Below are 112,641 nucleotides of genomic sequence, written 5' to 3'. Positions count from 1 at the left end.
CAGCGCGGAGCGCAGCAGGGCGGCGCCGGCCGCCTCGTCGCCGGGGATCCGCCGCGTGTCCACCCCCAGGCCGTGCAGGAGTGCGGCGAGGGCGTCGGCGGGTGTGAGGGGGGCGATGCCGGGGGTGGCGCCGTGCAGGTTGAGGTAGAGGCGGCCGTCCGGGAACGCGGGCCTGAGCTGTTCCGCGATGTGCAGGGCGAGGCCCGTCTTGCCGACGCCCGGCATGCCACTGATCACCGCGCAGGCGGGGCCGGCGCGGTCCGACTCCAGCGCGGCACGGATCTCGGCGATGTGCTCGGCTCGGCCGACGAACCCGTCAGGCGGTGCGGGGAGTTGCTCCGGCCGCGGGGGCGTCCGTCCGGGCACGGCGGGGAGTTCGGATTCGGGGGCGGTGAACGGGGCGGGCGGTTCACGGTGCCGGGAGGCCGCGCTGTGGAGCACTTCCCGATGGGCGTCCTGGAGGGCCGGGCCCGGCTCGACCCCGAGTTCCTCGACCAGGGTCCTGCGCAGGGACCGGAACTGGGCCAGCGCCTCGGCTCGGCGGCCGGTGCGGCCGAGGGCGAGGATCAGCTGGCGGTGCAGAGCCTCCCGGAACGGATGCTCCTCGACGAGGAGGCCGAGGTCGGCTGCGAGCCCTTCCGGACGGCCGAGGCGCAGCAGGGCCTCGAAGCGGCATTCGAGCGCCTGGAGCCGCTGTTCCTGGAGGAACGTGACGACGGGGTGCCCGGCGAGAGCGGGCACGTCCGCGAAGGGGGTGCCACGCCACAGGGCGAGCGCGTCGCCCGCCGCGCACTCCGCCGTCTCCCAGTCCTCCCGGTTGCGGGCCTCCACCGCCCGGCGCACCCGCCCCTCGAACGCCTCGCGGTCCAACTCATCCGCACCGACCCGTAGTTCGAGCCCGTGGGGCATGGTGCGCAGCCGGGTGCCGTCGGCGTCGCGGAGGTCGCGGCGCAGCCGGGCGACGTGGTTGTGCAGCGAGGCGGTGGCGGTCGGCGGCGGGTCCTCGCCCCACAGCGCCGCCGTCACCGTCTCCGGCGGCACGGTGCGGTTCGGTTCCAGCAGCAGGACGGCGAGCAGCGCGCGGGGCTTCGCTCCCCGGACGACCAAGGCCACGCCGTCGTCGCCGGCCGTCGTCAGCGCTCCCAGTACCGCGAACTTCACCAGCACTCCCCCGTGTTCGGCATCGGCCCCTGCTCGAAGAGCGTCACACATCGCTGTTAGCGGCGCGTGGGGGGCCTGTTAGGGCCGGTCGGGACGATGCCCTTCCCCCGAGCGGAGAGAGGTCGGTGCACATGTCGGCACGCCCGATACGGACGACGCTGGTCTGCGTGACGGCGATCGCGGCGACGAGTACGGCCCTGCTGTCCACGCCCGCGGCCGCGACGGAGACGCGAGGGGCCGCGCACGGTGCCACCCAGGCCGCCATGGACGCCGCCGTCGCCGCGGGTGTGCCGGGAGTCGTCGGGGAGGTGCGGGACACCCGTGGGGTGTGGAAGGGCACTTCGGGCGTCGCCGACCTCACCACGCGGCAGCCGCGCGGCCACGGCGACCGGTTCCGCGCCGGAAGTGTCACCAAGACCCTGGTGGCCACCGTCATGCTCCAGCTCCAGGCGGAGGGCAGGGTCGACCTCGACGCCACGGTCGACCACTATCTGCCCGGGCTGGTGCGGGGGAACGGCCACGACGGCACCAAGATCACGGTGCGTCAGCTGATGAACCACACCAGCGGCGTCTTCAACTTCACCGACGACGCCACGTTCGCGAAGAAGGTGCTCGGCATCGACTTCCTGGAGTCCCGCTACGACGACTGGACTCCGCAGCAGGTCATCGCCCTCGCCCTGGAGAACCCTCCCCAGTTCGAGCCCGGCACCTCGTGGAAGTACTCCAACACCAACTACCTGCTGCTCGGGCTGATCGTCGAGAAGCTGACCGGCCGGCCCTACGCCGAGGAGATCGAACGGCGCGTCACCGGGCCGCTGGGGATGCGCGCCACGCGCTTCCCCGGAACCGACCCGCACGTGCCCGCGCCCACCCGGCACTACTCCACCTTCACCGAGGACCCGGGCAAGACCTACGACGTGACCGAGCTCAACCCGTCCTGGGCGTGGGCGGCGGGCGAGATGATCAGCAACTCCGCCGACCTCAACCGCTTCTTCGGCGCGCTGTTCGGCGGCAGGCTGCTGCCTCCGGCCCAGCTCCGGCAGATGACGAGGACGGTCTCGACGGAGGGCAATCTGCCGGGCCAGCGCTACGGCCTGGGCCTCATCGAGTACGAGACGAGCTGCGGGGTCCCGGTCTGGGGCCACTCGGGCGGGATCCACGGCTCCTCGACCCAGTCCTTCGGCTCCAGGGACGGCCGCCACATGATCACCCTGAACTTCAACGGGGACTGGGTCGGCGGCGGCAAGAACGTCGTCTCGGCCGAGTTCTGCCCACCCCGGAATCCCCGGTAAGGCTAGCCTTGCCTCACTTTCGCTAGGCTGTGCGGACAGACCGACGGACGCGCACACCCCGGGAGCCCGCCTTGCCGCACACGACCGACACCGTCGCCGCGCGCGAGGAGGGCTGGGTCCAGCTGGGATCGGGCGCCGAGTTGCGTGAACTGCTGGGCGAGCCCTGGCCCGTGGTGATCGAGAAGGTCCACGACCGGCTCACCGAGCAGGACCGGGACGTCCTCGCCCGCTCCCCCTTCTGCCTGCTGGCCACCTCCGACACCCAGGGCAACTGCGACGTCTCCCCGCGCGGGGACGCCCCGGGGTTCACCCATGTCGTGGACTCCGGGACGATCGCCCTGCCCGACCGGCCGGGGAACCGGCGCGGCGACAGCTTCCACAACATCCTCGACAACCCGCACGCCGGGCTGCTGTATCTGATACCCGGCGGCAAGGAGGTCCTGCGGGTCAACGGCAGGGCCCGCATCCTCACCGACGCCCCGTTCTTCGATGCCATGACGGCACAGGACGGCAAACGCCCCGCCCTCGCGCTCGTGCTCGAAATTGACGAGATCTATCTGCACTGCCCGCAGTCGCTGCGCCGCTCGGGGGTATGGAATCCGGCCTCGTGGCAGACGGGCTGAGATCACGGTTCAGGCACCCCCCTCCCGGCATTCACTAAGGTTAGGCTAACCTTCGCCGCGTGAGATCTGGTGAAGAAACGGCCGGCGGACAGCGTCTGCGCGGGCATCAACTTTCGGCCACGGGTGTGACCGTGTCGTACGACGGCGTGGACGTCGTGCACGACGCGGCGATCGCGCTCCGGCCCGGTGAGGTGACCGTCCTGGTCGGCCCCAACGGCAGCGGGAAGTCGACGCTGCTGCGGACGATCGCCCGGCTGCAGCGGGCCCGCGAGGCCGCGCTCAGGATCGACGCCGGCACCGACGGCCTCGCCCTGACCGCCCGGGAGTTCGCGCGGTACGTGGCCCTGCTGACCCAGGGCCGGCCCACGCCCAGCGGGCTGACCGTGCGGGACCTCGTCGAGTTCGGCCGCTACCCCTACCGGGGCCGCTTCGGCCGCCCCGACCCGGACGCGTCGGCCGCGGTCGAGCGGGCGCTGTCGCTGACCGGGGTCACCGACCTCGCCGAGCGCGGCGCCGACCACCTCTCCGGCGGGCAGTTGCAGCGGGTCTGGCTCGCGAGCTGCCTCGCCCAGGAGACCGGTGTGCTGCTGCTGGACGAGCCGACGACCTATCTCGACCTGCGCTACCAGATCGAACTCCTCGACCTCGTCCGCGATCTGGCGGACGACCACGGGATCGCCGTCGGGGTCGTGCTGCACGACCTCGACCAGGCCGCGGCCATCGCCGACCGGATCACGCTGCTCGAAGCGGGCCGGATCGTCGCCGAGGGCCGGCCCGAGGAGGTCCTGACCCCGGAGCGGCTGACCGCCGTCTACGGCATCCGGATCGACGTCGACACAGACCCCCACACCGGCCGACTGCGGACCCGTCCGATCGGCCGGCACCACACCCGCAACACCCGAAGCGAAAGGCTCGGCACCACCTCATGAGACGCATCCTGCTCACCGCGGCCACCACCACCGCCGCGGCGCTCACCCTCGCCGCCTGCGGCACCACCGAGCCGGCCGCCGACAGCTCCTCGAAGAAGACCTCCGAGGCCATCGACCTCACCGACTCCACGGGCGCGAAGGTCAAGCTGGACGGCCCGGCGAAGAAGGTCGTCGCCACCGAGTGGAACGAGGTCGAGAGCCTCATCACCCTCGGCGTCGACCCGGTCGGCGTCGCCGACGTCAAGGGCTACAAGACCTGGGACACCGCCGTCCCTCTGAAGAACGAGCCGAAGGACATCGGCACCCGCGGCGAGCCCAGCATGGACACCGTCGCCTCGCTCTCCCCCGACCTCATCGTGGCCAGCTCCGACCTGCCCGACGCGGCCGTGAAGCAGCTGAAGAAGATCGCCCCGGTGCTGGAGATCAAGTCGGCGGACGCCTCCGACCAGATCGGTCAGATGTTCACCAACCTCGACCTGATCGCCAAGGCGACCGGCACCACCGACAAGGCCGAGGCGGCCCGCAAGAACTTCGACGCGAAGGTCGCCGAGGGCAAGAAGGCCCTCGCCGACGCCAAGCTCGACGGCTCCGACATCGCCTTCTCCGACGGCTATGTCACCGCCAACCAGGTCTCCCTGCGCCCGTACACCGACGGTTCCCTCATCGGGTCGGTCAACAAGCAGCTCGGTCTGAAGAACGCCTGGAAGGTCAAGGGCGACCCGGCCTACGGCCTCGGTACCACCGACGTCGAGGGCCTCACGGCCCTGCCGAAGGACGTGCGGTTCGCCTACATAGGCAACGACGAGGACAAGTCCAGCAACCCGTTCTCCGGCCAGCTGAAGAAGAACGCCGTGTGGACGTCCCTGCCGTTCGTCAAGGCGGACAAGGTGCACCGGCTGCCCGACGGCATCTGGATGTTCGGCGGTCCCCAGTCGATGGAGGCGTACATCGACGCCCTCGTCGGCGAGCTGACGAAGTAGCAGCCGGCGAAACAGCCGCTCGGACGAAGCAGAAGCACCGGAGCCATGGCCGTCACCGAAGCACCCCCCAGCACCACCCGCCCTGCGGCGGCCGCGTCCCGTACGGGCGCGGCCGCGGTGACGGCCGGGCTCGTCCTCCTCGTCGCCGCTCTCGCGGTCGTCGACATCACCCAGGGCACCGCCGCCGTCGGACCGGCGCAGGTGTTCAAGGCCCTGACCGGGCAGGCCGATCCGGGCGACGCGTCCGTGGTCATCGCCTCCCGGCTGCCGCGGATGACCGCCGGCGTCCTGGTCGGCGTCGTCCTCGGCATCGCGGGCGCCGTCCTCCAGGCCGTCAGCCGCAATGTGCTCGCCTCGCCCGACACCCTCGCGGTGAACGCCGGTTCGTACCTGGCGCTCGGGCTGGTCGGCGCGACCGGCGTCTCCCTGCCCCTGCTGGCCTCCTCGGGCGTCGCCTTCGCCGGCGGGCTGGTGGCGGCGGCCGTCGTGCTCGCCCTGTCCGGGCTCGGCACGGGCACCGTACGGCTGGTCCTCGCCGGCACGGCGCTCGCGCTCGGCCTGAACTCCGTGACGGAGGGGCTGCTCCTGCTGTTCCCGCAGCAGACGGAGGGCCTCTACCAGTGGAACCAGGGGAGCATCGGCCAGAACGGCTTCGACGGCGTCCTTCAGATGCTGCCCGTCGCCCTGGTGGGACTCGCCGGGCTGCTGCTGGTCGCACGGCGGGTCGACGCGCTCGCCCTCGGGGACGACGCGGCGCGCGGTCTTGGCGTGCCGGTCCACGCCACCCGTGTCACGGTGGTCGTGCTGGCGGCGCTGCTGTCGGCGGCGGCCGTCACCCTCGCCGGGCCCATCGGCTACGTCGGGCTCTGCGCCCCCGCCCTGGTGCGTCCGCTCGCCCGCCGGTTCCGTGGCTTCGTCCGCTCCCGCGCGGCCCTGCCGGTGGCCGGGCTCACCGGTGCCGCGCTGGTGCTCGGGTCGGACGTGCTGCTGCGGGCCCTCGTCCCCGCGGACCGGGCGGTCGCCGTGCCCACCGGCATCGTCACCAGCCTGGTCGGTGCCGTGTTCCTGGTGGTGACCGCCCTGCGACTGCGGGACACGGCGGGCGCCGACGCGCCGGACCGGCTGCGCATCCCCAGCCGGACGGCGTTCCTGGTCACGGTGGGCGTCCTGGCCGCCGTGGTCGTGGGTGTCACGCTGGCCGGTGTCCTGCTCGGCGACAGCAAACTCCTGCTCGGCGATGTCGCGAACTGGGCGCAGGGGCGGGCCGGTCAGGCCGTCTCCTTCGTGCTGGACACCCGGGTGCCGCGGGTGCTCGCCGCCCTGTGCGCGGGCGCGTCGCTCGCCCTGGCCGGCACGCTCGTGCAGGCCGTGACCCGCAACCCGCTCGCGGAGCCCGGGGTTCTGGGCGTCTCCGGCGGTGCCGCGCTGGGCGCCGTGCTGCTGGTGACGACCGTGCCCGCCGCCGGCACCTGGGGCATCGCGGGTGCCGCGTTCGGGGGCGCCGCGCTGTCCTCCGCCATCGTCTTCGGGCTCGCGGCCCGGGGCGGCTACCGGCAGAACCGGCTGGTCCTCGTCGGGATCGGCATGGCCGCCGGCTCCACGGCCCTGATCAGTCTGCTCATCGTGCTCACCGACCCGTTCAACGCCACCAAGGCGCTGACCTGGCTGTCCGGTTCGACGTACGGGCGGACCATGCCGGACGTCGTACCCGTCGCGCTCGTGCTGGCGCTGGGCCTGGCCGTCGCGGTCGCGCGGCGCACCGAGCTGGATCTCGTCTCCCTGGACGAGGACACCCCGCGGCTGCTCGGCCTCGGGCTGTCCGGGGCCAGGCTCGGTTTCCTGGTGGTGAGCGTCCTGCTGGCCGGGACCGCCGTCGCCTCGGCCGGGACCATCGGCTTCGTGGGTCTCGTGGCGCCGCACGCGGCGCGTGCCCTCGTCGGCCGGCGGCATGTACGGGTGGTGCCGGTCGCCGTCCTGCTCGGGGCCGCGCTCGTCTGTACGGCGGATCTGCTCGGCCGGACCGTCATCGCCCCGGCCCAGTTGGGCGCCGGACTGATGACGGCGGTGATCGGCACGCCGTACTTCCTGCGTCTGCTGGTACGGGGCCGTAAAGCGACATAAACCATCTAAAAGGCCGTCAATCACAAAAATGCCTCACGCCTGCCTGTTGTATGGATCCACGCACAACGGGAGTGAGGGAGCATGGCCAAGGACATTGCGGACGCGGGCCCGCCACCGTCCGCGAGCCTGAAGCCCAATGCGATCGGGTTCCTCGACGCGCTGGTCATCGGGCTCAACGCGACCTCACCGGCGTACTCGGTCGCGGCGGTCATCGGCCCGATCGTCGCCCTGGTGGGCATCTACGCCCCCGGGGTGATGATCGCCTCGTTCGTGCCGATGCTGCTGATCGCGTCGGCGTTCTACTACCTCAACAAGGTCGACCAGGACTGCGGCACGACCTTCTCCTGGGTCACCAGGGCCATGGGACCGTGGGCGGGCTGGCTCGGCGGCTGGGCCATCGCGATGACGGGCGTCCTGGTCGTCGGGTCGCTGGCGGATGTCGCCGTGACCTTCTTCCTGCTCGCCGTGGGCCTGGACAGCTGGGCGGACAACGACGTCGTGCGCCAGTTGCTCACCGTGCTGCTCATCGTGGTGATGACGGCCATCTGTGTGATCGGCACCGAGGTGTCGGCCAAGGTGCAGAACGTCCTCATCCTGGCGCAGGTCGTCTGCCTGCTCGCCTTCGCCGTGGTGGCGCTGTACCGCGTCTACGCCGACACCGGCACCCTCGAATCCATCGAACCCGAGTTCAGCTGGCTCGACCCCTTCGGGGCCGGCGGGGCGTCGCTGACCGGCGCCCTGCTGCTGGGCGTCTTCATCTACTGGGGCTGGGAGTCGGCGGTCAACCTCACCGAGGAGGTGGAGGACTCGGCCACCGCGCCCGGCAAGGCGGCCATCTGGTCGACGGTGCTGCTGCTGGTGACCTACCTCGCTGTCGCCTTCGCGGTCGTCGCCTACGCCGGAACGGCCTACCTCGCCGAGAACGCCGCCGAGGAGGAGTTCATCTTCGCGCTGCTCGCCGAAGAGGCGATGGGCGGCTGGGACTGGGTCGTACTGCTGGCGGTCTCGACGTCGGCGCTGGCGTCCACGCAGACGACGATCATCCCGGCGTCCCGCACCGGACTGTCCATGGCCCGCCGGTACGCCCTGCCGAAGCACTTCGGGCACATCAACCCCCGGTTCCGCACCCCGGACGTGAGCACCTGGTGGGTCGCCGGCATCGCCATCGTCTGGTACCTCGTCCTCTACCACGCCAGCGAGAACGCCCTCTTCGACTCCCTGACGGCGCTGTCCCTGCTGATCGCGTTCTACTACGCGCTCACCGGCCTCGCCTGCGCCGTCTACTACCGACGCGAGCTGACCAGGAGCGTCCGGGACTTCCTCCTGATCGGCCTCGGCCCGCTGATCGGCGCCGGGCTGCTGGCGTGGCTGCTGGTGGAGTCGGTCCAGGACATGGCCGACCCGGCCAACTCCTACAGCGGCAGCTCCTGGTTCGGGCTCGGCCCGCCGCTCGTCATCGGTATCGGCGTCGCCGTCGCGGGCGTGATCATCATGGTCGTCTGGCGGCTGACGGCCCCCGCGTTCTGGTCGGAGCGCCCGAGCACGGTCGACCCCGATCTCGTCCACGGCAAGGAGTCCTGAAGATGTCGGTGGTCCTCGGCTACGACGAGTCCCCGGGCGCCCTGCGCGCGCTGCGGGTCGCGATCGAGGTGGCGGCCGCGTACGGCGAACCCCTGGTGATCGTCTACGGCGCCGCGGCACCCGGCGTCACGGGCGAGGAGTACGGCGCCCATCAGAAGGCCGTCCGCGAGGCCGGGAGCACCGTGCTCGGTCATGCCGTCCGCGTCGCCGACGAGGCCGGCGTGCCCAGCACGGTCGAACTCATCGACGAGCGGCCCGCACAGGCGCTGATCGACGCCGCGGCACGCCATGACGCCAGGGTGATCGTGGTGGGCACATGGGGCGAGAGCCCGGTGCGCGGGGCCCTGCTGGGCTCGACCCCCCACAAGCTGCTGCACCTCTCGAACGTCCCCGTGCTGTGCGTGCCGGCCGACGAGTCCTGAGGCCTCCGGCCCTGCGCAGCGCCCGGGTCAGGAACTGCCCGCGCGGCGTTTCGCGAGCGGGCTGAAGGCGTACAGGCCGAGGATGTCGGGCAGGGGGGCGATACCGGGGCCGCCCTCGCGGACCCAGGAGACGATGTCCTCGGTCGCGGCCGGGTCGTTGACCAGCCCGAGCCACACCGGCCGGGCCCCGGCGGCACGCCCCGCGGCGGACGGCTGTACGACGATGACGTTGGCCTGGTCGCAGACGTCGAGGCACTCGGAGACCCGCACGGGCGCCGCCTCGCGCAGCCGCTCGGTCTGTGCCGTGTGGTCGACGCCGGTCACCTTGCCGGTGCCGCAGCAGCAGTCCCGGCAGACGACGACGCGGCACGGAACCCCTCCGGCCGGGGTTGCGGACATGCCGCACCTGTCCTCTCTCCGGGGAGATCCGCCCCGGTGGTTCGTCGAGGAGGCGACCGCGTGAGTCTCCTGGCTCCCGGCGTAGGGGGCTTCTGATGGATCTCCGCGGAAGAAGGAGCGGCGTTCGGTGCGTGCTCTCGGCGTGCCGGGCGGAAGGCCTCGTAGCGGAGCTACTAGGCCTTTTGGCCGGTGCGGCGAGAGTGCGTGCCGGGCGTCGCGACGCCGCGGAGATCCATCAGAAGCCCCCTAGGGCCGGTCACAGTGGCGGGACCGCGCCGGATTAACACCGGCTTCCTCGTTCCGCCGTCGCCTTGTTCGCCGATCATCCTCGCATGCGGCCGGTGCGCGGCCTCAGTCCGTCTCGTGGGCGTGCGGCTGCGTAGCCGGCGGTTCGGCCGGGCGTTCGCGGCCACCGTCCCGGCCGGAGGCCACCACGGCGAGGAGCCCTACGACGACGGCCCCGGCGGCGATCCGTCCCACCGCCCGTGCCGTCCAGGCCGGCCAGGTCACGCCCGTGCGCGCACCGGGCGCGGCCAGGCGTTCGGACCGCCGGGCCGGCCGCAGCAGGCGCAGCACCAGCAGGGCGGCGACGGGCAGTTGCAGCAGCCACAGCACGGTGCGCGGCCACTCGCCGTACCAGACGTTGGTGCCGTAGAGCAGGGTGTGCCAGACGCTGAGGACGTACACGACGATCACGGACCGGTGCAGGCGGCGCCAGGTGTTCGCGCCGATGCGGTGCCGGACGTAGAAGAGCAGGCCCAGGGGGATCGCCAGGTACAGGGCGCCCTGGCCGAGGGGGATGGCGATGCGGCCGGTCCCGGAGTCGTACCAGCCGGGCACGAAGGTGTCCGCGAAGCCGGCCCACAGCCGCTCGGCCCACCCCAACTGCGCCTCGTAGCGAACGAGTTCCGCCGCGAACATCAGGGCGTGCGCGAACATCAGGGCCATCGTGGTCAGGCTGGTGGTGCGGTGCCAGCGTTCCAGGACCTGCCGGGAGACCGGCAGCCGGCCGGGGCCCGGCCCCGACAGCAGCAGCCCCAGCATGACCGTGCCCCACGCCCACAACAGGCCCGACCAGCCGAACGCCTGGCTCAGCAGGTACATCCAGTAGGTGCCGGGATCGTCCATGAACGGCATGACCGCGACCGTGTCGGAGGTGCCCGACTCCATGCGCGCCCACAGCAGCGCGAACACCGCTGCCGTGACCACGACCGCCGCACCGGCGTCGGGCAGCGCGGAGCGGAGATCTCCGCGCAGGGCGACGCGCTCGGCGCCGGGTCTCGGGACGGTCGTCCCGTTCTCGTCGGACCTCGGGTTCACCAGCATCGAGCACAGTCTCACCGAGGGGAGATGGGTTACCGAGAGGCAATCCGGCCAGAGGGACGGCCGGTACCCGTCGGGGCCCCGGAGGCACCCTTTCCATCCCCTGTGGCCCTCCCTACGCTGAGGCGCGCAGTCGCAGGGGAACCCGGTGGGAATCCGGGACTGTCCCGCAGCGGTGAGTGGGAGCGCACGCCGGCCCACGAGTCCGAAGACCTGCCACCGCGCCCGCGCGTCACGCGGGCTGTGCACGGTGACCTCGAGGACTGGGTCGGCGGACGGAGGAAAGCACGTGAGTGGTGTCGTGTCCGGTGTCTGTCACGGCACGCTCGGCGAGCTGTACCAGGGGCCGCTGCGGGCGGGCCCCGATCCGGACATCGCGGTGGTGTCGTTCCCCGTGGAACGCCACTCCTGGGTGCACTTCACGCCAGGGGCGGCGCGGCCCCTTCCGCTCGGGGAGAAGTCCCTGACGGCGGCCCGGCTCTTCCTGGAACACCACGGCCTGTCGTCCCTGCCGCCGGGAAGCTGGACCGCGCACTCCGATCTGCGGGTGGGCGTCGGGATGGCCAGCTCGACGGCGGACATCGTGGCGACCCTGCGCTGTCTGTCGGGGATCTTCTCGCTGCCCTGCGACACCGACGTGGTGCTCGGCGTCCTGGCGGCGATCGAACGGTCGGACAGCGTCTTCCTCGACGAGTTCGCGCTGCATCTGAGCGGCCGGCACCGGGTGGTGCGGCGGCTGGGCACGGACATCGGCTTCCACACCGCCTATGTGATCGAGCCGGGCACGGTGGACACCGCCGCCGTGACCTCGCTGCTCCTCGCGCACTACCGGCGCCGCGGCGAGGAGTACGAGCGGTGCCTGACCGACCTGCTGAAGGGCTTCGCCTGCGGCGACGCGGCCGCCGTGGCGCGGGCGGCGACCACCAGTGCCGTGCTGTCCCAGGAGGTGCTGCCCAAGACGACGTTCGACCGGGTGCTGGGCCACCGGGAGCGGTTCGGTGCCGACGGTGTCTTCGTCGCGCACACGGGCTGTCTGACCGGCTATCTCTTCGTCCGCCGCCCGGACTCCCGCGTCAGATCCGAACTGTCCGCGTTCTTCCGCTCGCTCGGCCACCAGTGCACTTTCGCCCAAGGAGGCTACGGGTGATCCACCCCCATATCGCCGACGCCCTGAAGGTTCCCGACCTGGTCCGGCTCACCGACCAGCTCGTGCTGCTCCGGTTCGAGTCGATGAAGATCTACTCGGCGCTCGCCGCCGTGCGCCGATTACTCGACCGGGGTACGGTCCGGCCGGGCCAGACCCTGATCGACAGCTCCAGCGGCATCTACGCCTACGCCCTCGCGCTGGCCTGTCACCGCCACGGCATGCGGTGCCACATCGTGGCGTCCACCACCGTCGACGCCACCACCCGCGCCCAGCTGGAGATCCTCGGCGCGAGTGTCGAGCAGGTCGAACCGTCCCGGAACCTCAAGCTCGACCAGGAGTTACGGGTCCGGCGGGTGCGCGAGATCCTCGCCGAGCGCCCCGACTGCCACTGGATGCGCCAGTACCACGACGACATCCACTGCCTCGGCTACCACGAGGTCGCCGACCGGATAGCCGAGGCGTTTCCCGGAACCCCGCTGACCGTCGTCGGCGGGGTGGGCTCCGGCGCCTCGACGGGCGGCCTCGTGGAGCGTCTCAGGGAGACGGAGCCGTCGGTGCGGCTGGTCGGCGTGCAGCCGTTCGGCAGCGTCACCTTCGGCAGCCAGGACCATCACGACCCCGAGGCGATCATCGCGGGCATCGGGTCGTCGATCGTCTTCGACAACGTCCGCCACCACCTCTACGACACCGTGCACTGGATGGACTTCACACACGCCATGTCCGGCGCGGTCAGCCTGCTGCGCGAACACGCCGTCTTCGCCGGGCTGTCCACCGGTGCCGGGTATCTGGCCGCGATGTACGAGGCCCGCCGCCACCCCGACCGGCTGCACCTGGTGATCGGCGCCGACACCGGACACCGCTATGTGGAGCGCGTCTTCGCCCGGTACCCGGAGGCCCTGGACCCCGCCTCGCTGAAGCCCGTCGAGGTCCGCGACCCGGAGGAGATGAGCATGCCCTGGTCGAGAATGACGTGGCGGCGCACGGCCTGCCCCGCCCACTGGAAGGAGCGGGCGGCATGACGGTCGTCTGTCTGGAGTCGCTGACGTTCGGGCTCGGGCACCTGGTACGCGCCGCCGACCGGCTCGGCGAGCGGCTGCTGCTCCTGACCCGCGACCCGGCCTACTACGCCTACGAACTGGACCGGCTGCCCGCCGGCGCCCTGGACGTCGTGGAGATCGACACCTTCGACGTGGAGCGGGTGGCGGAACTGCTGGAGCGTACGCCGGAGTTGCGGGGCCTGATCAGTTCCACCGACACCTGGACCCTGGCCGGAGCGGACCTCGCCGACCGTTTCGCCCTGCCGGGGCTCGATCCCGGGGTCCTGCGGTTCACCCGGGACAAGGCGGCCGTCCGCAACCGGCTGCACGAGGCCGGTCTCACCCGCGGCCGGGCCGCCGAGGCCGCGGGTCCGGACGCGGAAGCCCGGGAACTGCTGCTCAAGGAGGTGGGCCTGCCGGCGGTCCTCAAGGACACGGCGGGCACCGGAAGCCAGAACGTCTGGCTGGTGCGCGACGAGAGGGAGCTGGATAGGTCCCTGCGGGATGCGGCGGAACAGCCCTTGAAGGGGCGGCTGTTCGCGGAGCCGTACTTCGGCGGGCCGGTGTACAGCGCCGAGACCCTCACCTGGGCGGGGCGTACGCGGCTCCTCGGTGTGTCCAGCAGGCTCATGTCGGCGGAGCCCCGCTTCCGCGAGGAGATCACGGCCTTCCCCGTCGCCTTCCCGGAGGCACACGAGGCGTCGCTGGAACGGTGGCTCGACGAGGTGCTCGCCGCCATCGGCTACACCGACCGTTTCGCGCATGTGGAGTTCGTGCTGACCCGCGACGGTCCCGAGGTGGTGGAGGTCAACCCCCGGATCGGGGGCGCGCTGGTCGGTGAGGGCCTGTGCCGGGCGCTCGGCGTCAATGTGTACGAGGCGATGATCGAGGCCGCGCTCGGCCGCCGGCCCCGGCTGATGGACACGGCGCTGCCCGGCGGTCCGGCCGTGGCCTTCGTCCTGGGATATCCGGCCGAGCCCGGAGTGTTCACGGGAGTCGCCGGACTCGACCGGCTGGCGGACCTGCCCGGGTCACCGGCCTGGTATCCCGTCCGCCAAGTCGGCGACACCATCGAGCACTTGGCCGACAGCCGTGGCTACGCCGGCATCGTCTACGCCGAGGCGGAGACGGCGGAACTGGCCACGCACCGGGCGGTCGCGGCCGCCAACGCCCTGCGCGTGCTCACCGAGCCCTCCGGTGGGTGAACGGCCCGGGCGGAGCGCCGGGTTGTTCCCGCTCAGCGGCCCGCTGCGCTTCCTGCTGCTCAGCTCGTTCCTGATCCCGCTCGGCAGCTTCATGGTGCTGCCGTTCATGTCGGTGTTCCTGCACGAGCGGCTCGGGATGGGGCTCGGCACGGTCGGTGTGGTGCTGGCCGTGGCCTCGCTGGTGCAGTTCTCCGGCGGAGTCGTCGGCGGGGCGCTCGCGGACCGGATCGGGCTGCGCCGCACGATGCTGTGGGCCCTCGCCATACGGACGGCCGGATTCGTCGGCCTCCTGCTGGCCCTGCGCCGGCCGCCCCTGGCGGTCGCCGCGCTGGTGCTGACGTGCTGCGGCGCCGCCCTGTACCTGCCCGCCAACAAGGCGTACCTGGTGCACGGGGTGGACGAGGAGCGCCGGCCGGCGTTCCTGTCGGCGGGCAACGCGGCGCTCAACGCGGGCATGGCGGTGGGACCGTTGATCGCCGGGCCGTTCGTGCTGTCCTCGCCCGGCTGGCTGTTCGCGGCCGTCACGGCGCTGTTCCTCGCGGTCACGGCGGGCCACGCCGGGCTGCCCGCCGCCGGGGAGCGACCCCCCGGCACGGAGGCCACCCGGCAGGGGCTGCTGGCCGGGGTGGCCGTCCTGCCGTTCGCCGCCAACGCGCTGGCGTTCTATCTGTACTTCCACTTCCAGCACTTTCTGGCGATCTACGCGGTCGAGCGTGCCTCCAGCGAGTTCTACAGCCTGGTCCTGCTGCTCTGCTTCACGCTGGTCATCGTCGTCCAGCCGCTCGCCTCCGGGCTGATCCGGCGGATGCCTTACGCGCTCGCGCTGACCGTCGGGTTCGCGGGGCTGGCGGCCGGACTGGCCGTGCTGGCGATCGGCAGCCGGGCCGCTCTGCTGGCGGGCGGTGCGCTGATCACCCTGGGCGACATCGTGCTGTTCCTGAAGAACGACCTGGAGGCGCTGCGCCGCAGCCCGCGCTCCGACGCCGTGGTCTTCGGTCAGCAGCGGCTGGCCGCCGGTCTCGGCGCCTGCGCGAGCGGCGTGCTGGGCGGGCAGCTCTACGGCCTCGGCGAACGCGCCGGGCACACCGGCTGGTTCTGGCTGCTGGCCGCCGCGCAATGTCTGCTAATTCCCCCTCTCCTGCTCTTGCTGCGCAGGCACGGCGAGCGGCTGAAGCAGGTCCCATTCGACGAAGAAGGAGCACTGAAGCCGCATGACACGGACGGGCGGGTTCCAGGACGATGACTTCTGGACGGAGTTCCACGACTTCCTCTTCTCCGAGCAGCGCCACACCCAGGCCGAGGAGCTTCTCGACACCTCTCCCCTGCTGTCCTTCACGCCCGGGGCGCGGGTGCTCGACCTGTGCTGCGGCCCTGGCGTGTTCACCGTGCCGCTCGCCCGGCGCGGCTACGAGGTGACGGGCGTGGACCTCAGCCCGGCCATGCTGGACCGGGCGCGCAAACGGTCGGCGGACACCGGCACCGACGTCACCTACGTCCAGGCCGACGCGCGTGAGTTCGAGGCGCCGGGCGGCTTCGACGTCGTACTCAACATGTTCACGTCGTTCGGCTACTTCGAGGACCCGGCCGACAACGCGCGCGTGCTGCGCACCATGTACGACTGCCTGGCCCCGGGCGGCACCCTCGTCCTGGACCTGGCCGGCAAGGAGCTGCTGGCCCGCAAGGTCACCCCGCCGAAGGTGGTGACGCACGGTGAGGACCTGATGGTGCAGACCGACACGGTGCTGGACGACTGGGCGCGGCTGCGCAGCGACTGGGTCCTGGTGCGCGGCGAGCGGGTGACCCGGGCCACCCTGGTGTGGTTCGTGTACAGCGCCGTGGAGCTGCGGCGGATGGCCGAGGAGGCCGGGTTCGGGGGCGTGGAGGTCTTCGGTGGCTTCGACGGCCGGCCCTACGACGAGAACGCCGAGCGGCTGGTGCTGCGGGCGGTCCGCGAGGGGTGACGTGGGCATGGGGCGTGCGGGGCGGGCACGCACGCCCTGTTGACCGCGACGGCGCGGAACGTACTATCACCAGGTCATCGCCGCGACGGGAGACAGGAAGCCGGTGTGAGTCCGGCACGGTCCCGCCACTGTGACCGGGGAGTGCACCCCTTCGACACGCCACCGCGCGAGCGCGGGAAGGCGAGGGGGAACGTCGATCCGGGAGTCAGGACACTGACCCGTCGCGGGCCCGATCCGAGGAGCGCGGACTCCCCAGGAGGCTCTACGTGTCCCATCTGTTCTCCCCTGCCCGCAGGCAGGTCACAGCGCTGGCCGTCGCCCTGTCGGCGGCGCTGCTCGTCGCCGGCTGCGGCTCGTCCGGCGGCACCGCCCAGGACTCGAAGGCGGCGAAGGCGCCCCCGGGCTTCCCCGTCACCGTCGACAACTGCGGGGTGAAGACGACCTACGACAAGCCGCCGTCGCGGGTCGTCACCATCCACCAGCACCCGGCGGAACTGATGCTCGCCCTCGGTCTGAAGAACCGCATGGTCGGCACCGCCTTCCCCGACTCGGCCGTCCTGCCGGAACTGCGCAAGGACTACGAGGCGATCCCGGAACTGGCGAAGAAGGAGCCGTCGTTCGAGACCGTCCTGGAGGCCGAGCCGGACCTCGTCTACGGCGGCTACGGCAGTGCCTTCGCGGAGAACGACGGTCGCTCCCGCAAGGCGTTCGCCGACGCCGGCATCGACACCCACCTCAACCGCGAGTACTGCGGAAAGAAGCGGGTGACGATGAAGGACACCTACGACGAGATCCGCACCGTCGGTGAGATCTTCGGCGTCCCGGACCGGGCCGACGAACTGGTCTCCGACCTGGAGGGCCGGGTCGGCAAGGCGGCCTCCGCCGTCGAGGGCGAATCCGCTGTGCCGGTGTTCGTGTACGACAGCGGCGACAAGACCGCCTTCACCGCGGGCGGCAAGAGCCTCGGCACGGAGATCATCCGGCTGGCCGGCGGCAAGAACGTCTTCGCCGACCTCGACGATGTCTTCGGGGACGTCTCCTGGGAGCAGGTCGTCGAGCGCAGGCCCGAGGTCATCGCCATCTACGACTACGCCGGAGCCGGGAGCGTCGAGCAGAAGAAGAAGTTCCTGCTCTCCCAGCCGGCCCTCGCCGATGTGCCCGCCGTGAAGAACAAGCGGTTCGTCGTCCTGCCGCTCACCGCCACCCTGGTCGGCATCCGCTCCGCGTACGCGGTCGGGGACCTGGCGCGCGGGCTGCACCCCGAGAGCTCCCGGTGACGCAGCCGGCCACCGAGGCGCCCGCGGTGCGACGCCCTGTGCCGCCCGGGCAGCGGACGGGGCGCACCGGCCTGGCCGTCACGCTGCTCGTCCTGACCGCCCTGCTCGTCGTCTCCGCCACGGCGGGCCTGGCGATCGGCTCCGTACAGGTGCCTCCCGGGCAGGTCTGGGGCATCGTGACGCACACGCTGGGCGCGGGCTGGACGGAGCCTGACTGGTCGCGAGCGCGCGAGACCATCGTGCTGGACGTGCGGGCACCCCGCGTGCTGCTCGGGGTGGTGACCGGGGCCGGCCTCGCGGTCGTCGGCACCGCCCTGCAGGCCCTGGTGCGCAACCCGCTCGCCGAGCCGTATCTGCTGGGCGTCTCCTCGGGGGCGTCCCTGGGCGCGGTCTCGGTGATCGTGTTCGGGGTGAGCGTGTTCGGGCCGGTGTCGCTGTCGGCCGCCGCGTTCGCGGGCGCTCTGGGCGCGCTGCTGCTCGTGTACAGCACCGCCCGGACCGGAGGGCGCATCACCTCCGTACGGCTCGTGCTGTCCGGGGTGGCGATCGCGGCGGTGCTCACCGCGTTGCTGGATCTGCTGCTGCTGACCACCGACCGGGGCAACGAGGCCCGTGCGGTGCTCGCCTGGACCCTCGGCGGCCTCGGCGGCGTCAACTGGGGCACGCTGTGGCTGCCGAGCCTGGCGACCCTGCTGGGCGTCGGTGTCCTCATGGTGCAGTCCCGGAACCTCAACCTGCTGCTGGCGGGCGAGGAGGCCGCGACGACGATGGGCCTCGACGTGGCCCGGTTCCGGGCCCGGATGTTCGTGCTGGTCTCCCTCGTGACGGGCGTGCTGGTCGCGGCGGCCGGGCCGATCGGCTTCGTGGGCCTGATGCTGCCGCACATCGTGCGGCTCTTCGTCGGCGGCGACCATCGCCGGGTCCTGCCGACGGCCGCGCTCGGCGGGGCGGTCTTCCTGGTGTGGGCCGACATCGCCGCGCGCACGATCGCCGCGCCGATGGAGGTGCCGGTCGGCGTGCTGACCGCGCTGTGCGGCGGGCCGTTCTTCCTGTGGCTGATGCGCCGGGACGCCCGGCGGTCCACGGATCGAGGAGTGGGATGAGCGCGATCGGAACAGGGGTGGCCGCGACCGATCTCGATGTCGAGGGCGTCACGCTGACGGCCGGAGCGCGCCATCTCGTGCGGGACGTGTCCCTGACCGCCCGCCCGGGCGAGACCATCGGGCTGGTGGGCCCCAACGGCAGCGGCAAGTCCAGTCTGCTGCGGGCCGTCTACCGGGTGCTGCGCCCCGACAGCGGCTTGGTGCGGGTCGACGGCGCCGACGCCTGGTCGCTGCCCGTGCGGCAGCTGGCCCGTACCGTCGCGGCGGTGGTGCAGGAGTCGGGCGCCGACTTCGATCTGGCCGTACGCGAGGTCGTCGCCATGGGCCGCACCCCGCACAAGCGGCTTCTCGCCGGTGACACCCCCGAGGACGCCGGGCTCATCGACTCCGCGCTCGCGGCGGTCGACGCCGCCCACCTGGCCGAGCGGCCCTTCGACCGGCTGTCCGGCGGCGAGCGTCAGCGGGTGCTGATCGCCCGCGCCCTCACCCAGCAGCCCACGCTGCTCGTACTGGACGAGCCCACCAACCACCTGGACATCCGCCACCAGTTGGAGGTGCTGGGCGCCCTGCGCCGACTGCCCGCGACGGTGCTCCTCGCCCTGCACGACCTCAATCTGGCCGCCTACTACTGCGACCGCCTCTACGTCCTGAACGAGGGCGAGGTCACCGCGTCCGGCCCGCCCGCGGAGGTCCTCACCCCCCGGCTGCTGGCCGAGGTGTACGGGGTGGAGGGAGAGGTCACGGTGCATCCGCGCACGGGCGCTCCCCAGGTCACGTTCCTTCCCTGAGCGGGTTGGGCAGCGGCAGATAGCGGGCGTCGGCGCCGTCCGCGCCCGTCCAGCGCAGCAGGAGGTTCGTCTTGGCGGGCACGGTCGGCGAGGTGAGCAGGGCGGGGATCTCCGGCAGGTCGTGGCGGGCGAACTCCCGGCGGGTGGCGGGCCAGGGGTCGAAACCGGGACGGCGTGCGGCGAGTGCGCCGGCGATCTCGGTGAGGTGGTTGACGACCAGGCAGTACACGAGCCGCTCCCAGCCGGCTTCCCGCTCCACGTCCGGCAGCAGTTTCACGCCCTCGGCGTCCCGGTACAGGGCCTGCACGGGCATGCCGTCGGCGTCCACGGCGATCAGGGTGTTCTGCAGATGAGCCTCGATGACGACGCCGTGCCGGGCGAAGGCCTCCAGGGCCGGGGGCACCACATGTGCCAGATACGCCGCCCACCACGCCCCGGGGTCGGCGGCGCGGTCGAGCGGGCTGCCGTCGAAGCCCTCGACGAGTCCGGCGGCCAGCAGCGGGGTCGCGCCGGGCACCAGATGGCCTGCGAAGCCGTCGCGGACGAGGACGGCCAGGGCCTCGAAGGCGAAGCCGGCGGTGCGGTACCCGCGGTCGCCGAGCCAGGCCGGAGGGCCGTCGAGTGTGCCGAAGTCGTCGAAGGCGGCACACACGGCCGCGTCGGTGCGGCGCAGGGCGAGCAGGTCGTGGCGCCACAGCCGGCGGATGTCGTTGGTGATGCGCACGTCCAGGCTGAACTTCAGGAACAGGTCCCGCTCGGGTGCGTAGAGCGTGCGGATGGCGGCCGTGGGCCAGGTGTCGAAGGCGGTCGTGCCGAGCCGGACCAGTCTGCCGTCCGCGAAGGCGGCGGCGAGCTCCGCGCCCGCCAGGTCGAGCTGCCAGGGGTGGGCCGGGAGCAGCCGGTAGCCGGGCGGGGCGGTGCCGAGGGCGTCGAGGGCCGAGGTGTCGCCCTCCTCGACGACGCAGTCCTCGCGCAGCCCGAGCAGGACCAGCGGGAAACGGGCGTACGCCTCGGGCGCGTACGGCAGCCAGCCGGCGGCCGGGCCGCCGCCCCGCGCCTTGGGGGCGGGGTGGTGGGTGTGGCCGGTGAGGAGGCACTGCTCGGAGCGCAGGTAGAGGTCGTCGGGCGGCGTCGCGCGGTCGCGGGCCTCCAGCAGGACGGCCACGGCGTCCCTGCTGTCGATCATCTCGGCGGGCAGTTCGTGGTTGGACACCCCGGTGTGCCGCCGCAGTTCCTCGGCGACGAGCTTGACCAGTTCGGTGTGGCCGACGCGCTGCCAGCCGTCCGGCCCCTCGATCTCGGGCTCTGCGGGCCGCCGCGTCCCGCGCACCCGCAGCAGCCGGTCCCCGCCGGGCAGGCGGAAGACCCGGTGCCCGCCCTCCTGCCGCTCGGGCCGGGCCACCTCCCGCAGCAGGCAGTTCAGCAGCGGCACGGCGGCGTACGCGTCGGCGGTCGGGGGCATGAGGTCCACGCGATCCACTCGTTTCCGTACGTTCCTTGTGTTCCCTGTGTTCTCTACGTTCCCGCAGCCCTTCCGGGACTTCCGGACTTCCTGGCGGAGATGATCAGTATGCCGTTCGACGTCATCGCGCCGTGACGCCCTATTCGTACCCGAGGAGCCCGCCCGTGCACCGTTCCCCCACCGCCGAGGCCGAGGTCGCCGAAGAACTGGCCGCCGTACGGCCCGGACTGCTGCCGCGGTACGAGGCCGAACTGCCCGGGGCCCGCGCGGCGGTGCTGTCCCGTCTGTGGCGCGGTCTCGCCCATGATCCACTGCCCTGGGTGGCCCGTAGGGAGCCGGGCCGGGACGGGCTGACCCTGTTCCTGTCCGACGGCCGCCGGCTGCACGGCCCGCCGCCGGATCCGTACGCGACCGGCGGCTACGTCACCACCGTGGGGCTCGACAGGACGGAGTACGACGATCCGGCGCGGCTGGTGACGGACCTCGCCGTCCCGCACTCCGCCTCCTTCGCGGCCGAACTCGGGCACAGTGTCGCCTCGTTGGCGCTGTCGAGAGCGGGGCAGGACGGACTCCCGGCGGACGAGTGGCCGGGGAACGACTGGGAGTGGGAGCAGCGGATCGTCGACGGGCATCCGTTCCACCCCACCTGCCGGTCCCGGCCCGGTTTCTCGGTGGCCGAGCAGCTCGCCTACGGGCCCGAGCACCGGCCGGTCGTGGAGCTGGGTCTGGTGCCGGTGCGGGCGGAGGAGTGCCTGGTGACGGGCGTCTGGCCGGGTGATCTGCGGGACGGGGGGCGGGTGGTGCTGCCGGTGCACCCCTGGCAGGCGGCGCATGTGCTGAAGCGGACGTGCGAGGAGCGGCGCGCCGGACACCCGCTGATGTCCCTGCGGACGCTCGCCCTGCCCGGCGGGCCGCACGTCAAGACCTCCCTCAGCGCCCGGCTGACGTCGTCGGTGCGGGACATCTCGCTGCCCTCGGTGGCCGCGTCCGCTCTGCTGTCGGACTTCGCCGAGATCCCGGCGGCGCGCACGGACGGCCTGCTGCACGTCACGCGTACCCTGGGCGCGGCTGCGGCCGGTTCCCCCGACTTCGCGGCCGTGCTGCGGGAGTCGCCGCAGACGTACGCCGGGAGCGGTGAACGGGTCCTGCCGGTGGCGGCGCTCGCGACCAGCGCGCTCCCCCGCTCCCCCGCCTGGCTGGCCGGCTTCGCGCGCCTCGCCCTCAGCGTCGGGCTGCGGCTGCTGGAGCTGGGCGTGGCCCTGGAGGCACACGGCCAGAACCTCCTGGTGGTCCTCTCGCCGGAGGGCGACCCGCTGCGGCTCGTCTACCGCGACCTGGCCGACATCCGCGTCAGCCCGGCCCGCCTCGCACGGCACGGCATCACACCCCCAGACCTGCCCGCCCGTATGGTCACGGACGACGAACGCACGCTGCGCCGCAAGCTGTTCGGCTCGCTGGTGGCGGGCGCGCTGGCCGGGACGGCGGGGTCGGGGGCGGCGCTCGCGGTGGCGCTGGAGACGGCCGTGTCCAGCCTCCCACGCTCCCCGGACCTCACCGCACTGCTTACGGAACCCGTGCCCACCAAGGCGCTGACGCTGATGCGGCTCTCGCCGCAGACGCCCGGGGACCAGTGGGCGGAACTGCCCAATCCCCTTGCGTGAGCCTCGTTTTGGAGTACGGCCCCGGCGCTCCATAAGATCCGCCGATGATCATAAGAAAACGGCTGGCGGCGGGCGTCTGTGCCCTGCTCGCCGCGCTGACGGCCGGGATCGCCTTCCCGGCCGGAGCGGCCGCCGGCGAACCCACGGGCCAGGCCGCCCCCAAGGTCGACCTCGTCCTCGATGTGAGCGGCTCGATGCGGGCGCGGGACATCGACGGACAGTCGCGGATGGCCGCCGCGAAGCAGGCGTTCAACGAGGTGCTCGACGCGACGCCCGAGGAGGTCGAACTCGGCATCCGCACCCTCGGCGCCGACTACCCCGGGGACGACCGGAAGACGGGCTGCAAGGACACCGCGCAGCTCTATCCGGTCGGCCCGCTGGACCGCACCGAGGCCAAGACGGCCGTCGCCACGCTCACCCCGACGGGCTGGACGCCGATCGGCCCGGCCCTGCTGAAGGCGGCCGACGACCTGGAGGGCGGCGACGGCTCCAAGCGCATCGTGCTGATCAGCGACGGCGAGGACACCTGCGCCCCGCTCGACCCGTGCGAGGTGGCCCGCGAGATCGCGGCGAAGGGCATCGGCCTGACCATCGACACCCTGGGCCTGGTGCCGACCGCCAAGCTGAGCAAGCAGCTGAGCTGCATCGCCGAGGCCACCGGCGGCACCTACACCTCGGTGGAGCACCAGGACGAACTCACCGACAAGGTCAACCAGTTGGTGGACCGGGCGGCCGATCCGGTGGTGACGCCGGTCGCCACGGAGGGCGGGGCCCGGTGCTCGGAGGCGCCGACGCTGAAGTCGGGCCTGTACACCGACCGTGAGGAGTTCGGGCAGCAGCGCTGGTACCGGGTGGAGGTCCTGCCGGGGCAGGAGCTGCGTGCCTCGGTGAGCGTGGCGGCCGACCGGGCCGTGAACCCCGGCTACGGCGTGCTGCTGCGGGCCGTCACGGGCAAGGGCCGGGAGATCGTGCGCGGCGAGGCGGCGGGTAACGGCCGTACGGACGTGATCTCGACGGGCCTCAGGTACCCCGAGCCCGAGCGCGACGACACCGACGGTGACAGCGACAAGCCGGCCGCGGAGATCGTGTGCCTGACGGTCACCCACTCCTTCTCGGCGGCCTCCGGCGTGAAGACCGCGCCCGGGCTGCCGCTGGAGCTGACGGTGGACGTCGTCGACGGCCCGTCGCAAGCGAGTGACGTGGCCTCCTTCGGCCTGGGCCGCGGCTGGTGGCTGCTCGGCGCGCTGATCCTCACCGGCTTCCTCGCCGGTCTCGTCTGGGGCTGGCTGTCTCGCTGGCGGATCGCGGTCTGGAGGACCAACTGATGCGAGTGATACGTGCGTTGGGCGCCGCGTTGCTGGCCCTGGGGCTCGCCGCCGCGCCTGCGGCGGCCGACTCCTCGCCGAGTCCGTCGCAGGACGCGTCGGAGAAGTCGGTACCCACGCGGGCGGGCACCTCCTTCCGTACCGCGACGGAGATCGAGCAAGGGCAGCAGGCCACCGCGAGCGGCTCCACCGGCGACTACCTGTACTGGTCGTTCCCGGCCGACACCGGGCAGCGCCCCACCGTCACGGCGAAAGTGAAGCTGCCGGACACCCACGCCACGCAGACCTGGCAGATCGACGTCTACGACGGTCTGCGCCGCCGCCAGGCATGCCAGTACGGCGCGCAGACGCGCACCGCCGCCTCGGACGCCGCCTCCGTGGAACTGGCCTGCGTGCTGCGCACGGTCCGTGCCTGGTCGGAGCCCTGGGCGAACGACCCGCTGCCGGGTACGTACTACGTGCGGCTGACGGTCACCGGCGTCGCCGCCTCCGACCTGGGACTGCCGATCGGCTCCGAGGTACGGGTGGACTCCAAGGACGTCGGCGGATCCGCGGCGGTGGACGGCTCGCTGGCCGAGCCGCTGGTGCCGGGGATCGCGACGAGGTCCGGGTCCGGGGACGAGAAGGAGTCCTCGGCGGTCCTGGCCGGGCTCGAACCCGAGGACGGCTGGGCGTCGGGCTGGTGGTCGGACCGGTGGGTGTGGACCGCGCTGGGCGGGGCGCTGGCCGCGCTCGCGGGTGTCGCCGGTTACCGGCTGACACGCGGCTCGGGGCGGCCGCCGGGTATGCCGCCGCCCACTGCCTGACCCGAAGCTGAGCCTGACTCGGACTCGGAAGGCCCGCTTCGTGCGGGCCTTCTGTCATGTGTCGCGCAGCGCCTTGGCGAGCGTGCCGTCGCCGCTCACCTCGACCCGGCCCTCCCGCACGGCGTCCGCCAGGGTCAGCTCCCCCCGGCCGATGGCCGTACAGGTGCCGGTGTCCAGGACCAGCAGGGCGTCCGGCTCCCCCGGGGCGGGTCCGTCGCCGTACACGGGCCCGTCCTCGGCACCGGCGAAGAGGTGGAAGTGCCCTTCCTCCAGCCGGACTTCGACGAGCCCGTCCCCGTCCAACTGCCGCAGCAGGGGCAGGGCGAACCAGTGCGCCCGGACCGCGTCCGTCGGCCGCCGCTCCCCCAGTTCCGCCTGCCCCCACTCCCCCAGCGCTTGCAGCACCGGCAGCAACTCCCGCCCACGAGACGTGACTTCGTACACGTTCGCCGCACCGGGCGGGGGCAGCCGGCGCCGGGTGGTGAGGCCGTCGCGCTCCATGTCCTTCAGCCGCGAGGCGAGTACGTCCGTGCTGACGCCGGGCAGGTCCGCGTGCAGGTCGGTGTAGCGGCGGGGACCGGCGAGGAGTTCCCGGACGATCAGCAGGGTCCAGCGGTCGCCGACCAGGTCGAGCGCGCGGGCGGCGGAACAGTACTGGTCGTAGCTTCGGCGAGGTGGCATGCGACGCAGTCTAGACAAGTTGTTGGACTTTCCAAGCGGCTACTTGGTAAAACCAAGCAACACCAATCGGCCGAGGGGAAGCGCGCGCATGGAGTTCCGGCAGTCGAGCAAGCTGAGCGAGGTCTGTTACGAGATCCGCGGCCCGGTGATCGAGCACGCCAACGCGCTGGAGGAGGCGGGACACAGTGTGCTGCGCCTGAACACCGGCAATCCGGCCCTCTTCGGGTTCGAGGCGCCGGAGGAGATCGTCCAGGACATGATCCGGATGCTGCCGCAGGCACACGGCTACACCGACTCGCGCGGCGTGCTGTCCGCCCGCCGGGCGGTGGCCCAGCGCTACCAGACGCTGGGCCTGGAGGTCGGCGTCGACGACGTCTTCCTCGGCAACGGCGTGTCGGAGCTGGTCTCCATGGCCGTACAGGCCCTGCTGGAGGACGGCGACGAGGTCCTGATCCCCGCCCCGGACTTCCCCCTCTGGACGGCGGTGACGACCCTCGCGGGCGGCAAGGCGGTCCACTATCTGTGCGACGAGCAGGCGGACTGGTACCCGGATCTGGACGACATGGCGTCGAAGATCACGGACCGCACGAAGGCCGTGGTCATCATCAACCCGAACAACCCCACGGGCGCGGTCTACCCCAAGGAGATCATCGAGGGCATCCTCGACCTCGCCCGCCGTCACGGCCTGATGGTGTTCGCCGACGAGATCTACGACCAGATCCTCTACGACGACGCCGTGCACCACTCGGCCGCCGCGCTCGCCCCCGACCTGGTGGTTCTCACCTTCTGCGGCCTGTCGAAGACCTACCGCGTGGCGGGCTTCCGCTCCGGCTGGCTGGTGGTCACGGGCCCGAGGCAGCACGCGAAGGACTATCTGGAGGGCCTCACGATGCTGGCCTCCATGCGGCTGTGCGCCAACGCGCCCGCCCAGTACGCCATCCAGGCGGCGCTCGGTGGGCGGCAGTCCATCGGCGACCTCACCAGGCCGGGCGGGCGACTGCTGGAGCAGCGGGACGTGGCCTGGGAGAAGCTCAACGAGATCCCCGGCGTGAGCTGCGTGAAGCCCAAGGGCGCGCTGTACGCCTTCCCGCGCATCGACCCCAAGGTGCACAACATCCACGACGACGAGAAGTTCGTCCTCGACCTGCTGCTGCGCGAGAAGATCCAGGTCGTCCAGGGCACGGGCTTCAACTGGCCGACCCCGGACCACTTCCGGATCCTGACCCTGCCGCACGCCGACGACCTGGAGGCGGCGATCGGGCGGATCGGGCGGTTCCTCAGCGGCTATCGGCAGTAGGGCGGATGGCGAAGTGGCCTGCGAGGGTGCCGGGTTGGGATGCCGTCGAGTGGGCGATATCGGCGTTCATGTCACTCAGCGTGGTCGGCCATCTCTACGCTGACCAGTAATCATCGCGGTACACAGCGTCACTGTCCGGTCGCTGTCCGGCTCTGTCCGGGCGGCGTGGAGTTACGCGGCGGGCCGGTGGGGCGTTGGGTACGGGCGGCGTACATGTGGAGGTGGCCGAGCGTGGGCGTGACGGGGCAGGGACCGCAGCAGGGTGACGGGATGGAGCGGTACGGCGCGGATGACGAGGAGTCGGCGGCGGTACTGCGGACCGTCGGCAAGGTCGTCAAGTCGTGCCGGGAGCGGAAAGGCTTCAAACAGGCCGAGTTGGGGGCGGCCATCGGGTACAGCGAGGAGCAGGTGTCCTCGGTGGAGCGGGGGCGGCGGGCACCGAGCCCGACGTTTCTGGACGCGGCCGACCGGGCGTTGGACGCGGGTGGGTTGATCGCCGGGTTGCGGAAGGACGTGGAGCAGGCCCGGTATCCGAAGAAGGTGCGGGATCTGGCGAAGCTGGAAGCGGAGGCCGTTGAACTGTGCGCCTACGCCAACTCCGTCATCCATGGCCTGCTTCAGACGCCTGAGTACGCGAGTGTGCTGTACGGGATGCGGCGTCCGCCCTTCAGCGAGGACGAGGTGGAACGCCTTGTCGCCGCACGCCTGGCACGGCAGGAGATCTTCGATCAGCGGCCCGCTCCTGTCTTCAGCTTCGTCTTGGAAGAGGTGACGCTACGTCGGCCCCTCGGGGGCAAAATGGTGATGCGGAAGCAGCTCGAACACCTGATGGAGATCGGCCGGCGGCGGAACGTGGAGATCCAGGTGATGCCCACGGATCGCGAGGACCACGCCGGTCTTGCTGGGCCGTTTCAGCTGCTCCGGCTCAAGGAGGGGGACACCGTGGGGCACAACGAGGCCCACCTCATCAGTCGGCTGATCTCGCATCCCAAGGAAGTCCAGATCCTTGAGATCCACCATGGCATCATCCGGGCCCAAGCACTTACACCCCGTGAGTCGCTGGCCTTCATCGAGAAAGTGCTGGGAGAAACATGATGACCAACCCTTCGACGGGGAACAGCTCCGCCCTGAAGTGGTTCAAGAGCAGCTACAGCACGAATGAAGGCCCGGAGTGCGTGGAAGTCGCCTTCGCCCCCAAGGCCATTCACGTGAGGGACTCCAAGCACATATGGGGTCCTCAGCTCGCCTTCGGACCCCAGCAGTGGGCCGCGTTCATCTCGTACTCGGCTGATCACTGACGTACGGCAGGCGACGCCTCGCGCCCGGTTCCGTACCGGGCCCGGGGCCCGTCAGCTCCCCGCCGCCACCCGCCGTACCACCGCCAGCGCCTCGCGCACCGCGCCCGGGATGTCCGTCACCGGGAAGCGGGCCTGACGCACGACGCGTTCGCGGTCCACCACCAGCACCGCCCGCTTCAGCCGCAGCGTCTGCCCGGCACGGAACACCGGAAGGCGCAGAGCGGCGGCGAGGCGCAGGTCGACGTCTGAGAGCAGAGTGAAGGGGATGCCCTCCTCGACCGCGAACACCCGCTGCTCGTCCGGGCGTTGGGTACTCACGCCGCGCACCTCGGCACCCGCCGCCCGGAAGTCGTCGTACGCGTCCCGGAACAACCGGTTCTCCAGCGTGCAGCCGATGGCACCCGGGATGTCGGCCCATCCGTCCGGCAATGGACCCGGGCGACCGGTCGCCGGGTAGCAGAACAGCACGGTGGCCGCGGCCTCGGCGACCGGGTCCAGCGACTCACCGTCCCGGTGTCCCGGCAGTTCGAGGGTCGGCAGCCGCTCACCCACCAGGTCCGCCACCCGCAGCGCCTCCGCGCTCTCCCCGTCGGCCGTGCCGCTCAGCGAGCCGTCACCGAGCAGCCAGCGGTCCGCCCAGTCCTGCATCGAGAGCAGCACGGGCAGCAGCCCCCGCCCGCTCTCCGTCAGCCGGTACTCGTACCGCACCGGGCCGCGCTGATACGGCACCTTCTCCAGGATCTCCGCCTCCACCAAGTGCGCAAGGCGCTCGGTCAGCACCTTCCGGGAGATCCCCAACTCCTCCTGAAGCACGTCGAACCGGTGGTGCCCGCGTGCGGCCTCCCGAACCAGGAGCAGGCTCCACCAGTCGCCGACCACCGCCGCCGCCTGCGCGATCGCACAGGCGGCGTCCCGCTCGGGCACCGACCTGACCATGGGTCTCCTGTCTCGCGGATCCAACGTCCGGGCCTTGAACCATCTTGCGCCATGCGGTCAGTTCCAGATAGGAACTGACGTGTGATCGAGTAAGTTCCCAAAAGAGACTCACTGAAGGGTGGGCATCGTATGAGCGAGACGCCGACAGTCCCGGAGCGCGATCTCCACAGCGTTCACCACGCGACTCTGCCTCCGGCCGTCTTCTGGCGTTACTGGGCCGCTGCCACCGTCAGCAACGCCGGCACAGCCGTCACCGCCCTCGCCCTGCCCCTGATCGCCCTCACCGTCCTGGACGTCACCGCGTTCCAGGCCGCCCTGCTCGCCGCCGCCGGACAGATCTCCTGGCTGCTGCTCAGCCTCCCGGCCGGAGTGATCGCCCAGCGCGTCCCGCTCCGACACCTCCAGGTCACCCTCGATCTCGTACGGTTCACCGCCGTCGGATCGATCCCGCTCGCCTGGTGGCTCGACCGGCTCACCTACCAGCACCTGTTGCTCGCCGCTCTGGTCACCGGCGCCGCGACCGTGCTCTTCGACATCGGCAACTCGACCTTCCTGCCCGCCATCGTCCCGGACAAGCAGCTCGCCGCCCGCAACAGCCTGATGTCCGGCACCCACGCCGTCACCGAGACCGGAGGGCCTTCCGGGGGCGGCCTCCTCGTGCACGCCGCGGGCCCGGTCGGCGCACTGCTCGTGGACTCGGCCAGCTACCTGCTCTCCGCCGTGCTGCTGCGTACCCTCCCCGAGCGCCGTCCCGCTCCGCCCTCCGGCGACGGCACCCTCCGGATGATCCGCGAGGGCTGGACGTATGTGACGAGGCATCCGGTGATGCTGCCCTGCATGCTCTGGGCCACCGCCACGAACTTCGTCTGCGCCGCCCTGGTCGCCCTCACTCCCCTGTACCTGGTCCGGGAGGCCGGACTGACGCCCGCACAACTCGGCCTGGTGCTCGCCATGGACGGAGTGGGCGCTCTCGCGGGATCCGCGGTGGCGGTCCGGCTCACCCGGCGGTTCGGCACGGCCCGGGGCCTCGTCGGTACGGCGCTGGCGGGCGGCGGTGCCGCCCTGCTGGCCCCGCTGACCACATCCGCCGCCGACGCGTACTGGTTCGCCCTGGGCAGTGCCGGCTTCGCCTTCGGCACCGCCATCGGGTCGATCACCACCCGCACCCACCGCCAGACCGAGTCTCCGCCCGCGCTTCTCTCCCGGGTCATGGCCACCGTCCGCTTCGTCTCCTGGGGCGCCCAGCCACTCGGGGCCCTCACCGCCGGCCTGCTCGCCACGTACGCGGGGACGCACGCGACCCTGTGGATGGTGTGCTCAGCCGCCCTCCTGCCGCCGCTGTACCTGCTCACGGCACCCGTGGGCCGCCGCCGGGACCTTGTCTGACCCAGACGTCCCGAGCTCCGGCTCGCAGCGGACCGTGCCTCAGGGGTGAGGGGACCGTGCCTCAGGGGTGAGGAGTGGTCCCGGCAGGGATTGTCAGTGGCGGGTCGTAGCCTTCGAGCAGGTGGGGCGAATGCCCCGGGGACTGTCCGAGGCGGAGAGGAGCGCGCCGTGACCCGACCGCCGACCGTCGCGCAGCGGCGTGTCATCGACGCCGCCGACCCGGTCACCGGGCGGCTCAGGGGTACGGAGGCGCAGCTCGCGGCGCTGGTGAAACGCGGTCTCGCCTTCCGGCACCCCCGGCCGCCGCACGATCACTTTCTGACGCCGGAGGGGCACCGGGTACGGCAGGGCGTGACGGGGGCGCCCGAGCCGGCCGGTGAGGCCCCCGCGTCGACGGGGGTGTTCGCGGCGCGTGTCGGGGGCGAGGAGAGGGCGCCGGAAACCGGGCGTCCGGCCCGGCGCCGTGAGGTGCACAGCGCCTGGCAGGGGCTGCTGGAGCTGCGCCGGATGACCAACCCGGACGGGGCCACGGACCGGCCCTGCGGCTGGGAGCGGGCGCATCTGGCGGAGGCCGCCGCGCTCGCCCTGGAGGCGGCCGGGCAGCAGCCGGCCGGGCCAGGGCCCGGCGCCTCCGGGTACCGCGTGCGGACGACCCCGCAGCCGGAGGCCGTGGCCGTGCACGAGCCGGACGGCGAGGCACTGCGGGCCTGCGCGGCCACTCTGGAGGGGGCAGGCTGGCAGGTGAGCGACCACCGCGAACCGCGCACCGGAACCCGGTATCTCCTGGCTTCGCCGCGCAGAGCGTGATGGACATGCCAAGATCGGTGGATCGTTGCGCGATGCATGGAGAGTCCGGTGCATGAGAGTCCGGTGCGAGAGAGTCCGGTGCGAGAGGGGAATGCCGTGAGCGAGCCGTTTTCCGTCCCTGTGACCGTCCGTGGTTACGAGACCGACGTGCAGGGTCACCTCAACCAGAGCGTGTACCTGAACTACGCGGAGCACGCCCGCTGGTCTTTGCTGCACGCCGCGGGGATCAGCCAGTCCGCGCTCACGGGAACCGGCGTTGGCCCGGTGGCCCTGGAGACGACCATCCGCTACAAACGGGAGCTGCTCGCGGGCGACGAGGTCGAGGTGACCTGCGCCTTCGACTGGGGCAGCGGCAAGACGTTCCGCATCGAGCAGACCGTCCGCAAGACCGACGGCACGGTGGCCGCCGAGATCACGGCGGTCGGCGGCATCCTGGACCTCAAGGAACGCAGGCTGGTCGCCGACCCCGCGAAGGTCTTCAAGGAACTGGCTTCGGACCCGGATCTCTTCGGCCTCTAGGCAGGAGCCCGGCTGGCTCCGGTGATCTCCTCGCCCGCCTCCATGGGGTGGGTGACGTCCTGCGCGTCCTTGTTGCCCAGGTGGTTGAAGACCAGGTTGAGCAGGACGGCCGCCACGCACCCCGTCGAGATGCCGGAGTCCAGGACGATGCGCGCCGTTTCAGGGAACGCGTGGTAGAACTCCGGCGCCGTGATGGGGATGATGCCGACGGCCAGGGAGACGGCCACGATCAGGACGTTGTTGTCCTTGTCCAGGCCGGCCCTGACCAGGGTCTGGATGCCGCTGGCGGCGACCGAGCCGAACAGCACCACGCCCGCCCCGCCGAGCACCGGGCGCGGTACGACGGCGATCAGGGACGCGGCCATGGGGCAGAGGCCCATCAGCACCAGGAAGCCTCCGCCGGTGGCGACGACGTACCGGCTGCGGATCCTCGTCATGGCGACCAGGCCGATGTTCTGCGCGAAGGCGCTGCACATGAAGCCGTTGAAGAGCGGGCTGATCGCCGAGCCGAGGGTGTCGGCGCGCAGACCGGCAGCGATGGTCTTCTCGTCGGCCGGGCGGTCGACTATCTCGCCCAACGCCAGCATGTCGGCGGTCGATTCGGTCATCGAGACCACCATGACAACGCAGAGGGAGATGATCGCGGCGAGCTGGAACTGCGGGGCACCGAAGTGGAACGGGGTCGGGAAGCCGATGACGGCCGCGTCCGCGACCGGGCCGAAGTCCGTGGCGCCGAACGGGATCGCGATCAGCGTGCCCGCGACCAGGCCGAGCAGCACCGCGATCTGCTTGACGAAGCCGGAGGTGAAGCGGCGCAGGAGCAGCACGATCAACAGGGTGACGGCGGCCAGTCCCAGGTTGGTCGCCGAACCGTAGTCGTGTGCCGCCGGGTCGGGTCCCTGCGCCCAGCCGAAGGCGACCGGGAGGAGGGAGATGCCTATGAGGGTGATGACCGTCCCGGTGACCACCGGCGGGAAGAAGCGCACCGCCTTGCTGAAGAAGGGGGCGGCGATGAAGCCCAGGAGTCCGGCGACGATGACCGCGCCGAAGATGATCGGCAGGGCGTCGGACTTGTCCTCGGTGGAGGCGACGATCGCGGTCATGGGGGCGACACCGGCGAAGGTGACGCCGTTGACGAAGGGCAGCCGGGCGCCGATCTTCCAGATGCCCAGGGTCTGAAGGAACGTGGCGAGGCCCGCGGTGAACAGGCAGGCGCCGGTGAGGAAGGTCAGGTCGGTGGCGCTCAGGCCGATGGCCGCGCCGACGATCAGGGGCGGGGCGACGACTCCGGCGTACATGGCGGCCACATGCTGGAGGCCGGTCGTCGCCATCTTGAGCGCGGGGAGTTTTTCGTCAACGGGGTGGTCGGCCACGGCGGCGTCCCTCCGGTCGGGTACACGGCCGCGTCGATGGCTGCCGTGGGTGTCAAGGAGGTGGTGCGGGTGGTCGTGCGGGACCGGACATGCGACGGACGGTTCGTACCGTTCCGGGGCGCGCGCGTCCATGCGCGCGCGTCCCGGAGACGGCGCCGTGGTCCCCGCTCGGGTCCACGGCCACCGGCCGGGAGCCGTCCCTCCCGGCCGGAGTCATGGGGGTGTTCAGCCCTGCGCGGCGATCCTCGCCAGCCGCTGGGCCTCGTCCCGCGTGGAGCGGGCGATGGCGTCCTCGTCGGCCGTGAGCAGCCGCCCGTCCTCGACGATCTGCCGGCCGTCGACGAAGGAGGCGGTGACCGGGGCCGCCGCGCCGAAGACCAGGGCGGTCACGGGGTCGGCGATGGAGGCGTGGGCGACCGTGTCCAGCTTCCACAGGACCAGGTCGGCGAGCTTGCCCGGCTCCAGGGAGCCGGTCTCCGCCGCCCGGCCCAGGACCTGGGCGCCGCCGTGGGTGCCGAGGCGCAGGGCCTGGCGGGCGTTCAGCGCGGCCTCCCTGCGGGGGCCGAGGCGGTTGATGAGGAGGGCGTTGCGCAGCTCGGTGTGGAGCTCGCCCGACTCGTTCGAGGCGGTGCCGTCGACGCCGAGGCCGACCGGGACGCCGGCCGCGAGCATGTCCGGGACCCGGGCGATACCGGCCGCGAGGCGGGCGTTGGAGGAGGGGCAGTGTGCGACGCCCGTCTTCGTCCGGGCGAAGGCGGCGATGTCGGAGTCGTTCATGTGGACGCAGTGCGCCATCCACACGTCCTCGCCGAGCCAGCCGGTGGACTCGAAGTAGTCGGTGGGGCCCATGCCGAACAGTTCGTGGCAGAACTTCTCCTCCTCCACGGTCTCCGAGCCGTGGGTGTGGAGCCGTACGCCGAGGCGGCGGGCGAGCTGGGCGCCGTCCCGCAGCAGTTCGGTGGAGACGGAGAAGGGCGAGCAGGGCGCGACGGCGACCTGGGTCATGGCGTCGAAGGAGGAGTCGTGGTGCTCCCGGACGGTCTCCTCGGTCGCGGCCAGCGCGCCGTCCAGGGTCTCGACGGCGAAGTCCGGGGGCAGGCCGCCGTCCTTCTCGCTGCGGTCCATGGAGCCGCGGGCGAGGGTGAAGCGGACGCCCATGTCGCGGGCGGCGCCGATGATCGCGCCGGACAGGTCGCCGGAGCCGTGCGGGAAGACGTAGTGGTGGTCCATGGCGGTGGTGACGCCGCCGCGGGCCATCACCGCGAGCGAGCCCTGGGCCGCCGCCCGCACCATCCGCTCGTCGATGCGCGCCCAGACCGGGTACAGCGCGACCAGCCAGTCGAAGAGGTTGTGGTCCGTCGCCAGGCCACGGGTGATCCACTGATAGAAGTGGTGGTGGGTGTTGATCAGGCCCGGGGTCACGAGGTGACCGGAGGCGTCGATGCGGCGTACGACGTTCTCCAGGCCCTCGGGGGCCGTGCCCGCGCCGAGCGACTCGATGCGGTTGCCGGCGAGGACGACGTACCCGGAGGCGTACTCGGTGTCGTTCGCGTCGACGGTCGCGATCGCGCAGTTCTCGATGACGATGCGCCGGTCTGCTGCCATGGTTCGTCCTTTGCGCTGATGTGGAGTGGGCACGGCAGGACCCCGGAAGTTTGAGTGCCGTGGCCGGGGGGACGGGTTCCCCGGCCACGGGTGCCGAAAGAGGAAGCGTCAGAGATTGGTGAGGTCCACGGGGATGCGCGGCTCGCAGCCGTCCCGCAGGATCGTCGCCTCGATCAGGCCGTAGGGGCGGTCGGCGGCGAAGTACACCTCGTTGTCGTTCTTCAGCCCGAACGGCTCCAGGTCGACCAGGAAGTGGTGCTTGTTCGGCAGGGAGAAGCGGACCTCGTCGATCTCGCCGCGGTTCTCGATGATCCGCGAACCCATCTGGTACAGGGTCTGCTGGAGCGACAGCGAGTACGTCTCGGCGAAGGCCTGGAGCATGTGCTTCTTCGTCTGCTCGTAGGACTTCTCCCAGTTGGGCATGCGCTGGTCGTCGTCGGTCCAGTTGAAGCGCCAGCGGCCGGAGACCTGGGTGGCCAGGATGCGGTCGTAGGCCTCCTTCAGCGTCGTGTACTTGTCCTTGACGTAGCCCCAGAACTCGGAGTTGGTCGAGTTCATCACGACGAGGTCCTTCAGACCGGAGATCACCTCCCACCGCTCACCGTCATAGGTGATCTGGGTGAGCCGTGTCTCCTGGCCCTGGCGGACGAAGGAGTGCTTGACCTCGTCGGCGCCGATGAACCGCGAGTTGGCGTCGGCCGCCTCGATCCGCTCCCAGGCGTACTCCTCGATGCGGATCCGGGCCGTCTTGATCGGCTCCTGCGAGGTGACGAAGTGCCGGGCGAGGTGGATGCCGAACTGCTCGGCCGACTCTATGCCGTGCTCCTTGGCGAACGCGTACACCGTGTTCTTGGTGGTGTCGGTCGGCAGGACGTTGGCGTTGGAGCCGGAGTAGTGGACCTCCTCCATGTCGCCGCTCAGCGACACGGACACGTTCAGGTCCTTGATGTGGTGGGTGGCGCCGTCCCGCGTGATCTTGACGACTCGGTTCTCGGCCTTGCCGTACTGGTTCTGTCCCAGGATCGTGGGCATCTTAGCTAGCTCCCTCGGTATACGGAGTAGCCGAACGGGTTGAGCAGCAGCGGTACGTGGTAGTGCTCGCCCGGTACGACGGCGAACGTGATCGCCACCTCCGGGAAGAACACACCGGCGCCGCTGTCCCGATTCGCGGGGGCGTCCTGCTGCGCATCGGCTTGCGTGTTCGCAGTTTTCTCGAAGTACGGCTCCACCGCGAAGTCGAGCCGTACGTGGGTGGTGCCCTCCGGCAGGGCCGGGAGGTCCTTGCACCTGCCGTCCGCGTCGGTCGCGGAGCCGCCGAGCGCCTGCCACACGGCGTCCCGGCCGCTACGGGCGGAGAGCTGGACGGCGACGGCCTCGGCGGGGCGGCCGACGCTGGTGTCCAGGATGTGCGTGGACACGGAGGCGGTGGTGCTGGTGCTCATGGTCAGGCGTCCTCTTCAGTCTTCTTCGACGAGGCGGGCGAGCCGGATACGGTTGATCTTGCCCAGCTCGGTGCGGACGATCTCCCGCTCCCGCTCCGGCGGGTTGCCGATCCGTTCCCTGACCGCGTCGCGCATCTGCTCGCCGGTCCTGCCGGTGGCGCAGATCAGGAAGACATGGCCGAACCTCTCCTGGTAGGCGAGGTTCAGTTCGAGCATCTCCGCCTTGAGTGCGTCGGAGGCGCCGGACATGCCGCGCTGTTCCCGGGCCGAGGTGGGGTCGCCGGCCTTGGGGCGGCCGATGGGCGGGTGTCCGGCCATCGCCTCCTCCAGGTCCGTGACCGTCAGCTCCGCCATGGCGGCGTCGCTCGCGGCGTACAGCTCCTCGGGGGTGGCGTAGGGGCGGGCGGCGAGCAGTCGCTTCGCCCACGCCGTGGAGGCGCACGCCTCGTGGAGCGCGGTGCGGGCCGCGTGCTCCTCGAGGGTGTTGAACCGGGCCAGGCCCGGCGGCGTGGAAGTGGAAGTCACGGGAGCCTCCGTGGCCGGATCCGGCCTTCGTGCTGAACGGGCGTGCCGATAGCTAACGCCCTCCCGCGACGACACGTCAACAGTTTGTTGAAAATTCGCGACGAGGATATGAACGGCGAGGATGCGAACACGGCACAGAGGCCGGTCAGGCCCCCTTCTCGCGGTTCAGGTAGTTGTAGACGGTGAAGCGGCTGACGCCGAGGGCGCTCGCCACGGTCTCCACCCCGTGCCGCACGGAGAAGGCGCCGCGCGCCTCGAGTATCCGCACGACCTCCTGCTTCGCCTTGCGGTCCAGATCGGCCAGCGGGCCCTTGCGGCGCTCCATCGCGGCGAGGATGTGATCGAGGGAGTCGGCGAGCTGCGGCAGCCGTACGGCCACGGCGTCGCTGCCCTCCCAGGAGAGGACGACGTCGTCGGGACCTGCCTCGTCGGGCGGGATCATCTCGCCGCCCATGGCGTCGACCAGGGGCTTCACGGCCGCGATGAACGGCTCGTCCCCCGCGCCGCTCATGCCTCGCCCTCCTCGGCCACGTTGACCTGGAGCGAGATCCGGGTGGCGCCGGCCTCCAGGGCCTTGCGGAGCAGGGCGTCCACGGCGGTGAGCACCGCGTCGGCACCGCCCTCCGCGGTGTTGCCGAACGGGCCGACGTCCACGGCGTCCAGTTCGGCGGCCTCCACGACCTCGCGGGCCACCAGCGCGTGCGCGGGTGCCTCGTCCAGGTCGAAGGGCTCGGTCGTGAACTCCACTCTCAGTCGCACACTGCCCCCAAACAGCTCTCTGACCTGCATCTTTGCCCTGATCACCCATCGCGAGGGCACATCCGGGCACAACGGGGGCGCATCAGTCGACTGCTTCACCGCCGCGACGCACCGCAGGACCTTCGGTTTCACTGCGCCGGAGCCGACTCGTCCGCCACGAGGCGACCCTAACCGACCAGAGCGTCCCCGCGCCCTGCACAGGACCAAGCCACCCGCGCGGCACCATGGCCCAGCAGCTCGTCGCCTTGATGTGCGGCCGCTCGATCCCTGAGGTACCGCCGGACCTGTCGCTTCGCCCGCGGCGCACGTCCGTGGTGCGATGGAACCAGGGGCGGAAAGGAGAGCGATCATGCCCGCAGCGAAGCGAACGGGTGTCGCCGCCAGGGTATCGGTCCGCCCGCTGGTCGAGCCGGACCTGGATCGGGCCGACGAGATCTTCAGGGTCGCGTTCGGGACCTTCCTCGGGGCCCCTGAGCCGGAGACGTTCTTCGGGACGGCCGACTATGTCCGCACCCGCTGGGCAGCGGATCCACACGCGGCCTTCGCAGCGACCGTCGACGGCGAGGTCGTCGGATCGAACTTCGCCGCCAACTGGGGCAGCGTCGGGTACTTCGGCCCGCTGACCGTACGTCCGGATCTGTGGGACCAGGGCATCGGCAGGCGCCTCATGGAACCGGTCATGGACTGCTTCAACACCTGGGAGAACCGCCACCTCGGCCTGTTCACCTTCTCGCACAGTCCCAAGCACCTCGAGCTCTACCGCCGGTACGGTTTCTGGCCCCGATTCCTCACAGCCATCATGAAGAAACAGGTCGCCGTCAGTGCCGCGGTCCCCGGCCGGGTGCTCTACGGCGAGCTGACCGCCGCTGAGCGGCCCGACGCACTGAGCCTCAGTCGCGCACTGACGGGGGCCGTGTACGAGGGCCTGAGCCTGGAGCGCGAGATCATGGCCACCCAGGCGCAGGGGCTCGGTGACACCATCCTCCTCAAGGGCGCCGACTCCGACCTCGACGGTCTGGCTGTCTGCCACTGCGGAGCGGGGTCGGAGGCCGGTGAGGACGTGTGCTTCGTCAAATTCGGCGCCGTACGCCCTGGCCCGGACGCCGCGGACCGGTTCGAGCGACTGCTGAACGCGTGCGAGCAGCTGGCCACCGAGAAGGGGCTGGGGCAACTGGACGCCGGAATGAGCCTGGCCCGCCAGGATGCCTACCGGCGCATGACCGACCGCGGTTTCCGTACCTGGCTGCAAGGCGTGACCATGCACAAGCCCAACGAACCCGGCTACAGCCACCCGGACGCCTACGTGATCGACGACTGGCGCTGAGGGCACCGCCATACGCGGCGTCGAGGAAGACCCGATGCCGTCAGGAGACGAGCCGGCACCAGGACTCCACGCTGAACGGCCTGTCACTGACCGCCCGTTCGGTCGCGAATTCGTCAGGAATCCCCTCGCAGCCCTGGCGGGCGATCGCCCAGTGCGACTCGATCGACTCGACATCGGCACGCGCTCTGGCCGACGGCATGGCCGCCCCCGGCCCGGTGTTCCTGAGCACGCTCAAGGCCAACCGCGAGGCGTTCACCGCTCGCCACCCGAAGGTCACCACCGACGCCGGCGGCGCACGGATCCTCCGCGGCGTCCTGATGAAGCCGGAATCTGAGCACCGCGTGCTTCACCTCCACGACCAGATGGAGCGGCTCACACACACCAAGTGAGGGGCGCTTTCGCATGTCGGAGCGCTCGACGCGACGCGACGCGCGGGGCGGACTTTCCGGCAGCCCCTCTTGACAGCCCTCACGCACCACGGGCAATCTTCCATTAAGCAGAAACGTGATTCCACAATACGGAATTCGATGCACAGGAACCACGGAAGACAAGGAAGGGAGCGCCACCCCGATGGGATTCGCAGACCAGCGCTTCAACGTCAACCTGTCGATCCTCTTCACGGAGCTCCCCCTCCTGGAGCGCCCCGCTGCCGCCGCCGCGGCCGGCTTCACCGCGGTCGAGCTGTGGTGGCCCTGGACCGACGCGCCCGTCCCCGAGCGGTCCGAGCTCGACGCCCTGAAGCGGGCGATCGAGGACGCGGGCGTCCGGCTCACCGGCCTGAACTTCTACGCCGGGCAGCTCCCGGGCCCGGACCGCGGCGCTCTGTCGATCCCCGGCGAGGAGTCGGAGCGGTTCCGCGCCAACATCGACGTGGCCGCCGACTTCGCCGCCTCCCTGGGCTGCACGGCCCTCAACGCCCTGTACGGCAACCGCGTCGAGGGCGTGGACCCGGCCGAGCAGGACGCGCTGGCGCTGGAGAACCTGACCCTGGCGGCCCGGGCCGCGGACCGGACCGGCGCGGTGCTGCTGATCGAGGCGCTGAACCAGCCCGAGTCACCGCTGCACCCGCTGGTCTCCGCCCCGGCGGCCGTGGACGTCGTCGACAAGGTCAACGAGGCGACGGGGCTGGACAACGCCCGCTTCCTCATGGACCTCTACCACCTGTCCATGAACGGCGAGGACCTCCCGTCGGTGATCGAGCGGTTCGCCGCGAAGACCGGTCACGTCCAGATCGCCGACAACCCCGGCCGCGGCGCCCCCGGGACGGGCTCACTGCCCCTCGAAGACCTCCTCGACCAGCTCCGGAAGGCGGGCTACGACGGCTGGGTCGGCCTCGAGTACAAGCCGGGCGACCGCCCGAGCGCCGAGACCTTCGACTGGCTGCCCCGCTGACCCCCCTGGCATTGAAAGGCACCCCATCATGAGCAAGACGCTTCCCAAGATCGCCTGGATCGGCCTCGGCATCATGGGCTCCCCCATGTCCGAGAACCTGATCAAGGCGGGTTACCAGGTCACCGGCTTCACGCTGGAGCAGGACAAGCTGGACCGTCTCGCGGCGGCGGGCGGCACCGCCGCCCCCTCCATCGCCGAGGCCGTGAGGGACGCCGACGTCGTCATCACGATGGTCCCGGCCTCCCCCCAGGTCGAGGCCATCTCCTACGGCCCCGACGGCATCCTGGAGAACGCCAGGTCGGGCGCCCTGCTGATCGACATGTCCTCGATCACGCCGCAGACCTCGATCGACCTGGCGAAGGCCGCGAAGGACAAGGGCATCCGCGTCCTGGACGCGCCGGTGTCCGGCGGCGAGGCGGGTGCGATCGAGGCCGTGCTGTCCATCATGGTGGGCGGCGAGCAGACCGACTTCGACTCCGCCAAGCCGATCCTCGACGCCCTCGGCAAGACCATCGTGCTGTGCGGCCCGCACGGCTCCGGCCAGACCGTGAAGGCCGCCAACCAGCTGATCGTCGCCGTGAACATCCAGGCGTGCGCCGAGGCCGTGGTCTTCCTGGAGAAGTCCGGCGTGGACCTCAAGGCGGCCCTGGACGTCCTGAACGGCGGACTCGCCGGCTCGACCGTGCTGACCCGCAAGAAGGACAACTTCCTCGGCCGGGACTTCAAGCCGGGCTTCCGCATCGACCTGCACCACAAGGACATGGGCATCGTCACGGACGCCGCCCGCACCGTCGGCGCGGCCCTGCCCGTCGGCGCCGTGGTCGCCCAGCTGGTCGCGAGCCTGCGCGCGCAGGGTGACGGCGGCCTGGACCACTCGGCGCTGCTGCGGGCCGTGGAGCGGCTGTCCGGCGCACAGGTCTGACTCCCGTAACCCTGTAACCCCGTGCCCCCTTGGGGTCCCCCGCACCCCGGGCGGCGCCGCCGCTGACACCAGTCCTGTCGCGCCCAAAGCGGCGGCGCCGCCCGGTACCCCTACCCACCACTTCAACAAACTGTTGACGCCCACTTCGCCCCGACCCTAGGCTCCACGAAGCGGAAACATTTTTCCGCTGCCCTCTCGTATCGGAAGGTCACGATGTCGCAGCGCGTGCTCACCACCGAGTCCGGCGCCCCCGTCGCCGACAACCAGAACTCCGCCACCGCCGGCGCCGGCGGCCCTCTCCTGCTCCAGGACCAGCAGCTGCTGGAGAAGCTGGCGCGCTTCAACCGCGAGCGCATCCCGGAGCGCGTGGTGCACGCCCGCGGCTCGGGCGCCTACGGCCACTTCGAAGTGACCGACGACGTCACGGAGTTCACATACGCCGACTTCCTGAGCACCGTCGGCCGGCGCACCGAGGTGTTCCTGCGCTTCTCCACCGTGGCGGACTCGCTCGGCGGCGCGGACGCGGTGCGCGACCCTCGCGGCTTCGCGGTCAAGTTCTATACGGAGGAGGGCAATTACGACCTCGTCGGGAACAACACCCCGGTGTTCTTCATCAAGGACCCGATCAAGTTCCCGGACTTCATCCACTCGCAGAAGCGCGACCCGTTCACGGGACGTCAGGAGCCGGACAACGTCTGGGACTTCTGGGCGCACTCCCCCGAGGCGACGCACCAGGTGACCTGGCTGATGGGCGACCGCGGCATCCCGGCGTCATACCGGCACATGAACGGCTACGGCTCGCACACCTACCAGTGGACGAACAGCGCGGGCGAGGCCTTCTTCGTCAAGTACCACTTCAAGACCAACCAGGGCGTCCGCTCCCTCAGCGCCGAGCAGGCCGCGGAGACCGTCGGCAGGGACGCGAACTCCCACCAGACGGATCTGCTCCAGGCCATCGAACGGGGCGTGCGCCCGTCCTGGACCCTCTACGTCCAGCTCATGCCGGCGGCGAAGGCGGACGGCTACCGCTTCAACCCGTTCGACGTGACCAAGGTCTGGCCGCACCAGGACTACCCCCTGCGGCGCGTGGGCCGGCTGGTGCTGGACCGCAACCCGGACAACGTCTTCGCCGAGGTCGAGCAGGCCGCGTTCTCCCCGAACAACTTCGTGCCGGGCATCGGCCCCTCGCCCGACAAGATGCTCCAGGGCCGCCTCTTCGCCTACGCGGACGCCCACCGCTACCGTCTGGGCGTCAACCACACCCTGCTGGCCGTGAACGCCCCGAAGGCGACGACCGCGCGGAACTACGGCCGCGACGGCCTCATGGCGACCAACTCCCAGGGCCGCGGAGCGAAGAACTACGAGCCGAACTCGTACGACGGCCCGGCCGAGACCGGCCGCCCGCTGTCGGCCCCGCTGGCGGTCGGCGGCCACACGGGCACCCACGCGGCGCCCCCGCACACCAAGGACGACGACTTCTTCCAGGCCGGCGAGCTGTACCGGCTGATGTCCGCCGAGGAGAAGTCCCGGCTGATCGCGAACATCGCCGGCGGCCTCTCCCAGGTCTCCCGCGACGACGTGATCGAGAAGAACCTCGCGCACTTCCACGCCGCCGACCCCGAGTACGGGCGGCGCGTGGAGGAGGCGGTACGCGCCCTGCGCGAGGACTGAACTCCCTGACCGCGTCCGACCGCGCGGGGCGACCCGGATGAGGGGTGGTCGCCCCGGGCACGGACGCGGGCAGGGTGTGGACCGCGGCGGTTGCGAGCCAGTGCGGTGGTGAAGGACCGGGAGCGGGCTTCTCGACCCGAGGGAAGACCGTTCCGGGCCCCGTCGCACCGCCGCGGTCCCAGCACCACTCTCCGCACCTCTCTCCTCCCTCCCCTCACAGACCCCGTCCGGCGGCGCGAATGTCCTGTCGCGCCCAGCCTCGCGCCGTCGGGCGGCCAGCCCCCTCAGGGTGCGGAACAGGTGCGTCCGCAGGAGCCTGAAGGCATGGCACATCCCACCGAGCATCCGCATGTCGTGGTCCACTCCCCCGCCCTGGACGGATCCCGCCGGGTCACCCTGGGCGAGGAACCCCTGGGCGTCGCCACCCACGCCGACGACGTCGCCGAGATCCTGCGGCTGGCCGACCTGTACGTCACCGATGTCGCCGAGAGCGACCTCGTCGAGTGGCAGGGCGGCGGCCCGGACGACTGGCCGGGACTCTCGGAGCACCACGACGCGTGAACACGCCTACGGCACCGGTCGTAGGCCCCGTACGGAACCCTCAAATGAACCTCTCAACCCGGCCCCGGGGGCTTCAACCGCCCCCGGGGCCGGGCACATTCCCGGCAGGGGCCCGTCGTCACGGGGGCGGCGGACCCCGTCACGGGGGTGAGGTCATGAGCGACGGTACGGCGGTCGGGCTGGAGCCGCACGAGATCGCACTGCTGGGGGAAGGCCCGCGGGCCGCCGTCACCGTCGCCGTGGTCGACCTGTATCTGCGGGGCCTGGCGGAGGCCGACCGGCCGGGGACGATACGCAAGGGCGTCGCGGACGTGGTGTCCGCGGAGCGGCCGCCGTCCCCCTTGGCGCAGGCGGTGCACACGTCCCTGCGCGAGCCCGCCGGCCTGCGGACCCTGGTGAAGGACCCGGACATCCGGATCGCGCTGGCGCTGATGCGCATCCCCCTCGCGGGGGCGGGTCTGCTGCGCTACCCGCTGCTCGGCCCGACGCGCGCCGCCCGCCGCCATGTGCGGGAGCTGCGCCAGAGCCATCCGCTGCCCGCGAGCAGGCGCGGTCTGACCGACGACGAGCGGCTGCTGGCCGTCGCGCTGCACGGCGAGCCGGCCCTGCACCTGCTGGTGCCGCGCTTCGCCCTGCGGGCGGGGCTGGTCCGCCGGGCCGAGGTGGGCGGCAATGCCTTGCTCAAGAACTCGCCACGCGGCAGGGGCGGCAGTGGCGGGGGCTACCACTACTGCGGTGGGGGTGGCGGCGGATGCGGAGGGGGCGGGGGCTGACCCCATGCGCGATGCGTGAGGGACATGAGTGAGTGCCCTGCGTGAGTGTCATGCGTAAGGGGCGGCCCGTCCCCATGGACGGGCCGCCCCTCTGCTCGTACGGTCTCCCGCGCGTCAGACCTTCAGCGTCTTGATCGAGGTCGGCGCATGACCCGGCTCGGTCGCTATCTCCTCGAACTCCACCACGTTGCCTATGTCGTTGGTGGTCGACATGGAGATGTTGGTGACCCGCTCCAGGATCGCCTCGACGACGACCGGGACCCGGTGCTCCGCGGCGAGCTTCTTGGCCTGCTCGAGCGCGGCGCCCAGCTCGGCGGGGTCGGTGACGCGGATCGCCTTGCAGCCGAGGCCCTCGGCGACCCTGACGTGGTCGACGCCGTAGACGCCGAGCTCGGGCGCGTTGATGTTCTCAAACTCCAGGTTGACCTGGAAGTCGATGTCGAACGCCCGCTGCGCCTGCCGGATCAGCCCCAGGTAGGAGTTGTTGACGAGGACATGGACGTACGGGATCTTGTGCTGCGCGCCGACGGCCAGTTCCTCCAGCATGAACTGGAAGTCGTAGTCGCCGGAGAGCGCCACGACGGAGGCCTCCGGGTCGGCCTTGGCGACGCCGAGCGCGGCCGGGACGGTCCAGCCGAGCGGGCCGGCCTGGCCGCAGTTGATCCAGTGCCGGGGCCGGTAGACGTGCAGCATCTGGGCGCCGGCGATCTGCGAGAGGCCGATGGTGGAGACATAGCGGGTCTCCGGGCCGAAGGCCTTGTTCATCTCCTCGTAGACGCGCTGCGGCTTGATCGGGATGTCGTCGAAGTGCGTACGGCGCTGGAGCGTGGCCTTCCTCTCCTGCGCGGCGGCGGCCCACTCGGTGCGGTCGGGCAGCCTGCCCGCCGCCTTCAGCTCCCGTGCCACCTCGACGAACAGCTCCAGCGCGGCCTTGGCGTCGGAGGCGATGCCGTAGTCCGGGGCGAAGATCTTGCCGATCTGGGTGGGCTCGATGTCGACGTGGACGAACTTCCGCCCGGCCGTGTAGACGTCGAGTTTGCCGGTGTGGCGGTTGGCCCAGCGGTTGCCGATGCCGAGGACGAAGTCGGACTCCAGGAAGGTCGCGTTGCCGTAGCGGTGCGAGGTCTGGAGGCCGACCATGCCGGCGTTCAGCTCGTGGTCGTCGGGGAGGACGCCCCAGCCCATCAGGGTCGGGACGACCGGGGTGCCGGTCAGCTCGGCGAATTCGACGAGCAGTTCCGCGGCGTCGGCGTTGATGATCCCGCCGCCGGCGACGATCAGCGGCCGCTCGGACTCGTTGAGGAGCGTGATCGCCTTCTCGACCTGGGCCCGGGTCGCCGCCGGCTTGTAGACCGGGAGCGGCTCGTACGTCTCCGGGTCGAACTCGATCTCCGTGAGCTGGACATCGATCGGCAGGTCGATGAGGACCGGCCCCGGGCGGCTGGAGCGCATCAGATGGAAGGCCTGCTGGAAGACGCCGGGGACCTGCGCCGCCTCCAGGACGGTCACGGCCATCTTCGTGACCGGCTTGGCGATCGAGGCGATGTCGACGGCCTGGAAGTCCTCCTTGTGGATCACGGCGGTCGGGGCCTGGCCGGTGATGCACAGGATCGGGATGGAGTCACCGGTCGCCGAGTACAGGCCCGTGATCATGTCGGTGCCGGCCGGGCCGGAGGTGCCGATGCAGACGCCGATGTTGCCCGACCGGGTGCGGGTGTAGCCCTCGGCCATGTGCGAGGCGCCCTCGACGTGCCGGGCGAGGGTGTGGGCGATGCCGCCGGAGGCCTTGAGCGCCGCGTAGAAGGGGTTGATCGCCGCGCCCGGGACACCGAACGCGTCGGTCACGCCCTCGCGCTTGAGGATCTCAACTGCCGCTCGGGCAGCGGTCATTCGAGCCATCGAGTACTCCTGCTTCGGCTGTCGGATTCGCACTCCCGTCGCGCCCCGCGGTGAGCTCTTCCGTATTGTGGAAAACTTCTTCTACGATCTGGAATTAATGTAAGTGGGGTGGATGAAGGCCGTCAAGAGATGGCAAGGGGCGGACAGGCAGGGGCCCGGAGGAGCACGATGGATCCGCTGTCCCGACGCGAGCCGGTTCTGGAGTGACATGGCCGAGACCGTCCCGGTGCGCTGCCCGGCCTGCCACCGCGAGCACCGCTACACGGCTCCGGTGTATCCCTGCGTGTGCGGCGCGCCGGTCGGCCCGCCCCTGGACCGCGACCGTGCGGCGACGCCCGTCTCGCACCGCGTCTGGCAGGACGACTGGGTGACCGTGCGCTGCGCGTCCTGCGGCCGGAGCGGGGAGTGGCCGCGTCCGGAGCTGGGGTGCGCGTGCGGGACGGTGCTGAGGGTGCCGGTTGCGGAGGGGCGGGGGCCGGTTGCGGAGGGGCGGGGGCCGGTTGCGGAGGGGCGGGGGCCGGCCGCCCCGGACCGCGGGACGGACCAGGAGGCCGATGCCGCCCGCGCGGCCACGCCGGGTACACCCGGTGCCGCAGCCGTCGGCGCCGCTGCCGCCAGGCCGCCCTTCCGGTCCGTCACCATCCGTACCGCGCGCGACGCCGTCACGGCCGCCGCGCTGTATCTGCGCTGGCTCGGCTACCGGGACGTACGCCGGGCCGACCAGCGCCCTCCGTCGGGCATCGGCCTCGCGGCCCGCGGCGTCCTCGCGCAGGTCGACCCGGCCGTGCGCCCCGCGACGCTGCGGGACGTGGAGTGCCTGTGGCTGACGGCCATGACGGAGTCCGCCGACTGCCTCTACTTCTCCCTCACCGGCTACGCGGACGACGCCCGGGCCCGCGCCGACGCCCTGGCCGTCCCCCTGTTCGTCCTCGACCTCACCGGCACACCGCGCCCGGTGAACGCCCCGGCCGACGCGCTGGCCACCGGCGGCACCGGGGACCGGGCACCCTGACCGCTCCGGGGCCGGTCAGTCGCCGCACGGCTTGGCGAACTCTTCAATCAGTCCGTGACGCAGTTGATCGTCAAACCCGCCTTGAGCGCGTCGCCGACCGCCGGCGCGAGCCGTGCACCGTCGGCCAGCGGCTGGGCGGGACCCAACGTTGATACCGGTTTGAATCCTCCCCTCCCTGAAAGGAGGGAATTCCTGGCTCAGACTGCCTCCTGGAGCAGCGCTCCAGGAGGTCTTGCGCCCTCGGCACCAGCCGGGTTGAGACCAGCCCGGTAGAGCATCACGCGTGCGGAGTTCTTGTCCCGTGGGGACACTTCTCCGCATGCGGTGCAGGTGTAAGTGCGCTCACCCAGCGGCAGTGCATGCTTGGCTCTCGTCATGCAGTTGGCGCAGTCCATCGTGGTGTGCGCGGGGTGGACCAGGAGGATGTCCCGCCCGTGCTTGCGGCCCATCTCGAGCAGAGCGTCCTTGGTGGCGCCGATGGCGGCGTCCGCGGCCTTGCGGGCCATCGTGCTCATGGCCAGGAACCTCGGACGGAAGTTCTCCACAGCGATAGCGTCGTGATCGCGGACCACCTTCTTGGCCCACTTGCGGCCGGTGTCCGCACGCTGCCGGGCGACCGTCTTGTAGGCCTTCGCCCGCAGCTTCTTCGCCTCGCGGTAGCCCTTCGATGCCGGTTGTCCCTTCTTCGGCCTGCGGCGGGCCATCATCCGGTCGTACCGCGTCAGCTTCTTCTGGGCCTTCCTGCCGTGCTGAGCGTGGGGCAGGTCGTGTGCGTCGGATGTGGTGGTCGCGGTCTGCTTCACACCCCAGTCGACACCAAGTACGCGACCGGTTTGAGGCAGCGGCTGTACCTCGGCGGGCACGACGAAGGAGCAGTACCAGTGCCCCAGACTGTCCTGGTACACGCGCACCGAGGACGGCTCAGTCGGCAGTTCACGCGACCACACCACCGCCACGGCGATGCCGCCCGCAAGGTGCAGCCGACCGTCCTTCAGGCGGAACCCGCGCTTGGTGTAGTTCAGGGTCGGCAGCGCCTCGCGTTTGGTCTTCCACTTGGGCATCCCGGCCCAGCGTGCCATGGGCAGTCGCTCTTTGATGTCCTTGAGCGCCTTGGCGCGGGAGCGGCCGAAGTCGCGGATGACCTGCTGTTGGACAACCGACGAACCCTCACGCAGCCACGGCGTACGGGCGCGGGCTTCGGTCAGCATCCTGTCGAGCTGAGCCGGGCCGCACGTCTGTTTCTCCCCGGTCGCCTTGTTGTGCAGGTGTATGGCCTTGGACTTGGCGACGCATTCGTTCCACACCCACCGGCACCGGTCCCACTCCGCCGCCAGCGCTTTGCGGGCGGCGGAAGACACACGCAGCTGGTAGGTGTACCGGGCATGCCCGGCCTCCGCAGCCGCCCCCACGTACGCCATCTCGCCCCCTCGCGGCTCCGGCCGGAACATGGCCTCCCGAACCGTCCAAAGGACCATACGTACGACCACCGCACGCCCGTACCCCTAACCCTCAGCCGCCACCCCGACCAGCGACAACAGGCACACGCGTTCGCATCACTTTGAAGGCGCGCGACAACGGCATGAGTGCTCCGTAGCCTGAACGGGAAGCGGAGCCGCTCCGCGTCGCAACGCCTGGATGCGATTCCTCCAGGCATGAACGCCGGGGCATCCTCGCAAGAAACTGGTGACCGAATGACATCGAGGCGCGCCGGTATCCGCGTCCGCCCCGCGACCGCCGCCGAACTCCCCTCCCTCCAGGACATCGAACGCGCCGCCGGCGCCCCCTTCCGCGACGTCGGCATGCCGGAGATCGCCGACGACGAGCCGCCCGGGCTCGACGTACTGGAGGGCTACCGCCGGGCCGGCCGCTGCTGGGTCGCGGTGGACGAACGGGACCAGCCGGTGGCGTATCTGCTCGCCGAGCCCGTGGAGGGCGCGCTGCACATCGAGCAGGTCTCGGTCCACCCGCGGGCCGGGCGCCGCGGCGTGGGCCGGGCCCTCCTGGCCCACGCCGCCGCCCACGCCCGCGAGGAGGGCCTGACCGCCCTGACCCTGACCACCTTCACGGACGTCCCGTGGAACGCCCCCTACTACGCCCGCCTCGGCTTCCACACCCTGCCAGAGCCCGACCTCACCCCCGGCCTGCGCGCCATCCGCGCGACGGAGGCCGAACACGGCCTGGACCGCTGGCCACGGGTGTGTATGCGCGCACCGCTGTGACCTACCCCTACCCCTGCCCCTCCGAGAACCTCTCCCGCAGTTCCACCTTGCGCACCTTCCCGGACACCGTCATCGGGAAGGAGTCGAGGACCTGAATCCTGCTCGGGATCTTGTAGTGCGCCAACTGCCCCTCGCAGAAGGCCCGTACGTCCTCCAGGGTCGGCGGGGCTTCCGGGTCGCGGGGGATGACGCAGGCCAGGACCTCCTCGCCGTAGTGGTCGTGCGGGACGCCCACGACCTGGACGTCCTGGATGCCGGGGTGGGCGTAGAGGAACTCCTCGATCTCGCGGGGGTAGATGTTCTCCCCGCCCCGGATGATCATGTCCTTGATGCGGCCGACGATCTCGACGTAGCCGTCCTCGCGCATCACGGCGAGGTCGCCGGTGTGCATCCAGCGGCCGGCGTCGATGGCCTCGGCGGTCTTCTCCGGCTCGTTCCAGTAGCCGAGCATCACGCTGTAGCCGCGCGTGCACAGTTCGCCCGCGGTGCCCCGGGGCCGCGTGACACCCGTCGCGGGATCGACGATCTTGACCTCGATGTGCGGCAGGACCCGGCCCACGGTGCCCGTGCGGTGCTCCAGGTCGTCGTCCCTGCGGGTCTGGAGGGACACCGGGGAGGTCTCCGTCATGCCGTAGCAGATGGAGACCTCCGCCATGTGCATCTCGGCGACCACCCGCTTCATCACCTCGACCGGGCAGGGCGAACCCGCCATGATGCCGGTGCGCAGGGAGGAGAGGTCGTACGCCGCGAAGCCGGGGAGGTTGAGCTCCGCGATGAACATGGTGGGGACGCCGTAGAGCGAGGTGCAGCGCTCCTGCTGGACCGCGTCCAGGGTGGCCTTCGGGTCGAAGGACGGGGCGGGGATGACGATGCAGGCGCCGTGCGAGGTGGCGGCCAGATTGCCCATCACCATGCCGAAGCAGTGGTAGAAGGGCACAGGCACGCACACCCGGTCCTGCTCGCTGTAGGCGATCGACTCGCCCACGAAGTAACCGTTGTTGAGGATGTTGTGGTGCGAGAGGGTCGCACCCTTGGGGAAGCCCGTCGTGCCCGACGTGTACTGGATGTTGATCGGGTCGTCGCAGGACAGCTCCGGGTACCGGGCCCGGGCGTCGGGGGTGGCCCGTCCCAGCAGCGCCTCCCAGCTCGGGTCGCCGAAGTACACGACCTCGCGCAGCTCGGCGCACCTGCCCCGCACTTGCCCGACCATCGCCCGGTAGTTGCTCGCCTTGTGGCCGACGGAGGCGAACAGCAGGGACACCCCGGCCTGGTTGAGGACGTACTCGACCTCGTGGGTGCGGTAGGCGGGGTTGATGTTGACCATGATCGCGCCGATGCGGGCGGTGGCGTACTGGACGAGCACCCACTCGGGGCAGTTGACCGCCCAGATGCCCACCCGGTCGCCCTTGGCGACACCGGACGCCTGCAGGGCCGACGCCAGCTCGTCCACCGAGGCGCCGAACCGCGCGTACGTCCAGCGCCGCCCGGACGGGACGTCGACCAGCGCCTCGCGCTCCGGCCAGGCGGCCACCGCCCGGTCCAGATTGGCGCCGATCGTGTCGCCGAGCAGGGCCGTCCCGCCGGTTCCATGGCTGTACGAATTCACCGGAAGTCCTCCTCGCGGTACTCGGCGTCCGAGCCGGCCGCCGTGGCCTCGCGCAGTTCGATGCGGCGGATCTTGCCGGAGACCGTCTTGGGCAGGTCGCCGAACTCCAGGCGGCGGACGCGCTTGTAGGGGGCCAGGGCCTGACGGGAGTGCTCGAACAGCACCTTCGCGGTGTCGGGGCCGGGCTCCCAGCCGTCCGCCAGCACGATGTACGCCTTCGGCACGGCGAGGCGCAGCTCGTCCGGGGCGGGTACGACCGCCGCCTCCGCCACCGCCTCGTGCTCCAGCAGCGCGCTCTCCAGCTCGAAGGGCGAGATCTTGTAGTCACTGGCCTTGAAGACGTCGTCCGCGCGGCCGACATAGGTGATGTAGCCGTCCTCGTCGCGGGCTCCGATGTCGCCGGTGCGGTAGTAGCCGCCGGCCATCGACTCCGCTGTGCGGTCGGCGTCGCCGTGGTACCCCGTCATCAGGCCGACGGGTCGGTCGGAGAGATCGAGGGCGATCTCCCCTTCGCTCGCGCCCGGCGCGCCGGAGACGGGGTCCAGCAGTTCGACGCGGTAGCCGGGGCTCGGCCGGCCCATCGAGCCCGTCTTGAGCGGCTGGCCGGGGCTGTTGGCGACCTGTACGGCCGTCTCGGTCTGGCCGAAGCCGTCCCGGACGGTGACGCCCCAGGACCGGCGGACCTGCTCGATGACCTCGGGGTTGAGCGGCTCGCCGGCGGCGACGACCTCGCGCGGGCGGGTGCGCAGCTGCGTCAGGTCGGCCTGGATGAGCATGCGCCAGACCGTCGGAGGGGCGCAGAAGGTGGTGACGCCGGCCCGGTCCATCTCGGCCATGAGACGGGCCGCGTCGAAGCGCGTGTAGTTGTACAGGAAGACGGTCGCCTCGGCGTTCCAGGGGGCGAAGAGGTTGGACCAGGCGTGCTTGGCCCAGCCCGGCGAGGAGATGTTGAGATGCACGTCGCCCGGCTTCAGGCCGATCCAGTACATGGTCGACAGATGCCCGACCGGGTACGACGTGTGGGTGTGCTCGACGAGTTTGGGCCGGGCGGTGGTGCCCGAGGTGAAGTAGAGCATCAGCGGGTCGTCGGACCGGGTCGGGGCGTCGGGGGTGAAGTCGGCGGGAGCCTCGTAGGCGTCGTCCAGCGACAGCCAGCCCCCGGGGGCGGCACCGGCCGCGATGCGCGTGTAGGTGCCGGGGACCTCGGCGAACTTGCCGGTGTCCTCGGGACGCGCGATGACGTGCCGGACCCGGCCGCGGTCGACCCGGTCGCGCAGGTCCGCGGGGCCGAGCAGCGGGGTGGCCGGGATGACCACCGCCCGCAGCTTCATCGCGGCGAGCGCGGTGATCCACAGTTCGGCCTGGTTGCCGAGCATGACGAGGATCCGGTCCTCGGCGCGCACGCCCCGGGCGCGCAGCCAGTTGGCGAACCGCGCCGAGCGTTCGGACATCTCACCGAAGGACAGCCGGGTCTCGCGGCCGTCCTCCTCGACGATGTGCAGGGCGGTGCGGGCGTTGCCGTGAGCGATCTCGTCGAACCAGTCGAGCGCCCAGTTGAAGTACTCGGGACGGGGCCAGCGAAAGCCGTCGCAGGCCGTGGCGTAGTCCTCGCGGTGTTCCAGCAGGAAGTCCCGCGCCCCGCGGAACATCTCCGTCGCCGATGTCATCTGTCCTCCTGAGTACCGGACCATTGCCGGGCGGCTCCGAACCATCGTGTAATCCGTGATGCAGGACTCACTACCCCCGAACGGGGGGTGCGCCCGCACAGGAGCCGTAGTGAAGGGGCGAACAGGTGACAGCAGAAGCGTCCGACGCCGTCGAGATACGGAACGCACTGCTGCGTCTGCGGCGCGCCACCGGCCTCCCGATCGCCTTCGGCGGGCTGATGGAGGCCGGGCAGCGGATACGCATCAGCGAACTGAGCGGCACGGCGACGGACGCCCTGCGGTCGTTCGTGGTGACGTCCGGGAACGGGCTGGGCGGCAAGACGGTGGTCCTCGCCCGGCCGTGCGTGGTCACGGACTACTCGGCGTCACGGCAGATCAGTCACGAGTACGACGCCCCGGTGGCCGTGGAGGGGCTGCGCTCGGTGCTGGCCGTGCCGGTGGTCGTACGGCACGGGGTGCGCGGGGTGCTGTACGGGGCGCTGCGGACGGCCCTGCCGATGGGCGGGCGGATGCTGGACGCGGCCGTGGAGGCGGCGCGGGACGTGGAGCGGGCCCTGGTCGTGCGGGACGAGGCGCGGACGCTCGCCGCCGGGGGCGGGGCGGGCGCGGGGTGGGAGCAGGTGCGGGAGGCACACGCGGCGCTGCGGGCGCTGGCTCCGAAGATCGCGGACCCGGAGCTGCGGGACGAGCTGCTGGGGGCGTGTGCGCTGCTGACGGCCGGGGCCGCCGCGCCGGCCCGGGTCCGGCTGGCGCCGCGCGAGGTGGACGTGCTGGCGTGTGTCGCCGCCGGGGCGACCAACGCGGTCGCCGCCGAGCGGCTGGGGGTGACGTCCGAGACCGTCAAGGGATATCTGCGGTCGGCCATGCGGAAACTGCGGTCCCGGACCCGGGGCGAGGCCGTGGTCGCCGCGCGTCGGGCGGGATGGTTGCCGTAGGTTTGTGATGTTTTCTGTCGCGCCGGTCTGTTCGATATGCCGAAACGCTCCCGACGAGGCGTCGACGTCGCCTTCGGTCGCATTCGGGAGCCCAATGAATTCACCCGCCGGCGTCGGTTGTTATTTCCCTCACCACGCCGTCCGTCCGAAATTCAAAGAGCTGTTGCCTAATATTGGCCAGGACACGACACACGGAGGGGAGCGGTGACCGTGCCACGGGACTTCCAGGAGCCTCCCAGGAGCCGCCCCGACCTGGTCATCGGCCGGGAGGACCTGTTCACAGCGGCGCGTGAACAGCTGGGCCGAGGCGGAAGTGTGCTGCTCCACGGCCCCGCGGGAATAGGAAAGTCGACGATCCTGCGGGCGCTGGCGGCGGATTACGGCGGCTCGGCCCGGACCGTGTTGCGCTGCTCGGCCACCGAGTCCGAATCCCACCTGCCCTTCCTGGCGCTGGCCGACCTGTTCGGCCTGGTCCTGGACGAGGTCTCGGGACAGCTGCCCGCCGCCCAGCGCACCGCCCTGGAGTCGGCGCTCACCGGCCGCGGCGAGTCCACCCTCCAGCGCGACGGGCTCGCGCTGCGTCTCGCCGTGCTGTCGGCGCTGCGCGCCCTCGCCGCCGGGGGACCGGTGCTGGTCGTCGCCGACGATCTCCAGTGGCTGGACGCCGCCAGCGCCGAACTGCTCGGCTTCGCCGCCCGCCGGCTGGGCGACACGCCCGTGCAGATGCTGTGCGCGGTGCGGACCGAGGGCCAGGAGTACGACCGCCATCTACGCGCGTCCCCGCCCGACACGCTCGCCGTCCGGCTGGGCCCGCTGTCCCGTACGCAGGTCTCGGCGCTGCTCGACCACCGCGGCTACACCCCGCTGTCCCGCTCCACGATCCGCGACATCCACCGCACCAGCGCCGGCAACCCGCTCTTCGCACTGGAACTGGGCCGCGCCCTGGCCGAGAGCCCCACCCGGCCCCGGCCCGGTGAGCCGCTGCCCGTGCCCACCTCGCTGCGGGCCCTGGTGCTGAGCCGGCTGGAGATGCTGTCGGACGAGGCGCGCCGCACCCTCCTGGTGGCCAGCGCCGGTGCCCGCCCCACGCTTGCGCTGCTGCACGCGGCGGGCCGGGAGCACGCCGAGGCGGAGACGGCCCAGGCGGCGGCGCTCGGGCTGCTGGCGACGGAAGCGGAGGGTCCCGCCGTACGGTTCGCGCATCCGCTGATCTCGGCCGCGCTGTACGCGGAGGCTCCGGCGCAGGAGCGGCGGGCCGTGCACGCGGCGCTGTCCACGGCGGCCTCCGACCCGATCGAGCGGGCCCGGCATCTGGCCCTGGCGACCACCGGCACCGACCCGGAGGTGGCGGCCCGGCTCGCCGAGGCCGCCGCGCTGGCCCTGGACCGCGGGGCACCGTCCGTGGCCGCCTCGCTCGGGCTGCTCGCGGCCCGGCACACCCCGGCGGACAGCGTCCCGGGCCCGGACGAGCGGCGGCTGCAGGCCGCGGAGGACGCGATCACCGCCGGCGAGGCCGATCTCGCCAGGGACATCGCCCGCGACGTACTGACGCGTGCCACCGTGCCCGCCGAGCGCGTACGGGCCTGGATGGTGGTCATCGAGGCGGCCGGGCAGGCGCTCGGCGAGGTCGACGCGGTCTTCCCTCAGGTCCTGGCCGACGCGGGCGACGATCCGGGGCTGCTCGCCCTGGTCCACTACCAGCTGGCCTGGCGCGGTCTGGTCGTGGAGGGCGACTTCGCCGAGGCCCGGCAGGAGGCCGAGCACGCGGCGGAGCTGGCCGCCCGGGGCGGGGACCGGCGCACCGAGCTGATGGCGCTGTCCTTCCAGGCCTCCACCGAGACCCTGATGGGCCATCCGGGCGCGCCCGCGACCGTCAAACGGGCGCTGCGGGAACCCCAGGACCCGTATGTGGCCTGCCATCACAACGGCGCCGGTTCGGCCCGCTTCCGCTGGCTGATCATGAGCGACCGGCTGCCGGAGGCGCGGGCGGTGATCACCGCGCTGCTGCGCGAGGTGCGGCGGCGCGGCATGGTCGAGAGCGAGGTGCACTTCCTGCGCTTCCTCGCGGACACGGAGCTGCGCACCGGGCACTGCGGCCGGGCCCTGGACCTGGCCCGCGAGAGCCTGCGCCTCGCCCGGGACGCCGGGATCGGCGAGGGCGCCTCGGCGATGCTCGCCTCCCTCGCGGAGGCCTCCGCCGGGGACGTGGACCGGGCGCTGGCGCTCGCGCGCGAGGCGGCCGACCACGCCGAGGTCGACGGCGACCAGATGTATCTCTCCCGGGCTCTGGCGGCCCTGGGCTACGCCCAGTTGGTGGCCGGGGACCCGGCGGCCGCGGTGCGTTCGCTGCGCCGGGTGCGGGAGCTGGAGCACGGCCTCGGCATCAACGACCCGGCGCGCGGACGCTGGCACGGCGACCTCGCCGAGGCACTGGTCCGCATCGGCGAGCCCGGCGAGGCCCAGGACCTCATCGACACGACCCGGGCGCACGCGCTGCGGCTGGGCCGGGAGAGCGTGCTGGCCGTGCTGGACCGGGCCGAGGCGCTGGTGCGGGCGGCACGCGGCGAACACGAGGCCGCGCTGGTCCGGTTGGCGTCCGTGCGCGACCGGCTCGGCAGGCTGGGCTACGGCCTGGAGGAGGCGCGGGCCGCCTTCGCGCTGGCCCGGCTGCGCGACCGGGCCTCCGCACCGCCCCGCACCGGCGGCACTCCCCTGCCGGGGCCGGCGTCGTACGACGAGGCGGCCCGGCTGTTCCGGCGCTGCCGGGCACTGCCCTGGCTGCGGCAGGTCGACGCGGCCGTCGCGGGCGGGTCCACGGCGGTGGAGCCCGCCTCCGTGGCGCCGCCCGTGGCGCTGGACGCGCTGGAGGGCCTGGCCTCGATGGAGCGTCAGGTCGCCTCGCTCGTGATGGAGGGCGCGACCAACCGGGAGATCGCGGCCCGTCTGTTCATCAGTGTCAAGACCGTCGAGGCGACACTGACCCGGGTCTACCGGAAGTTGGGGATCCGTTCGCGGGTGGACATCGTCCGGCTGGCCGCGGGCCGTCGTACCAACTGAGCCCCACCTGGGTTTACTTGACCCGACCGAGGGTTTTCCCTGCCCAACTCCCTTAGGGGGTTCCCTCATTGGGAGCCCCCTCGTCCGGGCTCTAACTTTGGGACGTGCCGCTCGCCGGGCACACGGAGATCCGAACAACGGCGTCAGGGTCCCCGTGCTTCACCACCACCCGCGCGACCCCCCACCGGCAACTCCCCAAGGAGACCCATGTTCGGGCTCAACGCCGCCAAGAAGGCCGCCGCGGTAGCCGCCGCGACCGCTGCCGCCGCCACGACCGCGCTGCTCGCCGCCCCCACGGCCGTCGCCGCGCCCCAGCCGATCGTCGGCGGTACCACGACCACGACGACCGCGTACCCGTTCGTCATGCAGATCACGGACGCCTCGCAGAACCAGTTCTGCGGCGGCACGCTGGTCTCGCCCACCAAGGTCGTCACCGCCGCGCACTGCATGGTCGGTGAGTCCGCCGGCAGCGTGCGGGTGGTCGGTGGCCGCACCTACCTCAACGGCACCAACGGCACGGTGAGCAAGGTCAGCAAGATCTGGATCCACCCGAGCTACACCGACGCCACCAACGGCGACGACGTGGCCGTGCTGACGCTGTCGACGTCGATGCCGTACACCACGGCGAAGTACGTCTCCTCCTCCCAGACCTCGGTGTACGCGGCCGGCGCCACCGCCCGCATCCTCGGCTGGGGCACCACCTCCGCGGGCGGCAGCTCCTCCAACCAGCTGCGCACCGCGACCGTACCGACCGTGTCCGACTCCAGCTGTGCGAGCTCCTACGGCTCGGACTTCGTGCAGAGCGACATGGTGTGCGCCGGGAAGACCTCCGGCGGCGTGGACACCTGCCAGGGCGACAGCGGCGGTCCCCTGCTCATCGGGGGCGTCCTGGCAGGCATCACTTCCTGGGGCGAGGGCTGCGCCCAGGCCGGTTACCCCGGTGTCTACACCCGGCTGACCACCTTCTCCAACCTGGTCACGACGCAGGTCAACTCGTGACCGACCGATAGCTCCTGAGTACCCCTCAGGTGAAAGACCAGGGGGGGGGGGGGGGGGGGGGGGGGGCGGGGGGCGCCCCCCCCCCCCCCCCCCCCCCCCCCCCCCCCCCCCCCTCTCCATGCCGTCAGCCCCGTACGGGCACCGAAGCGGATGTCGTACGGCCGTCAGCCCCGTACGGCACCGAAGCGGATGTCGTACGACGACCCCGGGTGCAGCACGCGCAGCATCCGCTCGCCCTCGGTGGTGACCTCGTCCCGCCGGGTCCTGGTGAGCCGGTCGAAGGGCTCGATCACCAGGGCCTGGTCCTCCAGTCGCCACAGGCCCGCGAGGAAGCCGTCGACCAGGAGCGTGGAGTAGGCGATGTTGCCCTGCCAGGAGCGGCCCCGGTGCTCCCGGGGGACGACGCGGGTGCGGTCGGCGTGGGAGAGGAGCAGGTTGTCGAACTCGGGCAGGAAGCGCGGCGGGGCCGGGGTGTCCGGGTCGGGGCGGGGGGCGTCCGGGAGGTCGAAGAGCTCGACGCCGCTCTCGTCCCGGAAGGTGACGAGTCGCGGGCGGAGCCGTTCGAAGGCGTCCCGCAGACGGGTCAGTCCGGCCCAGGTCTGCATGTCCTTCACGGAGGCCGGGCCGAAGGCGGCGAGGTAGCGCAGGACGACCGCTTCGGGAGCGGGGGCGGGTTCGGCGGGGCGGCCGAGCCACTGTTCGGCGGTGGTGAGACTGACCTGCCCGCTGCGGCCCCACAGACCGCGCGGGGTCACCTGCACGAGCGGCAGCCGGCACCGGGCGGCGACCGCGAGGGCCTGGGGGTCGGCGTCGGGCCACTCCTGGAGCAGGGCCTCGCGCAACTGCTTCATCGTGCGGGGCTCGGCCTCGACGAGGTCCCGGGCGAGAGTCGCGAGCCGGTCCAGGTCGACACCGGCGAGTCCCTTGCGGAATTGGACCAGCTCCCGGTCCCGGGCGGGCTGCACCAGCGGCCTCAGGGTGAGGCAGTCGTCCGCGGTGTGGGTGTGGATGGTGGAGCGCATCGTGACGATACGCACGACCTCGCGGTCGGCCATCAGCGTCGACAGCGCCTCGGGTGCGAAGCCGTCCAGACGTGCGGCGAGCGCGTAGTACGGAGGCTTGACGTTCTGCGCCTGGAGACCGACCAGATGCCCGACGGCCGCGGCGGCGGACATCCGGGCGGGGCGCAGCAGCAGTTGCCGGTCGAGGGTGGCGCGGTTGAGGGCACGGGTACCGAGGACGCTCCGCTGGGTGTTCGCCATGAGGGGCACGGTAGCCGGGGTTGCGGACAGGTTCTGTCCGCGAGGGCCGTGAGTCCCGGAGCCGGCGGTAATTCGGGCGCGGCGGGGTAAGGGGAGTCGATCAGCCCCCGTCGAGAAGGAGCCGAGGATGACCGACGACGCCTACCTGTTCCTGCTTGACGACCCGTCGGCGTCGCTCGGCGTGGCCCCCGCTGCCGTCGGCGACCTCGCCTGCATGGAGACCCCCGCGGTACGCGCGTGGCTGGACGCGCAGGGCAGCACGCCGGCCTCCCCACAGCTGCGGCTGCTGCCGCCGGAGGAGACGGCGGCCATCCCCGAGGAAGCGGAGCGGCTCCCCGTCCCACTGGGCGAGGAGGAACTGATCCGGGTCCGCCATCTGAACGCACCCCAGTCACTCGCCCGGGTCGAGGAGGAACTCCTCGCCTTCCGCGACTGCGCGGACGGCCGCGACGGCCTCATCGCCCGGGCACTGGCCGCCGGGGTGACACCGCACCGCGTCGTCGAACTGACCGGGGTGGATCCCGCGACGGTGACCGCGGCGGCGGGCCGCTGACGACGCGGCGGCCCCGGGGTCGTCACGCGCCCGGTCCGGGGTCCGGCCGGACGGCTGACGTGATGCCGGCGCGGGCCGCTTCCAGCTGGGCGGCGAAGGCGATGCCGAGGAAGAGCGCGACGGCGGTGAGGTTGGCCCACAGCAGCAGGGCGATGAAGGCGGTGAGCGGCCCGTACACGGCGCCGAAGGCACCGCTCTCCTCGACGTACAGCGCGAGCAGCCAGGTGGCCGACACCCACAGCAGGAGGTGCACGGCCGAGCCGAAGGCCAGCCAGGTGTAGCCGGGTTGGACGCGGCGGGGCGACCAGCGGAAGATCACGGCGGAGGCCACCCAGGCCAGGGCGAGCCCCACGGGGATGTCGAGCACACCCCACCACTGCGGCCCGCTGCCCCGGCCCGCGGACTTCGCCACCGCGTCGCCCACGGCCTCACCGGCGACCAGGACGACGAACCCCAGCACCAGGGGCAGACCGGCGGCGAGCGCGAGCACGATCCCCCGCGCGTACTTGCGCGGGAAGGGACGGTCGCGCTCGATGCCGTAGATACGGTTGGCGCCGCGCTCGATCTGGCCCATGGCCGAGGCGAGGTTCAGCAGCGCGAATCCCAGGCCGAGCCACAGGGCGAGCGTGCTCCAGGCGTCGCCGTGAGCGGTGCGCCGCGTCCCCTCGAAGGCCTCCTCGACGATCTCGGCGCTCGCCCCCGGCACGATCCGGCCGAGCGTGAGTTCGATGATCCGGCCCGCGCCCTCGGTGTGCACCGACGTGGCCAGCCCGACGAGCGCCACGGTGCACGGAACCAGTCCGAGCACCACCTGGAAGGCGAGGGCCCGCGCGTTGCTGAAGCCGTCCGCGTAGCGGAACCGTGTGAAGGAGTCGGTCAGCAGCCGCACTCCCCCGTAGTGGCGCAGGGCGGTGAACGCCTCGTCTCCGGAGAGCTCGTCTCCGATCATGTCCCGGGTCTGGGGGACGTGGACGGCGGTACCCATGGCGTGGACACTCCTTGTCGGACGGCTGGTCCTTGTCCGGTTTCCCCGTCCTTTTCCCCCGACGCCGCGCCCACCGGTACCGGCCTTCGGGGGAATTCGGGGGACGCACCGCGGTCCGGCGGGCGGTGGGTGGTACGGGCATGAGATGGCCGCGTCTGTCGAACCGCCCGCCTCGCCGCCCGGACGGCCGGGCGGTGGGGAGCCGCGCGTGCCGGACTGGCTGCGGACGGCGGCGGCGTACGCCTGGCGGATCATCGCCGTCGGTATCGTCGTCCGCTTCGCCTTCTCCGTGCTCGGGCAGTTCCACCGGATCGCCGTCGCCGTCTTCCTCGGTCTCGTCATCGCCGCCGTGCTCCGCCCCGCGGCCGGTCTGCTGGCGCGGTTCATGCCGAGGCCGCTCGCGGTCGCGGTGGCGATCGTGGGCGGCATCGTCCTCGTCCTCGGGGCGCTGGCCCTGGTGGGCGAGACCGTGGCGGACCAGCGCAGCGGACTGGAGCGGGAGTTCGTGGCGGGGATCGACCGGATCGAACGCCAGTTGGAGGAGCCGCCCTTCCGGCTGCCCGCGGACGCCTTCGCCGATCTCCAGTCCCGGATCGGCGAGCTGCTGTCGAGCCATCGCTCCACCCTCATCAGTACGGCGCTCAGCGGCGCGAGCCGGCTGCTGGAGGTGCTGACCGTGCTGGCGCTGGCCCTGTTCTGCGCGGTCTTCTTCACGCACTCGGGCGAGCGGCAGTGGCGGTGGCTGTGCGATCAACTCCCCGACGGGGCGCGGCGGCAGGTCACGGTCGCGGGCCGGGCCGCCTGGCGGACCTTCACCGGCTACACGCACGGCATCCTGCTGGTGGCGGCGACCAACGCGGTCCTCGTGGGCATCGCCCTGTTCGCTCTCGGGGTGCCGCTCGCCGTGCCGCTGGCGCTGCTGGAGTTCGTGGCCGCCTTCATCCCCCTGATCGGCTCGCCGATCGCCCTGGCGGTCGCGGCCGTCGTCGCGCTGGCGACCAAGGGGCCGCTCATCGCCCTGGTGGTGGTGGCCCTGATCGTGATCATCGGACAGATCGAGGGCCATCTCCTGCACCCCATCGTGATGAGCTGGGCCGTCCGGCTGCACCCGGTGGTGGTGGCCCTGGCGGTCGTCGGCGGTGCCGTGGCGGCGGGGGTGATCGGGGCCGTGGTGGCCGTACCGCTGGTGGCCGTGGTGTGGTCCGTGTACCAGGCGCTGCGGGGGTCCGGGGACCAGGTCACGAAGCAGGTCTGATCGCCGTCCGGGTCATGGAGACCGAGGCCACAGTCTGGGAGAGGGCAAGGTCACAGCCGTGCCCACTGCTGCTCCTTCGTTAACGTGGCCTAACATCCGAGCATGACGGTCCTGCCTGACGACGGGCTTGAGCTGGCCGGCGAGTTCCCTGATGTGCCCCATGAGCAGTGGCAGCGCCTTGTGGCGGGTGTGCTGCGCAAGTCGGGCAAGGACGTCGAGGGAGCCGAGGCCGAGGAAGCCCTGTCCACCGCCCTGGAGGACGGGTTGCGCACCCGGCCCCTCTACACCGCGCGCGACGACGCCCCGGAGCCTGGTTTCCCCGGGTTCGCGCCCTTTGTGCGCGGCGGCCGCGCCGAGGGGAACACGGTCGGCGGCTGGGACGTACGGCAGCGGCACACGGTGGCCGACAACGCCACGGTGCTGGCGGACCTGGAGAACGGCGTCACCTCCCTCTGGCTGACCGCGGGCGAGGACGGCATCGCGGTGCCGTCCCTCGGCACGGTCCTCGACGGCGTCTATCTCGACCTGGCACCCGTCGTCCTCGACGCGGGGCGCGAGACCGAGTCCGCCGCGCGGGAACTGCTGCGGCTGTACGAGGAGCGGGGCGTCGCCCGGGACGTGGCGCGCGGCAACCTGGGCGCGGACCCGCTCGGCCACGAGGCCCGTACCGGACAGGGCTACGACGTCGCGCCGGTGGCGGAGCTCGCGCGACTGTGCGGCGAGGAGTACCCGGGGCTGCGGGCGCTGACCGTGGACGCGCTGCCGTACCACGAGGCCGGCGGTTCGGCCGCCCAGGAGCTGGGCTGCTCGCTGGCCACGGCGGTGGCGTATCTGCGGGAGCTGACCGAGGCCGGGCTGAGCGTCGAACAGGCCTGCGCGCAACTGGAGTTCCGGTACACGGCGACCGCCGACCAGTTCCTGACGATCGCCAAGCTGCGGGCCGCGCGCCGACTGTGGGCCAGGGTCGCCGAGGCCTGCGGAGCCCCGCGCGCGGGCGCCCAGCTCCAGCACGTCGTGACGTCGCCGGTGATGATGACGCGCCGCGACCCGTGGGTGAACATGCTGCGCACCACCATCGCGACGCTGGCCGCCGGGGCGGGCGGGGCCGACGCGGTCACCGTGCTGCCCTTCGACCACGCGCTCGGTCTGCCCGACGCGTTCGCCCGCCGTATCGCCCGCAACACCTCCACCATCCTCATCGAGGAGTCGCATCTGTCCCGGGTGATCGACCCGGCGGGTGGCTCCTGGTACGTGGAGCGGCTCACCGACGAACTCGCCCAGGCGGGCTGGGAGTTCTTCCGGAAGATCGAACGGCTCGGCGGCCAGGCGGCCGCCCTGCGCTCGGGCGACCTCGGCCGCGACCTCGCCGACACGTGGGCGGCCCGCAGCGGCAAGCTCGCCAAGCGGCGCGAACCCGTCACCGGCGTCAGCGAGTTCCCCCACCTCGACGAGAAGCCGGTCGTCCGCGAGCCGGCTCCCGAGCCGCGCTCCGGCGGACTGCCGCGGGTGCGCCGCGACGAGGCCTACGAGGCACTGCGCGCCCGCTCCGACGCCCACCTCGCGGCGACCGGCTCCCGGCCCCGGATCTTCCTGGCCGCGCTCGGCCCGGCCGCGGCCCACACCGCACGCCTGACCTTCGCCTCGAACCTCTTCCAGGCGGGCGGCATCGAGCCCGTCTCGGAGGGCACCTTCGAGGAGAGCGGCGCGAGCGAGGCCGTGCTGTGCTCCAGTGACGCCCTGTACGAGGAGCGGGCGGAGGCGGTGGCCGGGCAGCTCAAGGCCGCCGGGGCCGCACAGGTGTTCCTCGCCGGGCGGCCGGGGAACCACCCCGGTGTCGACTCGTACGTCTTCGCGGGCTGTGACGCCGTCGCCGTGCTGTCCGCCACCCTCGACCGCATGGGAGTGTCCTGATGGGAATCCCCGACTTCTCCGGGATCGAGCTGGGCAGCCCGGCCCCCGACGGCGGCCCCGACGAGTGGCGTACGGCCGTCAAGAACGCGTCCGGCGGGGACGACCTGCTCTGGGAGACCCCGGAGGGCATCGCGGTCAAGCCGCTGTACACCGGCCGTGACCTGGAGGGCCTGGACTTCCTGGACACCCGCCCGGGCCAGGCGCCGTATCTGCGCGGCCCGTACCCGACGATGTACGTCAACCAGCCCTGGACGATCCGCCAGTACGCCGGTTTCTCCACGGCCCAGGAGTCGAACGCCTTCTACCGGCGCAACCTCGCGGCCGGGCAGAAGGGCCTGTCGATCGCCTTCGACCTGCCCACCCACCGGGGTTACGACAGCGACCATCCGCGTGTGACCGGTGACGTCGGCATGGCGGGCGTGGCCATCGACTCCATCTACGACATGCGGCAGCTCTTCGACGGCATCCCGCTGGACAGGATGACCGTGTCGATGACGATGAACGGCGCCGTGCTGCCGGTGCTGGCGCTGTACATCGTGGCGGCCGAGGAGCAGGGCGTGCCGCCCGAGAAGCTGGCCGGGACCATCCAGAACGACATCCTCAAGGAGTTCATGGTCCGCAACACCTACATCTATCCGCCGTCGCCGTCGATGCGGATCATCTCCGACATCTTCGCGTACACCTCGCAGCGGATGCCCCGCTACAACTCCATCTCCATCTCCGGCTACCACATCCAGGAGGCGGGTGCGACGGCCGACCTGGAGCTGGCGTACACGCTCGCGGACGGTGTGGAGTACATCCGGGCGGGCCGTGAAGCCGGCCTGGACGTGGACGCGTTCGCGCCCCGGCTGTCGTTCTTCTGGGCGATCGGCATGAACTTCTTCATGGAGGTCGCCAAGCTGCGCGCGGCGCGCCTGCTGTGGGCGAAGCTCGTGCGGCAGTTCGACCCGCAGAACGCCAAGTCCCTTTCCCTGCGCACCCATTCACAGACCTCGGGCTGGTCGCTGACCGCGCAGGACGTGTTCAACAACGTGACGCGCACCTGCGTCGAGGCCATGGCGGCCACCCAGGGGCACACGCAGTCGCTGCACACCAACGCCCTCGACGAGGCGCTGGCCCTGCCCACCGACTTCTCCGCGCGCATCGCCCGCAACACTCAGCTCCTGCTCCAGCAGGAGTCCGGCACGACCCGCGTGATCGACCCGTGGGGCGGCAGCGCCTACGTGGAGAAGCTGACGTACGACCTCGCGCGGCGCGCCTGGCAGCACATCCAGGAGGTGGAGGCCGCGGGCGGCATGGCCAAGGCCATCGACGCGGGCATTCCCAAGCTGCGCATCGAGGAGGCCGCGGCCCGCACCCAGGCCCGGATCGACTCCGGGCGCCAGCCGGTCATCGGCGTCAACAAGTACCGGGTCGACAGCGACGAGCAGATCGAGGTGCTCAAGGTCGACAACTCCTCGGTGCGGGCCCAGCAGGTCGAGAAGCTGCGGCGGCTGCGCGAGGAGCGGGACGAGACCGCCTGCCGGGACGCGCTGGACGCGCTGACCCGGGCCGCCGGGGGCGAGGGCAACCTGCTGGAGCTGGCGGTGAACGCCGCCCGCGCCAAGGCCACCGTCGGGGAGATCTCCGACGCCCTGGAGAAGGTGTACGGGCGGCACGCGAGCCAGATCCGTACCATCACCGGCGTGTACCGCAACGAAGCCGGAGAGTCCCCGTCCGTGGACCGCACCCGCACCCTCGTGTCCGACTTCGAGGAGGCCGAGGGCCGCCGTCCGCGCATCCTGGTCGCCAAGATGGGCCAGGACGGCCACGACCGCGGCCAGAAGGTGATCGCGACCGCCTTCGCCGACCTCGGCTTCGACGTGGACGTCGGCCCGCTGTTCCAGACCCCCGCCGAGGTGGCCCGGCAGGCCGTCGAGGCGGATGTGCACATCGTCGGGGTCTCGTCGCTCGCGGCCGGCCACCTCACGCTCGTCCCGGCGCTGCGCGAGGCGCTGGCCGAGGAGGGGCGCGAGGACATCATGGTCGTGGTCGGCGGGGTGATCCCACCGCAGGACGTGCCCACGCTGCTGGAGATGGGCGCGGCGGCCGTCTTCCCGCCCGGGACGGTGATCCCGGACGCGGCGTACGACCTGGTGAAGGGGTTGGCGACCGACCTCGGGCACGAGCTGTGATCGATGTCGACGCGTACGCGAAGGGCGTACTCGACGGGAAGCGGGCGATCATCGCCCGCGCCATCACGCTCGTCGAGTCGACCCGGCCCCAGCACCGGGCGCTGGCCCAGGAGTTGCTGACCGAGCTGCTGCCGCACAGCGGGCGGGCCCGGCGGATCGGCGTCAGCGGGGTGCCCGGCGTGGGCAAGTCGACGTTCATCGACGCGTTCGGGACGCTGCTGACGTCGCTCGGACACCGGGTGGCGGTCCTCGCGGTGGACCCCTCCTCCAGCCGTACCGGCGGCTCGATCCTGGGCGACAAGACCCGGATGGAACGCCTGGCCGTGGATCCGGCGGCGTTCGTCCGCCCCTCCCCCACGGCGGGCACGCTGGGCGGAGTGGCGAAGGCGACCCGTGAGTCGATCGTGGTGATGGAGGCGGCCGGCTACGACGTGATCCTGGTGGAGACGGTCGGCGTCGGCCAGTCCGAGACCGCCGTCGCGAACATGGTCGACACCTTTCTGCTCCTCACCCTCGCCCGCACCGGCGATCAGCTCCAGGGCATCAAGAAGGGCGTCCTTGAGCTGGCCGACGTGATCGCCGTCAACAAGGCGGACGGCCCGCACGAGCGCGACGCCCGCGCCGCCGCACGTGAGCTGGCGGGCGCGCTGCGCCTGATGCACGGCAAGGACGCGGCCTGGACCCCGCCGGTGCTGAGCTGCAGCGCCCGCGAGTCGGCCGGTCTGGACACCGTGTGGGAGCGCCTCGAACAGCACCGCACCCTGCTGGACTCCACCGGCCGCCTCACCGCCAAGCGCCGTGACCAGCAGGTCGACTGGACCTGGACCATGGTCCGCGACGAACTCCTCGGCCGTCTGAAGGCCGACCCGGCGGTACGGGCGCTGGCGCCCGCCCTCGAACAGCGGGTCAGGGACGGCGAGTTGACGCCGGCCCTGGCCGCCGAGCGGATCCTCGGGGCGCTCGGGGGCTCCGAGCAGGACCTCTCCTGAACTGATTCCGAGCTGATTCCGGCCGGATCGGGGCCTGCACCGGACCCCCCGGCCGGAATCCATACACGCTACTTGCATGATTATGCGTGATGATACATACTCTTCCTATGTCCAAGGTCCTCACCTCCCTGCCCGCCGGCGAGCGCGTCGGCATCGCCTTCTCGGGCGGTCTCGACACCTCCGTCGCGGTCGCGTGGATGCGCGACAAGGGTGCCGTCCCGTGCACCTACACCGCCGACATCGGCCAGTACGACGAGCCCGACATCGCCTCGGTGCCCGGCCGTGCGAAGACCTACGGTGCCGAGATCGCGCGTCTGGTCGACTGCCGTGCGGCGCTGGTCGAGGAGGGCCTGGCCGCGCTGACCTGCGGCGCGTTCCACATCCGCTCGGGCGGGCGGGCGTACTTCAACACCACGCCGCTCGGCCGCGCCGTCACCGGCACGCTCCTGGTCCGGGCGATGCTCGAGGACAACGTCCAGATCTGGGGCGACGGCTCGACCTTCAAGGGCAACGACATCGAGCGGTTCTACCGCTACGGCCTGCTCGCCAACCCGCACCTCAGGATCTACAAGCCCTGGCTGGACGCGGCCTTCGTGACCGAGCTGGGCGGCCGCAAGGAGATGTCGGAGTGGCTGCTCGCCCACGGGCTGCCCTACCGGGACAGCACGGAGAAGGCGTACTCCACGGACGCCAACATCTGGGGCGCCACCCACGAGGCCAAGACCCTGGAGCACCTGGACACCGGTGTCGAGACCGTCGAGCCCATCATGGGCGTCCGGTTCTGGGACCCCGAGGTCGAGATCGCCGCCGAGGACGTGACGATCGGCTTCGACCAGGGCCGCCCGGTGACGATCAACGGCAAGGAGTTCGCCTCCCCCGTCGACCTGGTCATGGAGGCCAACGCCATCGGCGGCCGGCACGGCCTCGGCATGTCGGACCAGATCGAGAACCGGATCATCGAGGCGAAGAGCCGCGGCATCTACGAGGCGCCCGGCATGGCGCTGCTGTACACGGCCTACGAGCGGCTGGTCAACGCGATCCACAACGAGGACACCCTCGCCCAGTACCACGCCGAGGGACGGCGGCTCGGCCGGCTGATGTACGAGGGCCGCTGGCTGGACCCGCAGGCGCTGATGATCCGCGAGTCGCTGCAGCGCTGGGTGGGCGCGGCCGTCACCGGCGAGGTGACGCTGCGGCTGCGGCGCGGTGAGGACTACTCGATCCTCGACACGACCGGCCCGGCGTTCAGCTACCACCCGGACAAGCTGTCCATGGAGCGCACCGAGGACTCGGCGTTCGGCCCGGTGGACCGGATCGGCCAGCTCACCATGCGCAACCTCGACATCGCCGACTCGCGCGCCAAGCTGGAGCAGTACGCCGGCATCGGCCTGATCGGCACCGGCAGCCCCACCATCGGCGCCTCGCAGGCGGCCGCGACCGGCCTCATCGGCACCATGCCGGAGCTGCCCGAGGGCGGCGCCGAGGCCATCGCCTCCCGCGGCGAGGTCTCCGAGGAGGACGCGTGGCTGGACCGCGCGGCCATGGAGTCCGGCACGGACTGACCGCTCCCCCGCTCGGAAGGGCCTGCTCGACACCGTTGGTGTCGAGCAGGCCCTTTTTCGTTCTCGCCGATCGGCCGAACGGCCGAGAGCCCGCGCCGCCGGGCTCCCGGGGATGTGGCCGAACGGCCGAGGCGCGTGCCCGCGCTCCAGGGCGAGAGTGGAGCCACTTCCTCTGCCGGACCCTGACCCGAACCAGGAGTACGAGATGCAGCGTGGTTTCCTCGTCGGTGCCGTCGGCGGTGTGACCGCCGTGGCCGCCGTGGGCGGTCTCCTCACCTGGCTGCTGGCCTCGAAGGACGTCCAGCACACCACGATCGACACCCTTCCCCGTGCCTTCTACGTGAAGGTGGACGGCCGCCTCGCGGTGGAGAAGTCCATCCTCGAGGCCCGTATCGACGGCTGGTATCACCCGCTGCCGTGGGTCGGGGAGGACATCCACGACGTGTCCTGCCCGGCCCATCTGAAGGCGGTGGCCGGTGCGACCGAGACGTGCACGGCCCGGGCCGACGGGGGGCGGGTCTCGATTCCCGTGCGCGTGATCAAGGTGGAGGGAGACCCCGCGACACCGCGGGTCACCTGGCAGTTCGAGCGCTGAACCGTTCGCTGACACCCACCCGGGAGCACACCGCGTCATGAGCATCGTCCTGGCCGGTCACGGCCTCATCAAGAAGTACGGCCCCACCACCGCACTGGCCGGCGTGGACGTCGAGGTCGCCGAGCGCGACTCGCTTGCCATCATGGGCCCGTCCGGCTCGGGCAAGTCCACCCTCCTGCACACCCTGGCCGGGATCATCAGGCCCGACGACGGTCAGGTCCTGCTGCGCGGCGAGCGGATCGACGAGTTCGGCGAGAACAGGCTGAGCGCGCTGCGCCGGAAGCGGTTCGGGTTCGTCTTCCAGTCCGGCCAGTTGCTGCCGGAACTGCCCGCCGAGGAGAACGTCGCCCTGCCGCTGATGCTGGAGGGCGTCCCGCGCCGGCAGGCCGTCGCCCGCGCCCGCCGCTGGTTCGCGCCGCTCGGGCTGGACGGCCTGGACAAGCGCCGCCCCGGACAGCTCTCCGGCGGACAGGCCCAGCGGGTCGCGATCGCCCGCGCCCTGGTGGGCGAACCGGACGTCGTCTTCGCCGACGAACCCACCGGCGCCCTGGACCAGAACACCAGCGAGGAGGTCGTACGGCTCCTCACCTCCGTCACCCGTGAGCAGGGCGCCGCCCTCGTCATGGTCACCCATGACGCCGACGTCGCCGCCCACTGCGCCCGGATCCTCCAGGTCCGCGACGGCCGGATCAGCGGCCACCACCAGTACACGGTCGTCTGACCCCAGCGCTCGCCACCGGAGACCTCGATGCGTTCCCCCGTCCTGCCCCTGACCTGGCACCTCGCCCGGTCCTCCGGCCGCCGCAGCCTGCAGAGCCAGGTGCTCGCCGCCTCGGCCGCCGCCGTCGGCGCCTTCGTGCTGCTGGTGATGATCGCCGCCTGTCTCGGCTCCGGCGCCCGCGCCGACCGCACCGCCTGGCGCCTGCCCGAAGCGGCTCCCGCCGAGTCGGCGACCGCCGTCCAGGCCATGACCACGACCTACGTACGCCATCGGCCCGTCACCGTCGTCAGCCTCGCCCGGCTCCCGGACCGGAGCCCCACCCCGGCGCCGCCCGGGCTGCGCGCCTTCCCGGAGAAGGGCGAGGTGTACCTCTCCCCCGCCCTGGCCGAGCTGATCCGCGAACTGCCCGCGCGCCAGCTCGCCGACCGCTTCCCGAAGCCGCGGTCCTACGGTGCGATCGGCGCCGCCGGACTCGCCTCCCCGGACGAACTGGTCGCCGTCGTCGGACGCGCGCCCGGTGACCCGGCGGTCTCCGCGTCGGCCGGGGGCGGCGGCTGGTACGACGACGGGCAGACGGCCCGCGCCCGGATCGCCGGGTTCACCGGCACCGAGCCGACCCTGTTCACCGGTGCCGACCGGCAGACGGCGCTGCTCGGCGCGGTGCTGCTGGTGGTGCCCGTCGTGGTGCTGGCCGCCGCGGCCGGACGGCTCGGGGCGGCCCGGCGCGAACAGCGGCTCGCCGCGCTGCGGCTGGCCGGGGCCACCCCGCGCCAGATCCTCGCGATGACCGCCGCCGAGGCGGCCGCGGTGGGCGCCGCCGGTGCCCTCGCGGGCGCCCTCGCCTACGTGACGCTGCTGCCCGCCCTCGCCGGGATCCCGTACGGCGTCGGCACCTGGTACACCGGCGAGCTGTGGGTCGGTCTGCCATGGCTCGCGGCGGTGGTGCTGGGGGTCACCGTCCTCCTCACGGCCAGCGCGGTGACCATGCTGCGCCAGGTGGCCACCTCGCCCCTGGGCGTGGCGCAGCAGGCCAACCCGCGCCGCACCCGCATGATCCGGCTCGTGCTCTTCGCCGCGGCTCTCGCCTACATCGTGCAGAGCACCGGCGGCCGGATGACGAGCCGGCGGATGGTCGTGCTGCTGGCCCTCTTCTACGGGGCGTTCTGGCTGTTCGGCCCGTGGGTCGTGGACCGGCTGGGGCGGGTCGCGGGCCGCTTCGCCCGCCGCCCCGCCACCCTGCTGGCCGCCCGCAGGCTCAGCGACGACCCGCGCGGCGCCTGGCGCACCGTCAGCGGCCTCGTCCTGGCGGGCTTCGTCGCCGGGTTCTTCTCCGTGAGCCGGCTGGACATCGGCTTCCCCGAGCACCCCGACCAGGTCGCGGTACTGACCGACGGCGGCGCCGACGCCCGGCACACGGCGGCCGAGGCCCGTGCGCTGCTCGACCGGGCGGGCGTCGAGGCGACCGTCACCACGGTGGACGACGGCGGCTTCGACACCGTGCTGCTCGGCAACACCGGTGTCGTCGCCCGGGTCCCCGGCGGGCCCGAGCGGATCGACGCGGCCGTCACCGCCCTGACACCCGCCGGGCAGGGCCGCTTCCCGGTCTCCCAGGACTATGTGTCCGCCCCGGACGAGACCGTCACCGACCGCGTCGCCACGGTCAGCACCGCCACGCTGCTCCTGAGCTTCCTCGTGGCGACGGCCTCCGCGGGACTGACCGCCGCCGCGGGCGTCCTGGACCGGCGCCGCGTCTACGGTCTGCTGAGGCTGTCCGGCACCCCGCTGCGGGTGCTGGACCGGGCCCGGGTCCGTGAGACGGTCCTGCCCCTGGTCGTCCTGGCCGGCGGCACCACCGCGATGGGCGTCTTCGGCGGCTACCAGCTCAACCAGGCGGCCGGGGCCACCGTCGACAGCTCAGGCGCGCTCCGGCTCGCGGTCTGCGTGACCGTCGGCGCGCTGGCGATGCTCGCCGCGATCGGGGGCAGCAGACCTCTGCTGCGCAGGGTGACGGCGAACCCGGCTCAGACGGCGGACTGACCGCCGGCCCCCCGTCTGAACAGCCCTTCCGCACCTGACGTATACGACGGGGTGAACGTCGGTGCGAGCGTGCGGGCGGGCATGTTCGCCCTCGTCGGCAGCGTGCTCGCCGTTCTCGGGCACCACGCCGTCGCCGAGGGGGCGGTGCCCTGGCGGCTCGTCGCCGGGTTCGGCCTGGTGCAGTTCGCGGCCGTCCGGCCCGTCGCCCGCCGTCGCCTCTCCCTGCCCACCGTGGCCGTGGCCACCCTCGGGGCGCAGGGAGTTCTGCACGCCGGACTGACTCTGGCGGGCGGCGCCCACGCCACCGGGGCGGGTCATGCCGGGCATCAGGGGACGGGCGGGGGCGACGGGCACGCCTGGCACCAGGTCTCGGCGGGCATGACGGCCGCCCATGTCGTCGCGGCGCTGGCGGCGGGCTGGCTGCTGCACCGGGCCGACGCGGCACTGTCGGCCGCGTTCGCCGCCGTCCGCACCGTGCGGCGCGTCGCCGCCGCCGTTGTGGCCCGCGTACGGCGGCCCCTGCTGCCCGCGGACGGCGCCGGGGGCGCGCCGGCCGCCGTGCGGCTGCTGGGCCGCTTCGACGCTCCGTCCGCCCCACGGACCCGAACGCTGGACCACGCGCTGGTGCGCAGGGGCCCACCGGGACGCGTACCCGTCCCGGTCGTCCCCTCATCCGGGCCGCGGCTTCGCCGTGCCCGGCTTCACCAGCAAGGAGCTCCCGCATGTCCACGTACCACTGCGCCTGTGCCGTACGGCGCGTCGCCGTCGTCGGCGCGGCCGTCATCACAGCCGCCCTCACCGCGACCGGAACGGCCTCGGCCCATGCCGAGGTCGAGGCCGACAAGCCGCAGGCCCTGGCCGAGAACGTCACCCTGGCCTTCGTCTCCGAGGCCGAGTCCGACTCGGCGGGCTTCACCCGGCTCCAGGTCGTCCTGCCCGAGGGCATCGCACCCGCCGACGTGACACTCGCCGAGGGGCCCAAGGGCTGGAAACTGAAGCCCGGCGCCGACGGCTACACCATCGGCGGCCCGGCCCTGGGCACGGGCGTGGACGCCGAGCACAAGATCAAGGTACGGCGGCTCCCCGATGCCGCGGAACTGGTCTTCAAGACGGTCGAGACCTACAGCGACGGTGAGGTCTCCCGCTGGATCGAACTGCCGTCCGGCGACAAGGAACCGGCCCAGCCCGCGCCCGTTCTGAAGCTGAAGGCGGCGGCGCCGGGTACGAAGCCCACCGACTCAAGCCCCAGCCCCACCTCCGGCTCCAGCTCCGGCTCCAGCCCCAGCTCCGGCCCCAGCTCGGGCCCCGCCTCGCCCGAGGCCTCGGGCCCGGCTCCGTCCGAGGTCTCCCCCGCCGGTGACACCACCGCGGCCGGGGACGACGGTCCGTCTCCGGGCCTGGTCGCGGGCGGCGTACTCGTGGCCCTGCTCGGCGTCGGCGGCGGCGCGTGGTGGCTGGTGAAGCGCCGCACCGGCGGAGCCGGCGCCTGACCCGTACGCGGTCTGCCGCGGCCGTGCCGCCTCCCCGGTGAGGAGGCGGCACGGATCCGCCCGCACGGCCTGCCCGACCTAGAGTGGGGCTGCGCAAGGGACCCGTCGATCGCGGGCCCGCACGAGCGGGAGAGGCAGGCACATGACCAGGCCGCAGACGGCACGCAGGAAGCGTGCGAACGGGGTGGAGTCACGTCAGCGGATCCTCGACGCGACAGTGGAGATCGCCGGCGAACGGGGCTACGAGGGCACCTCCATCGCCGCCGTCAGCGCCAAGTGCGGACTGCCCGCCAGCTCGATCTACTGGCACTTCAAGGACAAGGACGACCTCATCGCCGCCGTCATCGAGCGCAGCTTCGAGACCTGGCTCCAGGCCGTCGAACTGCCCGGCGAAGACACCGGCACACCCCTGGAACGCGTCACCGCCATGGCCGCGAACATCGCCAGGTCCCTGGTCGACGCACCGGACTTCCTGCGCCTCGGACTGATGCTCGCCCTGGAACGACGCCCCGTCGAACCCCGCGGCCGCACCGTCTTCCTCCAGGTCCGCGAAACCGCCGCCCGGCGCATCGCGGAGACGGTCGAGACCCTCTTCCCCGACCTGGACGAGGACGCCGTGCGCACCCTCACCACCTACGCCGTCGCCGGTGCCGACGGTCTCTTCGTGCACCGGGAGATCCACGGCGACGCCGTCGACCTGGTGGCGATGCTCGAACTGCACGCCGAGGTGGTGTACGAGGCGGCGAGCCGCATGGCGGCCGGCCGCTGAGGCAGGGCATCAGCCGTCGCCGGGTTGCACGAGCCGGAAGAGCAGCCGGGCGGCTGCCCGCCGGGCGGACCGGCGCAGACGGTAGGGGAGCGGGCGGGCCGGTGCCGGCGTGGGTGCGGCGGCCAGTCGGGGGAAGAGCGCAGCGGCGTTGGCGCGGTTGACGGCCGTGACGGCTGCTGGGTCGAGGCCGGTGTCCAGGCCGATCGCGAAGTACTGGCCGGCCGCGGCGGGGGCGAAGGGCCAGTCGCTGCCGAACAGAACGCGTTCGGGGCGGGCGAAGGCGAGCAGGGTGGGCAGGGCCGCCGGGCTGGAGGACAGGGCCGTGTCGAAGTAGAAGCTCCGGAAGTCGTCCAGGACGTCCAGGGGACTGCGCCCGGTCTCGGCGGCGAGGGCGACGGCCATGCGGTGGGAGGCGTAGGGGACGAACCCTCCGGCGTGGCTGAGGATGAACCGGATGTTCGGGTACGTGCGGACGACACCGTTGCGGACGAGGAGGTAGGCGGCCCGCGTGGTGTCGAGGAGGAAGTCGGCGGCGAACGGCGGGATGTGCTCGACGGCCGGTGCGGGCAGCTCGGCCGGATGGACGAGGACGACCGCGCCGCGTTCGTCCAGGGTCCGCCACAGGGGGTCCTGGCCGTCCGCGCCCAGGTAGGTGCCCTGGTTGTTGGCGAGCAGGGTGACGCCGTCGGCCCCCAACTCGTCCAGGGCCCGCCGGGCCTCCTCGGCGGACGCGGTGGGGCCGGGCATGGGCAGGGTGGCGAACTGACCGAAGCGGCCCGGGTGTTCGGCGGTGAGGGTCGCGCCGTGGTCGTTGAGCCGTCGGGCCAGGGCCGCCGCCTCGGCCGGGTCGGTGAGGAATCCGGTGCCGGGGGTGGAGACCGACAGGAGGGCCGTGGTGATGCCCAGCAGGTCCATGAGCTCCAGCGCGGACCAAGGGCTCCAGTCGGGCAGGGCGCGGCCGCCCGCCTCGGCGATGCCGGCCTCGGCGAGCAGGTCGCGGTAGAAGGGCGGCACGATGTGCTGGTGTACGTCGATACGGCCCGTCATGACGTGACGCCCTCTCCCCGGACCAGGTCGAGCGCCACGTCGGTGATCATGTCCTCCTGGCCGCCGACCATTCCGCGCCGGCCGACCTCGACGAGCAGGCTGCGGGCGTCGACGCCGTAGCGGGACGCGGCCTCCTCGGCATGGCGCAGGAAGCTGGAGTAGACGCCGGCGTAGCCGAGGGTGAGGGTCTCGCGGTCGATCCGGACGGGGCGGTCCTGCAACGGCCGTACGAGGTCGTCGGCGGCGTCCTGGAGCGCGAACAGGTCGCAGCCGTGCGGGAGTCGGAGCTTGTCGGCGGCGGCGACGAACACCTCCAGGGGCGCGTTCCCGGCTCCGGCGCCCATGCCGGCCAGCGAGGCGTCGACGCGGTGGGCGCCGTGCTCGACGGCGGTGAGCGAGTTGGCCACGCCGAGGGAGAGGTTGTGGTGAGCGTGGATGCCGATCTCGGTGGCCGGGTCGAGGGTCTGCCGGAGGGCGTCGACGCGGGCTGCGACGCCCTGTGTCGTCAGCGTGCCGCCGGAGTCGACGACGTAGACGCAGGTGGCGCCGTAGCTCTCCATCAGGCGTGCCTGACGGGCCAGTGCCGCGGGGTCCGTCATATGGCTCATCATCAGGAAGCCGACGGTGTCCATGCCGAGTTCGCGTGCCGCGGCGATGTGCTGGGCCGAGATGTCGGCCTCGGTGCAGTGGGTGGCCACGCGGACGACGGACGCCCCGGCGGCGTGGGCGTCGCGCAGGTCGTGGACGGTGCCGATGCCGGGGAGCAGGAGGGTGGCGACCCGGGCCCGGGTGACCACCGAGGCGACGGCCTCGATCCACTCCAGGTCGGTGTGTGCGCCGAAGCCGTACACGCAGGAGGAGCCCGCGAGCCCGTCCCCGTGGGCGACCTCGATGGAGTCGACTCCGGCGGCGTCGAGTGCGGTGGCGATGGCGGCCGCCTGGGCGGTGGTGTACTGGTGCCGGACGGCGTGCATGCCGTCCCGGAGGGTGACGTCGCTGATGTACAGGCGGTTCATCGGGCCACCCCCAGCGGTGTGCGCAGGGCGATGCGCTCGGCCGCGGCGACGGCCGCGGAGGTCATGATGTCGAGGTTGCCGGCGTAGGCGGGCAGGTGGTCGGCGGCGCCGGTGACTTCGAGCATGACGGTGACCCTGGTGCCGGTGAACGGGCCGACGCCCGGGATGTGCAGGGTGTCGTGCCGGTCGAACTGGACGCTCTGTTTGAGCCGGTAGCCGGGCACGTACGCCCGGACCCTCTCGGCCGTCGCCAGGATGCTCCTCTCGATGGCCGCTTGGTCGCAGTCGCCCTCGACCAGGCAGTACACGGTGTTGCGCATGAGCAGGGGCGGCTCGGCCGGGTTGAGGATCATGACGGCCTTGCCGTGGTGGGCACCGGCGACCTCGCGCAGGGCGCGGGAGGTGGTCTCGGTGAACTCGTCGATGTTGGCGCGGGTGCCGGGGCCGGCGGACCTGGCGGCGATGGAGGAGACGATCTCGGCGTACGCGACGGGAGAGATCTGCGCGACGGCCGCCGCGATCGGCACGGTGGCCTGGCCGCCGCAGGTGACCATGTTCAGGTTCGGGGCGTCGAGGTGGGCGTCGAGGTTGACCACGGGCACGCAGTACGGGCCGATCGCGGCGGGCGTGAGGTCGAGGACCCGGACACCGGTGGGCTCCAGCTTGGCCCAGTTGGCCGCGTGCGCGGGCGCGGACGTGGCGTCGAAGACCAGCCTGATGTCCTCGAAGCCGGGAAGCGCCAGCAGTCCGTCGACACCGTCGGTGGTGGTGGCGACACCGAGCCGACGGGCCCGGGCCAGGCCGTCGGAGGCGGGGTCGATCCCGGCCATGGCGCTCATGGTGAGCGCGCCGGATCCGCGCATGATCTTGATCATCAGGTCGGTGCCGATGTTGCCGGAGCCGATGACGGCCACCGGCCAGGGAGCAGGGGGCATGGAAGGTCTCCTGGGGGAAGGGCGGATCAGAGGAAGCTCACCGTCACCGGCCCGAGGCCGCTGAAGCGTGCCTCCACCTTCTGGCCTGCGGTGACGAACGGGGCGGTGGTCATCGCGCCGGGCAGGATCACATGGCCCGCTTCCAGCGCGCTGTCGAAGGCGTACAGCGTGTCGGCCAGCCAGGCGACGGCGGCGGCCGGATGGCCGAGCACCTCCCGGCCGCTGCCCGAGGCGACGCGCTCGCCGTCGACCAACAGGTCGACCTGGACGGCGGGCAGGTCGGGCACCTCGCCGAGAGGCGTCCAGGCGCCGACGACGAGACCGGCCGAGCTGGCGTTGTCCGCGACCGTGTCCGCCAGGGTGATCCTCCAGTCGCGGATCCGGCTGTCGACGATCTCCAGCGCGGGCGCGACCGCCTCGGTCGCCGCGAGGACGTCCGCGACGGTGACGCCGGGGCCGCGCAGGGGTTCGGCGAGCCGGAAGCAGATCTCCGGCTCCACGCGTGGGGCGCAGTACCTGCTCGCGCCCACCGCACCGCCGTCGCGGTGGACCATGTCGTCCAGCAGATGCCCGAAGTCCGGCTCGTCGACGCCGAGCAGCCGCTGCATCGCGGCCGAGGTCAGCCCGACCTTGTGGCCGACGACCGTGGCACCGGCGGTCAGCCGGCGGGCGATGTTGCCCTGCTGGACGGCGTAGGCGTCTGCGGTGTCCAGGCCGGGGAACAGCTCCGACAGCGGGTCGACCGGAGCCACGTGGCGTTCGGCGTCGCGCAGCAGCCGGCGGGCTTCCTCGCGCTGGGTGGCGGTCAGGGTCATGCTGTGCTCCTCGAGGCCAGGCGGCTCGCCGCGTCGTGGACCAGCCGGGCGTGCAGTGCGAACATCGCCACCAGGTCGACGGCGTCGCCGTGGATCTCCCGGTGCACGAACAGGCCGTCGGCACCGGCGACGGCGTAGGTGGTGAGGGTGCGGACCGCGTCCTCGTCCAGGCGCGGGAACAGCGTCCCGGCCACCTCGGCGATCCGGCGGGCCGAGATCTCCCGGACCTGGAGGAACACCGTGCGGCCCCGGGGCTCCACGGGCCGCCGTTCCAGCGCCAGCATCAGTCCCAGGCGCAGGAAGTCCGGTGCGTCGACCAGGGACCTGGCGATGTTCGCGGCCATGGCGGTGACGCGTTCCAGGGGTGTGCCGGTGTCTTCGCCGGGCAGTTCGACGGCCTGGAGCCAGGTCTCGAAGCTGCGCTCGATGACGGCGGCGATGAGGTCGTCCTTGTCCTTGAAGTGCCAGTAGATCGAGCTGGCGGGCAGTCCGCACTTGGCGCTGACGGCGGCGATGGAGGTGCCCTCGTAGCCCCGTTCGCCGGCGATCTCCACTGTCGCGTCGAGGATCCGCTGACGTGACTCCACCCCGTTCGCACGCTTCCTGCGTGGCACTTGACCCTCTCTCTCACCCTGCTTACCGTAGCGGTCATTCCAATTGGAGTAAACACTACAGCAGTGAGCGCGCAACACCCTCCGACAAGGACGAGAGCGAGGTGGCCCGGTGGTCGGGATCAGACCGGGAGAGACGGCCTACGACGTGGCCGTGATCGGCTACGGGCCCACAGGGGTCACGGCGGCGAACCTGCTCGGGGCGATGGGCCTGCGGGTCGTCGTGCTGGAACGCGACGCCGAGATCTTCTCCCGCGCCCGGGCGATCTCCACGGACGAGGAGGTCATGCGGATCTGGCAGCGCGTCGGTCTGGACGGGCGGCTCAAGCGGGACATGCTGGCCGAGCGGCCCTGTGACTTCGTCGACGCGCGCGGCCGGGCCTTCGTCAGCGCCCGCCCGGCCTCGCGCGGCCACGGCCATCCGCCGCAGCTGTTCCTCTACCAGCCGGCGGTGGAACGGGTCCTGCGCGACGGGGCCGGCCGCTACCCGAACGTCGAGGTACTGCTGCGGCACGAGTGCCTGCGGCTGCGGCAGGACGCCGACGGCGTGGAGCTGACGGTGGCGGGCACCGCCGACGACTCCGTACGGCGGCTGCGCGCCGCGTACGTGATCGCCGCCGACGGCGGGTCCAGCCTCAGCCGGGCCCAGCTGAACGTCGGCTACGAGGGCCGGACCTACGAGGACCGCTGGGTGGTCATCGACACCGAGATGCTGAAGCCCTGGCCGGACCACGACCGGCTGCGCTTCCGCTGCGACCCGGCCCGGCCCGCCGTGGACTGCCCGACCCCGCTCGGGCACCACCGCTGGGAGTTCCCGATCCTGCCGAGCGACGACGAGACATATCTGACCACGGACGAGGCGGTGTACGCGCTGGTGGCCCGATACGGCATCAGCCGGGACAGCGTCAAGGTCCTGCGCGCCACCGTCTACAGCCACCACGTCCGCTTCGCGACCCGCTTCCGGGTGGGCCGGGTCTTCCTCGCCGGGGACGCGGCCCACGCCATGCCGCCGTGGATCGGCCAGGGCATGGCCGCCGGAGTGCGTGACGTGGCCAACCTGTGCTGGAAGCTGGCGGCCGTGCTGCGGGGGGAGCTCCCCGAGTCGCTGCTCGACAGCTACGAGGCCGAACGCATGCCGCACGTCAGGGAGGTGACGAAGCGGGCGGTGTTCGTCGGGCGGGTCATCACCGAGCGGCGCCGACCGGTCACCCGGGTCCGTGACACCGTGCTGCCCTTCCTGAACCGGGTGCCGAGGTTCAGCGCCTGGTTGCAGGACTCCCAGTGGATACCCCAGGCCCGCTATGCCGACGGGTTCATGGCAACGCCCCGTACCCGCGCCGCCGGAAGTCAGCTCCCCCAGCCCCGGGTGACCGGGCCCGACGGCGAACGGGTGCGGCTGGACGACACGCTGGGCGGACGCTGGCTGCTGCTGCACGCCCGCACCGAGACCGCGCAGCCGACGTGGCCGGTCCCCTCGCTGACCGTCACGCCCGCCGGTTCAGCTGCGGCCGAGGGCACGCTCGTCGACAGTGACGGCGTGCTGCTGCCCTGGCTGGACCGGCACCGCGCGGCCACCGTCGCCCTGCGCCCGGACGCCTATGTCTACGCCGCCGCCCGCACCGGCGAGCGGCTCCCCTCTCCCCCGGCGGGGTTCACCCCGCTCGCGCACCCGACCGCCTCGACGCCCCAGGGAGGGCCCCGATGACCGCACCGACCTCCAGGCGGGAGCGTCTGCTCGACGTGTCCGGACGGAAGATCTTCGTCACGGAGACCGGCGAGGGCCCGCCCGTCCTGCTGCTGCACGGCGGCGGCCCCGGAGCCTCCGGCGTCTCCAACTACACGCGCAACATCGCCGCGCTGGCGAAGGAGTACCGGGTCATCGTCCCCGACCTGCCCGGCTACGGCCGCAGCACCAAGGGCGTCGACGCCACCGACCCGTTCGGACACCTCGCCGACGGCATCCGCGGACTGCTGGACGAACTCGGCCTGGAGAAAGCCCATCTGGTGGGCAACTCCTACGGCGGTGCCTGTGCGCTCCGGCTGGCCCTGGACACCCCCGGCCGGGTCGGCCGCATGGTGCTCATGGGCCCCGGCGGCATCGGCACCACCCGCGGCCTGCCCACGCCGGGCCTCACCAGCCTGCTGAACTACTACCAGGGGGACGGGCCGTCACGGGCGAAGCTGGAGAGGTTCATCCGCCAGTACCTCGTCTTCAACGCCGCCGACGTCCCCGACGCCGTGATCGACGCGCGCTACGAGGCGAGCATCGACCCCGAGGTGGTGGCCGCCCCGCCGCTGCGCCGCCCCACCGGGCCGAACGCCCTGCGCACCCTGTGGAGGATGGACTTCACCCGCGACCGGCGGCTCGCCCGGCTGCCCGTGCCGACGCTGGTGCTGTGGGGCGCCGCCGACCGGGTCAACCGGCCCTCCGGCGGGGCGATGCTGGCCGGGCGCATGCCCGACTGCGATCTGTATCTGGTCGCCAACACCGGCCACTGGGTGCAGTTCGAGCGCGCGGACCTCTTCAACCGGCTCTGCGCCGGCTTCCTGGCGGGCCGGCGATGAGGACTCCCGGGAACACCTCGGTCTTCGGCTCGGTCCACCTCGGCTACCTCGTCGTCGAGACCGAACGCCTCGCCGACTGGCGCCGCTTCGGCAGGGACGCCATCGGTATGCACCGCGACGATCTCTCCCGCGATGTGACGCGGTTCCGGCTCGACGAGCAGGAGTGCCGGTTCCTGCTGCGGCGCGGTCCCGCCGAGGACGTCGTCGCGACCGGCTGGCACATCGACGACCACCCGGCGTTCGAGCGGATCGAGGCCCGGATCCGGGCCCATGGCGTGCCATTGCGGGAGGGCACGGCCGATGAGGTGGCCTTGCGCGGCGTCGAGCGCCTGCTGCGCTTCCCCGGGCCCAAGGGCATCACGCAGGAGATCTACACGACCCCGGTGCGGTCGGCCGAGCCGTTGCGGATGCTCGCCTCGGGCTTCGTCACCGGCGAGGCGGGCATGGGGCATGTCGCGATCACGTCCACCCGGCCGGAGCGGCTGCGCGGCTACTTCGACACGGTCTTCGACGCCCGGCTGACCGACTGCATCGACGAGACGATCAGCGGAGTCAAGCTGAGGATCCGCTTCCTGCGCGTCAACGAACGCCATCACTCCATCGCCGTGGCCGCCGTCCGGGGCCTGCCGGTCGACCCGGTCCGCACGCGGGTCCAGCACCTCAACATCCAGACGACGACCCTGGACGACCTGGCCCGGAGCTATCAGCGCGTGCACGAACTCGGCTTCGACATGGCCCTGTCCGTCGGTCAGCACACCAACGACAAAGAGCTGTCCTACTACGCCCGCACGCCCTCGGGCTTCGAGTGGGAGGTCGGCTGGAACCCGGTCGTCGTCGACGAGTCGACCTGGGAGCCGAGCACCCACCAGGGCATCAGCGTCTGGGGGCACACCCCGGTGGGAGAGACGATCGTCGGCAAACTCGGCCAGTTCGGCCTCGCCGCCCGCTCCCTGGCACGCGTCGAGGACACCGTCCCCGCCCTCAGCGGCAACGGTGTCCCCGACGGCTGAGCACGGCTCAGCGTGACGTGCCGGCCATCTCCGGGACCGGCGCGTCGAGGGCGTCCAGTCCGCGCAGGATGTCCTCGACCCGCTGCTTGGCGTCGCCGAAGAGCATCTGCGTGTTCTCCCGGAAGAACAGCGGGTTCTGCACTCCGGCGTACCCGGCGGCCATCGACCGCTTGAAGACGATCACGTTGCCCGCCTCCCACACGTGCAGCACCGGCATGCCGGCGATGGGGCTTGACGGGTTGTCGGTGGCGGCCGGGTTGACGGTGTCGTTGGCGCCGATGACCAGGACGACCGAGGTGGCGGCGAAGTCGTCGTTGATCTCGTCCATTTCGAGGACGACGTCGTAGGGCACGTTCGCCTCGGCGAGCAGCACGTTCATGTGCCCGGGCAGCCGGCCGGCGACGGGGTGGATACCGAAGCGCACCTCGACGCCCCGCTCGCGCAGCTTGCGCGCCAGTTCGGCGACCGGGTACTGGGCCTGGGCGACCGCCATGCCGTAGCCCGGGGTGATGATCACCGAAGTGGCGTTGCCGAGGAGTTCGGCGGTCTCCTCGGCGTTGATCTCCCGGTGCTCGCCCTGCTCGCCCTCGTCGGCGGCCGCCGCCGGGGTGCCGAAACCGCCCGCGATCACCGAGATGAAGGAGCGGTTCATCGCCTTGCACATGATGTACGACAGGTAGGCACCGGAGGAGCCGACCAGCGCGCCGGTGACGATCAGCAGGTTGTTGGCGAGCAGGAAGCCCGAGGCCGCCGCCGCCCAGCCGGAGTAGCTGTTGAGCATGGAGACGACCACCGGCATGTCACCGCCGCCGATGGAGGCGACCAGGTGCGCGCCGAGGGCGAGCGCGACCACGGTGACGGCGATGAGCAGTCCGATGTTCGGGCGGGCCACGAACGCGACGGTGAGCGCGACGAAGGCGACCAGGGCGCCCACGTTGAGGATGTGCTTGCCGGGCAGCGTCAGCGGGCTCGACTTGATCCGCGCGGACAGCTTCAGATACGCGACGACCGAGCCGGTGAAGGTGACGGCGCCGATGAACACCCCGATGAACACCTCGGCGTGATGGATACCCAGCAGCGAACCGCTGAGCCCGGGATCGACGTCGAGGTAGCCGTTCCAGCCGACGAACGTGGCGGCGAGGCCGACCAGGCTGTGCATGATGGCGATCAGCTCCGGCATGCCCGTCATCTCGACGACCCGGGCCCGCCACAGGCCGATGCCGGCGCCGACGGCCGTGGCGACGGCGATCAGCACGAGACCGGTGGTGGTGATGCTCCGGGAGGCGAGACCGACGGTGGCGGCCAGGGCGATGACCATGCCCGCGATGCCCCAGACGACTCCCGAGCGGGAGGTCCGGTGCTGCGAGAGGCCGGCCAGGCTGAGGATGAACAGCAGCGCGGCGACGACGTAGGCGGCCTCTGCGGCCGTGACTGTGGTCATCCGTGATCAGCCCTTCGAGAACATGCCGAGCATGCGGCGGGTGACGGCGAATCCGCCGAAGATGTTGATGCTCGCCAGCAGGATCGCGGCGAACGACAGCACGGTGACGGCGGTGTCCCCCTGCCCGATCTGCAGCAGCGCGCCGACCACCACGATCCCGGAGATGGCGTTGGTGACCGACATCAGCGGGGTGTGCAGCGCGTGGTGCACATGGCCGATGACGTAGAAGCCGATGACGATCGCCAGGACGAACACCGTGAAATGGCCAATGAGTTCACTCGGCGAGAAGGCCGTCACCAGGAACAGCGCGAGTGCTCCGGCACCGACGAGGGCGTACGGCGCCCACGCGGGGCGGGCGGGCTTCGCCGGGGTCTCCGAGGGCACGGCCACGGGTTCCGGGGCCTCTGCCGGGGCGGGTGCGGCGGACACCTGGACCGGAGGCGGGGGCCAGGTCTTCTCGCCCTCGCGGACCACGGTCATCGCCCGCTGCACCACGTCGTCGAAGTCGAGGACGAGCCGGCCGTCCTTGCCCGGGGTGAGCAGCTTCATCAGGTTGACGATGTTGGTGCCGTACAGCTGCGAGGCCTGGGCGGGCAGCCTGCCGGGCAGGTCGGTGTAGCCGATGATCGTCACGTCGTTGTCGGTGACGACGGCCTTCCCGGCGACCGTGCCCTCGACGTTGCCGCCCTGGGCCGCGGCCATGTCGACGATGACGCTGCCGGGCCTCATGCGCGCCACGTCCTCGGCGGTGACCAGCCGGGGTGCCGGGCGGCCCGGGATGAGCGCCGTGGTGATGATGATGTCGACGTCGGCGGCCTGCTCGGCGTAGAGCCGCGCGGCGAGCTGGTTGTAGTCGTCGGAGGTGGCCTTGGCGTAGCCGTCGGTGCTCACCTCCTGCTCGGCGCTGACCGTCAGGAACTCGCCGCCCAGCGAGCGGACCTGCTCGGCGACCTCGGGCCGGGGGTCGGTGGCGCGGACCACGGCGCCGAGGCTGCGGGCCGCGCCGACGGCCGCGAGTCCGGCCACGCCGGCCCCGGCCACCAGTACCTTGGCGGGCGGCACCTTGCCCGCGGCGGTCACCTGGCCGGTGAAGAACCGGCCGAAGGCGTGCGCGGCCTCGACCACGGCCCGGTAGCCGGCGATGTTCGCCATCGAGCTGAGCACGTCCAGGGACTGGGCGCGCGAGATCCGCGGCACGGCGTCCATGGCGAGCACCGTGATCGGCCGCCGCGTCAGCTCCTCGACCAGTTCGGGGTTGAGCGCCGGGCTGATGAGCGCGATCAGGGTCGCCCCGTCGCGCAGCCGGCCGATCTCCTCGCTGGAGGGGCCGTTGACCTTCAGTACGATCTGAGCCGACCACGGGTCCCCGAGGCGGGCTCCCGCCTCCTCGTAGGCCGTGTCGGAGAAGCGGGACGAGGCTCCCGCTCCCGGTTCGACCACCACGTCGTATCCGAGCGCGACAAGTCTCCCCACGGTGGCCGGCGTCGCCGCCACCCTGGTCTCGCCCGCAGTGGACTCGGCGGGTACGCCGATCCGCTGGGGTTCCGGTTCCGCTGGGACCATCGTCTGCCTCTCATGTCGTTCGAGTGCCGTTCCTCCTTGGTGCCCGCATCCTGCACGTTCGACGCGGCATCCGTGGCGGGCCGTGGTCACATGGCCGAGGAGTCGGTCCTCACACCGCCGAGGGGTTGCCCGGCGGCGCGCTCGCGTGTATCGCGCCGGTGTCCTGCCCGAGGTCCAGGCCCTTCGTCTCGGGCAGCAGCAGGGTGACCACGATCGCCACGCTGTAGCCGAGCAGTGCGATCAGCCCGATGGCCTCCGCCAGGGTGATCCACTGGGCGAGGACGCCGATGCAGGTGACCGCGAGGGCCCCGGCCGCCTTGCCGAAGTTGTACGCGAAGCTCTGCCCGCTGCCCCGGACCGCCGTGGGGAACAATTCCGTGAAGAACGGGCCCAGCGTCGCGTAGTTGCCGATCGTGAAGAACCCGAACGGCGCACCCATGAGGACCAGTCCCCACCCGGACAGCGGCAGGAACATATAGGCGACGGTCACCACCCACGAACAGGCCAGGAAGAGCTGGAACGTGCGTCGCCGCCCGAGGACGTCGGCCAGATAGGCGCTCGCCAGGAACCCGAAGAAGGAGCCGCCGGTCACCAGGAACAGGTAGTACCCGGCGTCGCCCGGCGACAGCTCCCGGACCGTCTTCATGAAGGTCGGCAGCCAGTTGACGATGGCCCCGCCGACGCCGACCACGCCGAACGCCAGCAGTGACGCCTTGACGGTGGTCCCCCGCACACCCGGTGCGAAGATCGCCCCGAGACCGGGCCCGCGGCCCTGGGCGCTGATGGCGGCACGGGTCTGTTTGTACAGCTCCGGCTCCTCGATGGAGCGGCGCAGCCACAGCACGAGCAGGCCGGGCAGCACCCCGATCATCAGCAGGACACGCCAGTTGTACTCCGCGGGCACATGGGCGAGGACCACCCCGGCGATGAGCGAGGCCAGGCTCCAGCCGACGCCGAAGCCGCTCTGCACGGACCCCACGGCCTTGCCCCGGTGGGCGGGCCGGATGATCTCGCCCATCAGCACGGCGCCGGCGGCCCACTCCCCGCCGAAGCCGAGGCCCTGGAGCACACGGACGACGATGAGCTGCTCGAAGTTCTGTGCGAAGCCCGCGATGAAGGTGAACACCGCGAACCAGAGGATCGTGAACTGCATGACCCGGGCGCGGCCCCAGCGATCGGCCAGGAAGCCGCACGCCCAGCCGCCGACGGCCGCCGAGAGCAGCGTCGCCGTGGCCAGATAGCCTGCCTGCGCGGTCGTCAGGCCCCAGGCCGTGATGAGCACGGGGAGCACGAAGCTGAAGAGCTGCGCGTCCATCGCGTCGACGGCCCATCCGGCGAAACATCCCCAGAACGTGGTGCGCTCCCGTTTGGTGAGCTCGCGATACCAGCTGAACATTCGGTCGTCCCTCCCAATGTCTTCGTCGGTGGCCGGCTCAGGCGACGAGCGGTGTCAGAGCGCCGTCCATGGTCAGCGAGGCGCCCGTGACATAGGAGGCGCGGACGCTGGCGAGGTAGAGGGCCGCGTCGGCGACCTCCTCGGGGGTGGCGTAGCGCCCGAGCGGGATGCGCTCCTGGTTGCGGCGCAGCAGTTCCTCCGGCGGCTCGCCGGTCATGCGCGACTCGGCGTCCAGGGACATCTGCACCCGGCCGGTCATGGTCGCCCCGGGGTTGATGACGTTGACGCGGACGCCGGCGTGTCCCCAGGCCGCGGCCAGGCCTGCGGACGCCAGCATCAGGGCGGCGTTCGCGGCGCCGCCGGGCAGGTGGATGGGCGAGGCGATCTTGCCGCCGGTGCCGACGATGTTGACGACCGAGCCGGACCCTCGGGCCACCATGCGGGGCAGCAGATGGTCCAGGACGTTCATGTAGGTGAAGAACTTCGCGTCCATCGCCGTGCGCCACTTGTCCGGCGTCAGCTCGCCCGGGGGCACGCGCCGGGCACCGCCGGCGGAGTTGATCAGCACGTCGACCGGGCCGGTCCGCTCCTCGGCGGCGGCCACGGCGTCCTCGGCCGCCGCCGCGTCGGACAGGTCGGCGGCGAGGGTCGTGACGGTGACACCGTCCTCGGCGAGCGATTCCCGGGCGGCGGCCAGGTGGCCGGCGTCGCGCGAGACGATGACGACGCGGGCGCCCTCCCGGCCGAAGGCCCGGGCGCAGGCCAGGCCGATGCCCTTGCTGCCGCCCGTGACCAGGACGGCTTTCCCGTCGAGTTCCAGATCCATCAGGCGTCCTTTCTCAGCACATCCGGGTTGTGGACATTGATCGGCGTGCCCTGGGCGAAGGCCACGATCTGGTCGAAGGCGTTGCCGTAGGCGAACTCGTAGTTGTCGCGCTCGACGAAGCCGAGGTGCGGGGTGCACAGGGCGTTCGGCAGCCGCAGCAGCGGATCGTCCGGGTCGGTCAGCGGCTCGTGTTCGAACACGTCGACGGCCGCCCTGCCGGGCCGTCCCGCCCGTAGTGCCGCGACGAGCGCCCCGGGCCGGATCAGCTCCGCCCGGCTGGTGTTCACCAGCAGGGCCGTCGGCTTCATCAGGGCCAGGTCGTCGGGGCCGACGATGCCGGTCGTCGCCTCGTTCAGGCGCAGATGCAGACTGAGCACGTCCGACCGCTCGTAGAGGGCCTGTCTGCTCGTGGCGACCGGGAGGCCCTCGGCCTTCGCCCGGTCCCGGGAACCCTGCCGGCCCCAGACGAGCAGCTCCATGCCGAAGGCGACGCCGATCCGCGCCACCATCGAGCCGAGCCGCCCGAAGCCGTGGATGCCGAGCGTCCGGCCACGCAGGCCGAGGCCCACGGTGCTCTGCCAGCGGCCCTCGCGCAGTGCGGCGCTCTCGTAGGGGATGTCGCGCAGCGCGGCGAGGATCAGGCCCCAGGTGAGTTCCACGGTGGGGTACGACGGGCGTGCGGTCAGGGCCGAGGAGGCGATCACCCCGTGCCGGGTGCAGGCGTCGAGGTCGATGTGCGGGATGTGGCCGTTCTGGCTGATCAGCTGCAGCTTCGGCAGCCGGCCGAGCAGCGCCTCTCCCACTACGGTGCGCTCGCGCAGCAGCACCAGGGCGTCGGCGTCGGCGAGGCGTTCGGCCAGCACGTCCACGTCGGAGACGGAGTCGTTCCAGATGGTGACGTCGTGGCCGCGCAGCCGGTCGAAGCAGTCGAGGGTGCGGACGACGTCCTGGTAGTCGTCGAGGACGGAGATACGCAGTCTCCGTGGGGATGCGGTCGTGTCCTGGCTCATGGGGGACGGCCTCACGCGTTCGCGGGGAGGTCGGCCACGGCGGTGCCGGCGTCGATCGCGGCGCACTTGCGCTCCTCGAAGGCCGCCTTCACCAGCGCCCGTTCCAGCACCTCGGCCGCCCGGGCGAGCGGCACGAAGCACACGCCGGTCTCGTCCGCCACGACGATGTCGCCTGGCGAGACCCGGACGCCGCAGATCTGTACGTCGCCGTTGATCTCGACCGTCTCGATGCGCCACTTCCCCGTGACCGGGGTGACCTCGGTGGCCCACACCGGATATCCCACCCGCCGGGAGTGGCCGACGTCCCGCACGCCGCCGGAGATGACGGCGCCGGCCTCGCCCTGCCGCTTTCCCGTCTGCGCGGAGATGCCGCCCATGTTGGAGACGCCCGCGACACCGTCGATCACGACGACGTCCCCGGGCAGTGCCAGGTTGTGCGCCTCGAACTCCGCCATGCGGTTGACGTGGTCGCGGGCTGTTTCGTGAACCGGCTCCCGCTGTACGACGTTGCGCACGGTGAGGGCGGGCCCGACGAGGCTCGCGGACGGCAGGGTCGGGCTGAGAACCGAGGCGCCTACGATTCCGGTGATACCGAGTTCGTCCATGATGTCGGAGACGACGCTGGTCGCGTCGGTGAGGCGCTGGAATCCCTCGATCAGGTCCTGCGGTGGCCGTGGGGTGCGCATGAGGCGAATCCGTTCCGGGCTGATTTTCCCGGTCAGCTCAGGTAGCACGTCTCCGGCAGGAGCGTCTATCATCTCGGCGAATATCCTTTCGGCATCTTGCATCGCGGACATCGTTCAGCGGACCGCTTTCCAGCGGTCGCCGTTCGGTGTGTCCGGCGTGTTCGTGCTGATAGCGTTGCCGAAACCCGTTGGGGGGTCCAATTCACAGTCCGGGGGTATTGCCATAACCCAGGTGAATAACGTGCGGCTCGATCTCAATCTGCTGCTGGTCATCGAGGCCGTGATGCTCGAGCGGAACGTGACCCGGGCCGCCGCGAGTCTGTCGATGAGCCAGCCGGCCGTCAGCAACGCGCTGCGGCGCGCCCGCAAGCTGATGCAGGACCAGCTGTTCCTCCGGGTGTCCGACGGGGTGCAGCCGACCTCACGCATGCTGGCCGTCTGGCCCGAGTTGCATCGGTCGCTGGCGACGATCCGGGCCTCGATCGCGCCCCAGCATTTCGATCCCCGCACGGATCCGACCGGTTTCCGGCTCTCGGTCACGGACAGTCTCGCGGCCGAAGCGGTGTGCGCCATCACGCTGCGGCTGAGAAACTCCTCGCCCTTCGCCCGGGTCGCTTTCTCCTTCCACACCAATGCCGCTTCTCTGGACGGAATCGAGCGCGGCACCCTTGACTGCGCGGTCGGCATGTTTCCGGCACTTCCCCGCGATATTCATGTGCGGGTTCTGCGGACGGAACACTATGTGTGCGTGATGCGCCGCGAGCACGCGCTGGCCCGCGCCATGACGCTGGATCAGTTCGCTTCCGCCGACCATGTCTTGGTGACGCCCTCCGGTATGGATCTGGGCGTGGTCGACGGCTGGCTCGGTCTTCAGGGGCGCAGCCGGACGATCGTGGCGGTCGTCAACCACTTCGCCGACGCTTTGCGCATCGTCGCCGAGAGCGACCTTCTGACGTGCGTCCCGAACGGCTTTCTCGAGGGACACGGCCAGGAACTCGTGGAGCGGCACGAGTTGGCGGTCGGCGCCCTGCCCTTCGAGACCGAGAAGCTGGCCTACAAACTCGTCTGGCACGAACGGCTGCACAGCCACCCCGCCCACCAGTGGTTCCGCTCACTGGTCGCCGGCACGTGCGGAACGCCGGCCGGCGCGGCCTTGTGATGCGACACGACGTGGCCGGGCGCAGACTGGGTGCGTGAGCAGCACGCGCCCGGGGCGCGGCGAGGCCTCGCCCCCCTCCCGATCGGCGCCGCAGCAGCAGACTGTGGCACTGGCGGCGATGATGTTCGCCGTCGCCATGACCTTCATCGACCAGACCATCGTGTCGATCGCGGCTCCGGACATCGTCCGTGAGCTGAACCTGTCGTCCTCCGGGATGCAGTGGGTGGTGAACGCCTATCTGCTGGCCCTCGCGGCGTTCTTCGCGCTCGGCGGGCGCCTCGCGGACCTCTACGGACCACGCCGGGTCGTCGTGATCGGCACGCTGGTGTTCGTCGTGTCGTCGGTGCTGTGCGGCTGTGTCCCCGAGGGCAGCGCGGCGCAGACCTGGCTGATCGTGTTCCGCGCCACCCAGGGGTTCGGGGCGGCACTGCTCTTCCCGGCGGCTCTGGCCGTGGTGGTGGCGGTGTTCCCGGTCGAGAGACGCGGTCGGGCCCTCGCCCTGTTCTTCGGTGTCTCCGGCGCGCTGACCGCGCTCGGCCCGCTGCTGGGCGGCTGGCTCACCAACTGGACCTGGCGCGCCGTCTTCTGGGTCAACGTCCCGGTGGCGATCGTGGCGCTGGCCCTCACCGCGCTGGCGCACATCTCCGACCGGCGGCGGTCCGGAACGCTGGACGTCCGTGGCGCCGCGCTGATCGCGGTGGGCATGGGCCTGAGCGTCCTCGGCTTCCAGCAGGCCTGGTCCTGGGGCTGGGACAGCTGGGCGACCTGGGTGTGCATCGCGGGCGGCCTCGCGGTGCTCCTCGGGTTCGTCCGGTTCGAGCGCGACGTGGAGCATCCGCTGATCGACCTGCGGGTCTTCCGCGACAGGGCGTTCACCGTGGACGCGGCGGTGCTGTTCTTCTCGATGCTCGCCTTCGTCCCGCTGTTCTTCTTCACCTCGGTCTACGCCCAGGTGTCGCTGAGCGCCTCGCCGAACCAGGCGGCCCTGTTCCTGCTGTACTTCTTCGTAGGCTTCGCTATCGCCTCGCAGTGGGGCGGCCGGATCCTCGACAAGAAGGGCGCGCGTCCGGCCCTGAAGCTGGGCACGGTGGTGGGCTGCGTCGGGTTCGCCCTGTGGGCGAACAAGCTCACCGACCTGTCCATGCACGACCAGTGGCCTTACGCGGCCCTCGCCGGGGCCGGCATCGGCTTCATCCTCGCGCCGGCCTCCACGGACGCCGTCAACCGGTCCATCGGCGCCTCGTACGGCGAGGTCACCGGCATCACCCAGACGGTGCGCAACTACGCGGCGAGCGTGGGCCTGGCCGTCTACGGCACGATCCTGACGCACGTCACGACCGACAAGGTGGTGCAGACCCTGGAGTCCCGGGGCATGTCGACGGACGACGCGAACACCGTGGCCCGTGACGTCACCGAGTCGATCACGGGCAACGGCGACGCCCAGGCGCCCACCGGCTCCTCCCCCGCCGCGGAGGCGACCCGGGACGCGATGGACGCCATCCGCATGGACTTCGCCGAGGCCAACCAGTGGGTCTTCTACGGCATGGCCATCGCCCTGGGCATCGGATACCTGTGCGCCCTGCGCCACCCGGGCGGGCGGCCGGAGACGAACGCGGCGGTGGAGGAGCCGGTCACGCAGAAGCGGTGACGGCGCCTCACGGCCGTACGGCGGCGGGCTCGTCAGGTGAACAGGTCGGTGGTACGCGCCTGGATCTCCTCCGGCGTCAGCTCCTCGATCGGCTGGGAGATCATCCAGAGGTGGCCGAACGGGTCGGCGAGACGGCCGCCGCGCTGCCCGTAGTGCTGGTCGGCCACGGGGTACACCACCGTCGCGCCGCCTCGCAGCATGGCCTCGGCGACGGCGTCGGCGTCGGACACGTCGAGCGCCATGATCACCGGGGAGCCGCCGAGGGAGGTCGGTGCCGGGTCGCCTTCGTCGGCGTCCTTGACCGCGATCACCGCGCCGCCGAGACGCAGCATGGCGTGCACGATCCTCCCCTCGGGGTCGGTGTACCGCTCGATCTCCTCGGCACCGAGCGTGGTCCGGTAGAAGTCGATCGCCCGGGGCCCGTCGGAGACCACGAGCCGGGCGTAGAGCCGACTGACGGCGGGGGCGTCGGGTGGGGTGTCGGGTGTGTTCGTCATGCCTTCACGATCGCCGGGCCCGGGGGCCGTGGATTGTAGAAAACGGCCGGGCCGGGGGGGCCGTCACCCGCCGAGCGGAACGTGGTTGCGCTCCAGCGGCGAGCGCGGGGCGTACGCGGTCGGGGTGATCCCCGCGAGCGCGCGGAACTCATGGATCAGATGCGCCTGGTCGTGGTAGCCGCAGTCCGCGGCGAGGACCGCCCAGTCCGGCGCCCCGGCCCCGGAGTTCACGCGCCGCAGCAGCCGCTGGAAGCGCCGTACCCGCGCATACCGCTTGGGCGCGAGTCCCAGCTGTTCGGCGCATCCGCGGGCCAGCCGCCGCGAGGTCCAGCCGAGCCGGTCGGCGACCTCGCCGACCGGCAGGCCGCGATCGAGCAGGACGGCGGCGAGGCGGACCGCCGGGTCGGGCTCCAGGGGACGTACCGCCCGCCCCAGCAGGGCCGTCTCCAGCTCCCGCAGTCCGGCCTCCGGGCCACCGGCGGCCATGGCCTGAAGCAGCCGCTCGCGCAGCACCGCGCCGTCCGTGCCCCACAGCTCGTCGAGTCCGACCAGCTCGTCACGGACCGCGGAGACCGGGGCGGGGAGGAACGGATACGCCCCCGCCGGACGGAACGCCACCCACACGACGGCGCGCTGGTGCGCCGGGTCGATCAGGGCCGGCTCCGTGCACGGCCCCTGCACGGCCGCGCCCCGGGTGCGCCGGCCGGCGCCCCTCAGCGGTGACGAGGAGAAGGCGTCCCCGTCCAGGTTGACCAGCAGCTGCGCCCCGCCCGTCGGCAGGGCCAGCTCGGCGGCGTGCGCGAACCGCCCCTCGACATAACCCAGCGCGCCGATCAGCGGCCCGAGCACGGCCTCCGACGGCCGGACGGTGAGCGAGCGAGCTGTTTCCCCGGCCGCTGCCGCGGCCGTTTCCTCAGCCGTTTCCTCAGCCGTACGAGCCATGCGTCCAGCCTACGGCCGGGGTACGACACCAGCAGCTCTCCCACGAACCGGGACCGAACCGTTGACGGAGGCAAGGGCCCCGCTTATCTTCTGACCGAATTCATGGCCGAATTCACGAACTGCGTTCGAAATCACGGACATTGGATCGACGGAGGCGGCTCGTATGCTTCGGACTCCCCCTGCGGCAGGGCGCCGCAGCCCCCTGCTCGGCTGCGTGCTCGCCCTGCTCCTCGCCCTGGTGGCGGCGACCGCCCCACAGGCGGCCGCGGCGGACGGGCGGCCCTACACCAACCCACTCAAGTCGGCCAAGGGCGCCGACCCCTGGCTGACATATCACGACGGCGACTACTACCTGATCACCACGACGTTCACCGGCATCCTCGCGATGCGGAAGTCGCCGACCCTGGCCGGGCTCGCCACCGCACCGAGCGTCCAGGTGTGGTCGGACACCACCGCGACCCGTGACACCAACATCTGGGCTCCTGAGATCCACTTCCTGAACGGCCGCTGGTACCTGTACTACTCCGCCGGACAGAGCGGTGTGGCCTGCTGCGACTCGCAGCGCACCCACGTCCTGGAGAGCGCCGGTGCCGACCCGATGGGCCCCTACACCTACAAGGGGTCGCTGACCGGCTCGAACCTCACGCCGGGCGGCTGGCTGATCGACGCGAGCGTGCTCCAGGCGAACGGACGGCTCTATCTGGTCGGCAGCGGTTTCGTGAACGGCGGTACGCAGAGCCTCGTCATCGCGCCGATGAGCAATCCGTACACCCTCGCGAGCAGCACCTTCACCGTCATCTCCAGCCCGACGCTGAGCTGGGAGCGGTCGGGCTCCCCCGTCAACGAGGCGCCCGAGCCGCTCCACCGGAACGGCCGCACCTTCCTGACGTACAGCGCGAGTTCGTGCCAGACGGCCGACTACAAGCTGGGGCTGCTGGAACTCACCGGCACCGACCCGCTGAACCCGGCGTCCTGGACGAAGAAGCAGACCCCGGTCTTCCAGCGCAGCGACGCGAACGGCGTGTACGGCCCCGGGCACAACGGCTTCTTCACCTCGCCCGACGGCACCGAGAACTGGATCGTCCACCACGCCAACTCCTCGGCGAACGGCGGCTGCGGCAACGCCCGCACCACCCGCGCCCAGAAGTTCACCTGGAACGCCGACGGCACCCCCGACTTCGGCACACCGGTCGCCCTCGGCACGACGCGTCCCGGCCCGTCCGGCGAAACGGCCACGACCCCGACGTCGTACTCCCTCGTCAACCGCAACAGCGGCAAGTGTCTGGACGTCGCTGGCGGCAGCGGCGCGGACGGCACCAACGTCTTCCAGTGGAGCTGCACCGGCGGCGCCAACCAGAAGTGGCGGATCGAGGACCTGGGTGACGACACCAGCCGGCTGGTCAACGTGGCCACCGGCAAGGTGCTGGACACCGCCGAATGCTCCGCCGCCGACGGCGCCGATCTGCGGCAGTGGTCCTGGCTGAACAACAAGTGCCAGCGCTACCGGCTGGTGTTCACGGCGAGCGAGGACCACGTCCGGATCGTGAACGAGAGCACCGGCAAGGTCGCCGACGTCGCGAACTGCGGCACCGCCGACGGCACCGACGTACGGCAGTGGTCGTGGCTGAACAACACCTGCCAGCAGTGGCGCCTCGTCCCCACCACCTGACCCCCTCCGGAGAGCCCCCTTGAGACGCACAGCCGTACGGCTGCTCCTCGCCGTCCTCGTCGCCCTGGCGACCTGCCTCGCGGGCGCGCCCGCCCACGCCGCCGTCCCCGACTCCCCCGCCGTCACGTACACCAACCCGATCGCGGAGAAGCGGGCCGACCCGCACATCTTCAGACACACCGACGGCTACTACTACTTCACCGCGACCGTCCCCGAGTACGACCGCATCGTGCTGCGCCGGGCGACCACCATCCAGGGACTCAAGTCGGCCCCGGAGACCACCATCTGGACCAAGCACGCCAGCGGTGTGATGGGAGCCCACATCTGGGCGCCGGAGATCCACTTCATCGACGGCAAGTGGTACGTCTACTTCGCGGCCGGCGCCACCGACGACGTGTGGGCGATCCGGATGTACGTCCTGGAGGGCACGGGTGCGAACCCGCTCACCGCCACCTGGACGGAGAAGGGGCAGATCAAGACCCAGTGGGAGAGCTTCTCCCTGGACGCCACCACCTTCGTCGTGAACGGTGTGCGCTACCTGGCCTGGGCGCAGCGCGACCCGTCCGTGAACAACAACACCGACCTCTACCTGGCGAGGATGGCCAACCCCTGGACGATCACCGGCACTCCGGTGATGCTGTCGCGGCCCACCTACTCCTGGGAGACCGTCGGCTACAAGGTCAACGAGGGCCCGGCGGTCATCCAGCGCGGCGGCAAGGTCTTCATGACGTACTCCGCCAGCGCCACCGACAGCAACTACTGCCTGGGCATGCTCACCGCCTCCGCGGGCGCGAACCTTCTCAGCCAGGCGTCCTGGAGCAAGAGCCCCGCCCCGGTGTTCGCGAGCAGCGCCGCGACCAGCCAGTACGGCCCGGGCCACAACTCGTTCACCGTCTCCGAGGACGGAAAGAGCGACGTCCTCGTCTACCACGACCGCGCCTACAAGGACATCAGCGGCGACCCGCTGAACGACCCCAACCGGCGCACCCGGGTGCAGAAGGTGTACTGGAAGGCCGACGGCACGCCGGACTTCGGCATCCCGGTGGCCGACGGGGTCACCCCGCAGCGCCTGTCGTCGTACAACTTCGCGGACCGCTTCGTCCGGCACTGGGAGTACCGCGCCCGCATCGAGGCCGGTGTCTCCCCGCTCGCCGACTCGCAGTTCCGCGTGGTCAGCGGCCTGACGGGCAGCGGGACCGTCTCGCTGGAGTCGGCCAACTTCCCCGGCTACTACCTGAGGCACAGGAACTTCGAGGTGTGGCTGGAGAAGAACGACGGCACCGCGCGGTTCGCGTCCGACGCCACCTTCCACCGGCGCTCCGGGCTCGCCGACGCGGCGGGTGTGTCGTACGAGTCGTACAACTACCCGGGGCGATATGTCCGACACTGGGAGTACCTGCTGAACGTGCAGACGGTGAGCACGGCGACCGACCGGGCGGACGCCACCTTCTACGCCGAGTGACGGCAGGTTAAATGCACGTAATGCCCTGATTGTCTTCCCGGTGGGAGGGGCACTCAGGGCATGTGCACACACAAGACGGCAAGCGACCGCGCAGGGTTCTGCTGACCGGGTGGTTCAGCTTCCGCGACAGGGAGGCGACCGCCGGGGACGTCCTGGCCCTGCGCCGGGTGGAGGACGTGCTGCGGGGGACGGGCATCCCCTACGACGTCGCCTGGAGCCCGGGCTTCCGTCCGGAGGCCCTGCATCTGGAGCGGCTGTGGCCCGAGGACTACACCCACCTGGTGTTCGTGTGCGGCCCCTTGCACGGGCCGCAGGTCGAGGAGCTGCACCGGCGGTTCGCGCACTGTGTGCGGATCGCCGTGGGCACCTCGGTGATCGACCCCGGCAGCACGGCCGTGACCGGCTTCCACCGCGTGCTGCCGCGGGACGCTCCCGACCGCGAGCCGGTGGAGGATCTCGCGGCCCGCGCCCCGGACGTGCCCGCCCGGCCCGTCGTCGGGGTGATCCTCGCGCACGGGCAGCACGAGTACGGGCGGCTGCGGCGGCACGGGCAGGTCGCCGAGGAGGTGACGCGGTGGCTGGCCGGGAAGGACTGCGGCAGGCTGGAACTGGAGACGCGGCTCGACGCGCACGACTGGCATCTGAGTGCGACGCCGGCGCAGCTCCAGTCCGTGCTGGCGCGGATGGACCTCGTCGTCACCGACCGGCTGCACGGGCTGGTGATCGCGCTGCGGGTCGGCACGCCGGTGCTGGCCGTCGACCCGGTCGCGGGCGGCTCCAAGCTGACCGCGCAGGCCCGCGCCTGCGGCTGGCCCGCGCTGGTGGCCGCCGAGCGGCTGGACGTGCGGCAGTTGGACCGCTGGTGGGACTGGTGCCTGACCGGCGGCCGGGTGACCGCGCGGCAGATCCGCGACGGTTTCCGCGAGGGCACCGTGCCGGACAGCGCGGACCGGCTCGTCGAGGCGCTGGCACGGCCGGTCGCCGGTTAGCTCCGTGACCTCTCGGGGCATCCGCATCTACGTTCCCCGCTGTACTTCCCCGCTTCCCCCGCCGCACGTCCCCCCGGGAGGAGAGACGGTCCGGCCGCCCGGAAGGAGAGAGCGTGTCCATCGGCCGACTTCCCGATCACGAGCAGCGCATCCTCGACGAGATGGAACGCGTCCTGCGCCGCGACCGCCGCCTCGACCGCCGGCTGCGCACCCTGCGGGTGCGTCGTCGCCCCGACCCGGCCCGTCTCCTGGCCCGCCTGGCCGGCTACCGTCCCCGCGTCTGGACCGTGGTGGTCCTGTTCGCGGTGTCGGCCGGCCTGCTGGCGGCCGGGATCGTCACCTCCGAGCCGGGGGTGATCTGGGCGTTCGCCGCGATATGCCCGCTGACGCTGTACGCGACGTTCCGGCTGATGTGCCGGTGGTGCGGGAGCCCTGCCTGACGCCGTAGGGCCGCGGGACCCCTATCTGGCGCCTACCTGACGCCGTCCGGCCCGGGACCGGCCGTGAAGGCCTCCTGGATGGGGCGTTCATCGGCCAGGACACGGCCCTGGGGCGGCCCGTCCAGCACCGCGCGGACCGCCGTCGTCAGGTCCGGGGCGACATGGTCCGCACGCACCGTCTCCTCCGGGCCGGTCCGTGCGGTCGGTACGAGGATGCCGCGGGCACCGGCCCGCCGAGCGGCCGCCATGCCGGCGTCGTTGTCGCCGATGACGACGAGGCCGGTGGGTGCGGTGCAGATCCGCCCGGCCGCCCAGAGCAGCAGGCCGGGGTGCGGTGCGCGGCAGTTGCAGCCGTCGCCGGGGCCGTGCGGGCAGACGGCGAACACGTCGAAGGGGCCGAGAAGTTCGTCGACGCGGTGTTGGACGCGACGGACGTCGGCATCGGTCAGCGGTCCGGGTACGACACCGGGCTGCTGGGTGACGACGCCGGTGCGGATGCCGCGGGCACGCAGCAGGGCGAGCGCCTCGCGGGCGCCCGCCACGGGGCGTACGCCGCCTGGGCCGGCGTTGCGGGGGACGTCCTCCACCAGGGTGCCGTCACGGTGGAACAGCACGGCCTTCACCGGGTTCACGGGGCGGTCTCCTCCTGCCAGGCGGGGGCGTGGCGGTGGCGCCAGGCGCCCGTCAGGCGGTGCCAGGTCGCGGCCGGCGGGATGAGCACGCTGGTCGCCACCATGGTCGTCACCTCGTGACGGGTGCGCGGGCCGAGCGCGATACGGGCCCGGGCGAGCTCCGCCGTGCCGGCCGCCCAGCCGAGCGCGCAGGCCGTCGCGGCCCGTCCGTGCCCGGCGGCGGCGAGCGCGCACGCCGCGACACCCGCTGTCGTGATCGCCGCGTGGGAGCGGATCCGGCCGCGTGGCGCGACCGCCTTGTCCCACCAGTCGGGCCCGTGCAGACGCCGCATGAGGGCGTCGTCGGCGTTGCCGCGCTGCTGGCGCACCGACACCCAGCGGGAGGCGGGGTGCACGGGGTGCCGTGTGGTGCGGCGGCCCTGCCGGATGCGCCAGCCCGAGTCGAGCACGCGCAGCGCGAGGTCGGCGTCCTCGCGGAAGGCACGCTCGAAGCGTTCGTCGAAGCCGCCGACCTGCTTGAGCGCCTCCGTGCGGTACGCCATGTCGGAGGTGATCCAGTGGGCGCGGGCGAGTCCCGCCGTGCCGCGTTCCCAGTCGGTGGGGCGGCGTTCGCCGGGCAGCGGGACGGCGATGACGCCCTGGACGCCCGCGATGTCGGGCGACGCCTCGGCGAGGTCCTCGGCCAGCTGATCGCACCAGTGGGGCCCGACCTGGACGTCGTCGTCGAGGAACACGGTCCACGGCGCCGTCACGGCGCGCAGCCCGGTGTTGCGGGCGGCGGCGGGCCCACGACCGCCGCCGCCCAGCACTGTGGTGCGCCCCCGCAGATCACCGAGGACGCTCAGCGGATGTTCCAGCTGCCCGGGGCCGGGGTCGGTCCGGTCGTCGACGAGGACGATCTCGCCGGGGCGGGGCCCGGTCGCGGCGGCGAGCGCCGCCAGGCAGTCGGCGAGGGTGTCCCGGACGACGGTCGGGATCACGACGGCGTACGAGGTCATGCGGCGGTCCTCCCTGCGACGATCGCCCGCCTTCGGTGCTGGCGAGTGCCGCGGTACGGCCGTCTCAAACGCCACAGGACTACACATCGCGCGTATACACGCTGCGCATAGCCCGGGAAGGAGTACCGGTGGGGCGCGAACCCTCGGGCGGCTCTGGGCCGAGTGGGTGAGCCGTACCCGAGCGGGCCGCCGAGCAGCGTGGGTTCCCTACGATCGGGACGTGGCGAACATCCTGCTCGAACGGACCGTCCCGCTCCCCCTCGACGAGGCGTGGCGGCGGATCACGCAGTGGCAGCGGCACGGTGAGGGGGTGCCCTTGACGCGGGTCGGCCCGGTCCCGGCCGGGCCGACCCGCGTCGGCACTCTCGTCGTGGCTCGCACGGGTGTCGGGCCGCTGTCCTTCGACGACCCGATGGAGGTCACGGTCTGGGAGCCGCCGGAGGAGGGGGTTCCGGGGATATGCCGTCTGGAGAAGCGGGGCCGGGTGGTCCTGGGCTGGGCGGAGCTGGAGGTGCGGCCGGGACCCGGCGGCCGCACCCGCGTGCTGTGGCGGGAGGAGATCCGGATCCGGCTGCTGCCGTCGCTCTTCGACGGCGTGGTGCGGCCCTCGGCACGTTATGTGTTCGGCCGGGCGCTGAACCGCCTGCTGAGACAGGCGTGAGGGGCGCCGGGAACCCTTCCGCACGAGAACCCTCGGAGGCCGGGACCGGTTCCCGGGGCCTCAGGCCACCGTCCCGATCCGCCCCACCGCCCCCGGCTCCGGCTCGTGGTGGATCGGGGTGTGGGCCCCGGTCAGCGACACCCCGCTGCCTCCGCGCCGCCCGGCGACGATCTCCGAGGCGATGGACAGGGCCGTCTCCTCGGGCGTACGGGCGCCGAGGTCCAGGCCGATCGGGGAGCGCAGGCGGCTCAACTCCAGCTCGGTGACGCCGACTTCCCGCAGGCGGGCGTTGCGGTCCAGGTGGGTGCGCCGGGAGCCCATGGCGCCGACGTACGCCACCGGCAGCCGCAGCGCCAGCCGCAGCAGGGGCACGTCGAACTTGGCATCGTGGGTCAGCACGCACAGGACCGTACGGGCGTCCACGACCGTGCCCTCCAGGTACCGGTGGGGCCACTCGACGACGATCTCGTCGGCCTCGGGGAAACGCGTCCGGGTCGCGAAGACGGGCCGTGCGTCGCACACCGTGACGTGGTAGCCGAGGAACTTGCCCATGCGGACCAGGGCGGACGCGAAGTCGATCGCGCCGAAGACGATCATCCGGGGCGCCGGGACCGAGGACTCGACCAGGACCGTGAGCGGTGCTCCGCAGCGTGAGCCCTGCTCTCCGATCTCCAGGGTGCCCGTGCGGCCGGCGTCCAGGAAGGCGCCCGCTTCGGCGGCGACCGTGCGGTCCAGTTCCGGATGGGCGCCGAAGCCGCCGTCGAAGGACCCGTCGGGTCGGACCAGCAGGGCCCGGCCCGTCAGTTCGGGCGGGCCCGACACGATCCGGGCCACCGCCGCCGCCTCCCCTTGAGCGGCGGCGGTGAGCGCGGCCGCGACCACCGGACGGACCGGATCGGCGGCCGGTACCGGGGTGACCAGGATGTCGATGACGCCGCCGCAGGTCAGACCCACGGCGAAGGCGTCGTCGTCGCTGTAGCCGAAGCGCTCCAGGACCGTCTCGCCGTCCCGCAGCGCCTGTTGGCACAGCTCGTAGACCGCGCCCTCCACACAGCCGCCGGAGACCGAGCCGATCGCCGTGCCCTCGGCGTCCACCGCGAGCGCGGCGCCGGGCTGCCGGGGCGCGCTGCCGCCGACGGCCACCACGGTGGCCACGGCGAAGTCACGGCCCTGCTCGACCCACCGGTTCAGCTCCTCGGCGATGTCCAGCATCTGTCTCGGTCTCCTTAAGGCTGCGGGGCTGGTGCGCCAGGCGTCAGTGGACGCCCAGCCAGCTCTCGATCGGGTTGAGGGCGAAGTACAGGAGGAACACCGCCGTCAGGATCCACATGAAGGCGCCGATCTCGCGCCACTTGCCCTGGGCGGTCTTGATGGCGGCGTAGGAGATGACGCCCGCGGCGACACCGGTGGTGATGGTGTACGTGAACGGCATCAGGACGACCGTCAGGAACACCGGGATGGCGGTGGCCCGGTCGGCCCAGTCCACGTGCCGGGCGTTCATCAGCATCATCGCGCCGATGACGACGAGGGCGGCGGACGCGACCTCCTGCGGCACGATCGCCGTCAGCGGTGTGAAGAACAGGCAGGCCGCGAAGAACGCGCCGGTGACGACCGAGGCGAGGCCCGTGCGCGCGCCCTCCCCGACACCCGTCGCGGACTCGATGAACACGGTCTGCCCGGAGCCGCCGGCCACGCCTCCGATCGCGCCGCCGGCCCCGTCGATGAACAGCGCCTTGGACAGGCCCGGCATCCGGCCCTTGTCGTCGGCGAGCTTGGCCTCGGTACCGACGCCGATGATCGTCGCCATCGCGTCGAAGAACCCGGCCAGCACCAGTGTGAAGACGATCATGCCGACGGTCATCGCGCCGACCTCGCCCCAGCCGCCGAACTCCACGTCCCCGAAGAGCGAGAAGTCGGGCATGGACACCGCGCTGCCGTGCAGTTCGGGTGCGCCGCCCTGCCACTGCTTGGGGTCGATGACGCCGGCCGCGTTCAGGATCGCGGCCACGATCGTGCCGCCGACGATGCCGATGAGGATGGCGCCCGGGATGTTCCGGGCCTGGAGCATGAAGATCAGCAGCAGGGTGCCGGCGAAGAGCAGGACCGGCCAGCCGGCCAGTTCACCCGCCGGGCCGAGCGTCACGGGGGTCGCCTTGCCCTGGTGCACGAAGCCGGACTTGTAGAAGCCGATGAGGGCGATGAACAGGCCGATGCCCATGGTGATGCCGTGCTTGAGCGCGAGCGGGATCGCGTTCATGATCATCTCGCGCAGGCCGGTGACGACCAGCAGCATGATGATCACGCCGTACATCACGCACATGCCCATCGCCTGCGGCCAGGTCATCTCGGGCGCGACCTGGGAGGCGAGGACTCCGGAGACGGAGAGGCCCGCGGCGAGGGCGAGCGGCACCTTGCCGACGAACCCCATCAGCAGCGTGGTCAGGGCCGCCGCGAAGGCGGTCGCGGTGATCACGCCCTTCTGCGCCAGGGTGTCCCCCGCCACGTCCTTGCCGGACAGGATCAGCGGGTTGAGCAGGAGGATGTACGCCATCGCCATGAAGGTGGTGACACCACCGCGCACCTCGCGCGCGACCGTCGATCCTCTGCCGGATATGTGGAAGTACCGGTCGAGCCAGGACCGTCCGGCCGGGACGCGGGTGCCTTCGCCCGCGTCCTCGGCTGTGGTCCTCGGCTCTACTGACTGCTGGGTCATGTGGGCCTACTCCCAAGTTTCATAGGGGGTTGGGATGCACGACCCGGGGGACGGCCCGAGACGAACGAAAAGGGGTCCGGGGGACACGGGAACGCGGCCCCCGGACGGAACTCTCCTGTTCAGGCCTGGGAGAGTGACGTACCCGTGAGGTGCTCGGGCCGTACCGGAGTCCGGTTCAGCTCGAGCCCGGTCGCGTTCCGGATGGCCGCGAGGACCGCCGGCGTCGACGACAGGGTGGGTGCTTCGCCGATGCCGCGCAGCCCGTACGGGGCGTGCTCGTCGGCGAGTTCGAGGACGTCGACCGGGATGGTCGGCGTGTCGAGGATGGTCGGGATCAGGTAGTCGGTAAAGGAGGGGTTCCTGACCTTCGCCGTCTTCGGGTCGACGACGATCTCCTCCATGACCGCCACGCCCAGGCCCTGTGTCGTGCCGCCCTGGATCTGGCCGAGCACGGACAGCGGGTTGAGCGCCTTGCCGACGTCCTGGGCGCAGCCCAGCTCGATGACCTTCACCAGCCCGAGCTCGGTGTCGACCTCGACGACGGCGCGGTGTGCGGCGAAGGAGTACTGGACGTGGCCGTTGCCCTGCCCGGTGCGCAGGTCGAAGGGCTCGGTCGGGCGGTGCCGCCACTCCTCCTCGACCTCGACGCTCTCGCCCTCCAGGACGTCGGCCAGACCGGTGAGGACCTCACCGCCGTCGGTGACGACCTTGCCGCCCTCCAGCAGCAGCTCGGCCGTGGCCCAGGCCGGGTGGTAGGAGCCGAACTTGCGGCGCCCGATCTCCAGGACCTTCTCGCGGACGAGCTCGCAGGCGTTCTTGACGGCGCCGCCGGTGACGTACGTCTGCCGGGAGGCCGAGGTCGAACCGGCGCTGCCCACCTGGGTGTCGGCAGGGTTGATGGTCACCTGTGTGACGCCCAGCTCGGTGCGGGCGATCTGCGCGTGGACGGTGACACCGCCCTGCCCGACCTCGGCCATGGCCGTGTGGACGGTGACCACGGGCTCACCGCCCACGACCTCCATCCGCACCTTCGCGGTCGAGTAGTCGTCGAAGCCCTCGGAGAAGCCCACGTTCTTGATGCCGACCGCGTAGCCGACACCGCGTACGACGCCTTCTCCGTGCGTGGTGTTGGACAGACCACCGGGCAGTTGCCGTACGTCGGCGCCCTCGCTGCTCTCCCACTGGCGCTCCGGCGGCATCGGCATCGCCTTGACGCGGCGCAGGAGTTCGGCGACCGGGGCCGGGGAGTCGACGGGCTGTCCCGTCGGCAGGAGCGTGCCCTGTTCCATGGCGTTGAGCTGCCGGAACTCCACCGGGTCCAAACCGAGCCGCTGCGCCAGCTTGTCCATCTGCGCCTCGTAGGCGAAGCAGGCCTGGACCGCGCCGAAGCCGCGCATGGCGCCGCAGGGCGGGTTGTTGGTGTAGAGGGCGACGGCCTCGATGTCCACGTCGTCGATCACGTACGGGCCCACGGACAGGGAGGAGGCGTTGCCGACGACAGCCGGGGAGGCGGAGGCGTAGGCGCCGCCGTCCAGGACGATCCGGCACTTCATGTGGGTGAGCTTGCCGTCGCTGGTGGCCCCGTGCTCGTAGTACAGCTTCGCCGGGTGGCGGTGGACGTGCCCGAAGAAGGACTCGAACCGGTTGTAGACGATCTTGACGGGTTTACCGGTCCGCAGCGCCAGCAGGCAGGCGTGGATCTGCATCGACAGGTCCTCGCGGCCGCCGAACGCGCCGCCGACACCGGACAGCGTCATCCGCACCTTGTCCTCGGGCAGGCCGAGCACGGGCGCGATCTGGCGCAGGTCGCTGTGCAGCCACTGGGTGGCGATGTAGAGGTGGACGCCGCCGTCCTCCTCCGGTACGGCGAGGCCGGACTCGGGGCCGAGGAAGGCCTGGTCCTGCATGCCGAAGGTGTACTCGCCCTCGACGATGACATCGGCCCGCCGCCGTGCGGCGTCGACGTCACCGCGGATGATCGGCTGGCGGTGGACGATGTTCGGGTGCGGGACGTGCCCGGCGTGGTGGTCGTCGCGGCCCTCGTGGACGAGGATCGCGTCCGGCGCCGTCGCCGACGCCTCGTCGGTGATGACGGGCAGTTCGCGGTAGTCGACCTTGATCTTCGCGGCGGCGCGCCGGGCCGTCTCCGGATGGTCGGCGGCGACGATCGCGACCGGTTCCCCGTGATGACGGACCTTGCCGTGGGCGAGAACCGGGGTGTCCTGGATCTCCAGCCCGTAGTTCTTCACCTCGGTCGGCAGGTCGTCGTACGTCAGCACGGCGTAGACACCCGCCATGGCCAGCGCCTCACTCGTGTCGATGGACACGATCTCGGCGTGCGCGACGGTGGACCGGAGGATCTGCCCCCACAGCATGTCCTCGTGCCACATGTCGGACGAGTACGCGAACTCGCCGGTGACCTTGAGGGTCCCGTCCGGGCGGAGCGTGGACTCGCCGATACCGCCCTTGGTCCGGGAGCCCTGGGTGATCTTCGTGGGTGCGCCATTGGTGGGCATGCTCAGACCGCCTCTCCCTGCCGGGCGGCCGCCAGGCGGACCGCGTCCATGATCTTCTCGTAGCCGGTGCAGCGGCACAGGTTGCCCGACAGCGCCTCGCGGATGTCCGCGTCGCTCGGGTTCGGGTTCCGCTCCAGCATCTCGTCGGCGGCGACCAGCAGACCCGGCGTGCAGAAGCCGCACTGGACGGCGCCGGCGTCGATGAACGCCTGCTGGATCGGGGAGAGCTCGGTGCCCTCACCGGTCTGCGAGTCGGCGCCCTTGGCCTGCCACCCCCGGGCGTCCTGCAACGACGTACCGCAGGCGCCGGTCGCGCAGCCACCCTGCTCGGCACGCTGCTGGGCGAAGTCCGCGAGCCCCTCGACGGTGACGACCTCGCGGCCCTCCACCTGCCCGGCGGCCACCAGACACGAACACACCGGCACGCCGTCGAGCCGGACCGTGCACGACCCGCACTCGCCCTGCTCGCAGGCGTTCTTGGACCCGGGAAGGCCCATGCGCTCCCGCAGCACGTACAGCAGGGACTCGCCCTCCCACACGTCGTCGGCTTCCTGCGGACGGCCGTTGACCGTGAAGTTGACGCGCATCACGCAGCTCCCTCGGTGAGGCGGCGGGTGCCGCGGTAGGACTCCCAGGTCCAGGTCAGCGTGCGGCGGGCCATGACGCCGACCGCGTGGCGGCGGTAGCTCGCGGTGCCCCGGACGTCGTCGATCGGGTTGCAGGCGGCGGAGCACAGATCGGCGAACTGCTTGGCGACCGACGGGGTGACGATCTTCCCGTTGTCCCAGAAGCCGCCCTCCTCCAGAGCCGCGTTCAGAAACTCCTCGGCGGCCTTGGCCCGAATGGGCGTCGGGGCGGCCGAACCGATGCCCGTCCGCACGGTCCGCGTCTCGGGATGCAGCGCGAGACCGAACGCGCACACGGCGATGACCATCGCGTTCCTGGTCCCCACCTTGGAGAACTGCTGGGGCCCGTCGGCCTTCCTCACGTGCACGGCACGGATGAGCTCGTCCGCGGCCAGCGCATTGCGCTTCACGCCCTTGTAGAACTCGTCGATCGGGATACGGCGCGACCCGCGCACCGACTCGACCTCCACCTCGGCGCCCGCGGCGAGCAGGGCGGGGTGGGCGTCGCCGGCCGGGGAGGCGGTGCCGAGGTTGCCGCCCACACCGCCGCGGTTGCGGATCTGCGGGGAGGCGACCGTGTGCGAGGCGAGGGCGAGACCCGGCAGCTCGGCGCGCAGATTCTCCATGATCCTCGTGTACGGCACGGAGGCACCCAGCCGTACGGTCTCCTCGCCGACCTCCCACTCGGAGAGATCGCCGACGCGGTTCAGGTCCATGAGGTACTCGGGCCGGCGGTGGTCGAAGTTGATCTCGACCATCACGTCGGTGCCACCCGCAATCGGCACAGCTGTGGGGTGCTCGGCCTTAGCGGCGAGCGCCTCCTCCCAGCTGGCGGGGCGAAGGAAGTCCATGACCGGCTCTCTTCTCCGTCTTCTCGTGGGGCGTTCAGATTGAGCCAATCCGTGTGCGGCGGTCCCGGCTCGTTCATGTGCTGTTCACGCTTCGTGGCCTCAGTACACAGCGGGGTACTCCGACGGGGTCAGTCACGGAAACCATGAAGGAGTTGGCTGGCCAGGACGGTCATCTTGTAGATTCGTATGAACGGAGGTCATCAGAAACCTCCTCGTTCTCCTGTGGAAACGCGCGACACAGCCGCGTGACCTGGAACACAACCGGGGCAGGGGCTTGATTTCGAGACAAAGAAACGGCGGCGACGAGAATGCGGCTGCGCGCACTGCTGGACACCGACGCGCTGGGCCTCAAGCTGCTCGGCGGCGAGGAGGAGCTGGACCGCACGGTGCGCGGCGTGATGACCACCGACCTCCGCGACCCCAGCCGCTACCTCTCGGGCGGCGAGCTGGTGCTCACGGGCCTGGCCTGGCGCCGGGACGCCGAGGACTCGGAGCCGTTCGTCCGGATCCTGACGCAGCAGGGCGTGACGGCCCTCGCCGCGGGCGAGGCCGAGCTGGGCGACGTACCGGAAGACCTGATCGCGGCCTGCGCCCGCCACCGCCTCCCCCTCCTCGCGGTGCACGAGTCGGTGGCGTTCGCGACGATCACCGAGCACGTCGTACGGCAGGTCTCCGGCGAGCGCGCAGGCGACCTCGCGGCCGTGGTCGACCGCCACCGCCGGATGATGACCTCGGGCCCGGCGGGCGGCGGCCCGGACGTGGTCCTTGACCTGCTCGGCTCGGACCTGGACCTACGGGCCTGGGTCCTCTCCCCCGCCGGCCGGCTGATCGCGGGATCGAAGGCCGCGGGCCCCGCCGCCCTGCCCGCCGAGACCTGCGGGCACCTGGCGGCTGAACACCTGACCGCTACCCGCACGGGCCGCCGCGCCCCGCACCGCGTCCTCCTGGGCGGCACCACCTACTCCCTGTTCCCGATCCGCTCGGCGGGCCGCTCACCGCAGACCGCCCGGGACGCGCGCGAGACCCTGCTGTCCGACTGGCTGCTGGCCGTCGAGGCGGACGCCGGGGACTGGGCCGAGGAGCGCCTGGACCTGCTGCACGGCGTCACCCAGCTGATCGCGGTCGAGCGGGACCGCCGCGACGCGGCCCGCACGGTCCGCCGCCGCCTCGCCCAGGAGGTCCTGGAACTCGTCCAGACGGGCGCCGCCCCCGCCGAGATCGCCGCCCGCCTGCGCGTCGCGGCCCCCGTCCTGCTGCCCGGCCTCGGGGCCGCGCCGCACTGGCAGGTGGTCGTGGCCCGCGTCGACTGGGACGGGGACGAGATCGAGGGCGGCCCGGTGGCCCAGGCGCTGCTGGAGGAGATCCTCGTCGACCCCCTGGCGGCGGGCCCGGAGCACTCCGACCGCATCGCCGTCGCCCACACCGGCGACGAGGCCATCGCCCTGGTCCCCCTGCCCGCCGTCTCGACGGAGCACGACGGCTCCGAGACCGGCGTCCTCGCCGACGTCCTCCTGGAATCCGTACGGGACCCCCTCACGGCGGGTCTCGACGGTGACGGGCACCTCACCCTCGGCGTCAGCGCGGCCGTGCACTCGGCGGAGGGACTGCGGGGCGCCCTGGAGGAGGCCCGCCACGCCCGCCGGGTGGCGGCGGCCCGCCCGGGCCGGGTCTGCGCGGCGGGCCACCAGGAACTGGCGTCGCACGTCCTCCTGCTCCCGTTCGTCCCGGACGACGTCCGCCGCGCCTTCACGGCCCGCCTCCTGGACCCCCTCCGGGACTACGACCGCCGCCACCGCGCCGAGCTGATCCCCACCCTTGAGGCGTTCCTGGACTGCGACGGCTCCTGGACCCGCTGCGCCGGCCGCCTCCACCTGCACGTCAACACGCTGCGCTACCGGGTCGGACGGATCGAGCAGTTGACGGGACGTGACCTCTCACGGCTCGAGGACAAGCTGGATTTCTTCCTGGCCCTGCGCATGAGCTGAATCGCGGGGTGCCCGGGCCCAAACCCCGGACGCCCCTGAGTCCCACGACTTTGTGAAATCCTTCACCCACCCCCTTGGCCCGACCCCGCGATTCGTGCTGAGATGCCGCCACCACTCAACAGCTCGATGGCGTGCTCGGGGAGGGCAACGTGGCGCATACCGCCATGTCTGGTAACGGAACGACCGCTGGTGACGATCCCCTCCAGACCGCGGTATGGCGGCTGCGCTCACGCGGGTGCTGGGACGACGCGGCCGCCCTGCTGCTGCCGGATACGCCGCCGGCGGCGCTCCAGCGCGCGTCGTTGCTGGTGGAACGGTGTCTGTACACCGAGCAGGGCTGGGAGGAGGCCGAGGACGCGCTGCGCACGGCCGAGGCGCTGGCCCACAGCGACGACGAGCGGGGCGCGGCCGCTTGTGAACGCGGTTACTTGGCCTACGCCTCGACGCTGCTCGCGGTGCGGGACCGGGCCGACGAGGCGCGGGCCGCGCTGGGGCGGGCGGCCGCGCTGGTCCCTCCGGGGGCTCCGCAGCGGGCCCTGCTGGACTTCCGTCGCGGTCTGCTGGCGGAGAACCTGACGAGTGCCCCGCAGGCGGCGCGGGCGGCGTACCGCCGTGCGCACGCGGGGGCGACGGCGCACGGCAACCCGCTGTTGCTGTCGTTCACGTGGCGCCATCTGGCCGGACTCGCCCTGCGGGACGGGGAGTTGGCGGAGGCGCGCCACGGTTTCGCGGAGTCGCTGCGGATCCGGGAGGAGCTGGGGTATCTCGTCGGTACGGCGCCCGCGCTGGTGTCACTGGCGGACACGGAGACCGAGCCGGAGGCGTCCCGGCTGCGGGAGGAGGCCCGGCGGCTGTTCCGCCTCCTCGGGGGCGTACCGACCTGGCTGGCCCGGCAGTTGGCCCCGTTGCCGCCGGCGGCGACGGCTTGAGCGGGTCACGGGGTGCATGGCGTCGGGGCTGAGGCCGGGTGAGTGCGCAGCCCGGTGCTCGGCGTCGGGGCTGAGGCCGGGTGAGTGCGCAGCCCGGTGCTCGGCGTCGGTGCTGGGGCCGGGGGGGCGCGCAGCCCGGCGGAGCGGGGTGCCGCTGCGCCCACCCGTGCCGCCCCTAGCGGCACGCATGCCCGCAGCTAGGGAGGGACACCACCCGGCGTCAGGCGCGACCCGCGAAGTGCTCCCCCACCAGCACCCGCACCACATCCAGATCCCGGGCGACCAACGCGTCCAGCAGCGCCGTGTGTTCATGCGCGTCCGCCACCAGGTCGGCCCGCCCCCGGCCCCCCGGCCCGCCCCCGACCAGCGGCCACTGCGCCCGCCGGTGCAGATCCTCCGCGATCTGGACCAGCTGCTCGTTCCCCGAGAGGGACAGCACCGCCCGGTGGAACACCCGGTCGGACTCCGCGTAGGTCGCGCGGCACCCTGAGGACGCCGCGCGGACCGTCGCCTCGGCGAGAGGCCGCAGCTCGGCCCACCGCTCGGCGGGAACGGCACGGGCCAGCCGCAGCATCACCGGGACCTCGATCAGCGACCGGACCTCGGCCAGCTCCTCCAGCTCCCGCGCTCCCCGCTCGACCACCCGGAACCCACGGTTCGGCACGACCTCGACGGCACCCTCGATGGCCAGCTGCTGCATCGCCTCTCGTACCGGCGTCGCCGACACCCCGAACCGCTCGCCCAGCACCGGCGCCGAGTACACCTCACCGGGCCGCAGATCCCCCGCCACCAGCGCGGCCCGCAGCGCGTCCACGATCTGCCCGCGCACGGAGGACCGCTGGACGACGGGCCGCGGCCGCGGCAGGACCGGCTCGCTGTGCGTGTGCTCACCGCGCACCGCCCCGGCCTGCTGCGGCACCCGCGCCTGCTCGCCCTGCCCGGTCTGCCCCACCGCCCGCTCCCGAGGAGCCCCCGTCCCGGCGGAGCCCTGCGCCCCCTGCTTCACGGGTCCTCCTCCGGACGTGTCGGTACTTGGGGTCATTACGGCGGGTTGTTACTCGTCCGTCAAGCACCATAAGCGCCCCGAGCGCCAGTTCAAATCCCAGCGATCTTGAGTTAGGTTAGGCTTACCTCTGAGTGGATCGGTGATCACATGCCCGTGCCCCGTTCGGCCGTCTCCGGCGCCTACGCCCGTCTGGCCGAGGTCCTCCCGGGGCTCGCCGTCACCGAACTGAACCCCGAGGACGACACCCCCCGCGGCGGCGCCTGGGCCGCGGCCACCGACCTCGCGGCCGCCGGCCCCGCCCTGGACGCCTTCCTGTCCTGGGACGAGGACCAGATACGGCGGGACTACGCCCAGGAGGCCCGCCCCGACGTAGTCGCCAGCTTCGGCCTGCACCGCTACGCCTGGCCCGCCTGCCTGCTGATCACCGTCCCCTGGTTCCTGAACCGCCGCGTACCCCGCTACCCCGTGACGCACGTCTCGTACGACCGCACCGCCCCCGGCCACCCCATCGGCCGGATGGCCGTCCGCCCGGCCGGCTTCGCCTGTCTGCCCGGCGACGAGGCCGCCACGCTGCCCGGCGCCCGGGTCGTCCCGGACGAGGAGGCACTGCGGGCCGAGGTGCGCTCGGCGGTCGCCGAGCACCTGGAGCCGGTCCTGGCCGGCTTCGGACCCCGGATGCGACGCCGCGGCCGGGCCCTGTGGGGCATGGCGACCGACGAGATCGTCGAGGGGCTCTGGTACACCGCCCAGCTGTTCGGCGAGATCGAGGAACGGCGCGCGATGCGCGAGCTGGAACTGCTCCTGCCCGGAGCGACGAAGCCGTACGTGGGCACGGCCGCCTTCCGCGAGCTGACCGGCCCCGGCGGCGAGCCGCTGCGCACCCGGGACCGCGCGAGCTGCTGCATGTTCTACACGCTGCGCCCGCAGGACACCTGCGCCACCTGCCCGCGCACCTGCGACGCCGACCGGGTCACCAAGCTGCTGGCCACCGCCAGTTGAGAAGCACTCAGGAATAGCCGGCTCCTCCCGTAGGATCATCGCGGAAAGTCGCAGCAAGTTCCCGGAGAACCACCCGTACGGGTAGTCTTGTTCGAACTCAACTCCCGCCCCTCACGCGGCAGTTCGAGCAGAACGCCGCCCTGAACATTCCCTTGCACTTCCTTGGCGGCCTCTTGCCCCGAAACCCCCTGAGGGCCGTTGGGATTGGGCCACTATGGCGGGCGTTACGCCCTATCCCAATGCAAGGGACCACCCAGATGAAACTGACCGACATATCGCTGAACTGGCTGCTTCCGGGCGCCGTGCTTCTCCTGGGCATGCTGGCGGCGATAGCGGTTCTCGCGCGCGGCAAGCGCTCCTCGGTCAAGGACACGAGCGCGGACGACTCCTGGGAACGCAGCGAGGAACGCCGCAGACGCAAGGAGGCCCTCTACGGCACCGTCTCCTACGTCCTCCTCTTCTGCTGCGCGGCCGTCGCCGCCGCCCTGTCCTTCCACGGCCTGGTCGGCTTCGGCGAGCAGAACCTCGGCCTCAGCGGCGGCTGGCAGTACCTCGTCCCGTTCGGCCTGGACGGCGCGGCGATGTTCTGCTCCGTGCTCGCGGTGCGCGAGGCCAGCCACGGTGACGCGGCGCTCGGCTCCCGGATACTGGTCTGGACGTTCGCCTTCGCCGCGGCCTGGTTCAACTGGGTGCACGCGCCCAGGGGCGTCGGCCACGCGGGTGCCCCCCACTTCTTCGCGGGCATGTCCCTGTCGGCGGCGGTGCTCTTCGACCGCGCGCTGAAGCAGACCCGCCGCGCCGCCCTGCGGGAGCAGGGCCTGGTGCCGCGCCCGCTGCCGCAGATCCGTATCGTGCGCTGGCTGCGGGCCCCCCGGGAGACGTACAGCGCCTGGTCCCTGATGCTCCTGGAGGGCGTGCGCAGCCTCGACGAGGCGGTCGACGAGGTGCGCGACGACAAGCGCAAGAAGGACGAGGCCCGGCAGCGGCGCCGCGACCAGCAGCGCGTGGAGCGGGCCCAGCTGAAGGCGATCAGCCGCGGTCACCGCGGCCACTTCGGCCGCGGCGGCGGCCGGCAGCTCGAGGTGCAGGTGGAGCGCGGCTCCTCGCAGGTCTCCGCGGAGCCTGCCATATCCGCGCCGGAGCCGCTGCCCGTCCGCTCGCGTCCCTCCCTGCAGCCCGCTCGCAAAGGAGCTGAGCCGGTGACCGTCGACCTCACGGCCGAGGACGACACCATGGCACTGCCGCGTCTCGACTCCCTGGAGCGCAAGCTCAAGGACCTGGAGCAGCAGTTCGGCTAGTCGGGCCGAACGGAGCGGGGGGGGGGGGGGGGGGGGGGGGGGGGGGCCCCCCCCCCCCCCCCCCCCCCCCCCCCCCCCCCCCCCCCCCCCCGCCCGGGCCCCCCCCCCCCGGGGGGGGCCCCCCCCCCC

The 112,641-nt window shown here is 71.8% G+C and carries 102 protein-coding genes and 3 riboswitches (1 of these 105 only partly in view); of the genes, 61 read left to right on the top strand and 41 right to left on the bottom strand.

The annotated features are described in order from the left end of the window. A protein-coding gene (locus ACIBK5_RS35245; protein WP_399026135.1) for a BTAD domain-containing putative transcriptional regulator crosses the window boundary here: on the bottom strand, positions 1-1,161 show its 5' end (the start). The gene continues 1,824 nt to the left of window position 1, outside the view; only the first 1,161 of its 2,985 coding nucleotides appear in the window; the start codon lies at positions 1,159-1,161; the stop codon falls past the left edge of the window. Between the two features lie 131 nt (positions 1,162-1,292). On the opposite strand from ACIBK5_RS35245, the gene ACIBK5_RS35240 reads away from it, so the two are divergent. From ACIBK5_RS35240 to ACIBK5_RS35210, 7 genes are all read left to right on the top strand, one after another. Next, positions 1,293-2,453, top strand: a complete 1,161-nt coding sequence (locus tag ACIBK5_RS35240; RefSeq protein WP_399026133.1) for a serine hydrolase domain-containing protein — start codon at positions 1,293-1,295, stop codon at positions 2,451-2,453. A 71-nt stretch (positions 2,454-2,524) separates the two neighbouring features. After that, positions 2,525-3,076: an MSMEG_1061 family FMN-dependent PPOX-type flavoprotein gene (locus tag ACIBK5_RS35235; RefSeq protein ID WP_399026131.1), complete on the top strand. Its 552-nt coding sequence runs from the start codon at positions 2,525-2,527 to the stop codon at positions 3,074-3,076. A 59-nt stretch (positions 3,077-3,135) separates the two neighbouring features. Then, positions 3,136-4,005, top strand: coding sequence for an ABC transporter ATP-binding protein (locus ACIBK5_RS35230; protein ID WP_399026129.1), 870 nt, complete (start codon positions 3,136-3,138; stop codon positions 4,003-4,005). Further along, positions 4,002-4,985: an ABC transporter substrate-binding protein gene (locus tag ACIBK5_RS35225; protein ID WP_399026127.1), complete on the top strand. Its 984-nt coding sequence runs from the start codon at positions 4,002-4,004 to the stop codon at positions 4,983-4,985. Before ACIBK5_RS35230 ends, ACIBK5_RS35225 begins: the two co-directional genes overlap by 4 nt. 45 nt (positions 4,986-5,030) lie before the next feature. Next, entirely contained in the window at positions 5,031-7,106 is a 2,076-nt protein-coding gene (locus ACIBK5_RS35220) for an iron ABC transporter permease (protein WP_399026126.1), read from the top strand. 81 nt (positions 7,107-7,187) lie between these two features. After that, entirely contained in the window at positions 7,188-8,687 is a 1,500-nt protein-coding gene (locus ACIBK5_RS35215) for an APC family permease (protein ID WP_399026124.1), read from the top strand. Between the two features lie 2 nt (positions 8,688-8,689). Next, positions 8,690-9,109: a universal stress protein gene (locus ACIBK5_RS35210; protein WP_399026122.1), complete on the top strand. Its 420-nt coding sequence runs from the start codon at positions 8,690-8,692 to the stop codon at positions 9,107-9,109. Positions 9,110-9,136: 27 nt separating this feature from the next. On the opposite strand, the gene ACIBK5_RS35205 is transcribed toward ACIBK5_RS35210, so the two are convergent. Both ACIBK5_RS35205 and ACIBK5_RS35200 read right to left on the bottom strand, forming a co-directional pair. Next, on the bottom strand, positions 9,137-9,508 hold the full coding sequence (locus ACIBK5_RS35205; protein WP_399026120.1) for a (2Fe-2S) ferredoxin domain-containing protein: 372 nt from the start codon (positions 9,506-9,508) through the stop codon (positions 9,137-9,139). A 62-nt stretch (positions 9,509-9,570) separates the two neighbouring features. Further along, positions 9,571-9,808: riboswitch (cobalamin riboswitch) on the bottom strand. A gap of 51 nt (positions 9,809-9,859) precedes the next feature. Then, positions 9,860-10,834 carry a ferric reductase-like transmembrane domain-containing protein gene (locus ACIBK5_RS35200; protein ID WP_399026118.1) on the bottom strand — a complete coding sequence of 325 codons (975 nt, stop codon included), beginning with the start codon at positions 10,832-10,834 and terminating at the stop codon, positions 9,860-9,862. Between the two features lie 86 nt (positions 10,835-10,920). Beyond that, positions 10,921-11,067, top strand: a riboswitch (cobalamin riboswitch). Between the two features lie 53 nt (positions 11,068-11,120). Between ACIBK5_RS35200 and ACIBK5_RS35195 the strand changes: the two genes are divergently transcribed. From ACIBK5_RS35195 to ACIBK5_RS35160, 8 genes are all read left to right on the top strand, one after another. Further along, entirely contained in the window at positions 11,121-11,978 is an 858-nt protein-coding gene (locus ACIBK5_RS35195; protein ID WP_399026116.1) for a hypothetical protein, read from the top strand. Next, positions 11,975-12,997, top strand: coding sequence for a cysteine synthase family protein (locus ACIBK5_RS35190; RefSeq protein ID WP_399026114.1), 1,023 nt, complete (start codon positions 11,975-11,977; stop codon positions 12,995-12,997). The genes ACIBK5_RS35195 and ACIBK5_RS35190 overlap by 4 nt, the downstream gene beginning before the upstream one ends. Then, a complete protein-coding gene (locus tag ACIBK5_RS35185) occupies positions 12,994-14,220 on the top strand; it encodes an ATP-grasp domain-containing protein (RefSeq protein WP_399026112.1) in 1,227 nt (408 codons plus the stop codon). Before ACIBK5_RS35190 ends, ACIBK5_RS35185 begins: the two co-directional genes overlap by 4 nt. 22 nt (positions 14,221-14,242) lie before the next feature. Beyond that, positions 14,243-15,463 (top strand): MFS transporter, encoded by a 1,221-nt coding sequence (locus tag ACIBK5_RS35180; RefSeq protein ID WP_399026110.1) that lies wholly within the window; start codon positions 14,243-14,245, stop codon positions 15,461-15,463. Continuing rightward, a complete protein-coding gene (locus tag ACIBK5_RS35175) occupies positions 15,432-16,181 on the top strand; it encodes a class I SAM-dependent methyltransferase (protein WP_399026108.1) in 750 nt (249 codons plus the stop codon). The genes ACIBK5_RS35180 and ACIBK5_RS35175 overlap by 32 nt, the downstream gene beginning before the upstream one ends. 92 nt (positions 16,182-16,273) lie before the next feature. After that, positions 16,274-16,397, top strand: a riboswitch (cobalamin riboswitch). 59 nt (positions 16,398-16,456) lie between these two features. Continuing rightward, positions 16,457-17,458, top strand: coding sequence for an ABC transporter substrate-binding protein (locus ACIBK5_RS35170; RefSeq protein WP_399026264.1), 1,002 nt, complete (start codon positions 16,457-16,459; stop codon positions 17,456-17,458). Beyond that, a complete protein-coding gene (locus tag ACIBK5_RS35165) occupies positions 17,455-18,561 on the top strand; it encodes a FecCD family ABC transporter permease (protein ID WP_399026106.1) in 1,107 nt (368 codons plus the stop codon). The genes ACIBK5_RS35170 and ACIBK5_RS35165 overlap by 4 nt, the downstream gene beginning before the upstream one ends. After that, on the top strand, positions 18,558-19,349 hold the full coding sequence (locus tag ACIBK5_RS35160; RefSeq protein WP_399026104.1) for an ABC transporter ATP-binding protein: 792 nt from the start codon (positions 18,558-18,560) through the stop codon (positions 19,347-19,349). The genes ACIBK5_RS35165 and ACIBK5_RS35160 overlap by 4 nt, the downstream gene beginning before the upstream one ends. On the opposite strand, the gene ACIBK5_RS35155 is transcribed toward ACIBK5_RS35160, so the two are convergent. Beyond that, the gene (locus tag ACIBK5_RS35155) at positions 19,333-20,811 is read right to left on the bottom strand and encodes an IucA/IucC family protein (RefSeq protein WP_399026262.1); all 1,479 of its coding nucleotides are present in this window, start codon (positions 20,809-20,811) and stop codon (positions 19,333-19,335) included. The two genes, ACIBK5_RS35160 and ACIBK5_RS35155, sit on opposite strands and share 17 nt — an antisense overlap. 164 nt (positions 20,812-20,975) lie before the next feature. On the opposite strand from ACIBK5_RS35155, the gene ACIBK5_RS35150 reads away from it, so the two are divergent. The 3 genes from ACIBK5_RS35150 to ACIBK5_RS35140 are packed head-to-tail and all read left to right on the top strand — an operon-like array spanning position 20,976 to position 24,603. Next, positions 20,976-22,472 carry an IucA/IucC family protein gene (locus tag ACIBK5_RS35150; protein ID WP_399026103.1) on the top strand — a complete coding sequence of 499 codons (1,497 nt, stop codon included), beginning with the start codon at positions 20,976-20,978 and terminating at the stop codon, positions 22,470-22,472. A gap of 44 nt (positions 22,473-22,516) precedes the next feature. Continuing rightward, a complete protein-coding gene (locus ACIBK5_RS35145; RefSeq protein ID WP_399026101.1) occupies positions 22,517-23,797 on the top strand; it encodes a vWA domain-containing protein in 1,281 nt (426 codons plus the stop codon). Further along, a complete protein-coding gene (locus ACIBK5_RS35140) occupies positions 23,797-24,603 on the top strand; it encodes a hypothetical protein (protein ID WP_399026099.1) in 807 nt (268 codons plus the stop codon). Before ACIBK5_RS35145 ends, ACIBK5_RS35140 begins: the two co-directional genes overlap by 1 nt. A 54-nt stretch (positions 24,604-24,657) precedes the next feature. Here the strand turns inward: ACIBK5_RS35140 and ACIBK5_RS35135 are convergent, their stop codons facing one another. Beyond that, complete coding sequence (locus ACIBK5_RS35135; protein ID WP_399026097.1) at positions 24,658-25,284, bottom strand: winged helix-turn-helix transcriptional regulator; 627 nt, start codon at positions 25,282-25,284, stop codon at positions 24,658-24,660. 88 nt (positions 25,285-25,372) lie between these two features. Between ACIBK5_RS35135 and ACIBK5_RS35130 the strand changes: the two genes are divergently transcribed. From ACIBK5_RS35130 to ACIBK5_RS35120, 3 genes are all read left to right on the top strand, one after another. Continuing rightward, positions 25,373-26,581 (top strand): pyridoxal phosphate-dependent aminotransferase, encoded by a 1,209-nt coding sequence (locus ACIBK5_RS35130; RefSeq protein WP_399026095.1) that lies wholly within the window; start codon positions 25,373-25,375, stop codon positions 26,579-26,581. A gap of 270 nt (positions 26,582-26,851) precedes the next feature. Beyond that, complete coding sequence (locus ACIBK5_RS35125) at positions 26,852-27,676, top strand: helix-turn-helix domain-containing protein (protein ID WP_399026093.1); 825 nt, start codon at positions 26,852-26,854, stop codon at positions 27,674-27,676. Next, positions 27,673-27,879: a DUF397 domain-containing protein gene (locus ACIBK5_RS35120; protein WP_399026091.1), complete on the top strand. Its 207-nt coding sequence runs from the start codon at positions 27,673-27,675 to the stop codon at positions 27,877-27,879. The genes ACIBK5_RS35125 and ACIBK5_RS35120 overlap by 4 nt, the downstream gene beginning before the upstream one ends. A 51-nt stretch (positions 27,880-27,930) precedes the next feature. Here the strand turns inward: ACIBK5_RS35120 and ACIBK5_RS35115 are convergent, their stop codons facing one another. Then, positions 27,931-28,815 (bottom strand): winged helix-turn-helix transcriptional regulator, encoded by an 885-nt coding sequence (locus ACIBK5_RS35115; protein ID WP_399026089.1) that lies wholly within the window; start codon positions 28,813-28,815, stop codon positions 27,931-27,933. Between the two features lie 129 nt (positions 28,816-28,944). Here ACIBK5_RS35115 and ACIBK5_RS35110 point away from each other — a divergent pair, with 129 nt between their 5' ends. The 3 genes from ACIBK5_RS35110 (at position 28,945) to ACIBK5_RS35100 (ending at position 31,527) form a co-directional block, all read left to right on the top strand. Next, positions 28,945-30,201, top strand: a complete 1,257-nt coding sequence (locus ACIBK5_RS35110) for an MFS transporter (RefSeq protein WP_399026087.1) — start codon at positions 28,945-28,947, stop codon at positions 30,199-30,201. A gap of 168 nt (positions 30,202-30,369) precedes the next feature. Continuing rightward, positions 30,370-31,008 carry a hypothetical protein gene (locus tag ACIBK5_RS35105; RefSeq protein ID WP_399026085.1) on the top strand — a complete coding sequence of 213 codons (639 nt, stop codon included), beginning with the start codon at positions 30,370-30,372 and terminating at the stop codon, positions 31,006-31,008. Positions 31,009-31,104: 96 nt separating this feature from the next. Further along, positions 31,105-31,527 (top strand): acyl-CoA thioesterase, encoded by a 423-nt coding sequence (locus ACIBK5_RS35100; protein ID WP_399026083.1) that lies wholly within the window; start codon positions 31,105-31,107, stop codon positions 31,525-31,527. Here ACIBK5_RS35100 and ACIBK5_RS35095 read toward each other — a convergent pair. From ACIBK5_RS35095 to ACIBK5_RS35065, 7 genes are all read right to left on the bottom strand, one after another. Beyond that, positions 31,524-32,900 (bottom strand): nucleobase:cation symporter-2 family protein, encoded by a 1,377-nt coding sequence (locus ACIBK5_RS35095; RefSeq protein ID WP_399026082.1) that lies wholly within the window; start codon positions 32,898-32,900, stop codon positions 31,524-31,526. The two genes, ACIBK5_RS35100 and ACIBK5_RS35095, sit on opposite strands and share 4 nt — an antisense overlap. A 225-nt stretch (positions 32,901-33,125) precedes the next feature. Then, the gene (locus tag ACIBK5_RS35090) at positions 33,126-34,505 is read right to left on the bottom strand and encodes an 8-oxoguanine deaminase (protein ID WP_399026080.1); all 1,380 of its coding nucleotides are present in this window, start codon (positions 34,503-34,505) and stop codon (positions 33,126-33,128) included. A gap of 108 nt (positions 34,506-34,613) precedes the next feature. Further along, positions 34,614-35,537 carry a factor-independent urate hydroxylase gene (pucL, locus tag ACIBK5_RS35085; RefSeq protein WP_399026078.1) on the bottom strand — a complete coding sequence of 308 codons (924 nt, stop codon included), beginning with the start codon at positions 35,535-35,537 and terminating at the stop codon, positions 34,614-34,616. A 5-nt stretch (positions 35,538-35,542) separates the two neighbouring features. Next, entirely contained in the window at positions 35,543-35,947 is a 405-nt protein-coding gene (uraH, locus tag ACIBK5_RS35080) for a hydroxyisourate hydrolase (protein ID WP_399026076.1), read from the bottom strand. A gap of 15 nt (positions 35,948-35,962) precedes the next feature. Next, on the bottom strand, positions 35,963-36,472 hold the full coding sequence (gene uraD, locus ACIBK5_RS35075) for a 2-oxo-4-hydroxy-4-carboxy-5-ureidoimidazoline decarboxylase (protein ID WP_399026075.1): 510 nt from the start codon (positions 36,470-36,472) through the stop codon (positions 35,963-35,965). A 145-nt stretch (positions 36,473-36,617) separates the two neighbouring features. After that, complete coding sequence (locus ACIBK5_RS35070) at positions 36,618-36,983, bottom strand: helix-turn-helix domain-containing protein (protein WP_382585402.1); 366 nt, start codon at positions 36,981-36,983, stop codon at positions 36,618-36,620. Then, entirely contained in the window at positions 36,980-37,231 is a 252-nt protein-coding gene (locus ACIBK5_RS35065; protein ID WP_184588829.1) for a hypothetical protein, read from the bottom strand. The genes ACIBK5_RS35070 and ACIBK5_RS35065 overlap by 4 nt, the downstream gene beginning before the upstream one ends. A 349-nt stretch (positions 37,232-37,580) precedes the next feature. On the opposite strand from ACIBK5_RS35065, the gene ACIBK5_RS35060 reads away from it, so the two are divergent. Next, positions 37,581-38,555: a GNAT family N-acetyltransferase gene (locus ACIBK5_RS35060; RefSeq protein ID WP_399026072.1), complete on the top strand. Its 975-nt coding sequence runs from the start codon at positions 37,581-37,583 to the stop codon at positions 38,553-38,555. 40 nt (positions 38,556-38,595) lie between these two features. Here the strand turns inward: ACIBK5_RS35060 and ACIBK5_RS35055 are convergent, their stop codons facing one another. Then, positions 38,596-38,754 carry a hypothetical protein gene (locus ACIBK5_RS35055; RefSeq protein WP_399026070.1) on the bottom strand — a complete coding sequence of 53 codons (159 nt, stop codon included), beginning with the start codon at positions 38,752-38,754 and terminating at the stop codon, positions 38,596-38,598. Between ACIBK5_RS35055 and ACIBK5_RS35050 the strand changes: the two genes are divergently transcribed. From ACIBK5_RS35050 to ACIBK5_RS35025, 6 genes are all read left to right on the top strand, one after another. Next, complete coding sequence (locus ACIBK5_RS35050) at positions 38,753-38,944, top strand: hypothetical protein (protein WP_399026068.1); 192 nt, start codon at positions 38,753-38,755, stop codon at positions 38,942-38,944. The two genes, ACIBK5_RS35055 and ACIBK5_RS35050, sit on opposite strands and share 2 nt — an antisense overlap. 181 nt (positions 38,945-39,125) lie before the next feature. After that, positions 39,126-39,947: a TIM barrel protein gene (locus ACIBK5_RS35045; RefSeq protein WP_399026066.1), complete on the top strand. Its 822-nt coding sequence runs from the start codon at positions 39,126-39,128 to the stop codon at positions 39,945-39,947. 28 nt (positions 39,948-39,975) lie between these two features. After that, a complete protein-coding gene (locus tag ACIBK5_RS35040; RefSeq protein WP_399026064.1) occupies positions 39,976-40,869 on the top strand; it encodes a 2-hydroxy-3-oxopropionate reductase in 894 nt (297 codons plus the stop codon). Positions 40,870-41,082: 213 nt separating this feature from the next. Further along, the gene (locus ACIBK5_RS35035) at positions 41,083-42,540 is read left to right on the top strand and encodes a catalase (RefSeq protein ID WP_399026062.1); all 1,458 of its coding nucleotides are present in this window, start codon (positions 41,083-41,085) and stop codon (positions 42,538-42,540) included. Between the two features lie 324 nt (positions 42,541-42,864). Continuing rightward, positions 42,865-43,101 carry a hypothetical protein gene (locus ACIBK5_RS35030; protein ID WP_189721359.1) on the top strand — a complete coding sequence of 79 codons (237 nt, stop codon included), beginning with the start codon at positions 42,865-42,867 and terminating at the stop codon, positions 43,099-43,101. Between the two features lie 155 nt (positions 43,102-43,256). After that, positions 43,257-43,874: a TIGR04222 domain-containing membrane protein gene (locus ACIBK5_RS35025; RefSeq protein WP_399026059.1), complete on the top strand. Its 618-nt coding sequence runs from the start codon at positions 43,257-43,259 to the stop codon at positions 43,872-43,874. A gap of 114 nt (positions 43,875-43,988) precedes the next feature. On the opposite strand, the gene gcl is transcribed toward ACIBK5_RS35025, so the two are convergent. After that, positions 43,989-45,773 carry a glyoxylate carboligase gene (gene gcl / locus ACIBK5_RS35020; RefSeq protein WP_399026057.1) on the bottom strand — a complete coding sequence of 595 codons (1,785 nt, stop codon included), beginning with the start codon at positions 45,771-45,773 and terminating at the stop codon, positions 43,989-43,991. 208 nt (positions 45,774-45,981) lie between these two features. Between gcl and ACIBK5_RS35015 the strand changes: the two genes are divergently transcribed. Beyond that, the gene (locus ACIBK5_RS35015; protein ID WP_399026055.1) at positions 45,982-46,785 is read left to right on the top strand and encodes a hypothetical protein; all 804 of its coding nucleotides are present in this window, start codon (positions 45,982-45,984) and stop codon (positions 46,783-46,785) included. A gap of 197 nt (positions 46,786-46,982) precedes the next feature. Here the strand turns inward: ACIBK5_RS35015 and ACIBK5_RS35010 are convergent, their stop codons facing one another. Beyond that, entirely contained in the window at positions 46,983-48,203 is a 1,221-nt protein-coding gene (locus tag ACIBK5_RS35010; RefSeq protein WP_399026054.1) for an RNA-guided endonuclease InsQ/TnpB family protein, read from the bottom strand. Between the two features lie 294 nt (positions 48,204-48,497). Between ACIBK5_RS35010 and ACIBK5_RS35005 the strand changes: the two genes are divergently transcribed. Further along, positions 48,498-49,004, top strand: a complete 507-nt coding sequence (locus tag ACIBK5_RS35005; RefSeq protein WP_399026260.1) for a GNAT family N-acetyltransferase — start codon at positions 48,498-48,500, stop codon at positions 49,002-49,004. A 7-nt stretch (positions 49,005-49,011) separates the two neighbouring features. On the opposite strand, the gene ACIBK5_RS35000 is transcribed toward ACIBK5_RS35005, so the two are convergent. Together ACIBK5_RS35000 and ACIBK5_RS34995 are read right to left on the bottom strand one after the other, a co-directional pair. After that, positions 49,012-50,610: an AMP-binding protein gene (locus ACIBK5_RS35000; RefSeq protein WP_399026052.1), complete on the bottom strand. Its 1,599-nt coding sequence runs from the start codon at positions 50,608-50,610 to the stop codon at positions 49,012-49,014. After that, on the bottom strand, positions 50,607-52,277 hold the full coding sequence (locus tag ACIBK5_RS34995; protein ID WP_399026050.1) for an AMP-binding protein: 1,671 nt from the start codon (positions 52,275-52,277) through the stop codon (positions 50,607-50,609). Before ACIBK5_RS34995 ends, ACIBK5_RS35000 begins: the two co-directional genes overlap by 4 nt. A gap of 125 nt (positions 52,278-52,402) precedes the next feature. Between ACIBK5_RS34995 and ACIBK5_RS34990 the strand changes: the two genes are divergently transcribed. The 3 genes from ACIBK5_RS34990 (at position 52,403) to ACIBK5_RS34980 (ending at position 57,268) form a co-directional block, all read left to right on the top strand. Beyond that, entirely contained in the window at positions 52,403-53,212 is an 810-nt protein-coding gene (locus tag ACIBK5_RS34990; RefSeq protein ID WP_399026048.1) for a LuxR C-terminal-related transcriptional regulator, read from the top strand. Positions 53,213-53,416: 204 nt separating this feature from the next. After that, entirely contained in the window at positions 53,417-56,269 is a 2,853-nt protein-coding gene (locus ACIBK5_RS34985; protein WP_399026046.1) for an AAA family ATPase, read from the top strand. Positions 56,270-56,476: 207 nt separating this feature from the next. After that, positions 56,477-57,268, top strand: a complete 792-nt coding sequence (locus tag ACIBK5_RS34980) for a S1 family peptidase (protein WP_399026044.1) — start codon at positions 56,477-56,479, stop codon at positions 57,266-57,268. Positions 57,269-57,432: 164 nt separating this feature from the next. Here ACIBK5_RS34980 and ACIBK5_RS34975 read toward each other — a convergent pair whose 3' ends face one another. After that, positions 57,433-58,530 (bottom strand): winged helix DNA-binding domain-containing protein, encoded by a 1,098-nt coding sequence (locus ACIBK5_RS34975; protein ID WP_399026042.1) that lies wholly within the window; start codon positions 58,528-58,530, stop codon positions 57,433-57,435. A 127-nt stretch (positions 58,531-58,657) separates the two neighbouring features. Here ACIBK5_RS34975 and ACIBK5_RS34970 point away from each other — a divergent pair, with 127 nt between their 5' ends. Then, positions 58,658-59,083: a DUF6003 family protein gene (locus ACIBK5_RS34970; protein WP_399026040.1), complete on the top strand. Its 426-nt coding sequence runs from the start codon at positions 58,658-58,660 to the stop codon at positions 59,081-59,083. Positions 59,084-59,105: 22 nt separating this feature from the next. Here the strand turns inward: ACIBK5_RS34970 and ACIBK5_RS34965 are convergent, their stop codons facing one another. After that, positions 59,106-60,068 carry a YihY/virulence factor BrkB family protein gene (locus ACIBK5_RS34965; protein ID WP_399026038.1) on the bottom strand — a complete coding sequence of 321 codons (963 nt, stop codon included), beginning with the start codon at positions 60,066-60,068 and terminating at the stop codon, positions 59,106-59,108. Positions 60,069-60,213: 145 nt separating this feature from the next. Here ACIBK5_RS34965 and ACIBK5_RS34960 point away from each other — a divergent pair, with 145 nt between their 5' ends. The 10 genes from ACIBK5_RS34960 (at position 60,214) to ACIBK5_RS34915 (ending at position 73,571) form a co-directional block, all read left to right on the top strand. Continuing rightward, positions 60,214-61,323 (top strand): AI-2E family transporter, encoded by a 1,110-nt coding sequence (locus ACIBK5_RS34960; protein WP_399026035.1) that lies wholly within the window; start codon positions 60,214-60,216, stop codon positions 61,321-61,323. A 102-nt stretch (positions 61,324-61,425) separates the two neighbouring features. Next, the gene (locus tag ACIBK5_RS34955) at positions 61,426-63,234 is read left to right on the top strand and encodes a methylmalonyl-CoA mutase family protein (RefSeq protein ID WP_399026033.1); all 1,809 of its coding nucleotides are present in this window, start codon (positions 61,426-61,428) and stop codon (positions 63,232-63,234) included. Next, positions 63,234-65,408: a methylmalonyl-CoA mutase gene (gene scpA, locus ACIBK5_RS34950; protein WP_399026031.1), complete on the top strand. Its 2,175-nt coding sequence runs from the start codon at positions 63,234-63,236 to the stop codon at positions 65,406-65,408. The genes ACIBK5_RS34955 and scpA overlap by 1 nt, the downstream gene beginning before the upstream one ends. Further along, on the top strand, positions 65,405-66,397 hold the full coding sequence (gene meaB / locus ACIBK5_RS34945; RefSeq protein ID WP_399026029.1) for a methylmalonyl Co-A mutase-associated GTPase MeaB: 993 nt from the start codon (positions 65,405-65,407) through the stop codon (positions 66,395-66,397). Before scpA ends, meaB begins: the two co-directional genes overlap by 4 nt. 107 nt (positions 66,398-66,504) lie before the next feature. Next, positions 66,505-67,959: an argininosuccinate synthase gene (argG, locus tag ACIBK5_RS34940; RefSeq protein WP_399026027.1), complete on the top strand. Its 1,455-nt coding sequence runs from the start codon at positions 66,505-66,507 to the stop codon at positions 67,957-67,959. A gap of 205 nt (positions 67,960-68,164) precedes the next feature. Further along, entirely contained in the window at positions 68,165-68,554 is a 390-nt protein-coding gene (locus ACIBK5_RS34935) for a DUF4333 domain-containing protein (RefSeq protein WP_399026025.1), read from the top strand. A gap of 37 nt (positions 68,555-68,591) precedes the next feature. Next, positions 68,592-69,275 carry an ABC transporter ATP-binding protein gene (locus tag ACIBK5_RS34930; RefSeq protein ID WP_399026023.1) on the top strand — a complete coding sequence of 228 codons (684 nt, stop codon included), beginning with the start codon at positions 68,592-68,594 and terminating at the stop codon, positions 69,273-69,275. 27 nt (positions 69,276-69,302) lie between these two features. Continuing rightward, positions 69,303-71,312 carry an FtsX-like permease family protein gene (locus ACIBK5_RS34925; RefSeq protein ID WP_399026021.1) on the top strand — a complete coding sequence of 670 codons (2,010 nt, stop codon included), beginning with the start codon at positions 69,303-69,305 and terminating at the stop codon, positions 71,310-71,312. 722 nt (positions 71,313-72,034) lie between these two features. Then, positions 72,035-72,802 carry a DUF1775 domain-containing protein gene (locus ACIBK5_RS34920; protein WP_399026020.1) on the top strand — a complete coding sequence of 256 codons (768 nt, stop codon included), beginning with the start codon at positions 72,035-72,037 and terminating at the stop codon, positions 72,800-72,802. 142 nt (positions 72,803-72,944) lie between these two features. Then, positions 72,945-73,571: a TetR family transcriptional regulator gene (locus tag ACIBK5_RS34915; protein ID WP_399026018.1), complete on the top strand. Its 627-nt coding sequence runs from the start codon at positions 72,945-72,947 to the stop codon at positions 73,569-73,571. Between the two features lie 9 nt (positions 73,572-73,580). On the opposite strand, the gene ACIBK5_RS34910 is transcribed toward ACIBK5_RS34915, so the two are convergent. From ACIBK5_RS34910 to ACIBK5_RS34890, 5 genes are read right to left on the bottom strand one after another with little or no spacing between them, the layout of a single operon-like run. Further along, positions 73,581-74,618 (bottom strand): amidohydrolase family protein, encoded by a 1,038-nt coding sequence (locus ACIBK5_RS34910; protein ID WP_399026016.1) that lies wholly within the window; start codon positions 74,616-74,618, stop codon positions 73,581-73,583. Next, a complete protein-coding gene (gene dmpG, locus ACIBK5_RS34905; protein WP_399026014.1) occupies positions 74,615-75,634 on the bottom strand; it encodes a 4-hydroxy-2-oxovalerate aldolase in 1,020 nt (339 codons plus the stop codon). Before dmpG ends, ACIBK5_RS34910 begins: the two co-directional genes overlap by 4 nt. Next, the gene (locus ACIBK5_RS34900) at positions 75,631-76,569 is read right to left on the bottom strand and encodes an acetaldehyde dehydrogenase (acetylating) (protein ID WP_399026011.1); all 939 of its coding nucleotides are present in this window, start codon (positions 76,567-76,569) and stop codon (positions 75,631-75,633) included. The genes dmpG and ACIBK5_RS34900 overlap by 4 nt, the downstream gene beginning before the upstream one ends. Before the next feature lie 26 nt (positions 76,570-76,595). Further along, on the bottom strand, positions 76,596-77,384 hold the full coding sequence (locus ACIBK5_RS34895) for a 2-keto-4-pentenoate hydratase (protein ID WP_399026009.1): 789 nt from the start codon (positions 77,382-77,384) through the stop codon (positions 76,596-76,598). Continuing rightward, positions 77,381-77,971 (bottom strand): TetR family transcriptional regulator, encoded by a 591-nt coding sequence (locus ACIBK5_RS34890; protein ID WP_399026007.1) that lies wholly within the window; start codon positions 77,969-77,971, stop codon positions 77,381-77,383. The genes ACIBK5_RS34895 and ACIBK5_RS34890 overlap by 4 nt, the downstream gene beginning before the upstream one ends. 136 nt (positions 77,972-78,107) lie before the next feature. Between ACIBK5_RS34890 and ACIBK5_RS34885 the strand changes: the two genes are divergently transcribed. From ACIBK5_RS34885 to ACIBK5_RS34875, 3 genes are read left to right on the top strand one after another with little or no spacing between them, the layout of a single operon-like run. Further along, complete coding sequence (locus ACIBK5_RS34885) at positions 78,108-79,700, top strand: bifunctional 3-(3-hydroxy-phenyl)propionate/3-hydroxycinnamic acid hydroxylase (RefSeq protein ID WP_399026005.1); 1,593 nt, start codon at positions 78,108-78,110, stop codon at positions 79,698-79,700. Continuing rightward, entirely contained in the window at positions 79,697-80,560 is an 864-nt protein-coding gene (locus tag ACIBK5_RS34880) for an alpha/beta fold hydrolase (RefSeq protein ID WP_399026003.1), read from the top strand. The genes ACIBK5_RS34885 and ACIBK5_RS34880 overlap by 4 nt, the downstream gene beginning before the upstream one ends. Further along, the gene (locus tag ACIBK5_RS34875; protein ID WP_399026001.1) at positions 80,557-81,570 is read left to right on the top strand and encodes a VOC family protein; all 1,014 of its coding nucleotides are present in this window, start codon (positions 80,557-80,559) and stop codon (positions 81,568-81,570) included. The genes ACIBK5_RS34880 and ACIBK5_RS34875 overlap by 4 nt, the downstream gene beginning before the upstream one ends. A gap of 7 nt (positions 81,571-81,577) precedes the next feature. On the opposite strand, the gene pntB is transcribed toward ACIBK5_RS34875, so the two are convergent. From pntB to ACIBK5_RS34845, 6 genes are all read right to left on the bottom strand, one after another. Beyond that, positions 81,578-83,011: a Re/Si-specific NAD(P)(+) transhydrogenase subunit beta gene (pntB, locus tag ACIBK5_RS34870; protein ID WP_399025999.1), complete on the bottom strand. Its 1,434-nt coding sequence runs from the start codon at positions 83,009-83,011 to the stop codon at positions 81,578-81,580. Between the two features lie 6 nt (positions 83,012-83,017). Next, positions 83,018-84,574 carry a Re/Si-specific NAD(P)(+) transhydrogenase subunit alpha gene (locus ACIBK5_RS34865; RefSeq protein WP_399025997.1) on the bottom strand — a complete coding sequence of 519 codons (1,557 nt, stop codon included), beginning with the start codon at positions 84,572-84,574 and terminating at the stop codon, positions 83,018-83,020. A 109-nt stretch (positions 84,575-84,683) separates the two neighbouring features. Next, entirely contained in the window at positions 84,684-85,970 is a 1,287-nt protein-coding gene (locus ACIBK5_RS34860) for an MFS transporter (protein WP_399025995.1), read from the bottom strand. 37 nt (positions 85,971-86,007) lie between these two features. Next, positions 86,008-86,796 (bottom strand): SDR family NAD(P)-dependent oxidoreductase, encoded by a 789-nt coding sequence (locus ACIBK5_RS34855; protein ID WP_399025993.1) that lies wholly within the window; start codon positions 86,794-86,796, stop codon positions 86,008-86,010. Further along, positions 86,796-87,806 carry a D-2-hydroxyacid dehydrogenase family protein gene (locus ACIBK5_RS34850; protein ID WP_399025991.1) on the bottom strand — a complete coding sequence of 337 codons (1,011 nt, stop codon included), beginning with the start codon at positions 87,804-87,806 and terminating at the stop codon, positions 86,796-86,798. The genes ACIBK5_RS34855 and ACIBK5_RS34850 overlap by 1 nt, the downstream gene beginning before the upstream one ends. 11 nt (positions 87,807-87,817) lie before the next feature. Then, a complete protein-coding gene (locus ACIBK5_RS34845) occupies positions 87,818-88,492 on the bottom strand; it encodes an RraA family protein (protein WP_399025989.1) in 675 nt (224 codons plus the stop codon). A gap of 241 nt (positions 88,493-88,733) precedes the next feature. Between ACIBK5_RS34845 and ACIBK5_RS34840 the strand changes: the two genes are divergently transcribed. Further along, positions 88,734-89,651 (top strand): LysR family transcriptional regulator, encoded by a 918-nt coding sequence (locus tag ACIBK5_RS34840; RefSeq protein ID WP_399025987.1) that lies wholly within the window; start codon positions 88,734-88,736, stop codon positions 89,649-89,651. A gap of 118 nt (positions 89,652-89,769) precedes the next feature. Continuing rightward, positions 89,770-91,299 (top strand): MFS transporter, encoded by a 1,530-nt coding sequence (locus tag ACIBK5_RS34835; RefSeq protein ID WP_399026258.1) that lies wholly within the window; start codon positions 89,770-89,772, stop codon positions 91,297-91,299. 32 nt (positions 91,300-91,331) lie between these two features. Here ACIBK5_RS34835 and ACIBK5_RS34830 read toward each other — a convergent pair whose 3' ends face one another. After that, on the bottom strand, positions 91,332-91,796 hold the full coding sequence (locus ACIBK5_RS34830; RefSeq protein ID WP_399025985.1) for a VOC family protein: 465 nt from the start codon (positions 91,794-91,796) through the stop codon (positions 91,332-91,334). 63 nt (positions 91,797-91,859) lie between these two features. Continuing rightward, the gene (locus ACIBK5_RS34825; RefSeq protein ID WP_399025983.1) at positions 91,860-92,738 is read right to left on the bottom strand and encodes a helix-turn-helix domain-containing protein; all 879 of its coding nucleotides are present in this window, start codon (positions 92,736-92,738) and stop codon (positions 91,860-91,862) included. A 163-nt stretch (positions 92,739-92,901) separates the two neighbouring features. On the opposite strand from ACIBK5_RS34825, the gene ACIBK5_RS34820 reads away from it, so the two are divergent. The 4 genes from ACIBK5_RS34820 to ACIBK5_RS34805 all read left to right on the top strand — a co-directional run bounded on the left by ACIBK5_RS34820 (position 92,902) and on the right by ACIBK5_RS34805 (position 97,298). Next, the gene (locus ACIBK5_RS34820) at positions 92,902-94,407 is read left to right on the top strand and encodes a family 43 glycosylhydrolase (protein WP_399025981.1); all 1,506 of its coding nucleotides are present in this window, start codon (positions 92,902-92,904) and stop codon (positions 94,405-94,407) included. Between the two features lie 19 nt (positions 94,408-94,426). After that, on the top strand, positions 94,427-95,869 hold the full coding sequence (locus tag ACIBK5_RS34815; protein ID WP_399025979.1) for a family 43 glycosylhydrolase: 1,443 nt from the start codon (positions 94,427-94,429) through the stop codon (positions 95,867-95,869). A gap of 62 nt (positions 95,870-95,931) precedes the next feature. Further along, complete coding sequence (locus tag ACIBK5_RS34810) at positions 95,932-96,858, top strand: polysaccharide pyruvyl transferase family protein (RefSeq protein ID WP_399025977.1); 927 nt, start codon at positions 95,932-95,934, stop codon at positions 96,856-96,858. Positions 96,859-96,971: 113 nt separating this feature from the next. Continuing rightward, a complete protein-coding gene (locus ACIBK5_RS34805; protein WP_399025975.1) occupies positions 96,972-97,298 on the top strand; it encodes a hypothetical protein in 327 nt (108 codons plus the stop codon). Between the two features lie 32 nt (positions 97,299-97,330). Here ACIBK5_RS34805 and ACIBK5_RS34800 read toward each other — a convergent pair whose 3' ends face one another. Next, positions 97,331-97,930 (bottom strand): HAD-IIIA family hydrolase, encoded by a 600-nt coding sequence (locus ACIBK5_RS34800; RefSeq protein ID WP_399025973.1) that lies wholly within the window; start codon positions 97,928-97,930, stop codon positions 97,331-97,333. Then, entirely contained in the window at positions 97,927-98,928 is a 1,002-nt protein-coding gene (locus ACIBK5_RS34795; protein ID WP_399025971.1) for a glycosyltransferase family 2 protein, read from the bottom strand. The genes ACIBK5_RS34800 and ACIBK5_RS34795 overlap by 4 nt, the downstream gene beginning before the upstream one ends. A 220-nt stretch (positions 98,929-99,148) precedes the next feature. Here ACIBK5_RS34795 and ACIBK5_RS34790 point away from each other — a divergent pair, with 220 nt between their 5' ends. Then, positions 99,149-99,589 (top strand): SRPBCC family protein, encoded by a 441-nt coding sequence (locus ACIBK5_RS34790; protein ID WP_399025969.1) that lies wholly within the window; start codon positions 99,149-99,151, stop codon positions 99,587-99,589. 60 nt (positions 99,590-99,649) lie between these two features. Here ACIBK5_RS34790 and ACIBK5_RS34785 read toward each other — a convergent pair whose 3' ends face one another. The 5 genes from ACIBK5_RS34785 to ACIBK5_RS34765 all read right to left on the bottom strand — a co-directional run bounded on the left by ACIBK5_RS34785 (position 99,650) and on the right by ACIBK5_RS34765 (position 106,295). Then, positions 99,650-100,801, bottom strand: coding sequence for an XdhC family protein (locus tag ACIBK5_RS34785; protein ID WP_399025967.1), 1,152 nt, complete (start codon positions 100,799-100,801; stop codon positions 99,650-99,652). 43 nt (positions 100,802-100,844) lie between these two features. Continuing rightward, positions 100,845-102,302, bottom strand: coding sequence for an NCS2 family permease (locus ACIBK5_RS34780; protein WP_399025965.1), 1,458 nt, complete (start codon positions 102,300-102,302; stop codon positions 100,845-100,847). 119 nt (positions 102,303-102,421) lie between these two features. Beyond that, on the bottom strand, positions 102,422-104,818 hold the full coding sequence (locus ACIBK5_RS34775; RefSeq protein WP_399025964.1) for a xanthine dehydrogenase family protein molybdopterin-binding subunit: 2,397 nt from the start codon (positions 104,816-104,818) through the stop codon (positions 102,422-102,424). Positions 104,819-104,820: 2 nt separating this feature from the next. Then, positions 104,821-105,405 (bottom strand): (2Fe-2S)-binding protein, encoded by a 585-nt coding sequence (locus ACIBK5_RS34770; protein WP_399025963.1) that lies wholly within the window; start codon positions 105,403-105,405, stop codon positions 104,821-104,823. Continuing rightward, complete coding sequence (locus ACIBK5_RS34765) at positions 105,405-106,295, bottom strand: FAD binding domain-containing protein (RefSeq protein ID WP_399025961.1); 891 nt, start codon at positions 106,293-106,295, stop codon at positions 105,405-105,407. The genes ACIBK5_RS34770 and ACIBK5_RS34765 overlap by 1 nt, the downstream gene beginning before the upstream one ends. Before the next feature lie 308 nt (positions 106,296-106,603). Here ACIBK5_RS34765 and ACIBK5_RS34760 point away from each other — a divergent pair, with 308 nt between their 5' ends. Both ACIBK5_RS34760 and ACIBK5_RS34755 read left to right on the top strand, forming a co-directional pair. After that, positions 106,604-108,280 carry a PucR family transcriptional regulator gene (locus tag ACIBK5_RS34760; protein WP_399025959.1) on the top strand — a complete coding sequence of 559 codons (1,677 nt, stop codon included), beginning with the start codon at positions 106,604-106,606 and terminating at the stop codon, positions 108,278-108,280. Positions 108,281-108,444: 164 nt separating this feature from the next. Further along, complete coding sequence (locus ACIBK5_RS34755; protein WP_399025957.1) at positions 108,445-109,209, top strand: hypothetical protein; 765 nt, start codon at positions 108,445-108,447, stop codon at positions 109,207-109,209. Positions 109,210-109,429: 220 nt separating this feature from the next. Here the strand turns inward: ACIBK5_RS34755 and ACIBK5_RS34750 are convergent, their stop codons facing one another. Continuing rightward, positions 109,430-110,215 (bottom strand): GntR family transcriptional regulator, encoded by a 786-nt coding sequence (locus ACIBK5_RS34750; RefSeq protein WP_399025955.1) that lies wholly within the window; start codon positions 110,213-110,215, stop codon positions 109,430-109,432. Between the two features lie 147 nt (positions 110,216-110,362). On the opposite strand from ACIBK5_RS34750, the gene ACIBK5_RS34745 reads away from it, so the two are divergent. Together ACIBK5_RS34745 and ACIBK5_RS34740 are read left to right on the top strand one after the other, a co-directional pair. Next, entirely contained in the window at positions 110,363-111,214 is an 852-nt protein-coding gene (locus ACIBK5_RS34745; RefSeq protein WP_399025953.1) for a (2Fe-2S)-binding protein, read from the top strand. 257 nt (positions 111,215-111,471) lie between these two features. After that, positions 111,472-112,512 (top strand): DUF2637 domain-containing protein, encoded by a 1,041-nt coding sequence (locus tag ACIBK5_RS34740; protein WP_399025952.1) that lies wholly within the window; start codon positions 111,472-111,474, stop codon positions 112,510-112,512. Positions 112,513-112,641 lie beyond the last annotated feature (129 nt).

Origin of the sequence: Streptomyces sp. NPDC050546, assembly GCF_044457425.1 — a bacterium.
Lineage (GTDB): Bacteria > Actinomycetota > Actinomycetes > Streptomycetales > Streptomycetaceae > Streptomyces.
This window is presented reverse-complemented; position numbering and strand designations above follow the sequence as displayed.

What these genes read in the sequence shown, in the direction of transcription:
- ACIBK5_RS35135 (WP_399026097.1), bottom strand. Translation starts at nt 25,284, where the DNA reads ATGCCACCTCGCCGAAGCTACGACCAGTACTGTTCCGCCGCCCGCGCG.
- ACIBK5_RS34865 (WP_399025997.1), bottom strand. Translation starts at nt 84,574, where the DNA reads ATGGTCCCAGCGGAACCGGAACCCCAGCGGATCGGCGTACCCGCCGAG.
- ACIBK5_RS34820 (WP_399025981.1), top strand. Translation starts at nt 92,902, where the DNA reads ATGCTTCGGACTCCCCCTGCGGCAGGGCGCCGCAGCCCCCTGCTCGGC.
- ACIBK5_RS34975 (WP_399026042.1), bottom strand. Translation starts at nt 58,530, where the DNA reads ATGGCGAACACCCAGCGGAGCGTCCTCGGTACCCGTGCCCTCAACCGC.
- ACIBK5_RS35035 (WP_399026062.1), top strand. Translation starts at nt 41,083, where the DNA reads ATGTCGCAGCGCGTGCTCACCACCGAGTCCGGCGCCCCCGTCGCCGAC.
- ACIBK5_RS35060 (WP_399026072.1), top strand. Translation starts at nt 37,581, where the DNA reads ATGCCCGCAGCGAAGCGAACGGGTGTCGCCGCCAGGGTATCGGTCCGC.
- argG (WP_399026027.1), top strand. Translation starts at nt 66,505, where the DNA reads ATGTCCAAGGTCCTCACCTCCCTGCCCGCCGGCGAGCGCGTCGGCATC.
- pntB (WP_399025999.1), bottom strand. Translation starts at nt 83,011, where the DNA reads ATGACCACAGTCACGGCCGCAGAGGCCGCCTACGTCGTCGCCGCGCTG.
- ACIBK5_RS34920 (WP_399026020.1), top strand. Translation starts at nt 72,035, where the DNA reads ATGTCCACGTACCACTGCGCCTGTGCCGTACGGCGCGTCGCCGTCGTC.
- ACIBK5_RS35030 (WP_189721359.1), top strand. Translation starts at nt 42,865, where the DNA reads ATGGCACATCCCACCGAGCATCCGCATGTCGTGGTCCACTCCCCCGCC.
- ACIBK5_RS35145 (WP_399026101.1), top strand. Translation starts at nt 22,517, where the DNA reads ATGATCATAAGAAAACGGCTGGCGGCGGGCGTCTGTGCCCTGCTCGCC.
- ACIBK5_RS34965 (WP_399026038.1), bottom strand. Translation starts at nt 60,068, where the DNA reads ATGGGTACCGCCGTCCACGTCCCCCAGACCCGGGACATGATCGGAGAC.
- ACIBK5_RS34875 (WP_399026001.1), top strand. Translation starts at nt 80,557, where the DNA reads ATGAGGACTCCCGGGAACACCTCGGTCTTCGGCTCGGTCCACCTCGGC.
- ACIBK5_RS35120 (WP_399026091.1), top strand. Translation starts at nt 27,673, where the DNA reads ATGATGACCAACCCTTCGACGGGGAACAGCTCCGCCCTGAAGTGGTTC.
- ACIBK5_RS35155 (WP_399026262.1), bottom strand. Translation starts at nt 20,811, where the DNA reads ATGCCCCCGACCGCCGACGCGTACGCCGCCGTGCCGCTGCTGAACTGC.
- ACIBK5_RS35160 (WP_399026104.1), top strand. Translation starts at nt 18,558, where the DNA reads ATGAGCGCGATCGGAACAGGGGTGGCCGCGACCGATCTCGATGTCGAG.
- ACIBK5_RS35210 (WP_399026122.1), top strand. Translation starts at nt 8,690, where the DNA reads ATGTCGGTGGTCCTCGGCTACGACGAGTCCCCGGGCGCCCTGCGCGCG.
- ACIBK5_RS34895 (WP_399026009.1), bottom strand. Translation starts at nt 77,384, where the DNA reads ATGACCCTGACCGCCACCCAGCGCGAGGAAGCCCGCCGGCTGCTGCGC.
- ACIBK5_RS35215 (WP_399026124.1), top strand. Translation starts at nt 7,188, where the DNA reads ATGGCCAAGGACATTGCGGACGCGGGCCCGCCACCGTCCGCGAGCCTG.
- ACIBK5_RS34825 (WP_399025983.1), bottom strand. Translation starts at nt 92,738, where the DNA reads ATGGCTCGTACGGCTGAGGAAACGGCTGAGGAAACGGCCGCGGCAGCG.
- ACIBK5_RS34780 (WP_399025965.1), bottom strand. Translation starts at nt 102,302, where the DNA reads ATGACCCAGCAGTCAGTAGAGCCGAGGACCACAGCCGAGGACGCGGGC.
- ACIBK5_RS35225 (WP_399026127.1), top strand. Translation starts at nt 4,002, where the DNA reads ATGAGACGCATCCTGCTCACCGCGGCCACCACCACCGCCGCGGCGCTC.
- ACIBK5_RS35010 (WP_399026054.1), bottom strand. Translation starts at nt 48,203, where the DNA reads ATGGCGTACGTGGGGGCGGCTGCGGAGGCCGGGCATGCCCGGTACACC.
- ACIBK5_RS34775 (WP_399025964.1), bottom strand. Translation starts at nt 104,818, where the DNA reads ATGCCCACCAATGGCGCACCCACGAAGATCACCCAGGGCTCCCGGACC.
- ACIBK5_RS34755 (WP_399025957.1), top strand. Translation starts at nt 108,445, where the DNA reads ATGTCTGGTAACGGAACGACCGCTGGTGACGATCCCCTCCAGACCGCG.
- ACIBK5_RS34740 (WP_399025952.1), top strand. Translation starts at nt 111,472, where the DNA reads ATGAAACTGACCGACATATCGCTGAACTGGCTGCTTCCGGGCGCCGTG.
- ACIBK5_RS34760 (WP_399025959.1), top strand. Translation starts at nt 106,604, where the DNA reads ATGCGGCTGCGCGCACTGCTGGACACCGACGCGCTGGGCCTCAAGCTG.
- ACIBK5_RS34980 (WP_399026044.1), top strand. Translation starts at nt 56,477, where the DNA reads ATGTTCGGGCTCAACGCCGCCAAGAAGGCCGCCGCGGTAGCCGCCGCG.
- ACIBK5_RS35050 (WP_399026068.1), top strand. Translation starts at nt 38,753, where the DNA reads ATGGCCGCCCCCGGCCCGGTGTTCCTGAGCACGCTCAAGGCCAACCGC.
- ACIBK5_RS35240 (WP_399026133.1), top strand. Translation starts at nt 1,293, where the DNA reads ATGTCGGCACGCCCGATACGGACGACGCTGGTCTGCGTGACGGCGATC.
- ACIBK5_RS35025 (WP_399026059.1), top strand. Translation starts at nt 43,257, where the DNA reads ATGAGCGACGGTACGGCGGTCGGGCTGGAGCCGCACGAGATCGCACTG.
- ACIBK5_RS35055 (WP_399026070.1), bottom strand. Translation starts at nt 38,754, where the DNA reads ATGCCGTCGGCCAGAGCGCGTGCCGATGTCGAGTCGATCGAGTCGCAC.
- ACIBK5_RS34915 (WP_399026018.1), top strand. Translation starts at nt 72,945, where the DNA reads ATGACCAGGCCGCAGACGGCACGCAGGAAGCGTGCGAACGGGGTGGAG.
- ACIBK5_RS34930 (WP_399026023.1), top strand. Translation starts at nt 68,592, where the DNA reads ATGAGCATCGTCCTGGCCGGTCACGGCCTCATCAAGAAGTACGGCCCC.
- ACIBK5_RS34745 (WP_399025953.1), top strand. Translation starts at nt 110,363, where the DNA reads ATGCCCGTGCCCCGTTCGGCCGTCTCCGGCGCCTACGCCCGTCTGGCC.
- ACIBK5_RS35205 (WP_399026120.1), bottom strand. Translation starts at nt 9,508, where the DNA reads ATGTCCGCAACCCCGGCCGGAGGGGTTCCGTGCCGCGTCGTCGTCTGC.
- ACIBK5_RS34845 (WP_399025989.1), bottom strand. Translation starts at nt 88,492, where the DNA reads ATGCGCACCCCACGGCCACCGCAGGACCTGATCGAGGGATTCCAGCGC.
- ACIBK5_RS34785 (WP_399025967.1), bottom strand. Translation starts at nt 100,801, where the DNA reads ATGCTGGACATCGCCGAGGAGCTGAACCGGTGGGTCGAGCAGGGCCGT.
- ACIBK5_RS35175 (WP_399026108.1), top strand. Translation starts at nt 15,432, where the DNA reads ATGACACGGACGGGCGGGTTCCAGGACGATGACTTCTGGACGGAGTTC.
- ACIBK5_RS34795 (WP_399025971.1), bottom strand. Translation starts at nt 98,928, where the DNA reads ATGACCTCGTACGCCGTCGTGATCCCGACCGTCGTCCGGGACACCCTC.
- ACIBK5_RS34770 (WP_399025963.1), bottom strand. Translation starts at nt 105,405, where the DNA reads ATGCGCGTCAACTTCACGGTCAACGGCCGTCCGCAGGAAGCCGACGAC.
- dmpG (WP_399026014.1), bottom strand. Translation starts at nt 75,634, where the DNA reads ATGAACCGCCTGTACATCAGCGACGTCACCCTCCGGGACGGCATGCAC.
- ACIBK5_RS34835 (WP_399026258.1), top strand. Translation starts at nt 89,770, where the DNA reads ATGATGTTCGCCGTCGCCATGACCTTCATCGACCAGACCATCGTGTCG.
- ACIBK5_RS34955 (WP_399026033.1), top strand. Translation starts at nt 61,426, where the DNA reads ATGACGGTCCTGCCTGACGACGGGCTTGAGCTGGCCGGCGAGTTCCCT.
- ACIBK5_RS35130 (WP_399026095.1), top strand. Translation starts at nt 25,373, where the DNA reads ATGGAGTTCCGGCAGTCGAGCAAGCTGAGCGAGGTCTGTTACGAGATC.
- ACIBK5_RS34910 (WP_399026016.1), bottom strand. Translation starts at nt 74,618, where the DNA reads ATGACGGGCCGTATCGACGTACACCAGCACATCGTGCCGCCCTTCTAC.
- ACIBK5_RS35090 (WP_399026080.1), bottom strand. Translation starts at nt 34,505, where the DNA reads ATGGCAGCAGACCGGCGCATCGTCATCGAGAACTGCGCGATCGCGACC.
- ACIBK5_RS35220 (WP_399026126.1), top strand. Translation starts at nt 5,031, where the DNA reads ATGGCCGTCACCGAAGCACCCCCCAGCACCACCCGCCCTGCGGCGGCC.
- uraH (WP_399026076.1), bottom strand. Translation starts at nt 35,947, where the DNA reads ATGAGCACCAGCACCACCGCCTCCGTGTCCACGCACATCCTGGACACC.
- ACIBK5_RS34925 (WP_399026021.1), top strand. Translation starts at nt 69,303, where the DNA reads ATGCGTTCCCCCGTCCTGCCCCTGACCTGGCACCTCGCCCGGTCCTCC.
- ACIBK5_RS35115 (WP_399026089.1), bottom strand. Translation starts at nt 28,815, where the DNA reads ATGGTCAGGTCGGTGCCCGAGCGGGACGCCGCCTGTGCGATCGCGCAG.
- ACIBK5_RS34995 (WP_399026050.1), bottom strand. Translation starts at nt 52,277, where the DNA reads ATGACATCGGCGACGGAGATGTTCCGCGGGGCGCGGGACTTCCTGCTG.
- ACIBK5_RS34935 (WP_399026025.1), top strand. Translation starts at nt 68,165, where the DNA reads ATGCAGCGTGGTTTCCTCGTCGGTGCCGTCGGCGGTGTGACCGCCGTG.
- ACIBK5_RS35110 (WP_399026087.1), top strand. Translation starts at nt 28,945, where the DNA reads ATGAGCGAGACGCCGACAGTCCCGGAGCGCGATCTCCACAGCGTTCAC.
- ACIBK5_RS35045 (WP_399026066.1), top strand. Translation starts at nt 39,126, where the DNA reads ATGGGATTCGCAGACCAGCGCTTCAACGTCAACCTGTCGATCCTCTTC.
- ACIBK5_RS35185 (WP_399026112.1), top strand. Translation starts at nt 12,994, where the DNA reads ATGACGGTCGTCTGTCTGGAGTCGCTGACGTTCGGGCTCGGGCACCTG.
- ACIBK5_RS35200 (WP_399026118.1), bottom strand. Translation starts at nt 10,834, where the DNA reads ATGCTGGTGAACCCGAGGTCCGACGAGAACGGGACGACCGTCCCGAGA.
- ACIBK5_RS34860 (WP_399025995.1), bottom strand. Translation starts at nt 85,970, where the DNA reads ATGTTCAGCTGGTATCGCGAGCTCACCAAACGGGAGCGCACCACGTTC.
- ACIBK5_RS35015 (WP_399026055.1), top strand. Translation starts at nt 45,982, where the DNA reads ATGGCCGAGACCGTCCCGGTGCGCTGCCCGGCCTGCCACCGCGAGCAC.
- ACIBK5_RS34830 (WP_399025985.1), bottom strand. Translation starts at nt 91,796, where the DNA reads ATGACGAACACACCCGACACCCCACCCGACGCCCCCGCCGTCAGTCGG.
- ACIBK5_RS35125 (WP_399026093.1), top strand. Translation starts at nt 26,852, where the DNA reads ATGGAGCGGTACGGCGCGGATGACGAGGAGTCGGCGGCGGTACTGCGG.
- ACIBK5_RS35070 (WP_382585402.1), bottom strand. Translation starts at nt 36,983, where the DNA reads ATGAGCGGCGCGGGGGACGAGCCGTTCATCGCGGCCGTGAAGCCCCTG.
- ACIBK5_RS34850 (WP_399025991.1), bottom strand. Translation starts at nt 87,806, where the DNA reads ATGAGCCAGGACACGACCGCATCCCCACGGAGACTGCGTATCTCCGTC.
- ACIBK5_RS34855 (WP_399025993.1), bottom strand. Translation starts at nt 86,796, where the DNA reads ATGGATCTGGAACTCGACGGGAAAGCCGTCCTGGTCACGGGCGGCAGC.
- scpA (WP_399026031.1), top strand. Translation starts at nt 63,234, where the DNA reads ATGGGAATCCCCGACTTCTCCGGGATCGAGCTGGGCAGCCCGGCCCCC.
- ACIBK5_RS34900 (WP_399026011.1), bottom strand. Translation starts at nt 76,569, where the DNA reads ATGCCCCCTGCTCCCTGGCCGGTGGCCGTCATCGGCTCCGGCAACATC.
- ACIBK5_RS34960 (WP_399026035.1), top strand. Translation starts at nt 60,214, where the DNA reads ATGGCCGCGTCTGTCGAACCGCCCGCCTCGCCGCCCGGACGGCCGGGC.
- gcl (WP_399026057.1), bottom strand. Translation starts at nt 45,773, where the DNA reads ATGGCTCGAATGACCGCTGCCCGAGCGGCAGTTGAGATCCTCAAGCGC.
- ACIBK5_RS34765 (WP_399025961.1), bottom strand. Translation starts at nt 106,295, where the DNA reads ATGGACTTCCTTCGCCCCGCCAGCTGGGAGGAGGCGCTCGCCGCTAAG.
- pucL (WP_399026078.1), bottom strand. Translation starts at nt 35,537, where the DNA reads ATGCCCACGATCCTGGGACAGAACCAGTACGGCAAGGCCGAGAACCGA.
- ACIBK5_RS35040 (WP_399026064.1), top strand. Translation starts at nt 39,976, where the DNA reads ATGAGCAAGACGCTTCCCAAGATCGCCTGGATCGGCCTCGGCATCATG.
- ACIBK5_RS34970 (WP_399026040.1), top strand. Translation starts at nt 58,658, where the DNA reads ATGACCGACGACGCCTACCTGTTCCTGCTTGACGACCCGTCGGCGTCG.
- ACIBK5_RS34880 (WP_399026003.1), top strand. Translation starts at nt 79,697, where the DNA reads ATGACCGCACCGACCTCCAGGCGGGAGCGTCTGCTCGACGTGTCCGGA.
- ACIBK5_RS35140 (WP_399026099.1), top strand. Translation starts at nt 23,797, where the DNA reads ATGCGAGTGATACGTGCGTTGGGCGCCGCGTTGCTGGCCCTGGGGCTC.